Genomic DNA, 115,343 nt, shown 5'->3' on the forward strand with positions numbered 1-115,343 from the left:
TTCCGATCGCCTCCTACATCGCCTACGCGCTGGAACACACGGACAAGCGCGTGCACCTGATCAGCGGACTGGGCGGCATGCACCGCGAACAGATGCGCAGCGTGCGCGAACGCGATGTGGCGATCGCCATCAGTTTCTCGCCTTACGGCAAGGAAACCCAGCAGTGCATCAAGGCGGCGCAGGACAAGGGCGCCAAGGTCCTCGTGATTACCGACAGCAAACTGGCGCCGCTCGCGCGTGCCGCCGACGCGCTGCTCACCGTCACCGAGGGCAGTGCCTTCGCCTTCCGCTCGCTGACCAGCACCATCTGCCTGTGCCAGGCGCTGTTCATCGCGCTGGCATACAAATTAGAGCTCGACATCGAAGAAATCCACACCCCAGGAGAACATGATGATTGAAGTAGCGTTGTTCGGCGCCGGACGCATCGGCAAAATCCACGCGGCCAACCTGGCTGCCCAGCCCGGCGTACAGTTCAAGTACGTGGTCGACGTCAACCAGGAAGCGGCGGCCGCGCTGGCCGGCCTGCATGGCGGCAGCAGCGCCACCGTGGAAGCGGCGCTGGCCGACCCGGCCATCAAGGCCGTCGTCATCGCCTCGAGCACGGACACCCACGCGGACCTGATCCTGCGCTCGGCCGCCGCCGGCAAGGCCATCTTTTGCGAAAAACCCGTCGATCTGACCCTCGACCGGGCACGCGCCTGCGCCGCCGCCGTCAAGGAAGCCAAGGTGCTGTGCATGCTGGGCTTCCAGCGCCGCTACGATCCCACCTTCAATGCCGTCAAGACACGGATTGAAGCGGGCGAAATCGGTACGCCGGAATTGCTGGTCGTCACCAGCCGCGATCCCGGTCCGCCACCCGTGAGCTACATCAAGGTGTCGGGCGGCATCTTCAAGGATATGCTGATCCACGATTTCGACATCTTCCGCTGGATACTCGACGATGAAGCCGTCAGCGTGCACGCCACGGGCAGCTGCCTCGTCGATCCTGCCATCGGCGCGGCGGGCGACCTCGATACGGCCGTCGTCACCATCCGCACGGCCAAGGGACGCTTGTGCCAGATCAATGCCTCGCGCCGCGCCGCCTACGGCTACGACCAGCGCTTCGAAGTGCTGGGCAGCGCCGGCATGCTGCAGGCGGGCAACCACAAGCCGACGGAAGTGACGGCCTATGGCTCGGTGAACGTCAGCGTGGACAAGCCGGAAGATTTCTTCCTGGAACGTTATCGCCATGCTTACGCGCAGGAAATGGCGCATTTCTTTGACGCCCTCACCCACGGCACGCCGCTGCGCACCACCGTCCACGATGGCTTGAAGGCACTGGAACTGGCCGAGGCGGCGACACTGTCGTGGCGCGAACAGCGCGTGGTCACTGTATAAACCAATAATAAAGCTATCTGGAGACCACATGTCATCCCCAACATTAAAAGTCGGCATCGTCGGCCTGGGCAGGCTGGGCCAGCGCCATGCCATCAACCTGGCGCAGCGCGTGCCCAACGCCGAAGTCGTGGCCGCCTGCAGCCCCGTGCCGGCTGAACTGGACTGGGCCGCCAGCCAGCTCGGTATCACTACCGGCTATGCCGATTACGATACGCTGCTGGCCCATCCCGGCCTGGACGCCGTCTTCCTCGTCACGCCCACCTCGCTGCATGCGGACCAGATCATCGCCGCCTTGCGCGCCGGCAAGCATGTGTTTTGCGAAAAACCGCTATCGCTGGACCTGGCCGACTGCCTGAAGGTGGAAGCGGAAGCGGCGCGCCACCCGCAGCTGACCATCATGATCGGCTTCGTGCGGCGTTTCGACGCCAGCTATCATGACGCCCAGCAAAAGATCGCACTAGGGCGCATCGGCAAGCCGTATCTGGTGCGTTCGCAAACCTGCGACCAGAACGACCCCAGCGGCGCCTTCATGCGCTTCGCCCCCACCAGCGGCGGCATCTTCCTCGATTGCAGCGTGCACGATATCGACCTGGCGCGCTGGCTGCTGGGCAATCCCGTGCCCAAGCGCGTGTATGCGAGCGGCACCAACGCCATCCACACGGGCTTGCAGGCCTTCGGTGACGTCGACAACGGCCTGGCGACGGTCGAGTTCAGCGACGGCAGCATGGCCAGCTTCATGGCGTCGCGCACCATGGCGCATGGCCACGAAACCCTGACGGAAGTGTTCGGCACGGGCGGCCGCCTGGCTGTGGGCAGCAATCCGCGCCTGAACCGCGTGGAAATTTCGGATGCGCACGGCGTGCGCAACGAGTGCACGCCGGACTTCTATGCCCGCTTCGCCGACGCCTTCCTGATCGAGGCGCAGGAGTTCACGGATGCGGCGCTGGGCCGGCGCACCTTGTCATTGACCTTGCACGACGCGACGGAAGCGACGCGCATCGGCCTGGCCATGACACAAGCCATGCGCGAGGCCCGGCCCGTGGAGTTTTAAGCGCACGCGGTGGACTCAGGCGGCCGGCGCGGGAAATGGACGTTCGGGCTGCCTGGGTTCCACGGCCAGCCGCAAGCCCATGGCATCGAGGATGGCCGTCAAGGTGCTCAGCGAGGGATTACCATCGGGCGACAGGGTACGGTACAGCTGAGTGGGATTGAGCTTGGCCGCCTGCGCCACGGCCGGCACGCCGCCAAAGGCGCGCGTCAGCTGGCGCAGCACGGCCAGCAGTTCGCCGTGGTCGCCATCGACGAGGATATTGTTGATCAATTCGAGGGCGAGATCGGGATCGTCGCGGTACAGTTCAGCCATCGCCTCGTCATGTGAGCGGTCTCTCGGTGGTTTGCTTAGTTCCTCTTTCATGTCCTCTCTCCTTCCAGTCGTGCCAGCAGGCACAGGCGTATTCGATATCTTTCGGCTGCGTGCGCTTGTCGCCTCCGCACAGCAATAAAATGATCTGCTCCCCGGCAATGGCGTAATAGATACGGTAACCGGCTCCCACATCGATCCGTAACTCCCACACGCCGTCATGGCAGAACTTGTGGTCGCCAAAATTGCCGGGAATCATACGCAGCACGCGCCGGGCTATGGCCACCCTGGCCGTAGTATCGCGCTGGCGTTTCAGCCATTCCGTGTATAAATCCCTGCCCGATGACGTCAGATAGTGCCGGATCTCGACCACCATATTCGTCCATAAACGAAGGAAGATCAAGGAGAAAGTCACGTGGTTGCATAAAAAAGAAGACCACGCCATCTTGCGGCGAAACCGCATGACGCAGGGGCCGAATGCCGGGATCACTGATGTATATCAAGATGCGTTTCCCCAGTTACTGTAGAGAAATGATGTGACGCGTACACGCCTCACGCGCATGCCATTGCGCTATACAATAAGCGCTGCCCAACCGCGAAAAACCCTGCCGCCATGACGAACAACGACAGCAACTCCCCTCCCCTTGCCGACGTGGCCGAACGCTACGTCAAGCTGGTCCTGGCCATGGGCCAGCATGATGCGTCGTATGTCGACGCCTATTACGGCCCGCCCGCCTGGCAACAGGAAGCGGCAGAGCGGCAACAGGGTCTGAGCGATATCCAGGCTGCCGCGCAGGACGCACTGGCCCTCCTGACTGGTGACGCCTCCTTACGCGCAGTCAACCTGCGCAAGCAATTGCAGGCCGTGCTGGCCAAGGCGGACATGCTGCAGGGATCGCGCCTCGATTTCGATACGGAAAGCGCGCGCCTGTACGACGCCGTCTCGCCCCATCACAGCCGCGCGTACTACCAAGCACTGGTGGCGCAGATCGACGCCCTGCTGCCCGGCGGCGGCACGGTCAGCGCACGCGTGAATGCCTTGCGCGCGCAACTCGTCATTCCCGCCGACAAGCTGCGCGCCGTCATGGAGGCGGCCATCCGCGCGGGCCGCGAGCGCACCTTGCAGTACATCGCCCTGCCCGAAGGCGAAGATTTTATATTGGAATTCGTCACCGACAAGCCCTGGAGCGGCTACAACTGGTACAAGGGCAACTACCAGAGCGTGATCCAGATCAATACGGACTTGCCCGTGTATATCGATCGCGCCGTCGACCTCGGTTGCCACGAAGCGTATCCGGGCCACCACGTCTACAACGTGCTGCTCGAACGCGACCTGGTGCGCGGCAAGGGCTGGATGGAATACTGCATCTATCCCCTGTATTCGCCGCAATCCTTGATCGCCGAAGGCACGGCCAATTACGGCATCGAACTGAGTTTCACGGATGAAGAACGGCTGGACTTCGAACAGCAGGTGCTGTACCCGCTGGCCGGCCTCGAGCCAAAGCTGGCGCCCCGCTACGCGCAACTGAACCAGCTGCTGGCCAGACTCGGCTACGCCGACAACGACATCGCGCGCCAGTACCTCGAAGGCGGCATCACGCGCGAAGAAGCGCTGGAATGGCTGGTCAACGTGCGCCTGTATCCGGCCGAAAAATCCGCGCAGCGCCTGCAGTTCTACGATGCCATGGGCGCGTACGTCATCAATTACAACCTGGGCCAGGACATGGCGAAAGCCTATGTCGAGCGCCAGGGCGCGACGCGTGCCGCCCATTGGGCCGCCTTCCGCGACCTGATGTCCTCGCCCCGCGTGCCCAGCGCGCTGCTGGCCTGACGCTGCCGCCGGCGCCTCACTGGGCCGGCAGGCGGATGGTCGCTTCCAGGCCGCCGTCGCGGTGGTTGGCCAGGGTCAGCTCGCCGCCGTGGGCCTGGACGATGCTGCGCGCAATGCCGAGCCCCAGCCCCATGCCATGCGCATTCTGCTCGCGGCCATGCTCCAGGCGCACATACGGCTGGAACAGGCTGGCGAACGCCTCTTCGGCCACGCCGGGGCCGTCGTCGCGGATGCGGATGACGATATGCCCTCCTTCACGGCACGCGGACAGGTGGGCCGTCTTGCCATAAAACAGGGCATTGTCGAGCAGATTCCCGATGGCGCGCTTCAGGGCCAGGGGCTTGGCCTTCACGCTCAAGCCCGTCTCCGCGTAATGCACCTCGTGGCCAGCCAGCTGGGTCCCGCGCACCATGCGCTGCAGCAAAGGATCCAGGCGCACCTCGGTGGCGTTTTCATGGATGTCGCTATCCTTCACGCATTGCAGCGCCCCCTTGACCATCATGTCCAGCTCGTCGAGGTCGTCGTGGAATTCATTGCGCTGCACATCGTCGTCGAGCAGTTCCGTGCGCAGTTTCAAACGCGTGATGGGCGTGCGCAAGTCGTGCGAAATCGAGACGAACAGCCGTTCGCGGTCTTCCAGATAGCGCTGGATGCGTTCGCGCATGCCGCTGAAGGCGCGCGCCGTCTGCACGAACTCGCGGCTGCCCGTCTGCGGCAGGGGCGGCGGCGTCTCGCCGCGGCCAAACGCTTCGGCCGCATCCGACAGGGCCGCCAGCGGCCGCGTGGTCCAGCGCACGACGAGGATGGACAGCAGCAGCACGGCCGCCAGCGACAATGCCTGCAGCAGCACCCGGTCCAGGGTCCACGGATTACTGCTTTGCAAGAAATACGGGTTGGGCATCAGTGCCGCCAGGTACAGCCAGTTGCCCGGCTCCAGCTCGGCCTGGATCACGAGGACGGGCGCGGGATTCGGTTTCAGCAGCAAGATATGCTGGACCCAGTTTTCCGGCAAGTCGCCGATGTGCGCACCGCTGTCGGCCACCACCAGGTCGCTCGGCCAGGCGAAGCCCACGCGGTAGCCGGCCAGCTGCGGCAAGTCGCTCTTCAGCGCCGCGCCCACCGTGGCCACCACCGTATCGGCCAGCGCGTGCGGTGCGATTTCGCGAATGGCCAGCGGCCCCTGGTTGACGTTGACAAAGAAGCGCGTGCCGCCCATCTCGCGAAATTGCTGAATCAGGATGGGGCGGTAGTTGGCCGGCAGGCTGAGGAAGAAACGGATGGTGCTGGCGGCGCTGCGGGCCAGGTGCTGCGACGCCATGCGCGCCTCCACCGCCGAGTCGCGGCGCAGCTGCGCGGCCCAGATCAGGTTACCCACCAGTTGCGTGGCCAGCACACCGGCCACCATCACGACGGACAGGCGGCCCAGCAGCGATGGCGGCAGCAGGCGCTCGAGCAGACGGCGCGCGCCCCGCTCAGGCATGCGCACTGCTCACGTCGGCCGAAAACACATAACCGGCACCGCGCACCGTCTTGATCAGCACGGGTTGCTTGCCATCATCCTTCAGGCGCAGGCGCAGCCGGCTCACCTGCACGTCGAGCGAGCGGTCGAGCGGCCCCGCGTCGCGCCCCCGCGTCTGTTCGCACAGCACGCTGCGGTCGAGGATATCGCCCGGATGTTCGACAAAGTAGCGCAGCAGCTGGAAATCGAGGCCCGTCAGCTGCAGCGCCTCGCCATCGGCATCCGTCACCGTGCGTTCCAGCGTGTCGAGCGTGAACCCCACGAAGCGGTAAAAGCGGGGCGGCGCGGCCGCGTCGATGCCCGTGCGGCGGTGGATGGCCTTGATGCGCGCCAGCAATTCACGCGGACTGTAGGGCTTGGCGATGTAATCGTCGGCGCCCAGCTCCAGGCCCACCACCCTGTCCGTCTCGTCGGAGCTGGCCGTCAGCATGATGATGGGCACGTTCGAGCGGGCGCGCACCACCTTGCACAGGGCAAAGCCGTCCGTGTCGGGCAGCATCACGTCGAGGATCACCAGCGACAGGCTATCGACGTGGCGATGGAATTCGGCCAGGAAGGTGGCGCCATCGTGCGCCAGTCCCACCTCGTACTGGTTCTTTTCCAGGTAGGCCTTCAGCAGCATGCGGGTCTTTTGATCGTCGTCAACGACCAGGATTTTGCGTGACATGGTCTCGTCCTTTTTTATTCAGCGCCTGCAACATGCTGCCGATGCGGCGCTGGGCGTCGGCCGCGCTGATCGTCTCGTCCAGGAAATAGCGGTGCACCTCGGCGATGATGGCGTCCTTGCTGGTTTCATCGGTGGCCATGCGGTGCACGAGGCTGGGCGCCTGGAAGGCGGCGCCGCGCGCGAACGCCTGCGCCGAAGCGCGCCCACAGCTGTCCAGGCGCGACAGGTCGGCCTGGCGCAAGGCGGGAATCGAACCCTTCACCTGGCTGTACTCGAGCTGCACGGACGGCGAAGCGACCACCTGCGCCAGCTTTTCCTGCGCGCCCTGGTGCGTGTAGTCCGAAGCGAACATGGCCAGCGTATCGATGCTGTACAGGTGGTAGTCGCCCGTGTCGGGCGCTGCGGCGCAGCCGAAGACCTCGTCCGTGGCGCGGCCCCAGGCGTTCAGCTCGCCCTTCGCCCAGTCGCCCATGATGTACATGGCCGCCTCGCCATCACCCACCTGGCGTGCCATCTCGGGCCAGCTCTGTTCGCGCAGCGGCGCCGCCATCCATTGCTTGAGCGACCTCAAGCGCTGCAAGGCGTGCCGCAGGCGGGGGTCCGCATACGCCTCGGCTTTCTTGTCGACAAACAGGGCGCGGTAGTAGGCAGGTCCCGATTCGGCCAGCACCAGCGTCTCGAACAGGGTGGCCACTTGCCACGCCTCGCTGCTTTGCGCCAGCGGCGTGATGCCGGCCTGGCGCAGCGTGGCGGCCACGCGCTCGAAGTCGCTCCAGCTGCGCGGCACGGCCAGGCCCAGGCGCTGGAATATCCTGCGGTTGTAAAACAGGGTATTGATGCGGTGGATGCCGGCCGGCACGCCCATCGTATGGCCGCGGTTCTGCAGCAGGCCCCACACGGTGGGATACATGGTCGCGCGCCAGTTGTTGCTGGCGGCAACGCTGTCGAGCTGCAGCAGCAGGCCCAGGTCGCTCCACTCGCCCAGGGTGTAGCCGATCAGCTGCATGACTTCCGGCGAATTGCCGGCCAGCACGCGGCTCTTCAGCACCTTGCCCGCGCCGACGCCGGCGCCGCCCGCGATACCCGCGTCGCGCCACTCGACGCCTTCCTGCGCCAGGCGCGCCACCAGCACGTCGGCCGCGCGGCGCTCGCCGGTCGAGGTCCACCAGTGCAGCACTTGCAGCGGCTCGGCCCGCACGGGCACGCCGGTCCACATCAGTGATAGCAGTGCCAGTGCCGCCACGCCGCGACGGCGGGCGGCCCCGGCATGGAGGTCGGCGGTGCTGCGCGGTGGCGTCTTCAATGCTGTCCCCTTGTTCTTGTCGCGACAAACTATAGCCCAACTACAAAACAGCAGGTTGGTAATTTAGTACCTTGATTTGTAAAGAAATGTGAGCTTTTGTTGCCCGATCTTGCGCGGCGGCTAAACCACCGCTGCCGCCTGACGCCCCGCGCGGCGCGCCATGGCAGCGGATGACGGTAAGGAAAGGTAAGCAAGCGCACCTGCGCATTTCAATATTATCCTTTGAAATCAACAAGATAAGGGACGATCGCCAGCGCAATGCCGGGAGCTGGCGTCACATTTTCCCCGATGCTACTGTCCGCCAACTGCAGCGTAACAGGCAGTCAAACAAGACCAACACCAACAAGGAGACGACATGCAACTGCATGCAAAAGGCGGCGTGGCCGCGCGCAACACATTGCTGGCACTGCTGCTGGCCAGCGGCACGGCACAGGCGGGCACGCTGACCATCGAAAGCTGGCGCGTGGACGACAAGACCCTGTGGGAAACGGTGCTCATCCCCGCCTTCCAGAAAAAACATCCGGGCATCGAGATCAAGTTCTCGCCCACCGCCCCCACCGAATACGATTCCACCCTGAACGCGCGCCTGAGCGGCGGCACGGCCGGCGACTTGCTCGCTTGCCGCCCGTTCGACGTCTCGCTGGCCCTGTACAAGCGGGGCCAGCTGGAAAAGCTCGACGGCAAGGCCGGCATGGACAACTTCCCCGCCTCGGCCAAGGTGGCGTGGCAGACGGACGATGGCAAGGACACCTTCTGCATGCCGATCGCCTCCGTCATGCATGGTTTCCTGTACAACAAGAAAATCTTCCGCGAACTGAAACTGCAGCCGCCGGCCACGGAAGAGGAATTCTTCAAGGTACTCGAAACGGTCAAGAAGAGCGGCAAGTATGCGCCGCTGGCGCTGGGCACGGCCGACCAGTGGGAAGCGAACCAGGTGGTGTTTACCAGCATCGGCGCCAATTACTGGAAGGGCGAGGATGGCCGCAAGGCGCTGATCGCCGGCAAGGCCAAGTTTACCGATCCGCAATTCGTCGCCGCCTGGGAATATGAAGCCCGGCTGGGCAGCTATCTGTCCAAGGGCGCCAGCGCGCAAACCTATGGCGACAGCCAGAACCAGTTCGCGCTGGGCAAGGCCGCCATCTACCCGTCCGGCTCCTGGGACATCGCCTACTTCAAGCAGGACCCTGAGCTGGAGCTGGGCGCCTTCAACCCGCCCGTGCGCAAGGCCGGCGACAAGTGCTATATCTCGGACCACACGGACATCGGCATGAGCGTCAACAAGAAGTCGAAGAACAAGGAAGACGCCTACAAATTCCTCGCCTGGCTCGGTTCGCAGGAATTCGCCGACATCTACACCAACAAGGTGACGGGCTTCTTCTCGCTGTCGAACCATTTGATTTCCATCAAGGATCCGCTGGCCAAGCAGATGAACGGCTGGCGCGCCAGTTGCGCCTCGACCATCCGTCTGAACGCGCAAATCCTCAACCGTGGCGAACCGAGCATGGAAAACGAACTGTGGAACGTCAACGCCCAGGTCTTGAACGGCAAGCTGGCGCCGAAAGACGCGGCGCGCCAGATCCAGTCCGGCTTTGCCAAGTGGTACAAGCCGCAGCAGCAATAAATCCCCCATCCTCCCCGCGCAACCGGCCTGAGCAATGCGATGCAGCGGCCCGGTGGCGCGGTTTTGCCGGCGGCCCCGCCGCCGGTGTTTTTATTCGTCTGGAGTTTCGCCGTGAAGAAAGCTTTCCCGTGGCACGTGGCCGTGTTCCTGGCGCCGGCGCTGATCATCTACTCACTGTTCAGCGCCCTGCCCCTGGCCGATACCCTGCGCCTGGGCCTGTACACGACCGATGAGGGCGGCCGCCATCATTTTGCCGGTCTGGCCAACTACGCCACCATCCTGTTCGACCCGCAATGGTCGCAAAGTTTCTGGAATGCGATGTGGAACAACTGCAAGTTTTTTCTCATCCACATGCTGCTGCAAAATCCCATCGGCCTGCTGCTGGCCACCCTCTTCAGCCTCAAGGGGCTGAAGGGCGAGCGCAGCTACCGCACCCTGATCTTCCTGCCCACATTATTGTCCGTGGTGATCATCGGCTTCATCTGGCAGCTGATCCTGTCGCCGCTGTGGGGCGTGGGCCAGTCGCTGATGGATGGCGTGGGCATCGGCAGCTACTTCGCGCCATGGCTGGGCCAGGAATCGACGGCCCTGCTGACCATCGCGCTCATTTCTGTTTGGCAATACATCGGCATTCCCATGATGCTGATCTATGCGGCCCTGCTGGCCGTGCCCGAGGAAATCATCGAGGCGGCCCACGCGGAAGGGGCCGGCGCCATGCGCATCTTCTGGCAAATCAAGCTGCCGCTGATCTGGCCCACCCTGGGGCTGGTGACCATCCTGACGTTTGTCGCCAACTTCAATGCCTTCGACCTCGTGTATTCCGTGAAAGGCGCGCTGGCGGGGCCGAACTACGCCACCGACATCCTCGGCACCTTCTTCTACCGCACCTTCTTCGGCTACCAGGCCCAGCTGGGCAGTCCCACCATGGGCGCGGCCGTGGCCACCATGATGTTCCTCGTCATCCTCGCGGGCGTGGGCGTGTATTTCTTTTTCGTGCAGCGCAAGCTGACACGCTACGAACTGTAAGGGCCGCCATGCGCAACGTTTCCACCCGCCCCCTGGGCCGCGCCGCCGTGCATGCGATCCTGGCCGGCTACACCCTGATCGCCCTGTTCCCCATCGTCTTGATCCTGATCAACTCGGTCAAGACGCGGGCCGCCATCTTCGACAATCCGCTGGCCCTGCCCACGCCCGCCACCTTTTCCCTCGTGGGCTTTCACAAGGTGCTGGCCAATTCGGACTTCCTGCTGTACTTCGGCAACAGCCTGTTCGTCACCCTGCTGTCGCTGCTGCTGATCGTGCTGTTCGGCGCCATGGCGGCCTGGGCCCTGTCCGAATACACGTTTACGGGTAACCGCCTGCTGACCCTGTACCTGGCGCTGGGCATCATGATCCCCATCCGCCTGGGCACGGTCTCCATCCTGGAACTGGTGGTGCGGCTCGACCTGATCAACACCCTGACGGCGCTGGTGCTCGTGTACACGGCGCAGGGCCTGCCGCTGGCCGTGATGATCCTGTCCGAATTCGTGCGCCAGGTGCCGCGCGAACTGAAGGATGCGGCGCGCTGCGACGGCGTGGGCGAATTCGCCATCTTCTTCCAGGTGATCCTGCCCCTGATCCGCCCCGCCATCGCCACGGTGGCCGTGTTCACCATGATTCCCGCCTGGAACGATCTGTGGTTCCCACTGATCCTGGCGCCATCGGACCGCACCAAGACCGTCACCCTGGGCGTGCAGCAATTCATCGGGCAATACGTGACGGACTGGAACTCCGTGCTGGCGGCGCTGTCGCTGGCCGTCATTCCCGTGCTCGTCATGTACGTCATTTTCTCTCGTCAACTGATCCGCGGCCTGACATCCGGCGCGGTCAAATAATAGGTGCGCCATGGCCCATGTAAGCCTGCAACAACTGACCAAATCCTACGATGGCCGCCACAATGTGCTGGCCGGCATCGACCTCGACATCCGCGACGGCGAATTCGTCGTGCTGGTGGGCCCTTCCGGCTGCGGCAAGTCGACCTTGCTGCGCATGCTGTGCGGCCTGGAAAGCATTTCGCACGGCACCCTGTCCATCGGCGGCAAGGTCGTCAACGACCTGCCGCCCGCCGAGCGGGGCATCGCCATGGTCTTCCAGAGCTATGCGCTGTATCCGCACATGAGCGTGTTCCGCAACATGGCCTTCGGCCTGAAGATCGCCGGCGCCGGCAAGGACGACATCGCCCGGCGCGTGCGCCACGCGGCCGCCATCCTGAAGATCGACCACCTGCTCGAGCGCCTGCCGCGCGAACTGTCGGGCGGCCAGCGCCAGCGCGTGGCCATCGGCCGCGCCATCGTGCGCGAACCGCAGCTGTTCCTGTTCGACGAGCCGCTGTCCAACCTCGACGCAGCCCTGCGCGTGCAGACGCGGCTGGAAATCGCCAAGCTGCACCGCCAGCTGAACGCCACCATCGTGTATGTGACGCACGACCAGGTCGAGGCGATGACCCTGGGCGACAAGATCGTCGTCATGCATGGCGGCCATATCCAGCAGGCGGGCACGCCGCTCGAGCTGTACCAGCAGCCGGCCAACCGCTTCGTGGCCGGCTTCATCGGCGCGCCCATGATGAATTTCTTCGAAGGACAAGTCATCGCCGCGCAGGACGATGGCGTGCGTGTGGCCCTGGCCAGCGGCCAGGAAATCACGGCCCTCGTCGATCCGGCCGGCCTGCATGCGGGCGATGCCGTCACGGTGGGCCTGCGCGCCGAACACATCCTGGAAAACGGCGATGGCGGCGCCCGCTTCCAGGGCGTCGTCAGCCTGGTGGAACACCTGGGCGAAGCCAACTTCATCTACCTGGCGCTGGACAACGGCCAGGAACTGGTGATACGCGGCGACGGCAACAACCGCGTGCCGCTGGGCCAGCCGTTCACCGTCTCGGCCGCCAGCAGCGCCTTCCACCTGTTCGACGCGCAAGGCGTGGCGCGCACGCGGCGCCAGCCCGGCAACCTGATTTCCTCGAAACAGAATCTGGCCGCCTGAGCCTTCCCGCCCAGGCAGCCCCCCGATTGGATCGGCAGCGATCCGGTATACGACGTGCCCAAGCACGCATTTTAATAACGACAAGGAGATTTCATGCAACACCCGATCAAGACCTCGCTGGCCCTCGCCTGCACCATGCTGCTGGCCTGCGGCGCCGCCCACGCCAGCGATGCCGAAGGCGAATACCACGGCTACTTCCGCGCCGGCCTCGGATCGAGCACGGACAGCCGCGGCCCGCAAAGCTGCTACGGCCTGGGCGGCAACACCATGCGCTACCGGCTCGGCAACGAATGCGACACCTATGGCGAATTCGAATACCAGAAGGAAATGGCCAAGTCCGCCAACGGCGTCAGCTTCGTCGGCCACGTCATGGTGGCCGCCTACACGCCCAGCTCCGCCGTCAGCGACTCGGAACTGAGCATGTCGAAAATGTACGTGGAAGCGAAAAACATCGAAAGCCTCAATGGCGGCACGGCCTGGATCGGCAAGCGCTACTACATGCGTCCCGACATCCACATGCTCGATTTGCAATATATCAATATGAACGGCACGGGCGGCGGCATCGACCAGTACAAGCTGGGACCGGGCCGCATCAGCTATGGCTTCTTCAAGGATAACGACAAGCCCGGCAACTCGGCCATCCGGCAAAACCTCGTCTACCAGGGCATTCCCGTCAACCAGGATGGCACGCTGGAAGTGCTGACCACCCTCATCACGCCCGACAAGAAGGACAGCACCTCGCACAGCGGCTGGCAAGCCACCGTGCTGCACAAGCAGGATAAAGTGTGGGGCGGCGCCAATACCTTCGGCATCCAGTACGGCGTGGGGCCGGGCACGGGCGCCGGCGGCCAGTGCTGCGACCGCATGGGCACCACGGGTTCGATCCGCAACGGCAGCGACGTGACGCGCCTGCGCATCTTCAATTCGCTGTGGATACAGCCGACGCCCGAGTGGAGCGCGGAAATGGTGGCCATCGTGCAGCGCGACAAATCCAACGTCTCGGGCGGCAGCTCGACCTGGACCACCCTGGGCGTGCGCCCCGTGTATGCCGTCAACGACAACTTCAAGCTGCAGTTCGAGCTGGGCACGGACCGCGTGACCTCGCCCACGGGCGGCGCCGCGCAGCGCCTGACCAAGCTGACCTTCGCGCCCACCCTGACGGCGGGCAAGGGTTACTGGTCGCGTCCCGAGTTGCGCGCCTTCGTCACCTACGGCAAATGGAACGACGCCGCCACGGCCGCCGTCAACAAGGCCAATGAATCGGGGCCCGTGTACGGCAACGCCACCAGCGGCACCTCGTTCGGCCTGCAAGTGGAGACGTGGTTTTAGAAGCTGTCTTGATCTGGCGCAGTGCATGCGCCTATCGGACTGCGCGAAATCGCGTGCCGCGCTATGCTGCACGCCATACCGCTCACTTCGGAGGTCGCATGCACGCCGCATTCCCCCGGGCCGCCGCCGCGCTGGCCCTGTCTTTCGCCAGCATGGCCTGGGCCCGCGATGCCGCCGTCGCGCCCGCCCTCAGCGCGCGCCAGCAGGCGCTGATGTCCACCGTGGTGGGCAGCGCCGTCCATCCGCGCATCCTGCAGGTGCGCCTTGATGAATTGCATCCGACCCAGCCGGCCATCGGCTACGACCAGGTGTATTACAAGCTGGGACGCTATGCGGCCGAGGAAAAGCACATCGCCGACATCGCCCAGCCGAAGAAATTCGCCGACCTGTGCGAAGCCAATGGCCAGGGCGACGTCTTGCCCGGCACGGCCAACGTGGCCGGCGCCACCCTGGCCGCGCCACCGGCCGGCTACCGCTGCAAGGCGGCCGTGGGCAGCCGTCCGGACGACATGAAGACCGTCGTCATCGGTCCGCGCGGCATCGTGTACCTGACCGATGGCCACCACACGTTTTCCGCCTTCCGGGAAGCCGATGGCGGGCGCAATCATCAATTGAAGGTCTGGGTCAAGGTCAGCGACAATTTCAGCGCGCTGGGCGAAGCGGCCTTCTGGACCCGCATGCGCGCAGAAAACAAGGTCTGGCTGAAAAACGGCCGCAACCAGGCCATCACGCCGCAGCAGCTGCCGCCCGCCATCGGCTTGCGCACGCTCGGCGACGATCCCTACCGCTCGCTCGTCTACTTTACGCGCGGGATCGGCTACGAGCCGCCCGGCAAGGCCACGGAATTTCTCGAGTTTTACTGGGCCGACTGGCTGCGCGGCATGCCGGCGCTGGACCTGGCGCGTGTCGACCTGCGCGACCCTGTCGCGTATGCCAATGCCATCCTGCTGGCCGCGCAGGCGATGGTGGCGCTGCGGCCCGGCGACAGCGTCAGCGGCGGCAAGAGCGCGCGCGAACTGGGCGCCCTGCGGGAAGTGAACCGGGAAGCGTTCGATGAACTGATCGACGACAAGGGCAAGCTGCGCCACGCCATCGCGTATAAGAAATCGCTGGCGCAATAAGCGCGGCGGCATAAACGACAACGGCCCGCCTGTCATGCGACAAGCGGGCCGTTTTTATTGGCAGGTGCCGCTTACGCGATGCGTTCGCCGTTGGCCGGATCGAACAGGGCCGCCTTCGACAGGTTGAACGACAGCTGCATGGTCTGCCCCGGCAGCACCGCTTCGCGCGGGTGCGTGCGGCAGGTCACGGCGGCGCCGTTCAGGCGCGTCGTCAGCAAGGTGTCGGGGCCGGTCGGCTCGACCAGGTCGATCAGGCAACCGAGTTCCTGCCCCACGTCGCCGTGCGCGCTGCTCATGTCCGTGATCTGCTCCGGACGCACGCCCAGGATCACGTCGCGGCCCGCATAGCCGCGCAGCTTGTCGGCCGCGAACGGCAGGGCCAGTCGCAGGCTCTTGCCCGCGTTGTCGATGGCGACAAACACTTCGTTGCCCTCGATGACAGGCTTGACGGTGATGAAGTTCATCGATGGCGAACCGATGAAGCCGGCCACGAACAGATTCGCCGGATTGTCGTAGATTTCCTGCGGCGTGCCCAGTTGCTGCACCACCCCATCCTTCATGACGGCGATCAGGTCGCCCATGGTCATCGCCTCGATCTGGTCATGCGTGACGTAGACGATGGTGGCCTTCAGGCGCTGGTGCAGCAGCTTGATCTCGGCACGCATTTCCACGCGCAGCTTGGCGTCCAGGTTCGACAGCGGTTCGTCGAACAGGAACAGCGAGGGCTTGCGCGAGATGGCGCGGCCCATGGCGACCCTCTGGCGCTGGCCGCCCGACAGCTGCGCCGGACGGCGGTCCAGCAAGTGCGTGATCTGCAGCGTTTCGGCCACGCGGGCGACGATTTCTTCCTGCTCCGCCTTCGGCACCTTTTTCACGTTCAAGCCGAACGCGATGTTTTCGCGCACCGTCATCGACGGGTACAGCGCATACGACTGGAACACCATGGCGATGTCGCGGTCCTTCGGCGGCAGGTCGTTGACCACCTTGCCGTCGATGAGGATTTCGCCCGAGGTGACGCTTTCCAGGCCGGCCACCATATTGAGCAAGGTCGATTTGCCGGAGCCGGAGCCGCCGACGAGGATCAGGAACTGGCCATCCTTGATCTCGATGTCGATGCCTTTCAGGACCTCGACGCCATTCGTGTACACCTTGCGGATGCTGCGTATCGATAAACTGGACATATTCTTTCCTTAACCTTTGACTGCGCCTGCGGTCAGGCCGCGCACAAAATAACGGCCTGCGACCAGATAGACCAGCAGGGTCGGCAGCGCGGCAATCACCGCGGCGGCCATGTTGACGTTGTATTCCTTCACGCCCGTGGACGTGTTGACCAGGTTGTTCAAGCCCACCGTGATCGGCTGCGAATCGCCGCTGGCGAAGACGATGCCGAACAGGAAGTCGTTCCAGATCTGCGTGAATTGCCAGATGATGCAGACGACGAAAATCGGACCCGAAATCGGCAGCACGATCTTGCGGAAGATCAGGAAGAAGCCGGCGCCGTCGATGCGCGCCGCCTTGATCAGCTCTTCCGGCACGCCGATGTAGTAGTTGCGGAAGAACAGGGTCGTGAACGCCGTGCCGTACACCACGTGCACGAAGACCAGGCCGGTGGTGGTATTGGCCAGGCCGAATTCACCGAGCAAACGCGCCATCGGCAGGATCACCACCTGGAATGGAATGAAGCAGCCCACCAGCAAGGCGGCGAACAGGATTTCCGAACCGCGGAAGCGCCAGTGCGCGAACACATAGCCGTTGAAGGCGCCCAGGAAGGTCGAGATCAGCACGGCGGGAATCACCATCTTGATCGAGTTCCAGAAGAACGGCTGCATGCCGTCGCAGGTGACGCCCGTGCAGGCCGAAGACCAGGCCTTGGCCCAGGAATCGAACTGCCACACGTGCGGCAGCGCCAGCAGGTTGCCGCTGCGGATCTCGTCGAGCGACTTGAACGACGTCGACAAGGTCACGTACAGGGGCACGATGTAGTACACCGCGAACAGAATCAGCAGCAGGTATACCACCACCCGTCCGAGGGTGAGTCGATTATTGCGGGTAGGTGTCATCTCATCGCCTTTGCGCTGCGCGTTTCCAGGTACATCAGCGGCACGAGCACGGCCACGATGGTGGCCAGCATCATCATTGCCGATGCCGAGCCCAGGCCCAGCTGGCCGCGGGTGAAGGAAAACTGGTACATGAAGATGGCCGGCACGGACGACGAATTGCCAGGTCCGCCAGCCGTCAATGCGATGACCAGGTCGAAGCTCTTGATGGCGATATGCGCGAGGATCAGCAGCACGCTGAAGAACACGGGACGCATGGCGGGAATCACGATGCGCCAGTAGATCGTCGGCAGCGACGCGCCGTCGACTTGCGCCGCCTTGATGATTTCATCATCGATGCCGCGCAGGCCGGCCAGGAACAGGGCCATGACAAAGCCCGACGACTGCCATACGCCGGCGATCACCACCGTGTAGATGGCCATATCGGAGTTCACCAGCCAGTCGAAGGTAAACGAAGTCCAGCCCCAGTCGTGCATGACCTTTTCCAGGCCCAGGCTGGGATTGAGCATCCATTTCCAGGCCGTGCCGGTGACGATGAAGGACAGCGCCATCGGATACAGGTAGATGGCGCGCAGCGCGCCTTCGGCGCGGATTTTCTGGTCCAGCAGGATGGCCAGGAACAGGCCGATGGCGATGCTGCAACCGATGAACAGGACACCGAAGATGCCGAGGTTCTTGAGCGAGGTCCACCAGCGCTCGTTGTCGAACAGCTCGTAATATTGCACCAGGCCGGCGAACTCGTAGTTCGGCATCAGCCGCGATTCGGTCAGCGACAGCCAACCGGTCAAAAAGATAAAACCATAGACGAATACCAGGCTGGCGATGAGCGTGGGGCCCAGCACCATCTGCGGTATCCATCGGTCGAATTGCTTGCGTATGGACATAGGACAGCCGTAGAAGTAAAAACTGCGTGTGGCGCCGGCCTGGCCGAAGCCAGCGCGGACGCCTGCGATGCATGCGATGCAGCGGGCGCCGGCGGGAGTGCCGGCGCCGTCGTGATTACTTCACTTTTGCCGCTTTGGCCAGGGCGGCAACCGCGTCTTTGGAGCTCATGTTGGTATTCATGAACTTGGCGATGACGTCGGTCACGGCGCCTTGCGTGGCCGATGGCAGCGCCATGCCGTGGGCGAACGATGGCACCAGGCCGCCGGTCTTGTTGGTGGCGTCCATGTCTTCCATCGATTTCAGGGCGCAAGCGTCAAACTTGTCCTTCGATACGCCGGAACGCACGGGGATGGAACCCTTGTTCAGGTTGAAGATCGACTGGAACTTCGGATTCATGATGGCGTTGGCCAGGGCGATCTGCCCTTTCTTCGCATTCGCATCCTTTTGCGTGAACATGGCAAACGAATCGATGTTGAAGGTGTAGGCCTTGTCCGTGCCAGGAGCGGCCACGCACAGGTAGTCCTTGCCCGGCACCTTGCCGGCGGCCGTGAACTCGCCCTTGGCCCAGTCGCCCATGAACTGGAAGCCGGCCTTGTTGTTGATGACCATGGCGGTGGCCAGGTTCCAGTCGCGGCCGGCCGCATCCTTGTCGATGTAGGTCTTCACCTTGCCCAGGGTGTCGAACACCTTCAGCATGGTCGGGCCGGTCAATTCCTTCTGGTCCAGCTTGAGGATGGCCTTCTTGTAGAATTCCGTGCCGCCCACGCCCAGCGCGACGGATTCAAACACGGTGGCGTCCTGCCAAGGCTGGCCGCCGTGGGCGATCGCGATGCCGCCCGATTTCTTGATCTTCTCGGCCGCGTCGAAGAACGCATCCCAGGTGGTCGGGGTGGTGGCCACGCCGGCTTTTTCAGCACTTCCGGATTGACCCACATCCAGTTCACGCGGTGGACGTTGACGGGAGCGGCAACGTAGTGGCCCTTGTATTTCATGATGTCGGCGACGACTTTCGGCAGAACGGCATCCCATTTGCCTGGAATGGCGGCATCATCGATATTGGCCAGCACGCCTTCCGCGCCCCACTCCTGGATCGACGGGCCCTTGATCTGGGCGGCCGTTGGCGGATTGCCGGAAATGACGCGGGTCTTCAGCGCGGTCGCGGCGTTTTCGCCAGCGCCGCCAGCCACGGCGAAGTCTTTCCAGCCGAAGCCGCTTTCCTTCACGATTTGCTGCAACTGGCCCACGGACTTCGCTTCGCCGCCGGAGGTCCAGTAGTGCAACACTTCCACGTCGGTCGCAAACGCGCTGCCGGCAAACGCCAGGGTGGTCAATGCGGCCAGTTGGGTAATCTTGAATTTCAGTTTCATCTCCACATTCCTTTTTTGATCAAGCTTTTAGGGGGCTTCGGCATACGGGGGCCGAAAAAGGTGAAATCTGCGCCTGTACCGGCGCTCTTGTGCTCAGACCCGCTTGCAAACGGGCATCATCTTGGTGTAAAGACGGCGCCGCGATCCATGATATGACTACATTGCATTTATATCACGGGACGGCGCCAAAAACGCATCCGCGAAGGATGCGCCAGGTTGATCTGCACTTACAAACGTCAACACTGAACAAAACCGTTTGGTTCGGTGTTTAGAACCAGGTTTCGACTTGGAAGCCGTACGACGTGCCGCTGGTATTGTTGTTGTAGATCGGGCCGCCGTTGTTCGACGCATTGACCGAGGCGGTGGCCGCATCGTTCCATTTGCCGTAGGTCACGAAAGCGCGCAGCTCCGGACGCGACCACAGTCCCGGACCGGCCGAGATCGTCGGCGCGATGGTCAGCTTGGTCAGGCGCTTGGCCGGCAGGCCGCCCGCTTGCGTCACGCGGTCCGTGCCCAGTTCGCCCACCAGCTTGAAGTTGTTGGTGAACGCGTACACGGGACGCACGCCGACCGAGGTCCAGGTCGAGGAACCGTTGGCGTTCGATTCGTCTTTTTGCCACAAGGCGACGAATTCCATGCCGAAATTGGCCATCGGCTGGATCGCCATGTCATTGAAGATGCGCGTGCGTTTCACGTCCGAACCGAAATTGGTGTCGCCCGAAGCGCCGAACTGCGCGCCCTTGCCCGTGCCAGGGCCGACGCCGTACTGCACGCCGAAGGTATTGCCGCCGCCGAAGACTTTCGCCTGGCGGTGGAAGGCCGAAAGCTGCCAGCCATTGTGCTTCTGGCCGAAAGCGTCGTTGTCCTTGCCTTCGCCGATGATGTAGGTCGCGGCCAGGTCCAGCGTGCCGTTTTCATTGACGGGAATCTCGCCGTAGATGAAGTTCTGGCGCACGGCGGACTTGGTGCTGACGACGCCGGTCGGCGACACGGTGTTGATGTCGTTGTCCTTGAAGAAGGCGTACGAGAATTTGCCGGGGCCGGCAGGAATGCGGTCCAGGCCGGCGCCCGTGCCGTTCATATTGATGTACTGCAAGTCCAGCATGTGGATGTCGGGACGGTAGTAGAAGCGTTTGCCGATCCAGGCCGTGCCGCCGTTCAGGAAATCGAGTCCCTGCGCTTCGACATAGGCCTTGACGATGCCCAGCTTGTTGTCGCCGAAATCGGAGTTGGGCGCGTAGGCGTTGACCCAGATGGTGGCCAGGTAGTTCACGCCGCCGGACTGGGCGACGGACTTGGTGTAGCCGAATTCCGTGTAGGCGTCGCACTCATTGCCCAGACGATATTTCATGGTATTGCCGCCCAGGCCGAAGCAGCCTTGCGAACCGCCGTCGCCCGAGGTATTGCTGCCGGCGCCAGCGCGCAGGTAGCCGTGGAAGCCTTCGGAGTCGGATGGGTACATGGGGTCGGCGGCAGCGGAACCGCTGGCGATAGCCAAGACGATGGCAGCTGGCAGTGTTTTCAGCACAGCCTTCAACATGTTGCGATGCAGCATGGTAAGTCTCCTCAGTAATTTATTTTTTATCTAGTCATTCGTGGCCGAATGTACTGGCCAGAATTCTTTCCAGCAGGGACATAGTAACTATACTACGAACAAATATCAACATATTATGTTGTAATCCTACGACTACTCTGCGACACTTTATTTGCGCCCGCATTTGCCGTCGGAAGGCACTGCTTTTCATGGTGAGGTGTCCGTTTTTGACCCGACACATGAGCATCTGCATGGCTGGGCCGCATTTTTCGGCACGCGGCACGTATACGAATTAAAATCCTTGGTTTTTGCCATAACGACAGTGCGCCGCCAAGACAGCGCACGCAAACGAGACGAGGCACCGCCATGAAAATTGATGAAAAAATGGAAGTAGCAGGCAGCGATCCGGCGGAGCGTTTCAGTGAAGGGCCGCGCCTGCTGGCAGACATCGGCGGCACCAATGCCCGCTTCGTGCTGGAAACGCGCCAGGGCCACCTGGAAGCGGTCGCCGTGCTGCCCTGCGACGACTACGCATCGCTGCTCGACGCCATCACCGCGTATATGGATAGCAGCGAGGCGCGCGCGGCCGGTTCGGCGCGCGTGCGCCATGCGGCCATCGCCATCGCCAATCCCATCGACGACGACAATATCCGCATGATGAACCATCACTGGTTCTTCTCGATCGAGGCCATGCGCGCCGCGCTGGGCCTCGACACCTTGCTGGTGGTGAACGACTTCACGGCGCTGGCCATGGCCCTGCCCTACCTGCGGCCCGACCAGCGCCAGCAGATCGGCGGCGGCATGGCGCGCGCCGACAGCGTCATCGGCCTGCTCGGTTCGGGCACGGGCCTGGGCGTATCGGGCATGATCCCCGCCGAAGACCGCTGGATCGCGCTGGGCAGCGAAGGGGGCCACGTCAGCTTCGCCCCCTGCGACCAGCGCGAGATGGACGTGCTGTCCTTCGCCTGGCGCGAGCTGTCGCACGTCTCGGCCGAACGCCTCGCCTCCGGACGGGGGCTGGAACTGATCTACCGCGCCCTGTCCGACCGGGCTGGCCGGCATGACGTCCCGCCGCTGCTGGCGGCCGACATCACCAGCCGCGCCCTGAACAATGAATGCGACGTGTGCCTGGAAGCGGTGGACTGCTTCTGCGCCATCCTCGGTTCCATCGCCGGCAACGTGGCCATGACCCTGGGCGCGCTGGGCGGCATCTATATAGGCGGCGGCATCGTGCCGCGCCTGGGGCCTTTGTTCGAACGGTCGCAGTTCCGCGCCCGCTTCGAGCAAAAGGGCCGCCTGAACGAATACCTGGCGCAGATTCCCACGTTTCTGATCACGGCCGAACTGCCGACTTTCCTGGGCATCGCCGCCATCCTGGCGCAAAAGCTCAAGCGCGCCCATACCGGCGCGCCCGTGCTCGAATCCGTGCGCCAGGCGCGCGGCCGCATGAGCCCATCGGAATGCAAGGTGGCCGACTGGGTGCTGAAGGAGCCGAACGCCATGCTGACCCTGCCGATCGCCGAAATCGCCCAGCGGGTCGGCGTCAGCCAGCCGACCGTGATGCGCTTTTGCCGCTCGATCGGCGTGCAGGGCCTGGCCGATTTCAAGCTGAAGCTGGCCTCCGGCCTGACGGGCGGCGCCATCACGGTGGCCCACTGCCACGTGGAGATTTCGGACTCCGACGCGGAACTGGCGCGCAAGGTGCTGGGCAATAACGCCTCGGCCGCGCTGGCCCTGCGCGACATGCTCGACGTGAAGGCGCTGACGGCGGCCATCGAGCTGCTGCGCGGCGCGCAGCGCGTGGAATTGCTGGCTGTCGGCAGCGCCCGCGTGGTGGCCGACGACATGCAGCACAAGCTGCTCAACCTGGGCATCGTCAGCAGCTTCTTTGCCGACCCGCAGGCGCAGGAAATGAGCGCCGCCATGCTGAAACCGGGCGACGTGGCGCTGGTCATTTCCCGCTCCGGCGCCCTGCCCGACCTGCTGCGCACCGTCAAGGTGGCGCAGGGCTGCGGCGCGCGCGTGCTGGCGATCACGGCCAGCGGTTCGCCGCTGGCCAAGCTGGCCGACGTGCTGCTGACCCTGAACCATCCGGAAGGCAACCTCAATTTCGTGCCCATGATCGTGCGCCTGCTGCAGCTGATGATGCTCGATATCCTGTCGGTGGGACTGGCGCGGCGCGACACGGCGCAGCGCACCAGCGCCGCCGAACTGGAAGAAGGCCAACTGCACGGCATGCGCATCAGCGGCAAGCTGAAATTCGGTGGCCACCTCGAATAAGGCGGCGCCCGCCGCCCCCGCCCCCGACACGGCCAGCGGCGCCACCGTGCACGACGTGGCGCGCCTGGCCGGCGTCTCGGCCATGACGGTGTCGCGCGTGATCAACGGGCGCGCCAGCGTCAGCACGGCCACGCGCGACAAGGTCGAGGCGGCGATCGCCAGCCTGCGCTACCAGCCCAACCTGGCGGCTCGCGCGGCCCGCACGGGCACCCTGCGCATCGGCCTCTTGTACAGCAACCCCAGCGCGGCCTTCCTCAGCGAATTTTTAGTTGGCGCCATGGACCAATGCCGCCAGGGCGGCGGCCAGCTGCTGCTCGAACGCTGCGAAGACCTGGACAGCCAGCGGGCCGGCATCGATTGCCTGGTGGCGGCCGGGGTGGACGGCATCCTGGTGCCGCCGCCCCTGTGCGATTCGCCCGCGGTGCTGGCGCAGCTCAATACCATGGGCATCCCCGCCATCGCCGTGGCCACGGCGCGCCCGTCGCCCGATGTATCGGCCGTGCGCATCGACGACTACGAAGGCGCGCTGGCCATGACGCGCCATCTGCTCGCGCTGGGTCACCGCGACATCGGCTTCATCGAGGGCGACCCGGCGCACACGCCCGCGCTGCTGCGCCGCCAGGCCTTCGAGGACGCCATGCGGGAAGCGGGCTTGCAGGTGCCGCCGCACAGGGTGGCGCAAGGCTATTTTACGTATCGTTCGGGGCTGGACGCGGCGCGCCGGCTGCTGGCGCAAGCACCGCATCCCAGCGCCATCTTCGCCAGCAACGACGACATGGCCGCCGCCACCCTGGCCGTGGCGCACGGCATGGGCTTGCAGGTGCCGGCGCAACTGAGCGTGTGCGGCTTCGATGACACGCCCGTCGCCACCACCGTCTGGCCCGAGCTGAGCACCATCCACCAGCCCATCGCCGACATGGCGCGCGCCGCCGTCAGTCTCGTCATCGACGAGATACGCCAGCGCCGCGCGGGGGAGACGGCGCCCGCCACGCACCACCTGATGGCATTTACCTTGATGGAACGGGCGTCGACGGGACCAGCGCGCTAGTCACACGCCGCCAGGCAGGCTCAGGCCTGCATTGCGGGCAGATGCATTCCCGCCTTGCGCGCCGCGATCTGGCCGCCCATGGCCAGCAGGTCGAGTTGCGCCTCGCGCGCACGCGGAAAAATCTCGTCCTCCTCTTCCTGTACGTGCTGTTCGATTTGCCTGGACAAGACCTTGACCTTGGCGTCGTACAAGTCTTCGCCGGGCGCCATGGCGACGATTTGCGCGATCAATTCCTTGGCCGAGGCGTGTTCGACGGTGGCTTCATTGATCAAGTCTTCGTTCGAACGGCTGGCGTCGCGCACGGCAGGGTAGAAGATTTCCTCTTCCGCCATCGTATGCTTGCTCAATTCCTCGCAGATTTTCAGCGCCAGCTTGCGTTTGCTGGCAAGCGACCTGTCGCTGAGCCCCTCATACTGTTCGAACAAGTCCTTCACCGTCTGATGATCTTGCGTCAGCAGTTCGATCGCATCCATGTCTTGCATTCCGACATTTCGCCGGGAAACGGAAGCTGCCTGATGGGATTGCGTGGCCATGATGTGGTCTCCAGGTGTGCAATGAAGTCCCCATTCTAGACGGGGCCATGCGGCGTCCATGTAGGACGATTGCCAACGTCAAGGTAGGCCTGGCGGGAAGGTCAACGCGTTTCGATGCAGATCAAGCTGACCATGATAAATTTTTGCATTGCGCAAAAAGTATGCGTGGCGCGCCTGCCTGTCCGGCGCGCCACGCCGTGCGACTTAACGCAGCTGCGTGCGCCGCGCCAGCGATTCCACCAGTTCCACCGAGGGCGGCGAGCCGCCGGCCGCCAGGCAGGCGCCCGCCCCGGCCGCGACGGCGAAGCGCAAGTGCTGGCCGCCATCCGCATCGGGCCGGTACATCAGGCTGTACAGCAAGCCGCCGATGCTGGCGTCGCCCGCGCCCACCGAGTCGACCACCTCGATAGCGGGCGGCGCCGCCTGCCATGTCTGTTCGCCCCGGTACAGCGCCGCGCCCTGCGATCCGCGCGTATACAAATACGTGGCGTGCGGATTCCAGCCGCGCAGCACGGCAAACGCGCCATCGATGTCATCGTGGCGGAACAGGCCCGCCAGGTCTTCGTCCGACACCTTGATCACGTCGGCCAGCTCCGTCATGCGGCGCAGGGTGGCGTCGTAGCGTTCATCCATCATGATGCGGAAGTTCGGGTCATAGCTGATCTTCACGCCGGCCGCCTTGAGTTCCTGCGCCAGCGCCACCAGCTTGCCCGCCAGCGGTTCGCGCGCCAGGCTGATGCCGCCGAAATGCACCCATTGCGCGCCCTGCATCCAGCCGGCGGGCAACTGCGCCGCGTCGAAATGCAGGTCGGCGCTGTCGTCGCCGATGAAGTAATACGTGGGCGGATGCAGTTCATGCACGATGGCCAGCAGCGGCGACTTCGCGCGGCGCTGCAAAAAACGCATGTCCAGGCCCGCCGCGTCGGTCGCTTGCGCCAGCGCGTCGCCGAAGACGTCGAGGCTGACGGCGCCCGCAAAGGCGCTGGGCACGCCCAGGCGCGCCATCACGCGGGCCACGTTCCAGGTCGAGCCGCCCACCTGGCTGCTCCACGCGTCCGCGCCCGTGCGCAGCATGTCCGTCAGCGCTTCGCCGGCCGAAACGAATTGTGGAAACTCGCGCGTGACGGCGGCGCTCATGCGGCACCGCCGATCACGTTCAGCACTTCATAGCAGGCGCCCATGGTGTGGTAATCGGTCTTGCCGGCCGGGCTTTTCTCCTTGCTGATTTTCTGATTCTCGGGCGTCAGGATGCGGTACCAGGCGCCGTGTGCATGGTCGACGAAGTGCTTCCAGCTGTAATCCCATATCTTGTCGTAGCTTTGCCAGTAGGCGTCGTCGCCCGTGCGCGCGGCCAGCACGGCGGCGGCGGCGAAGCTTTCCGCCTGCACCCAGAAGTATTTGTCGCCATCGCAAATCTCATTCTGCGGGCCGAAACCGTAGTGGATGCCGCCATGCGCGCCATCCCAGGCCTTGGCCAGCGCCGTGTCGTACAGTTCGCGCGCACGGGGCAGCAGCCACTCCGATGGTCCGGCCATGAACCTGGCGTGGCGCTCCATGATCAACAGCAGCTTGGCCCATTCCGTGAAGTGGCCGGGCTGGTAGCCCCACGGACGGAAGATATTGCTCTTGTCGTGCAGGTTGTAATCCCAGTCGATAGCCCAGTCGGGCGTGTAGTGTTCCCAGATCATGCCGTTGGCCAGACCCGCCTGGCGCACCGTGATGTTGTGCGCCAGGGTTTCGGCGCGGTGCAGATATCTCGCTTCGCCCGTCGCCTCGAACGCGGCCAGCATGGCTTCGCACGCATGCATGTTCGCGTTCTGGCCACGGTAACCGTCCAGGGTGGACCAGTCGGCGCTGGCCACGTCCGCGTACAGGCCGTGTTCCGGCAGCCAGAAGCGCTGCTCCATCAATTCGAACGTCTCGTCCAGGTAGGCGTGCGCTTCCGTCACCCCCGCCTGCAGGGCGTGCGCATACGCGAGCAGCACGAAGGCCAGGCCGTAGCAGTGGTTGGCGCCGTCTTCCACCGTCTTGACGCCGTCTTTCCACGACAGTTGCCAGGCGTAGCCCCCGGTGGCCGGATCGCGGTGCACGTCGCGCAAAAATGCCACGCCATGGCGCAGCGCCGCCTGGTAATCGTCGCCGCCGAAATGGCGATACGCCATGGCGTAATTGAAGATGAAGCGCGTGCTGCTGACCAGGTGGCGTGTGGCAGCGTCGTAGACGGTGCCGTCGTCGAGGAAGAAATGATAGAAGCCGCCGCTCGGGTCAAACGCGCGCGGGTGGTAGAAGTGCATCGTGTGCTGGATGTGCTTTTCAAGCATTGCCCTGGAGCGGAAATCGGGATTCATGGGTCTCTCATGATATTGTTATCGATAACAATGATGATAGCATGCCGTTTCCGCCCCGTCTCGTCCACTTAAGGGGGCGTGGCTGACTTGCGCTTTTCACGCCACAGCGCCGCCTTGGCCGGGTCGGCCGCCTGCCCCAGCTCGCCCTGATCGTACACCTTGACCAGCCGCTCGATGGCTTCCGCGTCGCCCTGCTTCGCCGCCAGCAGGTACAACTCGAAGGGCTGGGGCGCCGGCCCTTGCCGGGTGGCTCCGCCACGGCCCTGCTCCAGCAGGCGCGCAAAACCCGTCTGGCCCGGCGGGCTTTTGGCGATGGCCGCCATTTCATACCAGCCCAGGGCCGCCTCGTCGCTCTGCGGCACGCCCCGCCCCACTTCATACGAATAGGCGACATTGTTCAAGCCCGGCGGATCGAGCGCCTTGGCCGCCCGCATGTACCAGCCGAACGCTTCCCTGCGCTGCGCGTCATCGTGCGCCGTCATCATCAGCCGGTAGCCGATTTCATTGTAGGCGGGGATGAAGCCGTTTTCGGCATAAAACTTCAGCCAGTGCAGCGCGTGCGCCTGTTCTTCCGCGCTGCTGTGGATGTTTTCAAAGTGCTGGGCCACCATGAAGTTGGCCAGTTCCACGCCTTGCGCGGCGCCCTTGCGCGACCAGTATTCGCCCAGCTTGCGGTCTACGGCCATGCCCTGGCCCAGCGTATAGGCCACGCCCAGGAATGCCTGCGCCGGGCCATAGCCGCCCTCGGCCGATTTCCGCATCCACGCCAGGCCGGCGTCGCGGTCGCGCGGCGTCCCCTCGCCCTCGTGCAGCATCTGCGCCAGCTCCAGCTGGGCGGCCGCATCGCCCCCTTCGGCGGCGCGGCGCGTCTTGTCGTAGGCGGCGACCTTGTCCGGCGACAGGTCGGCCGGGCGGTCGATCACCGCCTGCACCCTCGCGCGCATGTCGTCGAGGCCCTTGGTGTCGAATTCGGCCAGCGCCGGATGCTGGCGCGGTTCCTTGGAGGACGCGGGCTGCGCCAGCACGGGCTGCGCCAGCGCCAGGGTCAATAACAATACGATGGTCTTCATTTCTTCTCGCTTTCCGCCAGCCTGGCGCGCCATTCGGCGGCGTCTTCGGCATTCGCCGCCTGTCCCAGTTCGCCCTTGACATACACGTCGAGCATGCGCCGCATGGCGGGCAAGTCGCCGCTCCATCCCGCCCGCTCGTACCAGACCAGGGCCAGCTTGTCCGACTGTGCCACGCCCAGGCCCAGCTCGTGCGCGCGGGCCAGGTTGCGCATGCCGGCCGGCTCCTTTTCACGCGCCGATCTGTCATACCAGCGGAAGGCCTCGCCGCGCTCCTGCTCATCGGCGGCTGCGCGCATCAGGTGTTCACCGAGCGCGTTATAGGCAGGAATAAAGTGCTCTTCGAGCGCGGCCTTCTTCAGCCAGGCGATGGCCAGCGCCTGTTCTTCGGCAGGGCTGCCGCCATCGATGAATTCCAGCGCCAGGATGGTTTGCGCCAGTGCGTCGCCCTGCGCCACGCCCTTGCGCAGCCAGTATTCTCCCTGCACGCGGTCGATCGGCACCTTGCCGCCCACCGTGTAGGCCAGGCCCAGGGCCGATTGCGCCGGCGCATAGCCGCCTTCGGCCGACTTGCGCACCCAGGCCATCGAGTGCGCCGTGTCTTGCGGCGTGCCGACGCCCAGCTGCAGCATGCGCGCCAGTTCCAGCTGCGCCTCCACGTCGCCCGTTTCAGCCATACGCCGGGTCTCGGCAAACTCGGCGATGCTTTCCGGACTATGACTGGCCGCATCGGCCCGTGCCTTGATGGCGATCAGCTGCAGATCGAGCAATGTGGGCGAGGTTTGCGCCAGGACGGGCAGCGGCAATAGCAAAGGGATCAGCAACAGTAATTTCTTGGGCATGCGGCGGCGTCGGAAAGAAGAAAACACGCATGGTAGCCGATGCCATGCGGGACAGGCGCGCACGGTAGGCGAAGTTTGACAGGGCACGCCGGCGGGCTTACATTGCACGGGCCCACCACTGACACAGGAATGCCATGAACCTTCTATCGAAAACCGCCTTGACCCTGCTGCTCGCCGCAGCCGCCATGGGCGCCAGCGCCGCCGACACCCAGCTGGCAGGCTGCGCCGCCAAGCGCGAGAACATCCGCAGCGAATTGCGCCAGGCCAAAGAACAGGGCTTGTCCGACAAGGTCGCGGGCCTGACGCGCGCGCTCGACGAAGTCAACGCCCACTGCCGCGACAGCAGCCTGGTCGAACGCCACAACAAGAAGGTGCTGAAGGCGCAGGCGAAGGTGAACCAGACGGAGCGTTCGCTGCGCCTGGCCCAGGAAGCCAATAAAGAGCCGAAGAAGATCGCCAAGCTGGAAGGCAAGCTGGAAAAAGCCAGGGCCGATCTGGCGGCCCTGCAGGCGCAGCAGCCTTAGGCTTTCTCGCCCAGCAGCTGATAAATGCTGGAGAAATCCAGCGCGCCCGCCCCCGCCTTGCTGTGCAAACTGTATAGATTGCGCGACAGGGCGCCCAGCGGCACGCTAGCCCCGCTGGCCAGCGCGCTTTCCACGGCCAGGCCCAGGTCTTTCAGCATCAGGTCGACGCCAAAGCCGCCCGTGTAGCCGCGCGACGCGGGCACGTTCTCGGCCACGCCGGGACACGGGTTGTACACCTCCAGGGTCCAGTTGCGGCCCGAACTTTTCGCCATCACGTCCGACACCACTTTCGGGTCCAGGCCATTGGCCACGCCCAGGCGGATCGCCTCGCTGGTGCCGATCATCAAAATCCCCAGCAGCATGTTGTTGCAGATCTTGACCGTCTGCCCGCAACCCGAGCCGCCCGCGTGGAAGATGGCCTTGCCCATGACGTCCAGGTAGGGGCGCGCCGCCGCCAGCGCGGCTTCTTCGCCGCCCACCATGAACGTCAGGGTGCCGTTGGTGGCGCCCGCCGTGCCGCCCGAGACGGGCGCGTCCAGCATGGGCATGCCCTTTTCCTCGGCCGCGCGGCCCACCTGGCGCGCCGCCTCGGTGGAAATCGTCGAACAGTCGATCAGCAGGGTGCCGGGCCGCGCCTGCGCCAGGATGCCCGCGTCGCCAACAGAGTTACCCAAGTACGCGCCCAGCACGTGGCGGCTGGCCGGCAGCATGGTGATGACGATGTCGGCCGCGCCTATCGCCGCGCCCTGGTCGTCGGAGACGAGGCCGCCGCCATCGGCAAACTGCCGCACGCTGGCCGGCAGCAAATCGAAGCCCGTCACGGCATGGCCCGCCCGCACCAGGTTTTGCGCCATGGGCAAGCCCATGTTGCCCAGGCCGATAAAAACGATATTGGTGCTCATCGCCGCCTCCTTATTTCATCGCAATGGTGGTGTTGACGCCGCTGCCGCCATCGTCCGGGGCGAACCAGCGCGCCGTGACGGTCTTGGTCTGCGTCCAGAAATACAGCGCTTGCTTGCCGTTCGGCCCCAGGTCGCCCAATTTCGACGCGCGCGAGCCCGTGAAGCTGAAGTAGGCGACGGGCACGGGGATGGCCACGTTGATGCCCACCTGCCCCACGTCGATCTCGTTCTGGAACTTGCGTCCCGCCCAGCCGGACGAGGTGAAGATCGAGGTGCCGTTGCCGTTCGGGTTGGCGTTGATGAAGGCGATCGCTTCGTCGAGCGTCTCCGTTTCGACCACGCACATGGCGGGGCCGAAGATTTCCTGCGTGTAGACGGCGTTCGATGCCGCCACCTGCGAGAAAATCGTCGGCCCCATGAAGTTCCCGCCCTCGTAGCCTGCCACCTTGTGGCCGCGGCCGTCGAGCAGCAGCTGCGCGCCTTCGTCCACGCCCGCCTGGATCAGCTTTTCCGCCCGCTGCATGGCGGCCTTCGACACCATCGGGCCCAGGTCAGCCGTGCGGTCGCTGCCCGGTCCTACTTTCAATGCTTTGGAACGGGCGACGATTTCCGGTAGCCAGGAACGCGCCTCGCCCACCAGCACGACGACGGAATTGGCCATGCAGCGCTGGCCGGCCGCGCCGAATGCGGCGCCGATCAGGTTATTGATCGCCTGCTCCTTGTTGGCGTCGGCCAGCACCACGCAATGGTTTTTCGCGCCCATCATCGATTGCGCGCGCTTGCCCGATTCGCTGGCGCGGCGGTACACATGTGTGCCCACGTGGGTGGAGCCGATGAAGGAGACGGCCTTGATGTCGGGATGGTCGCACAGCATGTTGACGACGTCGGCGCCGCCATGCACGACGTTCAGCACGCCCGCCGGCAAGCCCGCCTGGTACATCAGCTCGACCAGGTACATGCTCGAGGACGGGTCCTGTTCCGATGGTTTCAGCACAAAAGTATTGCCGCAGGCAATGGCAATCGGGAACATGAAGCACGGCAGCATGACGGGGAAATTGAAGGCCGTGATGCCGGCGCCCACGCCCAGCGGCTGGTAGATATTGTAGACATCGACGCCCGTGGCCGCGTTTTCCGCGATCTCGCCCAGCTGCAGGGTGGCGATCGAGCACGCATGCTCCACCACCTCAAGGCCCCGCATCACTTCTCCTTCCGCGTCCGGCAGGGTCTTGCCATGTTCGCGGGTGATCAGTTCGGCCAGGGCGCCGATGTTTTCGCGGATCAGGTGCTGGTACTTGAGCATGATGCGCATGCGCGCCGCCAGCGGGGTATTCCGCCACGTCTTGAAGGCTTCCTTGGCCGTGGCGACGGCCAGGTTGACTTCATCGGGCGTGGAAAACGGCACCCTGGCGACGATTTCCTGCGTGGCCGGGTTGACGACGTCGCGCCATTCCGTGCTGGTCGAGGCGTGGTGCTTGCCTGCGATGTGCAGGGGGATGGAGGGGACTGAGGTGAGGGCTTGGTTCATGATTGAGGCTCCGGGTGTGCGATGTTTGTTCAGCTAAACCCAACGGCGTAAAGCTGGGGTCAGACCCGACGGGTCTGACCCCGGAATTATTTTTTAACCAGATTGCACGCCGCCGCATCCATAGGCTTGAACGCCTGGTCGGCGGGAATGGTGGACAGCACTTTCAGGTAGTCCCACGCGCCTTTGGATTCGGCCGGGGTTTTGACCTGCACCAGGTACATGTCGTGGATGACGCGGCCGTCGGGGCGGATCGAGGCGTTGTTCATGACGGCATCCTTGATGGGCAGCTCGCGCATTTTCTGGGCGACGACCTTCGAATCGTCGCTTTTCGCGGCCGCCACCGATTTCAGGTAGTGGTAGACGCTCGAATACACGCCCGCCTGCACCATGGTCGGCTTGGCGCCCTTGTTGAGCGCCTCGAAGCGCTTGGCGAAGGCGCGGCTGCGGTCATCGAAATCCCAGTAAAAGCCATCCGCGTAGACGAGACCCTGGGCCGTTTCCAGCCCCAGCGCGTGCACGTCGGAGAGGAACACCAGCAAGGCGGCCAGGCGCTGGTCCTTGCCGCTGCCGATGCGGAATTCGCGCGCCTGCTTGATGGCGGAGACGGTGTCCGCGCCGCCGTTGGCCAGGCCGATCACCTGCGCTTTCGACCCTTGCGCCTGCACCAGGAAGGACGAGAAATCGGACGCGTTCAGCGGATGGCGCACGGCGCCCAGCACCGTGCCGCCGTTGCGCTTGACGACTTCGCTGGCGTCCTTTTCCAGCGAGTGGCCGAAGGCATAATCGACGGTGACGAAATACCAGGATTTCTGTCCCAGCTTGGTCAGCGCCGCCGCCGTGCCGGCCGCCTGCGAATACGTGTCGAACATCCAGTGGAAGCCGTTCGGCGAGCAATCCTCGTTCGTCAGGCGTCCCGTGGCCGGGCCGCTGAACATGGCGATGCCGCCCTTCTCTTTCATCAGTTTTTGCACGGACAGGGCCACCGAGGAATTGGTCAGATCGGCGATGGCGTCGACCTTGTCGCGGTCTATCCACTCGCGCGCCTTGGAGGCGGCGATATCGGCCTTGTTCAGGTGGTCGGCCGACAGGATTTCAATCTTCATGCCCTTGCATTCGGCCTTCAGACAATCCTCGACGGCCATCTGGCTGGCGACGACGGAGCCGCGCCCGCCCATGGCCGAATACGGGCCGGACATGTCGGTCAGGATGCCGACCTTGACGACGCCATCGGAAATCTGCGCGTGCGCGCCGGTGAAAGACAGGGAAAGCGCCAGCGCGCCCATGGCCAGAACGGTTTTTTTCATGCGTGTCTCCAAGTGGATGGGTTTTTCTTATATGTATAGATGCATTCTGCATGTGTAAAAATATGCACTCAAGTGAAATTAATGCATAATTCCTTTGCAAAAATGCACAAGGAGAACAAAGTGCTCGATTGGGACAATGTACGGGTCTTCCTGGAACTGACGCGCAGCGCGGGACTCGTCGACGCGGCGAAAAAGCTGGGCATCGACCATTCCACCGTATCGCGGCGCATGCGCAAGTTCGAGGAACAGGTGGGCACGCAATTGTTCGACCGCAACTACGTGGGCTACCAGCTGACGCCGGAAGGCCACCGCCTGATGGAATACGCGGAAACCATGGAAAGCACGGTATTTGCCGCCACCGAGGAGCTGGGCGAACACAACCGATTGCTGTCGGGGCAGGTGCGCCTGGGTGCTACCGAGGGCTTCGGCGCCATCGTGCTGGCGCCCCACCTGGCGCAGTTTTGCGGCAGATACCCGCACATCAGCGTGGACCTGATCGCCGTGCCCCGTTTCGTCAGCCTGTCCAAGCGCGAGGCGGACGTGGCCATTTCCATCGAACGGCCCCTGTCCGGCCCGTATGTGGTGACCAAATTGTCCGACTACCGGCTGAAACTGTACGCCACGCCAGGCTACCTGGCGCGCCACGCCCCGATCACCAGCGTGGCGCAGCTGGCGCAGCACCCGATCATCGGCTATGTGGACGACCTGGTCTTCAGTTCGGAGCTGCGCTACATGGACAACGTGGCGCCCGATTCCCTGCGCGCCTTCCGCAGCACCAGCGTGATCGCCCAGTACCACGCGGCGCGCGCGGGCCAGGCGCTGGCGATCCTGCCCTGCTTCGTGGCGCAGCAGTCGAACGAACTGGTTCCCGTGCTCGACGGCGAGATCGACCTGCTGCGCGCCTTCTGGATGATTTCGCCCAGCGAGCGGCGCAACATCGCCCGGGTCAGCGCCCTGTGGAACTACCTGCGCGGCGCCATCGACCTCAATCACGCCTATCTGATGGGCGAGACGGCCGTGCCCAGCTGGCCAAGCTGACTGCGCGCTACACTGTCGCCACATATTTAACAACGCCTGATAAAACCGTAGCGAGCGGAAGGGAGTTGTGGTCGAGACGCGCAACTGTACGAAGGTACAGTGAGCATCGCAGGCCGCGACTACCGACGCGCAGTAGGTTTTGGCAGGTGTTTCAGGAGATCGCCATGCTGATAGATGCAAACCAGGCTGTTTTAGTCATTGTCGACCTGCAAGGCCGTTTGATGCCGGCCATCCACGACGCGGGCCTGGTGCTGGCGCAAAACCTGCGCCTGGCCAGGATCGCCCGCCTGCTCGGCGTGCCCGTGCTGGGCACGGAACAGAACCGCCAGGGACTGGGGCCGAACGTGGAGGAAATCGCCGCCCTGTGCGAGCGGACCTTGCACAAGACGCATTTCGGCGCCTGTGCCGACGGCTTGCAGGCGATCTTGCCGCCCGGACGCAAACAGATCGTCGTCACGGGCTGCGAAGCCCATGTGTGCATGCTGCAGACGGCCATCGGCCTGCTCGAACTCGGGTATGACGTCATCATCGCCATCGACGCCGTCGGTTCGCGCCAGGCCGCCAGCCGCGACGCCGCGCTGGCCCGCCTCGGCAAGCTGGGCGCGCAGCTGGTGACGGTGGAAATGCTGGCCTTTGAATGGTTGCGCGACTGCAAGCATCCGCGTTTCCGCGAGGTATTGGCACTGATTAAATAAGCACTCCTTTACGCAGGATCAAGCCCGATGGCCATCCATTTGCTAGCTTGGTAACAGCGCCGCCACTGCGAGCGGCGCAGTTGTCCAACCGAGCTGGAGAACCATCATGGCCTATATCCTGCGGGGCAAGCTGTGCGGCTTGATCTGTGCCGAGTGTCCTGAACCGTTGTCGCACGTCATCGTGCGCCTGTACCGGCCGCGCGAGTCGCAAAACGTCACGGCCCTGGCCGTGGCCAGCGCCAAGGAAACCTTCGCCATCCTCACCGACGAGGAAGTGCAGGCGAAAGCCCCCTTCCTGCTGGCCGAAGCGCGCACGGATGACGACGGCAACTACAGTTTCACCCTGGAAGGCGATTATCAGGGCGAGGCCGTGGAAGTCGATATCCTGTGCCCTACCGTGCCGCATCTGAAGCCGGGGCCGAAGGATCCCGTGCCGCTGCAGTTTTCCATCACCACCATCCAGCCCCGCTGGCGCCAGGTCGACAACGATTTCCTCGCCATCTGGGATTACTGCCTGCCGCAACGCTTCTGGTGCCTGGTGCGCTCCCGCTTCGGCGCCTGGACCATCTGCGGCCGGCTGCGCACCTGCGACGCGCCGCACGCGCCGATCGCGGGCGCCACCGTGCGGGCTTTTGATGCGGACTGGCTGCAGGACGATGCGCTGGGCATTGCCGTCACCGATGCCACAGGACGCTTCCGCATCGACTACCTGACGTCGGACTTCACGCTCACGCCCTTCTCGCCGTTCATCAACGTGGAATTTGCCAGCGGGCCCGACGTGTACTTCACGGCGCAGCTGGGCAGCGTGACCATCCTGTCGGAAACCCAGGCCAATGGGCGCCAGCCTGGGCGCGAAAACGTGGGCCACTGTTTCTGCGTCGAATTGTGCTCGAAAGACGTCTTGCCGCCCGACGTGGAAGGCGTGCCCCACTGGCAGCAGGTGGAAATCTTCGACATCCACCCCTTCCCCTCGCTGGCGGGCTTTTCCGCGCAAGGCTATGCGGGCGGCCCCGGCGCCTCGTACGTGTTCGCCGGCGGCGTCACCTTGAAAGGCAATTGCCCGCTGCGCAATAGCGCCATCCCCGCCAATCCGCTCGAGTACCGTTTCCTCATCGGCGAATGGTCCTGGCCCGGCGGCAGCGACGACCCGACGGCCATCCCGACGGTGCCGCCCGCCAGCCTGGCACCGCTCACACAAGTGCTCGGCACCCTCGTCGGCTATGTGTTTTATACGAACGGACTGGGCTTGAGCGACTCGGCACAAGTGATCGTCGATGCGGGCGATTTGAAACCGGGCGGGTGGATACGGGTGGACGGCAAGCCCGTCACGGTGGACATGCGCGATGGCACGACGGCCGTCGTCAACGTGGCGCCCAACATCTTCCTGCGCACGTTTGACTTACTTACCGTGAATACGCCCGCCATCACCAGCCTGCATCCGGCCAAGCTGCCGGGCGGCTTGCCCATCCTCGACGCGGGCCGCAGCCTGACGGCGGCCGAAAGCGAACCGATACGCCGCTACCGCATGGGCTTCGAGGTGCGCGATGGAAATACCCTGGCGCTGCTGGCCACGGACGGGCTCGACTCCATCGTCTTCGACAACTCGCCCGTCATCGTGGCGCTGGACCTGGAAGAGTTGCGCAGCAATGCCTGCAACCCCATCGCGGGCGGCCTCGTGCATATCCTGTACACGATCGACCATCCGCATTTGCGCTTCTTTAATATCACGATTTCCAACAACAACGGCATCGCGCACCCGCCGCCACCGCTGCCGGCCGCCAGTTTCACGCCACCACCGCCACCCAGCAACTATCTGTTCCGCGGCGGCGCGGGCGGTCCTCACCTGTCGGGCAACAATGGCGGCTTCCCCGTCAACGTGGCGCTGGACCCGCCGTGCGCCTACCGCGTGGCCATCGGTTGGCAGACGCGGCATTACCTGGCGTCCAGCCACAGCATTGACAGGCTGTACTGCAAATAGAATAGGCTTGATTCAGAAATAACGCACCCACGCCTGTGTTGAGGTACGCTTGTAGCTGGCAAACGCGCGGCAGGGAAAGTACAGCACGGGCATCAGCACCAGCGCGATCAGCCAGACTTGCCAGATGTGTTCGACGCCGTAGCGGGTGCCGTGATTGGCGCCCAGCACGGCCGTCAAGGCCAGGCCGATGGCCAGCAGCAGATACAGGTGCAGCAAGTAATAGAACATGGGCGCGCCGCCAAAGGTGGCGCAAGCCCGCGTGAACCCGTTTTCGACGCTTTCCAGCCAGGCCAGGCCCAGCAAGCCCAGGCCCAGGGTGAACAACAAAAAGTCCAGCGACGGCGGATATTTCGTGAAGTTCAGCACGCTCATGGCCGTGCGCAAGGCCGTATCGCCCGCCACCCAAGGCAGCGTTTCACCATACAGATTGAAGCCGCGCAGCAGGCCCAGGAGCAGCAGGCTGCCCGCGCCCAGCGCCAGCAGCCAGCGTCGCCGTGCCGTGACAGAAAATGCGCGCGCATACAGGGGGCCGGCAGCATAGCCGAGCACGATCACGCCTATCCACGGCAGCAGCGGATAGCTGACCTTGATCTGCATGGCGCCGTCCGCCACCAGATAGCCGCGTTGCAGCAGCACCGTCAGAGCGTAATAGCCAAGGCTGCCCTGTTCCGCGCGCAAGCCGGTCATCAAATGCTGGCCCGCAATCATCGCCGCGCCCAGCACGAGCAACACTTTCAAGGGCAGCTTGTGCAGCACGGCCAGCGCCATCATGGCCAGGCCGATGACCCAGATCACCTGCAGGTACAGCACGGCGGGCGGAAATGCCCCGCTCCACGCGAAATTGACGAACACCAGTTCCAGCACGACCAGCAGCAAGCCCCGCTTGAACAGGAAACCGGCCGCGCTGCGGGGACCGGCGGCAGGATGCGCGTACAGCCAGGCGGACAGGCCCGTCAGGAAAACGAACATGGGCGCGCACACGTGGGCCGCCAGGCGCGTGAAGAACAGGGCCGGATCGACGCTGGCCGCATCCATGGGGTCGCTGACCTGATGGTGTAAAAAGACGGTTTCGCGCACATGGTCGAACAGCATGATCAGCATGACGAGGCCGCGCAGCACGTCGATGACGGCGATGCGGGTGCGCAGGGTGGCAGATGTAGTCAAGGTCATCCCTTAAAAGCGGTAATGGGCATTCAAGTTCAGCGTGCGCTCCGCTCCCGGCGCCACCCACATCTGGCTGTAGGAACTCGCATAGTAGCTGCGGTTGAACAGGTTTTCCACGCTCAAAGCGAATCGCAGTCTGGCGTTGGGCGCATACGATGCCAGCAATCTGGCCGTCGTATAGGCCGGCAGGGTAAATTGGCTGCTGACGGCCACGTCGCCCAGGCGCTCGCCCACATACTGCACGCCGCCGCCCACGCTGGCCGTTCCCGTGCCCAGCGCGAACTGCTGTGTCGCGAGTACATTGGCGCTGTGGCGCGGCACGTTGGCGAAGCGGCTGCCCGTCACGATCGTATTGTCGCCGCGCGTGACGGTGGCGCTGGTGTAGGCATAGGCGCCCGAGATGCGCAAGCCGCGCGCCAGTTCGCCCGACACGTCCAGTTCCAGACCCCGGCTGCCCACCTCGCCCGCCGCGATGGCGAAATCCGTGTTGACGGGATTCGTCGTCAGCACATTGCGCTTGCGGATGTCGTACACGGCCAAGGTGCCCGTCAGCTTGCCCGTTTCCAGCTTGGCGCCCAGTTCATACGAGCGGCTGCGCTCGGCCGGGAAAGCCTGGTTATCGATGCTGATGCCGCTGTTGGGCCGGAAGCCCTTCGCCGCGCTCGCATACAGCGACCACATTGTCGACGGCTGGTAGACGAGGCCCGCGCGCGGGCTGGTGGCCGACAGCGACTGGCGGTTGCCCGTGTTCAGGCGATGGTTCGCCACATCCTGCGTGTAGCTATCGTGGCGCACGCCAACGAGCGCCTTCCATTGAACGCCCAGGTCGACCTGATCCTGCGCGTACAGGCCGCGCGCCCGTTGCCTTTCCTGCGTGTCGATGGACAGGGCCAGCGGAGCGGCCTTGCCGCCGTACACGGGCGCGTAGATGTCGATGGCATAGGCATTCGCGGCACTGGGGTTGCGGCGCAGCTGCAGCCGGTGGTCGTCGAAACGATAGGCGTCGACGCCGGCCAGCACCTCGTGCGCCAGCGCGCCCGTTTTAAACTTGCCCAGCAACTCGACGCGGGCGGAGGCGTCGGTGGCCGAGAAATCACGGTGGCGGCGCTGGCGGTTCAGGGTGCGGCCATCGGCCAGCAGCTTGTTCGCCTCCGTCGAATAGCCGCGCAATTCGCTGTCGCGCCAGGAAGCGCCCGCCTGCAGCGTCCAGTCGTCGGACAGCGCATGGTGGATGAACAGCTGCTGCCCCAGCGACTTGACCGTCATGGGGCCGTCGCCCGGTTCGCCCAGGAAACGCGAGACGGGGACAAGGCCCAGTTTGCCGTTCACGGCCAGCACGCCCCGGTCGAACGGCGCGCGCTGGCGCACCGCTTCGATTTCATACGACACGGTCGTGTGCTCGCCCGCCAGCCAGATAAACGAGGGAGAAAACAGGCTGCGTTCGACTTTCACCGTATCGCGGAAGCTGTGCCCCTCCTCGTGCGCGGCGTTCAGGCGGTAGGCGACGGTGTCGCTCAACGGCCCCGTCAAGTCGACGGCGGCGCGGCGCGTCTGAAAACTGCCCAGCGATACATCGGCGCCGTACTCGGGCGCGAATTTCGGCTTTTTCGTCGTGATGTTCACCGTGCCGCCCGGCTCGCCCCGGCCGTACAGGGCCGACGCGGGGCCTTTGAGCACTTCCACGTTCTGCGTACTGCCGCCATCGCGCATGCCGTTGTAGCCGCGGCTGGAACTGAAACCGTTGACCATGTAGTCGGAGCCGAAATTCGGATCGCCCGTGAAACCGCGCATGGCATAGCTGTCCCACAGGCCGCCCAGCGGACTTTGTCTTGAAATACCGCTGGCCAGGTCCAGCGCGCCGGCCAAAGTCGTCACGCCCGCGTCGCGCAGCAAGTCGCCCGTCAGCACGCGCACGCTTTGCGGCAAGTCCATCAATAAAGCGTCCGTCTTGGTGGCGCCCGTGGCGGACAGGCTGCGGTAGTGCTGGCGCTCGGCCTTGACGGTGACGACATCGCCGGCCTGCACATCATCGATTGCCAGTGACCAGGGGCTGGCGGCAGCAAGTAACAGCGCCACGGGGCGGCGTAAAAACACGGGCATGGAATTCCTGACGAGGGCGCAAATCAATGCAATAGGCTTGCATTATAATTGATAATCAATTCTCATTAAAGCTGTCATCAAAAATCTGCGCCAAAAAATCCACGAACACCTGCACCTTGGCCGCGCGCAGCTGGCGCGGGTGGAACAGCGCCCACAAGTCCGGCCCCCGCGTGCGGAATGGCTGCAGCACCGGCACCAGGGTTCCCTCGCGCAAAGGCTGCAAGACGGAAACAGACAGGGCCTGCACGATGCCGCAACCGGCCTGGGCGGCGGCGATCATCGATTCGATATGGTCGAAAGACAAGGCCGCGGCCGGCGTGTGGGCGTACGGCTCGCCTGCTTCCCCATCCTGGAACAGCCACGGCCGCACCTGGCGCGCTTTCGGATACAGGAAATGCAGGCAGGCAAACTGGTCCAGTTCCTGCGGCGTGCGCGGCACGCCATGCCGGGCGATGAAGGCGGGGGAAGCGCAGCACAGATAATCCATGCTCAGCAGGCTGCGCGCCACCAAGGACGAATCCTGCGGTTCGCCGATGCGCAGCATCACGTCGATGCCCTCTTCCACCATGTCGACCAGGCGGTCGCTGACCGTCAGGCGCAGGGAAATGTCGGGATAGGCGGCGGTAAAGCGGGGCAAGGCGGGCGCCACCAGATTGCGGCTGATGCTGCTGGGCATATCCACGCGCAGGCTGCCCGAGGGTTTCCCTGCCGCCTGTTCCAGACTGGATTCCAGCGCCGCCATGCCGGCCAGCACCTGGCGCGCCTGCGCATGGCACTGCTGGCCTTCGGCCGTGAGCGACATGCTGCGCGTGGTGCGCTGCAACAGGCGCACGCCGAAATGCTTTTCCAGCGCCGCCACCTGATTCGTCACGGACGAGGTGGAAATGCCCAGGCGCTGCGCCGCCTTGCTGAAACCGCCCGCCTCGACCACGGCGCAAAACACGCGCATCGCTTCCAGCCTGTCCATGTATTGCCCTCCTGTTAACCAATGATTATCCACGATACTGAAATAGTGCATCGGGCCGCGCCCCATTTTTCTTTGTGCCCCTCCCGCCTAGACTGGCCACATCAACCCAAAGGAGAACCCCATGCAAGCCCTCGTCCTCAACACCTTTTCCGCCCGCATGAGCATCGAACACCTGCCCGTGCCGCAGCCTGGCCCGGGGCAAGTCCTCGTGCGCATCGCCGCCAGCGGCGTCAATCCGCTGGACACGAAGATCGCCGCCGGCGCCGCGCCGCACGCCCGGCCCAGCCTGCCCGCCATCCTTGGCATCGACGTGGCCGGCACGGTGGCGGCCGTGGGCGAAGGCGTGACGACTTTGCACGTTGGCGCAACAGTGTATGGCATGGCGGGTGGCATCGGCGGCATCCAGGGCTCGCTGGCCGAGTACGCCGTCTTCGACTCTGCCCTGCTGGCGCCCGTGCCGCCCGCGCTGAGCATGCGCGAAGCGGCCGCCTTGCCCCTCGTCTTCATCACGGCCTGGGAAGGGCTGGTGGACCGCGCCCACGTGAAGGCGGGCGACAGCGTACTCGTGCATGGCGGCGCGGGCGGCGTGGGCCACATGGCCGTGCAGCTCGCCGTCGCCCTTGGTGCCAAGGTGTATGCCACGGGCAGCGCCGCCAGCCGCGCGGCCATCGAAGCGCTGGGCGCGCGCTTCATCGATTACCGCACCAGCACGGTGGACGACTACGTGGCCGAACACACGGGCGGCGCCGGCTTCGACATCGTCTACGACACGGTGGGCGGCGCCACCCTGGACGCCAGTTTCAAGGCGGCACGCATGTATGGCGGTCACGTCGTCAGCTGCCTGGGCTGGGGCACGTTCGCACTGAGCCCGCTGACGGCGCGCGCGGCCAGCTACTCGGGCGTGTTCACCCTGCTGCCCCTGTTGAGCGGCGAGCATCACGCGCGCCATGGCGCGATTCTGCGCGCAGCCAACAAATTAATAGAGGCGGGCAAGCTGCAGGTGCGGCTCGATCCGCGCCGCTTCACCTTGCGCACGGCACACGAGGCGCATGTGGCGCAGATGGACGGCAGCGCGCGCGGCAAGCTGGTGGTGGATGTGGCGGATTGAAGGCAGGCTTGTTTCTCAAGCGCGCAAGCGTTAATATGCAAGCATTAACTTGCATATTAATCTGAGGCGAAAATGCTGCGTGAACAACTGGAAAAACTGCTGGCGCAGGGCCGCGACAACGCCCTGCTGCGCTTTGGCCTGGGCGATGCTTGCCTGAAAGACCATGACGCCGAGCAAGCGGCCCTGCACCTGGCGCAAGCCACCGCGCAGCAGCCCGGCTATTCCGCCGCCTGGAAACTGCTGGGCAAGGCCTTGCTCCAGCTGGGCAGGCTGGATGAAGCGCAGGCCGCCTGGACCACGGGCGTCACAGTCGCCCAGCAGCAAGGCGACCTGCAAGCCGTCAAGGAAATGACGGTATTCCTGAAACGCCTGCAAAAACAGCGGCAGGCAGCAGAATAGAACGGTTAATGTGCGTGCGCGGCGGCCTTGGTTTCAAGAGGCACCGCCTCGCCCCGTTCCTTCGCCAGGCGCTTGGCCAGCAAGCCGCCCGCTTCGGCCGCATAGGCGCGGCAGGCGCTGGCGTCGATCAGGGGATTGCTTGTGGCGCTGCGCTTCGCGGCCTTGCCCAGCACGTCCGTCGTGCCCGGATGCACGGGGATGATGATGTCGCATGGCAAGGCGGCCACCTTGGCGATGCTCGCTTCGAACGCGGCCGAGACGTCCGGCGTCTTGCCTTTGCCCGCGCCTTTGCCCGTATAAGTGAAATCGCCGCTCGCATACGGGTTCAGGCTGTCCGCGTACACCACGTTCAGGCAGCGCGCATCTTCGCACGAGGTCCAGGTCCACGTCGTGCCGCCCGGCGTGTGGCCCGGCGTCATGTGGGCCGTGAGCACCAAAGGACCCACCTTGACGGTATCGCCCTCGCCCACCACCTCGACCTTGGCCACCTTGGCCACATGCACGACGGGATTGGCCTGGTATTGCGGGTCATCTTTGCCATTCGTGCCGCTTTGCAGGCCCAGGGCGCCCGAGGCGCTGGCCATCACGGTGGCGCCGCTGGCCCGCTGCAGCGCGGCAATGCCGCCCGCATGGTCCCAATGGGCGTGCGAATTGAGGATATATTTCACATCCTCGATGCGAAAGCCCAGCGCCTGGATGTTGGCCACGATCAGGGGCGCCGATTGCGGCAGCGCGCCGTCGAGCAGGATATGGCCCTGCGGGCTCGTCACCAGCACGGCGGACAGGCCGGCCGTGCCCACATACCAGATATTGCCATAGATATTGAACGGCTTGACGGGCGCGTTCCATTCCTTGCAATTGTCGCAATTAACCGGTTTATCCTGCACCGGCGCGGGGGTCTTCGCCTGCACCGTGCCTGCCGCCATGGTCGCAACCGTAGCCAGCATCAACTTCGCCAATAGTGTCATCTTCATCTCCAGAGTGTAAAAGATGGGCGCCCGCACTGGCGCGCCCGGGGGGTATCAATGCATGCGGCCTGGGCTCCCGGCCAGGGTGTCACGGATGTGTCCGGCGTCGAGCGAGCGCCGCTGCGCGCCGTCGGCATCGAGCAGCACCACGGTGACGTGCTTGCCGCCGCTGCGCATGCGCATGGTCAGGCAGCTGCCCGCCTCGTGGCTGCTGCCCGTCTTGGACAATAAAATGTCCCAGCCCTTGCCGCCCACCAGCGGGTTGGTGTTGCGCAAGGTGCGGAGCTTGCCATTGACGGCTACGCTCGCCTGCGGGTGGCTGGTGATGCGGGCGATGTCCGGATAGCGCGCGGCCGCCGCGACGATCTTCGCCACCTCGCTGGCCGTGGAGGTATTCGCCGGCGAACTGCCGACGGGGTCCGTCAGGGTGGTGCGGCGCAAGTCCAGGCTGCGGATCTTCGCCTGCAAGGCTTGCTGAAACGCCGCGCTGCCGCCGGGATAGGTGCGCGCCAGCGCGGCGGCGGCGCGGTTTTCGGACGGCAGCAGCGCCAGTTGCAACAGCGCGCCGCGCGACACGGCCACACCCTCGGCCAGCAGGCTGTGGCGCTGCAAGGACGCATCGCCATCGGCGCGCACGATGCGCAGCTGTTCGTCGGGGTCGAGGGCTGCATCGAGCACCACCATGGCAGTCATCAGCTTGGTGATCGAGGCGATGGGCACGACGGCGTCCGCATCTTTCGCCATCAGCACCTTGCCGCTGGCGTCGTCGAATACCAGCATGTGTTTCGCGCTGACGGGCAAGGCCAGCATATCGGCGGCGGCATCGGCCAGCATCGCCCCGTTGACGGCGGGCTTGCCCTGCACCTGCAGCAGCAAGGTGGCGCAGGCCAGCAGCAAGGCGGGCACGGCCAGTTTCCAGCCGGCCGTATCAAGCCCGGGCGCCATCAGCCGTTCGATGCGCGTGAGCAGCGCCCCGCCCCGGGCCGACATCAGCAAGCCGGCATGTTGCGGGATGGCCGTGTGCAGGGACAAGGCATGCAACGCCGTGGCCAGCTGCTGCGGGTCTTGCAGCGCCTGTGCGGCCAGGGCGTCGGCCACCTGCTCCCGTTCGGCCCGCATGCGCGCCGACAGCCACCAGACGACGGGGTGAAAGAACAGCAGCGCCTCGGCCACGCTTTGCAGCAGGTTGACCAGGTAATCCCAGCGCCGCACATGCGCCAGTTCATGCGCCAGCAGCGCTTCGAGCAAGGCGACGGGCATGCCGCTCAGCAAGGCGGCCGGCAGCAGGATGACGGGGCGCCAGAAACCCACCGTGACGGGGCTGGACAATCCTCCGTGCAGCTTCAGCGGCACTTTCCGACTGCCGTGCAAGCCCATGCGCAGCGCCAGCGCATCGAGGCGCGCCTGCCAGATGGCCGGGGCAGCGACGGCCTGGCGGCGCAGCTTGCCGACCCAGGCCAGGCCCATGCACAGCCGCAAGCTCATCAGGGCGACACCGGCGCTCCAGGCCAGCACCAGGGCCGGCATCCACGCTTGCAGCGCGGCGCGCCAGGCGGGCGGAGCGGCCACCGGCAGCTGGGCCAGCGACGTGCCAGACAGCAGAGAAAGCAGATGGATGGCGGGAATACACAGGCACAGCAGCAGCGCCAGCGCGCAGACGGCATAGCGCCAGCGCGCGCTGGCATGACGCAGCAGCCAAAGCAGGACGGCGGACACGGCGCCCACGATCAAGCCCTGCCAGACGAAATACAGCAAGACCCAGCCCAGCGCAGGGACCAGCTTGCCCAACTCGATGCCGAGGCGCATGTCCACATTCATGGCTGTTTGCCATCCTTGCTGCGCAGGATTTTTTCAATTTCCAGGCGTTCCGCGTCGCTCACGTGCTCGCGCAGCGCCGTCAGCACGAGCGCCTTGCCGGAACCGGAAAACACCTTGCCGATCAAATCCTTGAGCAAGCTGGTCTGCAGTTTTTCCTGCGCGTCGACGGCCGCATACAGCTGCGGCCGCTGGCTTTCGTCGCGGCTCAGCAAGCCCTTGCCATGCATCAGCTGCAACTGGCGCAGCACGGTGGCGTAGCTGGCATCGGCACGCTCGGCGGCCAGGGCGTCGTACACGGCGCGCGCGTCGGACGGACCGCGCCGCCACAGGATGCGCAGCAGATCCAGTTCGGCGGCCGTGGGATGGGGAGTGGAGGTATTTTTTAACATGACGCTAGAATACCGATTCTAGAACTCGATGTCTAGAACTTTTTTCTAGCACATGCCTGACTAAAAATCGCGCAAGCGGTCAAACAAGGCATACAGCGCCGCCACATCCGGCAGCGGCACTTGCGCCAGCACCTGCTCCAGCGCCACATAGATTTCATCGCGCTCCACCGTCTCGATGACGCTGGAACGCCGCTCTATCTGGTTGAACACGCCGACATAGACAGTGACCATCTCCTGCGCCATGGCTTGCGCCGTCCCGCCATCGTTCGCGCCGTCGAGCGTGCGCGCCGTCGCCAGCAGCTTCTTGTACGCCTGCGCGGCTTTTTTGGCATACGCCGCCGCAATGTGTTCGCGGCCATCCCAGTCGCGGAACGGGTTATCCAGGTTTTCCGCCAGCCATTCCGGCTTGCGCGGCCGCGTCACGGACAGGTCCAGACCCAGCGCCGCCGCCTTTTTATAGCTGGCCTTGATGGCCTTGGCGGCGTCGGCCGGCAGGCTGGCCAGACACAGGCTGGACAAGGCCGGCAACTGCGCCGGCGCGGGGAAGTCGTCGGCACCGTAGCCAAACAGTTCATACGCGGTGAAGGAGCGCAAACGGTCCAGTCTGGCGATGCTGGCCACGTTCGACGCCAGCCCCGGCTTGCCCCATACCGTCAAGTCGGTCAGCACGGGGAAGCGTTGCGCCACGGCGTCAAAATCCACGGCCGGCATGGCGCTCAGCGACAGGCGCGCCAGCTGGTCGAGGCCATGGAATGGCGCCAGCGCACCGGACAACTGCAGGCGCAGGAAGCGCCCCGCATGCGGGTCGTCGATACGCAGCGCGGACGACGGCACGCCATTCAGTATCAGGGTGCTCAAACCCTCGTTCAGGCGCAGCGAGCGCAAGCCTGCACCATGCACGGCGAGGCGGCTGACATTGCTGTTGCGCAAGTCGAGTTCGCCCTCCGTCGAGGATTGCCAGTGCACTTCGTTGATGATGGGGTTGCCGTTGATGTAGGCGGCCAGCGCCGCGCTGCCGTGGCGCGTCTCGATGGTCGTCAGGCAAGGCAGCTGGTCCAGTTCGGACAAGTCGCTGATCGCCTGCAGGATATCGTCGCCGATGCGGCTCGTCTTCTGGCGCACGGCCTGGCCGCCGACCATCACTTCCTCGCTCGACGCCGCCTTGAAGCGCTGGCGCCTGGCCGGGTCGACCAGCTCCCAGCGGCGCTGGCGCCAGACGCTGTCGCCCATGTGCCAGCCGCCGCTGTAGCTTTTCACTGCCGTCTCGACCAGCGGCGCGACATTGGCCACCAGGGTGTAATGGCGCGGCACCGTCGCGCTGGCAAAGCTGTGGTCGTGGCGCTTGTTCCAGAAATAGTAATCGCACACCAGGGGCGCATCGCCTGCACGGCATGCGCATCGGGCAAGGCGTCGCCCGTCCAGTCCAGCTGCAAAATGGCGGCCACCGGGGGCTGCCGGACGCAGCATCGTCGATGGCCGTGACCTGGCAAGCCACATACTGCTGCAGCCTGTGCGAAAACACACTATAGATATCTCCAACCTTGGCAAGCACGCTGATTTCCTTGTAGCAAACAATGAGGCCAGCACGATAGCAAAGATTGGCGGCGCGCGGCGTACGCACCGCCGGAGTCGCAAAGCTGCTTACACGGCTCAGTCCGCGTGCAGCTTGTGGTGCATGCGCCGCAAGCCCAGCCAGACGGCGGCCGCCACGAACGGCACCAGGGCGCCGACGAGGATTTCCGGATTCACGGGCAGCCCCATCACCTTGGCCGCCTTGCCCGTGTAGCTGAACAGGCCGATCACGTAGTAGGAAATGGCCGCCACGGACAAGCCTTCCACCGCTTGCTGCAGGCGCAGCTGCTGCGCCGCGCGGGCGTTCATCGATTGCAGGATTTGCCGGTTCTGCAATTCCTGCACGATACCCACGCGCGTGCGCAGCAAATCGTTCGTGTTGGCAATGCGCTGCGCCATCGCTTCCTGGCGGCTGGCCATCGCTTCGCACGTGTTCATCGCGGGCGTCAAACGGCGGTCCATGAATTCCTCGACCGTCGGAATGCCTTCGATGCGCACTTCGCGCAACTCGTCGATGCGCGCCTTGACGAGGCCCATGTAGGCTTTCGAGGCGGAAAAACGGTAGCTATTGTCGAGTGACAGCTTTTCTATGCGGGCCGCCAGGCGCGTGATGCGGTCCAGCAAGGTTTGCTCGGCCACGCCCTCGTCGGCCTTGACCAGGCCCGGCGCGTCGTCCGTGTCGACCATGGCGGCGGCCAGGGTGGCCAATTCATTCTCGATGGCATTCAGGGACGGCGCCGCCTGCATGGCGTAGGGCAAGCCCAACAAGGCCATCATGCGGTAGGTTTCGATTTCCAGCACGCGCTGCACCAATCGGCCCGACTGCTGCGAGCGCATGCCCGCGTCGCGGATGACGAAACGGCTGAAGCCGTCGGACTGGATCGTAAAATCCGTCCACAATTCGCCGCCCTGCAGCACCTTGCTGCCGGCCAGGGTATTGCCTTCGAACACGCGCGACAAGCCCTGCATGAAGATTTCGGCCGGCTCCGTCGCCTGCTCCAGCACCACGTGCGCCGCTACCATCAGCTTGCCCTTCAAGCCCACCAGCCATTGCTGCGGCAACTGTTCCAGGGCATGCGTTCGAACGCCTGCTCCAGGGCAAGGCCGCGCCCGGATGCTCGGCGAAGGTAAACGTGGCAAATTCCGTGTGGCATTCCCATTTCAGGCGGAAGCGGCCGAAGTCGTAATAGAAATACTTGGCTTCGGCGTTTGGCGGCGTGACGCCGAAATGCGTGCACAGGGCCGCCAGGGTGGCGTGCTGGGCCGCCATATTCGACGCGCCGGGCGCCGCGCTGTCATCTTTATAGACGGCAAGATGGGTGATCAGCTCGGGAGCATCGAGCTGCAAGAACGGCCGCGAGTGGATTTCCGCGGCCAGCGGCACGCGCAAGGCGTGGTTCAAACTGGAGTTAATCAAGTGCATGATAGCCAAAGGTAAAGTTGCAAAACTGCTTAGACCCTGCCGCGTGCTGTGCCGCCCACGGCAGGGTCTGATTGTCACAGTGTAACAAAGCAGGAAGCATGCCATCCTTTTCCGGGGCCTGTCATGCTGTTTTAACAACTCCAGCCACGCCCTGTCCCGTCACCTGAGGGCTGCCCAGCCACCAGAACGCGGCGGCCAGCGCGACGGCCGAAGCCTGTCCCAGCGCCAATTTAAACGCGCTGTTGAACAGCAACGGTGCGACAAAACCGGACACCAGCGCGAACACCAGCATTTGCACGAAATTCTGCAGGGACGCGGCCAGGCCCCGCATCTGCGGGAAAATGTCGAGCGTGGACATGGTCATGCCCGGCAAGGCCAGCGACATGCCGAACGCGTACAGCATCACGGGCACGACGGCGAACGGGATGCCGGCCGCGAACCAGTGGTTGTAAGCGATATTGATCGCCCCCGTGGCCGCCATGGCCAGCAAGCCCCAGCGCACCAGTACGGCGCTTTTCACCGTATGGGCCAGCTTGCCAGACAGCGCCGAGCCCAGCACCAAACCGGCCACCATGGGGATGAACATCCAGCCGAAGGCCGTTTCCGGCAAGCGCAGCAATTCCAGGATGAAATGCGGGGCCGAGGCGATGTACAGGGCGAAGCCGCCAAAGGCGAAGGCCACGGCCAGCGAACGCAGCAGGAAAGCCCGGTGGCGCAAGGCCAGCCAGTAATTGCGCGCGATGTTTGCCGGGTGGAAGGGTTGGCGTTGCTCGACGGCTAAACTTTCCGGCAAGCCTTTCAGGCAGGCGAGCGCCAGCAGCACGGTGACGGAAAAGGTGAAGACGAACGTGGATTGCCAGCCGTAGGCCACGTGCAGCCAGCCGCCGATGATGGGGGCGATGGCGGGCGCGATGCCGAACACCATCATGATGTTGGCCAGCATCTTTTGCGCGGCCGCGCCAGCTAAACTGTCGCGCACGACGGCTTGCCCGATCACCCTGCCCGCCCCGGCCGACGCGCCCTGCATGCCGCGGAAAAACAGCAGCCAGCCAAAGCTGGGCGCGAACGCGGCGCCGATGGAGCCGGCGGCAAAGATCAGCAGGGATGCCAGGATCACGGGACGGCGGCCGAACGAGTCGGACAAGGTACCGTAGAACAAGGTCATGAAGGCATAGGCGGCCAGATAGACGCTCAGGGTCTGCTGCACCAGCACGCTGCTGACGTCGAAATGCGTGCCGATCGCGGGAAATGACGGCAGGAAGGTATCGGTGGCGAACGGGCCCAGCATGGCCAGCCCGGCCAGCACCAGGGTCAGCTTGCGCGCCGTCATGCGCCCGCCTGCACGGCATATTGACGGCGCATGCCGTCGAGGGCCGCCAGCGAAAATTGCGCGACGTGGCGCGCGATGCTGGCGGTGCCCGCCTCGTCATAGGTAATCTCCGGCACTACCAGTTCATGCACGATGCGCGAACGGGCATAGAACACGGCCTGGCCGATCACGCTGAACACGCATTTCTGCACCACGTCATCCGGCATGGCCGCGCCCACCACGCCGCGGATCAAGCCCGTGAACAAGGCGTGCTGCGGGCGCACATGGCGTTCGGCCAGCTTGTGGATGGCAGCCGTCGGTTCGATCAGCTCGCGCGCCACCAGGCGGCTGAACAGCGATGCCGAGCCCGAGCGCAGCATGTCGGAGACGAGCGCCTCGATAGCCAGGCGCAACTGTTCCACGGGCTGCAACTGCGCCCGCGCGCTGGCGGCCGCCACGTCGGCGGCCGAAGCTTGCGCCAGCGCGCGCGTAGTCGAAGGCGGCCAGGTGCAGCGCTTCCTTGCTATGAAAATAATAATTGACCATCGCCACGTTCACCTTGGCCGCCTCGCAGATCTTGCGCACGGACGCGACCTTGTAGCCTTCGTCGGCAAACAGCTGGGCCGCCGCCTGCAGGATGCGCGCGCGCGCCGGTTCGTTTTCTTTTTCGCTTTCCTTTTCTTGCTTCATGCCATTCCCATCATTTAAACAACTGTTTAATATTCTGCGGCATTATATCAAACAGCCGTTTAACTTTCAGGCGGGCGCAAAAAGCCCGGCGAACCGGGCTTTTCAAGGGACAGCGGCAGGCTTAGTGCTTCATCGCCGGCATGCCGGTGGCGCCCAGCGGACGCGCCACGGCATGGACTTCGATGGTTTCGCGGTGCTTGTCCTCGCCTTCGACGACCAGGGTGAGCGGGATCTTGTCGCCCGCCTTCACCTGGCTTTTCAGGTCCAGCAGCATGACGTGGTAGCCGCCCGGCTTCAGTTCGACGGCTTTGCCGGCTGGCAAGGCGATTTCCTTGATCTGGCGCATGCGCATCATATTGTCCGCCATGCTCATTTCATGGATTTCCGCCACGCCCGCCACGGGCGAGCGCACTTCCAGCAAACGCATGGTTTTCGGCGCCGTGATCTGCATGAAGGCGCCCGTGGCTTTTTGCTGCGGCACGGTGGCGCGCACCCACGGGTCGGTGATCTGCACGGAAGTCTGGGCAGCGGCGGAGAAGGACAGCACGGTCAGGGCCGTGGCCAGCAGGGTTTTCAGATGGGTCATGATCATTTCCTCGGTAGTTATAAGGTGTATTTCGATTTCATCAGGGTCTTGATGTCCTGCACGCACTCGTCGCCCGTCAACTGGTGTTTCAAACCCAGGCGCATGCGCCCCTCGTTATCGAGCACATAGCTGATGGCCGTGTGATCCATCGTGTACGAGCTGCCGCTCGGCACGCGGCGGTAGAAGACCTTGTAATTGAAGGCCGTCTGCGCCGTGTTCTTCGGGTCCGTGCGCAAGCCGAGGAAGCTGGGGTCGAAGGCGCGCATGTACTCGCCCAGCAACTCGGGCGTATCGCGTTCGGGGTCGATGCTGATGAAGAGCACTTGCAGCTTGTCGGCATCGGCGCCCAGTTTCTGGCGGATCTCCAGCGCGCGCGACAGGGCCGTCGGGCACACGTCCGGACATTGCGTGAAGCCAAAGAAGACCATCACATACTTGCCCTTGAAGTCGGCCAGGGTGTAGACCTTGCCGTCGGGGCCGCTCAACGTGAAGTCGGGCTTGTAATCGCCCCCGTCAAGTCGAGGCCGTTGTAATGGGGTTTCGGCGCTGGCTCGCAAGCGGCAAGCGTGAGCAATCCCGCCGTGCCGGCGAGAAGGAAAAGACGACGTTTCATGGCATTCTGGCCCGATGGGCGTTGTAGATACGGTTAAGACGTGGAAGGTATGATTGCTGCGCTCAGGCGGCCGATGGGGGACCGCGCGGGCTGGCGGCCAGCCACGCGAACGGCGCTTTGGGCGCCTGGTAAAACAATGGCGGATAGGCGTCGTGGCCCGCGATGACGGCCAGCGGCGAGGATGAGGACGGCGGCAGGCCGATGCTGCCCGCATGGCTCATGCAGAACGGGCAGTGCTCGATGTGGTGCAGCACGGAATCGGTGGTGGACTTGGCGGCCGGCGCCAGGTCCGCTTGCGTGTAGACGGCGCCGCTGGCCGAGCAGATCTCGACGGCGGCATTGTTCGCGTTCGCGTGCAGCGAGGCAAACGCATACGACAGGGACGGCGACAGCGCATTGAGCAGTATCGCCAGGCAGGCGAACCACATGTGCCACTGTTTGCGTTTCAATAAAGATCCCATGGCTCCGATTATAACGGAGTCTGGCTATCGCGTTGCACAGCCGTACCTGCCTGGCCGCGCAGGAACAGGCTGGGGCGCACGCCGGCCACGTCCACGCAGGCGTCGCAAAACGCGGGGATCGAGGCAAAGCCGGAGCCGGCCGCCACTTGCGCCAGGTCGCGCTCGCCGTGCTCGCCCTCGGAGTCCGCTTGCGCCGCCGTGTGCAGCGCGTGCGCCAAACGCTGTTCGCGCACCAGGCTGAGCAATGCCTCGCCTTCGGCAAACAGGCGCGCGCGCGCCTTGTGCGGCGTCACTTGCCACAGGGCCGCCAGGCGCGCCGCCGTCCATTTGCCTTGCGGCGTATCAAAGATGTGCTGCGCCAGCGCCTGGCTCCAGCGCTTGCCGCCGCCGTGGCCGCCATCGGGCTCATCGCCTTCCAGCGCCAGTGTAAACACGGCCGGCTTGCCCCGCCCCGGCATCACGTCGCAGGCGAAGCGCAAGAAGGCGGGCACGACGAAGCTGTCACCGCTGGCCAGTTTCTTGGTGGCGATTTCATTATGCAAGGTGACAAAACCCTGGCGCACGGTGACGCGCAGCCGGAGCGGAAAGCGCAAGCCCAGCAAGTGCAGAGGATGATCGGAAACGAGTGCCATGCGTCAATTCAATGTCTTAAGCCAGCCGCCAGCATGCCACACATCGCGCGCCCAGTCTGTCATCACAGCGACGCCACGCCATAGCGGCGCAAGCCATCGAGGTCGACGACGCGGATCGATTGGTAGGCGATGCTGATCAGCTTGAGCTCGGCCAGATGGCCCAGCGCCTGGTTCACCCGCTGGCGCGAAATGCCGGTCAGCAAGCCGATTTCTTCCTGCGACAGCTCAAGCACGCTGGAAGTGCGCGGGTATAACATGGGGTGGAACAGCTGCGCGATCGCTTGCGCCACCTGGGCGTCGACGGCCAGCAGGCGCTGGTTCTGGATGGTGGCGATGAATTGGCCCATGCGCTCGTTCAGCTGGCGGATGACGAAGGCATTGAAGGAGAGGCTCTCGGCCAGCAGCAAATGAAACAGCTCCACCGGTACGAGGAGGATGCTCGATGCGCGCACGGCCACCACGTCATAGCGGCGCAGTTCGCGCTTGAGCACGCTGCCCTCGCCGCACCAGCCGCCGGCCGGCACGCCGGAAAACGTGGCGCCGCGCCCATCGGCGTTGTAGACGGCCAGCTTGATCAAGCCCGTGTGCACGCCGATCCAGTGCGCCGACGGTTCGCCGCGCCGCGTGATGAAGGTGCCCGCCTCGAAATGCCGGAGCACGCTGCCGGCGCGCAACAGAGTCTGATGCCGCGCGTCGAGCGCCGGGAACCAGTCGTGGCTGTCGAGTTCCGGCATTGCAAGGTCTACACTATCGTTGCTGTCCATTCCATCCTTCAGACTTGTCACTAAGATGACAGTGATTTTCCAGCGCCGGTGCTATGCTCACCCCTATCAATCCCGAAACAGGGAGCTGCAGAATTTTATTTAACAGGAGACAAGCATGACTGCTGATTTCAACACGGGCCTCGGCAAAAACAGCGCCAACTACGCCGCCCTCACCCCGCTCGACTATATCGCCAGGGCAGCCGCAGTATATGGCAATCGCCTGGCAATTGCACATGGCAGCCTGCGCCAGACGTGGCGCGAAACGTATGCGCGCACGCGCCGCCTGGCGTCAAGCCTGATCAAGCTGGGCGTGGGCACGGGCGACACGGTGGCCGTGATGCTGCCGAACACGCCCGCCATGGTAGAAGCGAGCTTTGGCGTCCCCATGGCCGGCGCCGTCCTCAATGCGCTCAATATCCGCCTCGACCTGGCCTCGCTGACCTTCATGCTGCGCCACGGCCAGGCGAAAGTCTTGCTGGCCGACACGGAATTTGCCGAGCTGGCACGCCAGATGGCGGCGCAGATTCCCGGCTTGCGCGTGATCCAGGTCAACGACGTGCTGGGACCGGAAGTGGACGCGTTTTCAGACCTCGACTACGAAACCTTGCTGGCCGGGGGCGACCCCGATTACGACTGGCAGCCGCCTGCCGACGAGTGGGACGCCATCGCCCTCAACTACACGTCCGGCACCACGGGCGACCCGAAAGGCGTGGTCTACCACCACCGCGGCGCGGCATTGAATGCCCTGTCGAACATCTTGGAATGGGACATGCCCAAGCATGCCGTGTATCTGTGGACCTTGCCGATGTTCCACTGCAACGGCTGGTGCTTCCCGTGGACCGTGGCCGCCCGCGCGGGCGTGAACGTGTGCCTGCGCAAGTTCGAGCCCAAGCTCGTGTTCGACCTGATGCGCGAATTGCGCATCACCCACTATTGCGCGGCGCCCATCGTGCATGCGGCGCTGGCCAACGCGCCCGCCAACTGGCGCGACGGCATAGCCTGGACCGTGCGCGGCATGGTGGCCGGCGCGCCGCCGCCGGCGGCCATGGTGGCGAAGATCGAAGCCATGGGCTTTGACTTGATCCATTCGTATGGCTTGACGGAAGTGTATGGCCCCGCCGCCATCTGCGCCGAACAGGACGAGTGGACGGCCCTGAGCCAGGAAGAGCGCGCCGTACTCAAATCGCGCCAGGGCGTGCGCTACCACTTGCAAAGCGCCGTCGCCGTGCTCGACCCGGAAACCATGCAGCCCGTGGCGGCCGATGGCGAACAGATCGGCGAGATCATGTTCCGTGGCAACATCTGCATGAAGGGTTACTTAAAAATGAAAAGGCGACGCAGGAAGCGTTCGCGGGCGGCTGGTTCCACACGGGCGACCTCGGTGTCATGTATCCGGACGGCTACATCAAGCTGAAGGACCGCAGCAAGGACATCATCATTTCCGGCGGCGAGAACATTTCCAGCGTGGAAGTGGAAGATGCGCTGTACCATCACCCGCAAGTGCTGGCCGCCGCCGTCATCGCCCAGCCCGACGAGAAATGGGGCGAGACGCCGTGCGCGTTCGTCGAACTGCGCGAAGGCGCGACGGTGACGGAAGCGGAATTGATCGCCTTCTGCAAGAACAACCTGGCCGGCTTCAAGGTGCCGAAAGCCATATATTTCGGCCCCCTGCCCCGCACGTCGACGGGCAAGATCCAGAAGTTCGAATTGCGCAAGCGCATGCACTCAGACAAGGCCATCGACGTCTGATTCTTGTGATAAATTAACCGCCCTTGCCCGACAGCCACGCCGGCTGCGCCACCGCCAGGCGCGCAAAGCTGGCGATGCTGGCCACGGCGGCGAACCCTGCCGCCAGGCACAGCGCATACGTCGTGCCCCGGCTGGCCGACACAGTGAAGCAATACGCGACCAGCGCCGCGCCCGTCGCCTGCCCGATCAGGCGCGAGGTGGCTACCACGCCGCTGGCGCCGCCTGCCCGTTCGGGCGGCGCGCTGCCCATGATGGCTTTCAGGTTCGGCGCCTGGAAGAAGCCGAAACCGATGCCGCACAAGGCCATGCGCCAGCCGATGTCGAACGCACTCGGATGCGCCGGTATCCACACGAGGGTCAGCAAGCCGCCCGCCAGCGCCGCGAGACCAATGCCGCCCAGCACGCCCGGCGAGTATCGGTCGCTCAGGCGCCCGGCCACGGGCGCCATCACGGCCACCAGCGCGGCCCACGGCGTCATCAAGAATCCCGTCTCGACGGGAGAACGGCCCAGGGTCACTTCAAAATAGAATGGCAGCGAGACGAAGGCCAGGCCCTGCGCGGCAAACGTGCAGATGGCCGTCAGCGACGACAGCAAGAACAGGGGACGGCGGAACAGGTCGATCGGCAGCATCGGCGCCGCATGTCCCGCCTGGCGGCGTAGCAGCAACATAAAAAAGACCACCACGGCCACCAGTTCCGCCAGCAGGACGGCGCTGGACGCGTGATGGGCCGCGTCGCCGAACAGCAAGATGAGCAAGCCGAAGGCGCCCACGTTGTACAGCGCCGTGCGCGCATCGAGCGTGTGGCCGGACAGTTTTGTCGCCGGCAGCATGCGGCTGGCGAGGAAAAAGCCGGCCACGCCCAGCGGCACATTGATGGCGAACAGCCATGGCCACGAGGCCGTCGCCAAAATCAGCGAGGCGGCCGTGGGCCCGATGGCGAACGCGACGGCCACCACCAGCGCATTGTTGCCGAACGCGCGGCCGAGCAAATGTTTCGGGTACAGGGCGCGCAGCAGCGCCGTGTTGACGCTCATCATGGCGCTGGCGCCCACGCCTTGGAACAGGCGCGCCGCCACCAGCGAAGGCAAGGACCAGGCCAGTGCGCAGGCGAGCGAGGCCAAAGTAAATAAAAACATGCCGGAGATAAACACCCGCCGGTAGCCGGCGATTTCGCCGAGGGCGGAAAACGGCAGCAAGGTCGCCACCATGGCCAGCTGGTAGACATTCACGATCCAGACGGAGGCGGCCGGCGTCGTGCGCAGCTCGCTGGCGATGGCCGGCAAGGCCGTGTTGGCGATCGCCGTATCGAGCGAGGCCATGCCCACGCCGATGGCCAGCGCCAGCATGGCCCATAAACGGGCGCCGGGCGGCAAGCCGTCCTCGCCAACCATGACGGGTTGCGTGTGCCGCTGCTGCATAAATACACTACCTGTTCATCTTGCTGATCCGGACAATACACTAACATGTATGTAAGAAACCTGCAGGACTGGCAAGCTTACTTCTGGCAGTCGATCACTTTAAAATCTTTCGAATAACAGATGCGCAACTCGCCCGAGTGCTTTTCATAGCCGAGCCAGCGGCCCTTCAGCTGCGGGTTGTGCTGCTTCATCCACTGGAACAGTTCGTTTTTCGGCATGGTGCCGTCCGGCAACTTCAAGGCCTGGAACAGTTCGCGTTCCTTTTCGAAATACTGCTTGGCCGTATCGAAATCGCAGGCGCCATGCTTTTCCCATTCGCCCTGCAGCAAGGCTTCGCCGGGCTGCATGCACATGTACGGCAAAATGTCCGACGGCGCCAGCTTCGGCAAATTGCCCTTGCAATAGCGCGGATGCAGTTCCGTCCTGCGCGGCGGCGTCACTGAAATGTCTTCGCAGGTGGCCGGATTGGCCGACTGCGCCCACAAACCATGCACGATCCAGCCGAAGTGGTTGCTCTCGGCGCACTGGAAGGCGGCCTTCTTCGACACTGCGCCACGGCGGCGCTGGCTGTCGCAAAAGCCGGGCGACCACGACAGTGCCAGCATGAAGTAATCGGTGGGCACGTTCGTGCTTTGCTTGTAGCAGGTGTTTTTCTCGTCCGACGGCTTGACGTCGTAATCGTAGTAGCTGACGTTGCGGGGAATGGCGCAGGCGGCATCGGCCGCGTGGACGGCACCTGCCGACAGGCTGAGGAAAACGGCGGCCAAGGCAGGCAGGATAGAGCGAATTTTCATCGTATTTCCTTCAAGATATAAAAACGCCGGCAACTGGGTGCCGGCGCGGTAGTGAAATTACACCATCAACTTAGCAGACGGTATGCATCCAGCCATGCGTATCCGGTGCCGTGCCATGCTGCAGACCCAGCAGGGCTTCGCGCAGGGCCAGGGTGACGGCGCCGTTTTCATTGTTGTTGATGGTCATTTCAAAGCCGTTGGCCTTGGCCACGCCCACGGGCGTGATGACGGCGGCCGTGCCGCAGGCGAACACTTCGGTCATGCGACCCGAGGCGATGTCGTCGCGCCATTGCTGGACGGACAATTTACGCTCTTCCGTCGCATAGCCGAGGTCTTTCGCCATTTCCAGCAGGCTGCGGCGGGTAATGCCTGGCAGCAAGGTGCCCGTCAATTCCGGCGTCACGACGGTGATCTTCTCGCCATCCTTGTAGACGAAGAACAGATTCATGCCGCCCATCTCTTCGATGAATTCGCGGTGCACGGCGTCGAGCCACACGACCTGGTCGCAGCCCTTCTCTTGCGCTTGCGACTGGGCCATCAGGCTGGCCGCGTAGTTGCCCGCGCACTTGGCTTCACCCGTGCCGCCCGGCGCGGCGCGCACGAAGTCTTCGCTGATCCACACGGTGACGGGTTTCACGCCTTTCGGGAAGTAGGCGCCGGCCGGCGAGGCGAACAGCACGAACAGGTATTCTTCCGATGGGCGCACACCCAGGTAGGGGTCGGTGGCGATCATCAGCGGACGCATGTACAGGCTCTCGCCCGTGTTCTTCGGCACCCAGTTGCGGTCTTGCGCGATCAGCGCGTCGCCCGCTTCCAGGAACAGCTCGACGGGAATGGCCGGCATGGCCAGGCGCGCGGCGCTGCGGTTGAAGCGCTCGGCATTCTGTTCCGGACGGAAAGTCTTGATGCTGCCATCGGGCTGGGCAAACGCTTTATAACCTTCGAAGATGGCCTGGCCGTAGTGCAGGGACGACGCGGACGGGTCCAGCATCAGCGGGCCGTAAGCCTTCAGTTCGCCCTGCTGCCACTTGCCGTCGCGGTAAGGAATCACCACCATGTGGTCCGTGAAGATGCGGCCGAAGGCGGGATTGACCATGCGCGCGGCGCGCTCGGCGTCGGACAAGGGGTGGGCGGACGGGGTGACGACGAGATTCGGTGTGGAAGTGGTCATGGCAGCAATGGGAACTAGTGAACAGTATCCCTATTGTAGCGCCTATAGGGCCTGATCAGGCAAACGTGGATGGGGCCCGTCCCGCGAAAATAGGGCGCCACCATTTGCGAATGATTCTCGTTTGCGTTACCATGTCAGCCTTCCTTCTTCCCCGCCATGCCTGACGCCCCGCATGGCGGCGCTATCGAAAGCCGCCATGACGACCTCCTCCCTGCCACACTCCCTGCCGCGCGCCGGCGCCGATGAGGCGCCGGAAACCGGCCAGCGGCGCCAGCTTGCCGCCGTCGCGCAACAACGGCGCTGGCACTGGAACTGGAAGCAGCTGTGGTTTCAATTGCACTGGTTCATCGGCATCACGGCCGGCACGGTGCTGGTAATCATCGGCCTGAGCGGCGCCACCCTGGCCTTCAAGGATGAACTGCTCGATGTCATGAACCCCGGCGTGCGCCATGTTCCCGTGGAAACGCGCGCCCCGCTGACGCCGGCCCAGCTCGCAAGCATCGCCGCGGCCGAACGCGGCCAGCGCGTCGCCTCGGTCACCGTGTATGCAGAAGCGGGCGCGGCGCCGCGGCTGTTCTTCGCGCCAAAAAACGGCCAGCGGCGCGGCGAGTCCATTTATCTGCACCCGTACACGGGCGCGACCCAGCCGGCGCTGGCGGGCGCGGCATTTTTCGAGTGGACGGAATCGCTGCACCGCTGGCTGCTGCTGCCGCGCGATCCGGGCCGGCAAGTGGCGGGCGCGCTGGCCCTGTGCCTGCTGGGCCTGGCACTCTCCGGCCTGTACCTGCGCTGGCCCCGCCGCCCGCTGGACTGGCGCACGTGGCTGACCTTCGACCCGGCATTAAAAGGCCGCTCCTTTTTGTGGAATCTGCACGCCGTGGCCGGCACCTGGTGCCTGGTGGTCTATGTGGCGCTGACCCTGACGGGCATTTACTGGAGCTATGACGTAGTGCGCGACAATATCGACGCCTGGGCCGGCAAGCCCCGCGCACGGCGCAGGCGCCCACGAAAAAGGGTTCAGCTAAGAAAGATGCACCGCCCGTCGACATCGGCCTGGCCTGGACCAGCTTCCAGCGGCACGCCCCCGGCTGGACCCTGGCCACCGTGCGCCTGCCCGTGCGCCCCGGCGAAGCCGTGCAATTCACGTGGCTGGCCAGCGATGCGCCGCACGAACGGGCGCGCAGCCGCATGAGCATTGCGCCGGCCGACGGCACGCGCACGGAAAACGAACCGTACAGCCAGCAGGCGCTGGGGGCACGCCTCGTCAACATCATTTATCCGCTGCACATGGGCACGTATTTTGGCTTGCCCGGCCGCATCATCGTCACCCTGGCCAGCCTGGGCCTGCCCCTGTTCGCCGTTACGGGCTGGATGCTGTACCTGGGCCGCCGCAAAGCCAAGCGGGCCGTGCAGGCGCAGCGCGCGCTGCTGGGCGCCGGCGCGCCGGGCAAGACGGACACGGACTTGCCCACCCTGGTAGCCTACGCCAGCCAGTCGGGACAGGCCGAGCGCCTGGCTTTGGCAAGCGCGCGCGCCCTCCAGCAGGCGGGCGTGGCCGTCGACGTGCAGTCGCTGGAGCAGCTTGATCCCGCGCAATTGCGCCAGTATGAACGGGCACTGATCGTCGCCAGCACCTTTGGCGAAGGCGAGGCGCCGGACGGCACGCGCCGCTTCGCGCGCCTGCTGCAGCAAACGGCGGGCACGCCGCTGGCCGGCCTGGATTTCGGCATGCTGGCCCTGGGCGACCGCCACTACAGCGCCTTCTGCGGCTTTGGCCATGCGCTGGAACAGCAATTGCGCGCGCTGGGCGCCAAGCCTATGTTCCCGCTGATTGAAGTGGACAAGCACGATCCCGCCGCCCTGGCCGCCTGGTCGCAAGCGCTGGCCCGCTGCAGCGGCAGCGCCATCGATGCCATCGGCGTGCAGGAAGAGGCATCGTATGCAGAGTGGCGCCTGGCGCGCCGCGTGCTGCTGAACCCGGGCAGCCTGGGCGGCGAACTGCATGAAATCACCTTGACGGGTCCGATCGATGCCAGCTGGGAAGCGGGCGCGCTGGCGGAAATCATCGGGTGCAACGCGGATGGCAGCGAAGGCGACGCGCAAGGTGAGCACAAAGCCCCGCATGCGCCGCGCAGCTATTCGCTCGCGTCGCTGCCGTCCGATGGCGAACTGCAATTGCTGGTGCGCCAGGAACGCCACGCGGGCGGCGAAAACGGGGGCTACGGCGTCTGTTCCGGCTGGCTCACGCGCTTCGCGCCGCTGGGTAGTCCCATCCGCCTGCGCCTGCAAGCCAATCCTGCCTTCGCCCCCGCCCTGGTCGACATGCCCTGCATTTATATCGGCAACGGTTCCGGCCTGGCCGGCCTGCGGGCGCACCTGCGCGCGCGCCAGCGGGCGGGGCTGGCCCGCAACTGGCTGCTGTTCGGCGAGCGCCAGCAAGCTGTTGACAGCGTCTGCGGCGAAGAGTTGCAAGGCTGGCTGGACGCTGGCCACCTGGCGCGCCTGGACCTGGTCTTTTCGCGCGACGGCAACGATGGCGGCAAACGCGAATACGTGCAGGACCGCCTGCGCGCCAACGCCGGCGAGCTGCGCGGCTGGCTGGCGCAAGGCGCCATCGTCTACGTGTGCGGCAGCCTGCAAGGCATGGCGACGGGAATCGATGCTGTACTGCAAGAAGTGCTGGGCCAGGACGGCCTCGACGCCCTGCTGGCGGCCGGACGCTACCGCCGCGACGTGTATTGATCTGCATCAGCCCGCCGCCGGCACCGCCCGGCTATGTGGGCAGGCGCACGGTCATGGCCAGCCATCGGACTACAGTGGGGGCATCGCGGCATGGCAACATGCGCGCCGCCCCACCCACTGTCTGCGAGGCTAGCCATGAAAAACCCCTGGATGAGCATGTACCTGAGCGCCGCCAACCGCATCGCCAACACGGCGCGCGGCCATGCGACGGCCGCCGTCAAGCGCGAGGCGGCGAAAAATACGCGGCAATTGACGCAAGTGTGGTTCGACTCCTTCCTGCCTCCCGCGGGCAAGCCACGGCGCAGCCGCAAGGCAAAATAAGAGCCGTCACGATCGGCAACTGGTGCAGTGCATCACAGCAACTAGTTGAAGTTTCAATCAGATGAACTAAACTGCAAGCATGGTAGTACATAGGACGTGACCGGCAGGCGCCGCATCCCCGCGCCGCCGCCGGGACACCGGGAGACGACCATGTTGACGCTCAAAGTGCTGCTCTGCCTTGCCTTGTCGGCCCTGATGCTCGTGCCCCTCGTGCTGCGCGACGCGATGCAGACGTCGGCCGGGCAGCAGATGCAGGTGCCGAATGTGGATGCGCAGGGCATGTGGGCCCACTGGCCCAAGCAGTAATACGCGCGGCTGAGGGCAGTTGAACAAGCGCGCCGCTGGCTGCGTTGCTTTGACTTGCCGTACTAGCGTACTGTCTGCGTCAAAGACGCCTTGCCGGCGGCGTTTTTCAGCGGCGCTCGCTAGTGGTGTTCAGCTTTAAAAACCGCTTTGTTGCGGGTGGGAATTTGTTCTCTTCGCCGGCGGCTTTCCTGATCCCCTCTTCACCATACTTTGATCCAGATCATGGATTTCGCCCTTCGCTGCGCCCACACTGGAACAGTCCGTTTCGCACCGCGGCGGACTTAACGGGGAGCATCCGCATGGGTAAATCGTATTGGAAAGAGGAGATGGCGCTGGGCGTTCCCGCCATCGACGAGGCGCATGAGGCGCTGTTTCAGGAGCTGGCGCGGCTGGGGCAATTGAGCGACCAGCATTTCAGCGTGGCGTTTCGCGACCTGATCGCGGCAGTCGAACGCGATTTCCGCGAGGAAGAGGATTTGATGGAACAAATCGGCTTTCCCTCGCTGGCGAATCACCGCGAACAGCATGCGCGCGTCCTCAGCGGCTTGCACCATGCCTGGGCCGCCGTCGATGAAGGCGACCTGGAACAGGGCCGCCATGCGCTGTCGCTGTTGCCGCAATGGCTGATCTTCCACCAGGCCACCATGGACCTGGCCCTGGCGGCGGCGCTGGAACTGGTGCAGCGCCAGCCTAACTAGCAGTTAATTACAGCAACAGCACCGTCGCCTGCTCGGGCAAGACCACGCGGTAGTGTCCCGGATATTTGTCTTCGCCGTCGAAAATCTTGCAAAACACGGGCTGGTTGATGTCGTTGACGGCCGCCTCGTTCATGGGCAGGGTGGCGATCAGCTGTTCGCCATCCATCAACTGCAAGGCGCTGCCCCGCTCGGCCGCGCAAAAGGCCAGCGCTTGCACGTCGCTGGCGAACGGCCGCTTGTACCACGGCGTAATGGCCCGCACGGCGCGGCGGGCGTCGTGCAGGACTTGCCCCACGCGCGTGACGTTCCAGGCATCGCGCGCCACGGACGGCTGCAGCACGATATTGGCCGTCAGTTCGCCCCTGCCCTTGTTCACCAAAAACGTGCCATCCTGCGCGGCGATATCATCGTTGAGCGGCACGACAAACACGCCGCCGGCCGACACCTTGACCGGCACGGGGGCGCCATTGCCTTGCAAGGCCACGCGCACGTCGTCGATGGTGGCGCTCAGCTTGGCAGGAATCAGGCGCAGGGCCATGACCACGCTGCCGCTCGACACTTGCCACACTTTCCGGGCCGTCAGATAACTGTCGCGGTAAGCCGTGAAACGCACACGCGGCGCCTTGGCGTCGCTGCTGGCCGTGATCGTCACCGTCTGCGATGGCAGGGCTTCCTCTGCGCTCACCGCCGGCGCTGGCGCAGCGGGCGTGGCCGGCGCAAGGGGGCGGAACGACTGCGGCGGCGGGCGGCGCGCTGGCGCTCTGCAGCGGCGCGGGCACGGCCGGCGGCGCGTGCTCCTGGGCCTGGCCCAGCGACACGACACACAACCATCCGGCACAGGCGATCCATGTACGCATGCATTTCTTTCATTAAGGAAAATATTTTGTCAGCGCCTGCATTATCGCAGAAGGCCGGACGATGCGCCGCCCTTGGGCTGCCTGCGCTCCGCCACCTGCACTATTTTGGTGCGCGCGCTTGATTATTTGGCAAATACCCATTATATTGATAATGATTCTTATTCACAAATCATGACAGGAATCATGCACGACCTTTCCGCCGCCATGCGCGGGCGGAACTGCTATCCGAGCCAGATCCCGGGCCAGCGTCACGCCATCCCCCCAGCCACTGCGCCACTCGCCAGACGAGATAGGAACCCTCACGACTAAAAATACACCAGGAAAATAATGCAATCGACCACCGTCCTCTCTTCTTCGCGCCTGCCCGCCTTGCGCCCCCTGCCCCATCTACTACACATCAGTCTGCTCACCCTTGCCGCTGGCGTGGCCCTGCCCGCACTGGCCGCCGACGCCGCCCCGGCTGACGTGACCATGCCCGCCGTCACCGTGCTGGGCCAGTCAATGGCCACCACGGAAGGCACGCAGTCGTACACGGCTGGCGAAGCCCGCAGCGCCACGCGCATGGACCTGTCGCTGCGCGAGACGCCGCAGTCGGTCAGCGTCATCACGCGCCAGCTGCTCGACGACCTGGGCGCCGTGCGGCTGGACCAGGCGCTGGCGCAGACGACGGGCATCCAGGTGGGCCAGAACGACACGGAGCGCACGACGTTTTATGCGCGCGGCTTCGGCATCAACAATATCCAGATCGACGGCATGGCGCGCGGCGGCAATGCGCCGCTGCAAGACACGATTTTGTACGACCGCATCGAGGTCGTGCGCGGCGCCACCGGCCTGATGGGTGGCACGGGCGACCCGTCGGCCACCATCAACATGATACGCAAGCGGCCGGGGAAGGAATTCCAGGCCAGCGCCGGTCTCATCATGGGACGCTGGGATGACCAGAGGATCGAGGCCGACCTCTCCACGCCGCTGAACGCCGATGGCAGCGTGCGCGCGCGCACGGCCCTGGCCTGGCAAAAACGCGATTCCTACCTGGACATGTATCACGAACGCAAGACGGTCGGCATGCTCATCGTCGAGGCGGACGTGCGCCCCGGCACCCTGCTGACGGCGGGCGTCGACTTCCAGGACAACAAGCCCACGGGCGCCACCTGGGGCGCCGTGCCCTACTGGAATGCGGATGGCAGCCTGGCGAACTTGCCGCGCAACACCAGCCTCACGACGCCATGGAGCACCTGGGCCAACAAGCAGCACACCATCTTCACCTCGCTGGACCAGCACCTGCCCGGCAACTGGAATCTGCATCTCGGTTATGCGCGCACGGAAAGCACGAACCGCACCACCGTCGCCTATGCGGGCGCGGGTCATCCCGACCCGGCCACGGGCGAAGGCATGCGTCTGTGGACGGGGGCGTATGGCGCCGGCAAGAATACGGGCGACAATTTCGACGTCTACGCCAGCGGCCCCTTCACCTTGCTGGGGCGCAAGCATACGGCCATCGCCGGCTGGAACGGCGGCAACCAGCGCGCCCGCTCGCTGGGCGGCGAGGCGGAAATCAATTACCCGAACTTCGTCCCCGATTACCGCAGCTGGACGGGCAACATTCCCCGCCCCGTGTTTCATCCGGACGGCTCGCACACGGAAACCGTGACGCGCCTGGCGGGCGGCTACGTGGCCACGCGCTTGAGCCTGGCCGACCCGCTGCACCTGATCATCGGCGCGCGCAGCAGCACTTACCGCACGGATACGCGCAACTACGATACGCGGGGCGTGCACACGGACAATAGCGACTTTGCCGAAACGCGCAATGAAGTCACGCCCTACGTGGGCGCCGTGTTCGATATCAACAAGCAATATTCCGCGTATGCCAGCTTCACGCAGCTGTTCAACCCGCAAACGAGCAAGGACCGCAACAACAAGTTCCTGCCGCCGGAAACGGGCGACAATGCGGAACTGGGTATCAAGGGCGAATTTTATGAGGGCAAGCTGAATGCGTCGGCCGCCCTGTTCCACACGAAGAAAAAGAACCTGGCGGAACTCGACCGCAGCGTGCCGCCCGGCTTCCTGCTGCCCGACGGCGGCCAGGCCATGGTGGCCAATGGCAAGGGCGTGACGGCCAAGGGCGTGGAATTCGATGTCTCCGGCCAGTTGTCTCCCGCCTGGGAAGCGAGCGGCGGCTATACCTATCTGCACGCGGCCGAGGCCGATGGCCGCCGCGCCGCCACCACGCAGCCGCGCCATTTGCTGCGCCTGGCCACCAGCTACCGCTTCGACGGCCGCCTGGCTGGCCTGAGGGCGGGCGCCAGCATGACGGCGCAAAGCGCCACCTACAGCGAATCGTGGTACGGCCGTCCGCCATCGGGAACCATCACCAACATCCCGCAAGCGGGCTATACACTGGTCAACGCCATGGCCAGCTATGCCATCAACCGCCACGCCAGCGTACAGCTGAACGTGAATAACTTGCTCGATAAAAAGTACTACCGCAACGTGGGCTTCTTCGACGGCGTCTTCTGGGGCGAACCGCGCAACATCAGCCTGGCCGTGCGCACGGCGTTTTAAAGAATCGTAGCAGCATCGCCGGCACGGCGGATGCGGCCCTGTCCGCCGTGCCCGCCGTGTCTTGAATGGCAATGGCTTGCGCGATAGCGCATGCATTGATATGGAATAGAAATAGCCGGCAATCATCCTGCAGACGTGCCCACGTTGATAATTTTTTGATATTATCAAAAATTTAAAACAGGGATATCTGATGAAGATGAAAGAGACGATTATCTGGACGGCGCTGGCGACGTTATGCGCCAGCGTACTGCCCCTGGTTTCCGCAAACGGGGCGACGCCACCTTGCACGAACTGCTTTGAAAAACGCTGGATTTATTACGGCGGCAATATTACGGCGGCAGCTTCCACAGCTGATGCCAGTTTCAACAAAGTCATCGAACTGATACATCTGGCCAAGGCAGAAGGCTATAACGGCATCGCGCTCAATGCGGGTGGCAGCGGGTCCTATGTAGCCATGCTCAATCCCGCCACGGCGGCCAGATATCCGAATTACTTCCCCAATTTCGCCCTGGTGCTACAAGCGGCCAAGGATAACGGCATCGAATTGATACCGGTCGGCGGCGGTCCGGAAGTCCCCGTTAGCGCCGCGCCCGACTTGATCGAGGCCTTGCCGACCATCGATACGCCGTTCATCGTGCAAGGCAGGCGCGCGGTGCCTGTCGGCATGTCGGTCATCGACGATCCCGGTTTTGAAAACAACAGCCCGGCATGGGAATTGTTTGAAAAAACGGTAGGCAACAGCGTTGTCGACAATACGGTCGCGCACACGGGCCAGCGCTCGATTAAATTCAGCAAGGCTGGGGACAGCAATATGGCCCGTCTGCACCGCAAGTTAAACAATTTGCGCCCGAATACCGCCTACCGCGCATCGTTCTGGGTCAAGACTGAAGACTATCATCCCGATGCCGCCTTCAGGATACAAATTACCGACCCCACGGCAAAGGCCCCCATGTACTCGAATGCCAGCGCCGGGCTGGGATGGGGTACGCAGAATGGCGCCTGGAATGGCAGCGGCAACACGCTGGCCAGCACGCAGGATTGGAAACAATATAATCTGGACTTCAATACGGGGAACAATCCCCTGACATATTTGTACATAGGCAGCTGGAAGGCGAATCTGCTGCAGGCCGGGACCGTCTGGCTCGATGATCTGGAAATCAAACAGATCGGCCTGGCCCATACGATACGGCGCAATCCCGCGACCTTGCCCGTCACGGTCAAGTCGGAAGACGGCAGCATCACATATGTGGAATCGCTCGATTATGTCGTCGACACGGAAGCGCTAAGCCTTCCCGCGCAAAGCAGCATCGGCGAAGGTGCCCTCCTGCGCGTATCGGCCTATCAGTCGGCGCAGAACATGACGGCCATGTGGGGTACGCCGGCCAGCGCCTGCTATCAGAAATTCTTCGATATCCAGAAACAATATTACGACAATATCCACGGTCTGCTCGACGCCCCGACAAAATTCTTCCTCTACTATGATGAAAATCGGGTGCTCAACTGGGATCCTGCCTGCGGCAACATCACAGCCGGCAAATACCTGGCGAACATGATCGAGAAACACCAGGAAACCCTGCTGCAAGCGTATCCGAATCTGGAACTGTATGTGTGGAATGACATGTTCGATCCGAAGATGAACGCCATTCCGAAATACTGGGCCGTCAACGGCGACCTCAGCAACTCATGGCTAGGCTTGAAAGCGACGACGATCATCGTCAACTGGAGCGATGAAGGAACCGCCAAGCGCAAGGCATCGCTGGAATTCTTCCATGGCCTCGGGCATCGGCAAATGATCGCCGGCTATTATGACGACCGCGCCCTCGAAACCGGCAATGTGCATTCCTGGATGGAGGCGCTGGCGCAGGCGGAAAGCAATGGCGTGACGGGCGTCAACGGCTTCATGTACACGGCCTGGCGCGGCAATGCCGGCTATGCCGACGTGAAAGCCGTCGCCGACTACATCAAGCAGCATTATCCGCAGCGCTGGCCACAGCAGTAAGACTCATCCCCGTTCGCAGCGCCAGTGCGCGGGCGCCGGCAGGGTAAAGCCGTCGAGCAAGGGACCGCCCACGGGCGCCAGCACGGCGGCGGCGACTTGCCCGAACGCGCGCTGGCCGGCCGGCAAGTCGCCGGCGGCCAGGCGCAGCGCGCCGTCGAGCTGTCCGGCGATCGCGGGATCGACCGCCTGCAGGCGGCGGAACAGGTGCTTGCCGCCGCCGCTCCATTGCCCCGCCGCGCGCAAGTGCAGGTCGGCCAGCGCTTGGTACAGCTGGCAAGCGACGGCCAGCGCCTCGCCCGGGTGCGTGCTGTCGACCAGGTCTTCCAGCGCGGTGGTGATGGCGTAGCGCCGGCGCTGCAGGTTTTCCGCGTCGAGCACGGGCGGCCCGGCCGTGACGAAGGCGTGCGCCAGCGCGTGCAGCTGCGCGTAGGCGTCGCCGGCGGCGACGATGTTTTCCCCTTCGACGACCATCATCGCCAGCGGCACCGTGCCGCCGGGCGCATCCATTTCCTTGCAAAAATACGTGAACGTGGCCACGTCGTGCGCGAACAGTTCCACCGTGCGCCCCTCGGCCACGATGGTATCGCGCCAGGCGCAATCGACGTGCTCGAACAGCAGCAGCAAATCGATATCGGAAGTAGGCGTTTGCCGGCCCGTGGCGAACGAGCCGCCGATGATGGCCGCCACGGCCGTGGGATAGCGTTCGCGTACCAGCCGCTGGGCAATGGCGCGGATGGTCTCGTAGGTGGGGATCGTCGTCAAAGCCGGTGCTCCATGTCGATAAAACACTATCCTACACGCAATACGCAGGCTGCCGCCATCCTGCTACACTGGCGCCATCTGACCGAGGAACGAACATGGAATACGACTGCATCGTGGTGCCCTCGCCCGTGGGCGAACTGACCCTGGTGGCGCGCGGGGAAGCCCTGGCCGCCATCCTGTGGGAAAACGACAAGCCGAACCGCGTGCGCCTGGGCGCGCTGCGCGTCGATGACGGTTGCGCCGTGCTGCAGGAAACGGCGCGCCAGCTGGATGAATATTTTGCCGGCACGCGCCAGCATTTTGAGGTGCCGCTCGATTTTGCCGGCACGCCATTCCAGCAGGAAGTGTGGCGCGCACTGCTGACGATACCGTACGGCCAGACGCGCAGCTATGGCGAGATCGCGCGCCAGATCGGCCGTCCCGCCGCCGTGCGCGCCGTGGGCGCCGCCAACGGCAAGAATCCCATTTCCATCATCGCCCCCTGCCACCGCGTCGTCGGCGCCACGGGCGAGCTGACGGGCTTTGCGGGCGGCCTGCATGCCAAGGAAACCCTGTTGGCGCTGGAAGGCATTTCCCTGTCCAGCGACCGCGAAGCGCTGAAGACGGGCCACGCCCGCAGGCGCGCCGTGCACATCGATACGGCGCAAGGCTGTTTATTTTAGGCGGCGGCATCGCTCCCCGTGTGGGATACTCACGCCCTCGTTCAAGCCACCACATCCTATGCCCTACCTTGTCATCGTGTTTTTTGTCGTCCTGTATCTGCTGGCCACGTTCTTTTTCCACATTCCCGTCCTGGTCGCCCTCGCATATGGCGTGCTGAGCCTCAGCTGTTTCGTTGCCTATGCGATCGACAAGTCGGCCGCAAAAGGGGGCCGCTGGCGCACCCCGGAGCGCACCTTGCTGCTGCTGGGGCTGCTGTGCGGCTGGCCGGGCGCCGTGCTGGCCCAGCAATGGCTGCGCCACAAGTCGAGCAAGCGCTCGTTCCGCATCGTGTTCTGGATCACGGTCGCCCTCAATATCGGCGCTTTCGTGTATTTCAGCATGCATTACGCGGCGCCCGATATCGGCACGGACGTCGCGCCCATCGAGTTATAAGGTCACTCGCCCAGCAGGCGCAGCGATTCCAGCCAGTCCGCCTTCCACTCGCGCAGCAACGGTTGCGTGGCGAAGGCCTTTTTCAGGTGCGCCATCGGCACGCGGTGCACGTCGTGCAAGCCGAACGCCAGGGTCACCGGATGCCACAAATGGCTGTTCTTGCCGCCGCGCGAATTCTTGCGCACGCGCGCGCCATCGTCGCCGAAGATGCCCACGCCGCTGGCGAGTCCCTGGTCCAGGTCGACCTTGCCCACGCCGGCAAAGGCGGTCAAAATCTGCTCGCGCCCCAGGCCTTTCAAGGCGCTGGGCAAGACCACGAGCGCCTTGTCCGACTCCGCTTCGGCCGGCGGCGGATGCTGGAGTTCCTTGAGCAAACGCAAGAGATCGCGCTCCTGGAAGTGCAGGCCGCCCAGCGGCACGCGCAGTCCCGGCGCCTTGAGTTCGATGGCAATGTTACTGGAGTCGCGCGTAAAACGCAGCCACACGTCGCCGGCGCCCGAGGCCAGGTGCTGCTTGTCCTCGATGAACACGACGGGCGCCGCATAGCGCGTCACGCCGTCATGGAACAGCTCGCTCCACTGCTCGCTGTAATCGAGCCAGACGTACGGCAAGCCGCCCTGCTCGAGCAGGCGCGCCAGGGTCCACGGGGTGCCCGTCTGTTGCGCCAGCCAGGCGCAGGCGTCAAAGGCGGTGGCGCGGTATGGCAGGGAGATGGAAGTCATGGCGGTTCCGTAGCTAAAAGTGGAGCGCAGTGTAGCAGACGCCGCCATCCGCTCCTGCGGCAGGCGCATCCGGCGCGCCATTCCTGCGCGATGTGCTAGGCTGGATGCATCAGTCCGCGCCAAGGCCACCCCGGCCCCATGGCGCACCACCGCGAGGGGAATATCATGCATTCCAGCACCAACGCCGCCACCACGCCCGCCCCGCCACCGGAGCGCGATTCGCCCACGCCGGCCAGCGAAAGCCATGCCGAGGAAGCGCTCGATGAAGCGCTGAAGGAAAGCTTTCCGGCCAGCGACCCGATCGCCATTGCCGTGCCGAAACCTGCGCCCAAGACGCCCGCCAGTAGGTCGGCTTAGTCCGCAGGGCGTAAGCCGACACAGGCGCCGCCGGCTGCGCCTGTCGGATGACGCGTTCCGCTCATCCGACCTACCTCTCATGTTGCTTGCATAAAGCAAAATGCCCCGCCGGGCGGCAATGGCAAAACCATTGCACCGGGCGGGGCAGATCAAATTCAGGCGCGACTAGTTCGGCGTGTCGCGGTACTGCTCGGGCGTCGTGTCGCCATCGGCGATTTCATACCACATCGCGTTGAGCACGGCGAAAGTCGCCGCCAGCGGAAGTCCCAGTATCCAGGCAAAATACCACATAGTTATATCCTTTCGTTGATTCTTAGTAGGCGTGACCGCTGTCGTCTTTGATTGCTTTTTCATCAACCTTGCCCCACAGCACTTTATACACCCACGTCGTGTACGCCACGATGAGGGGAATGAAGACGGCGGTGACGACCAGCATGATGAACAGGGTCATGTGGCTGGACGAGGAATCCCACACGGTCAGGCTGGCGCGCGGGTCGATCGACGATGGCAGGATGAACGGGAACATGGCCGCGCCCACGCTGAGGATGATGCCGGCGATGCTGGCCGCGCTGGCCAGCAAGGCGGGCACTTCGCGGCGCGCGCGCAGCAAGCCGAACGCCAGCAAGGGGCCCAGCAAACCCAGCGCTGGGGCGATCCAGGTCCACGGATGGGCGGCAAAGTTGAGGAACCAGGCGCCCACGTGCACCTGCGCCGTTTTCAGCAGCGGGTTCGACGGGCCATCGACGACGACGGCGCTGGTGACGCGGTAGCCATCGACCCACAGCCACAGGGCCACGCCGGCCAGCGCATACAGCACGACCGTGGCGATTGCCGCCACGCTGCCGTAGCGGCGCGAACGTTCCGCCACGGCACCGTCCGTTTTCACTTGCAGCCAGGTGGCGCCATGCATCACCAGCATGGCCACCGAGACGAGGCCGCACAGCAGCGCGAACGGATTGAGCAAAGCAAAGAACGTGCCGTCATAGAAGATATGCATGTCCGGCGAGAAACGGAACGGTACGCCCTGCAGCACGTTGCCGATGGCTACGCCGCAGATCAGGGCCGGCACGAAGCCGCCCACGAACAGGGCCGCGTCCCAGCGGGCGCGCCAGCGGGGGTCTTCGCGCTTGCTGCGGAATTTGAAGGCCACGGGACGCACGATCAGCGCCACGAGGATGACGAACATGGCCAGGTAAAAGCCCGAGAACGAGACGGCGTACAGCTGCGGCCAGGCGGCAAAGATGGCGCCGCCGCCGAGGATCAGCCACACCTGGTTGCCTTCCCATACGGGACCGATGCTGTTGATGATGACGCGGCGCTCGAGGTCCGTCTTCCCGGCGAACGGCAGCAGGATGCCCGTGCCCAGGTCGAAGCCGTCCGTGATGGCAAAGCCCACCAGCAGGATGCCGATCAGCAGCCACCAGATCAGGCGCAGGGTTTCATACGAAATCATTTCATGCAAAATCATGGTCTGGCCCTCCTCAGGCGCGTTGAGTATGAATGGCTGCGGCCGCTGGCACGGGAGCCCGCGGCGTCTCTTCCGGCCCCTTGCGGATGGCCTTGAGCATGAGCTTCATCTCGATAATCAACAGCACGGTGTAGATGGCGGCAAAGCCGGCGATGGTAATCAGGAGCGTCGACGCCCCCAGGTTGGAGACTGCCACGGCCGTTGGCAGCACGCCTTCGATGACCCACGGCTGGCGGCCCACTTCGGCCACGATCCAGCCCGCCTCGATGGCCACCCACGGCAACGGGATGGCGAACACGGCCAGCTTCAGCAGCCAGCGGTGCTTGTCCAGGGTGCGGCGCGTCGACAGGATGAAGAAGGTGCCGGTCAACAAGATAAAGAACATGCCCAGGCCCACCATCACGCGGAAGGACCAGAACAGGGGCCCCACGGGCGGCACGGTGTCGAGCGCTGCCTGGCGGATCTGCTCGGGCGTGGCCTGGCGCGGATCGTCGACATAGCGTTTCAGCAGCAAGGCATAGCCCATGGACTGGCCTTTCGACTCGAACATGTCTTTCGCCTCTTGCGGCACAGGCGCACCTGGCGCCACGCTGCGGATGGTTTGCAGCGCGTCATACGCCTTGATGCCATCCTGGATCAGCAGTTCGCCGCGGTCGACCAATTGCTCGATGCCGGGAATTTCCGTCGTCAGCGAACGCGTGCCGATCAAGCCCATCACCATCGGGATGTGCACGGCGTAATGCGTCTCGCGCGCTTTCGCGTCGGGAAAGCCGATGGCCGTGAAGGCGGCGGGCGCCGGCTCCGTGGTCCACATGGCTTCGATCGCGGCCAGCTTCATCTTTTGATGTTCGGACGACAGGTAGCCGCTTTCATCGCCCAGCACCACCACCGACAAGGTGGCGGCCAGGCCGAACGAGGCGGCCACCGTCATCGAGCGCTTGGCCAGCTGCACATGGCGGCCCTTCAGCAGATACCAGGCGGAAATACCCAGCACGAAGATGGCCGCCGCCGTATAGCCGGCCGACACCGTATGCACGAATTTCGCCTGTGCCACGGGGTTCGTCAGCACGGCGCCGAAATCCGTCACTTCCATGCGCATGGTCTGCGGATTGAAGGCCGCGCCGACGGGATTTTGCATCCAGCCGTTGGCGATCAAAATCCACAGGGCCGAGAAGTTCGAGCCGATGGCCACCAGCCAGGTGGTGACCAGGTGGCCCCGCTTCGACAGCTTGTCCCAGCCGAAGAAGAACAGGCCGACGAAGGTCGCTTCCAGGAAGAAAGCCATCAAGCCCTCGATGGCCAGCGGCGCGCCGAAAATGTCGCCCACGTAATGGCTGTAATAGCTCCAGTTCATGCCGAACTGGAATTCCATGACGACGCCCGTCGCCACGCCCATGGCGAAGTTAATGCCGAACAAGACACCCCAGAACTTGGTCATGTCGCGCCAGATGGGGCGGTTCGTCATCACATAGACCGTCTCCATGATGGCGAGGATCACTGACAGGCCTATCGTCAGCGGAACGAAAATAAAGTGGTACAGAGCTGTCAGCGCGAACTGCAGTCTGGATAAAGCGACAATATCGAAGTCCATATGATTTCCTTGGTATTTCCCTACTGTGTGTAAACTTGGTATCTCTTGGTATCTATCTGATGCAATCCGATTGCTTCCGCCGCCTTCAGGCTGGCGTGCGGCACCGCCTGTGTCTCCAGTCCTTCCTTGATCCCTTAATCTGCGCGCAGGCCCGCCAGCGCCACCTCGAAGGCTGGCGTGCCACGGCGCGCCTCGCCGACGATACGGCCGTCGCGCAGGCTGACGAGCCGGTCCGCCAGTGCCGCTTCGCGCCGCAAGTGGGTGGCGATCAGCAAGCTGCGCCCTTCGCTGCGCGCGCGCAGGCGCTGCAGGACATCGATCGCCGTCTGCGCATTGAGCGCTTCCGTCGCCTCGTCCAGCAGCCACAAGGTCGATGCGTGCAGGAACAGCCGCGCCAGCGCCAATCTGCGGGCCTGGCCGCCGGACAAGCCCAGCCCCCTCGCCCAGCAGGGTGTCCAGGCCGCCCGCGAAGGCACGCACCTCGTCATCCAGGCCGGCCGCCTGCAGGGCCGCCCACAGCTGCGCGTCGCTGGCGGACGGGTCGGCCAGGCGCAGGTTGTCGCGCAAGCTGTCCTGGAACAGTTCCGTCTTCTGCGTGAACAGGCAGGCGCGCGGCGCGCTGACGCTCCCCGACAGGGGCGCCAGCTCGCGCGCGGCGATGGCCAGCAAGGTGGACTTGCCCGCGCCGCTGGGGCCGATCAAGGCCACGCGCTCACCCTCGCCGATGTGCAGCGATACGTCATGCAAGATGGCGACACGGCTGCCCGCATGCGCGGCGCTGACCTGCTCCAGGCGCAAGCCCGGTGCGCTGTCAGCCGGCGGCGCGGCGGCCTCCGGAGCATCCAGGCGCGGAGCCAGGCGGCGCATGGCCAGCAGCATGCGCCCCGCTTCCAGCGCGCCGCGGCGCAGTCCCGCAAACGGTTCCACGGCCGTCAGGGCGATCAGCAAGGCCAGGGCCGCCAGCGGAACACTCATCGTTTGCTGTTCGACCAGCGCGGCCACGGCCAGCAGCACCCCTGCCAGGGTCGCGCTGCCCGCCACGCCGTACGCGGCGCCGGCCGCCGTCTCCAGGCGCAGCAGGGCGACATCGGCCTGCGCCAGCGAGGCGTCGATGCGCGCCAGCGCGGCGCAGTGGGCGCCGATGCGGCCGGCCATCACCAGGTCCGTCTGGCCGGCCACCAGGTCGATGGTGCCGGAGCGCAGCTTTTCGATGGCGCGTGTACGCACGATGGCGGGACGGCGGGCGCGCTGCGCCACGACCCAGCTGATGCCGCCGCCGGCGGCCAGCAGCCACGCGGCCAGGCCCAGGCCCAGCTGCCACCGCATCGCGCCCAGCGCCACGCCGGCCAGCAGGGCCGCGCACAGTGCCGTGAAGGCGGGCACCAGCAGGCGCAGGTACAGCGATTCGAGCGCGTCGATATCGGCCGTCAGGCGGAACAGCAGCTTGGCGGGCTGGCGCAGCAGGCGGCTGGCCGCTTCCGGGCGCGACCAGCCGCGAAACAGTTGCACGCGGATACTGGCCAGCGCGGCGAACGTGGCGTCGTGCGTGACGAGGCGCTCCGCATAGCGCGAGCCCGTGCGGCCGATGGCCAGCAGGCGGATGCCGGCGGACGGGCCGAAGACGTCGAACAGGATGGCCGTCGAGGCATGCAGGCCGGCGATCGAGGTGGCCGTGATGAACCAGCCGGACAAGCCCAGCAAGGCCATGCCGGCCACGGCCGTCAGGGCCGCCAGCATGGCACCGCCGACCAGCTTGCGGGGCTGGGCCAGCAGCAATTGCCACAGGACGGGATGCGATATCAGGGATGTTTTCATGCGCGCGCCTCCTCCTTCTGCGTCGCCGCATCGACCCGCACCGTGCGCTGCAGCCGGCCAGCCAGCACGGGGTCGTGCGTGGCGACAAGCATGGTCTTGCCTTTTGCCAGGGCCAGCAAGGCGTCCGTGACGCGCGCCGCCGTTTCGCTGTCCAGGTGGGCCGTCGGTTCATCGACCAGCAGCAAGTCCGCATGCGGATGCAGGGCCACGCGGGCCAGCGCCAGGCGCACGGCCTCGCCGCCGGACAGGCCCTGGCCGCCATCGCTGAGCATGACGGCCGGCTGCGCCTGCGCCACGCTGGCCAGGTCGGCCAGGTGCAGCGCCTGCGTCACGTGCGCGGCCTGCGCCCCTGCGCGGCCCAGGGTCACGTTCTGGCTGACGGACGCGGCAAACACGTGCGGACGCTGGCCCATCCACGCCATGCGCTGGCGCAAGGTATTCACGGTGTTGTCGCTCAGGCGCACACCGCCGATGCGGAGCTCGCCGCCGCTGGCGGGCAGCAAGCCGGCCAGCAAGGACAGCAAGGTGGTCTTGCCCGCGCCGCTGGCGCCCAGCAGGGCCACGTGTTCGCCCGCGCGCACGCTCAAGTCGAAGCCGTCGAACACGGGCGCTTCGCCGGGATGGGCAAAGCGCAGTTGATGGATGTCAATGGCGGGCGGCGGCGCCACCGCCATGGCGGCGGCGGAGACGGCAGCCACTTCCGCACCGAAGCCAGGCAGGGGCACGCCCTCGCCCGCCAGGTCGTGCAGTCCGGCCAGGCCTGCCTCGCCGGCCGCCTTGTCGTGCCAGACGGCGGCCAGTTCGCGCAGCGGCTCGAAGAACGCGGGCGCCAGCAGCAGGATGAACAAGCCCTGCCCCAGGCTCAGTTCGCGGCCCCAGGTGCCGAAATCGAGACTGCCCAGCAGGGAGAAGCCGATGAACGCTGCCACCATGGCCACGCCCAGCGCGGAAAACAGTTCCAGCACGGCGGACGACAAAAAGGCGATGCGCAGCACCACCATCGTGCGCCGGCGCACGGATTGCGACGAGGCGTCCAGCCGCGCGGCCGTGGCATCGACGGCATCGAGCGCGCGCAAGGTGGCCAGGCCGCGCAGGCGGTCCAGCAGGAAGGCGTTCATGCCGCCCATTTCCACCATCTGCGCGCGGCTGGCCGCTTGCGCGCCCATGCCCACGAGGGCCATGAAGACGGGAATCAGGGGCGCGGCGATGAGCAGGATCAGGGCGGCCGTCCACGACAGCGGCGTCACGGCGGCGAGGATGACGAGCGGCACGAGCATGACTTTCCAGCGCGCCGGCTTGTAGCGCACCAGATACGGCACGATGGCTTCGGCCTGCTCGGCGATGACGCTGGCCGCCTGGCCCGACTGCGCGCGCCGGCGGTCCAGCGGCGAACGGCGCGCCAGCGCCTGCGCCACTTGCCCGCGCAAGGTGGACAGGTGCGCGCGCGCCGCCGCATACATGCGCCGCGCGCCCCACGCTTCGCAGCCGGCGCGCAGCACGCCCAGCAGCAGCACGCCGGCGGCCGGCCACAGGGCCGCGCGCCACGGTGCGCCATCGAGCATGGCTTGCACGGCCCAGGCCAGCAAGGCCGCTTGCGGCAGCCACAGCAAGGCGGCGCCGCCTTGCGCCAGGCTGGCGGCACGGGGAAGAATAAAGCGGGGCAAGGACAGTGGCGAGGTCGTCATCTTATACTTTTTGAGTTTTCAGAATTTTCTGTAAATTCGATTTTTTGTATAATACTGCGAAACATGACATATATCAATTGACCCTGGCGGTTTGGCGTGAAAAAATTCAGATAATTATGAAAACTCAAAATATCCAAATGACGCCGCTGATCCTGACCTTCGTCAGCCATTTCGGCGAGATGGGCAGCCGCTGGGGCTTTAACCGCACGGTGGGGCAAGTGTACGCCTTGTTGTTTGTCGCGGAGCATCCTTTACACGCGGATGAAATCGCGGAACACCTGAGTTTCTCGCGCTCGAACGTGAGCATCGGCCTGAAGGAATTGCAGGGCTGGGGCTTGATCCGCCAGTCGCGCATTCCCGGCGACCGGCGCGAATATTTTTCTTCGCTGGGCGATGTGTGGCAAATCTTCCGCGTGGTGGCCGCCGAGCGCCGCCGCCGCGAGGTGGCCCCCACCCTGACGGTGCTGCGCGAAGCGCTGCTGGCGCCGGCCACGGAACCGGTGGATCAATATGCGCAGGAGCGCATGCGCGAAATGTATGAACTGGTCGACCTGGCCAACACCTGGTTCGACGACTTGCAGCGCCTGTCGCCCGAATCGATGGCGCAACTGATGAAAATGGGCGCCAAGGTACAAAAGCTGCTCAACGCCAAGGATCGCCTGTTTGGCGTCAGCAACAACAGCGACTGAAACCCGCCTCCCCTCTCCCAAGCAAGGACGTCGTTAGCACAAGCTGGCGCGCCTTGTCACGCCATTTCCTCCTGCCATGTTGGCTATCGCTGGCACAGCCGTACATAGCCGTATGCGATGTTGTCAACTGAACCAATAGTATTATTTAAATTGTATTAATTTACATCAAGAGTAAGCTTGCATTTGCGTACTCAGTACGCGCAGGAAGTAGCTAAAAAGATAGCTAAAAACGGGCAATGGGATGACTTCCACGGCAGGCAGGGACGCATCCCTACACGATGAAGCAACTGTCTCAAGCACAAGGGGATTTTCATGAAAAGCATAAAGAGCATTGCCGTCAAGGCATCCATGCTGGCCGCAATGACTGTACTGGCAAGTGCGGCGCAAGCGGCCACCTGGGTCGATGTGGGGCCGGCCAGCGGTTTCGTCATCGCCGGCAGCACCGTCACCTATTCGCCATCGCCGGCATTGGAGGTGAAATATTATGACGATAATCTGGTGCCGCAGAGCCCCTCGGACATCCAGGGCTATATCAATGGCGTGTTCGGCAGCAGCCTGGGCGCCGCCGTTTCATATTGCGACAGCGCCACGTCGGGCTGCACTGCCGGCACCACGGCGGGCTTGAGCGGCGGGGTCAATTCCTATACGAGCGCGGCCGCCTATGACTATCTGGCCATCCATTTCGGCCAGGGCGAACTGGTATTCCACTGGGCCGCACCCGTGGCTGCCGGCACCACCTTCACGATCGAGGGCCTGCCCAAGGATCTGAGCAACTACAGGGCCTTCATTTCCGCCGTGCCGGAGCCTGGAACCTATGCCATGCTGCTCGCCGGCCTGGGCCTGCTGGGCTTCATGGCACGCCGCCGCCAGGGAAAGTAAGCATCATCAAAGCCTCATGACGGCAGCGGTGCACCGTGCCCGCTGCCGCTTTCAATGCCAGCCGCATCTTTACGCCGCGTTTGCGGCGCCAGGTCCACTGTTTACACCATTTTTAGATCCCCTCGCTATGCTCGACGGCATCAACTGCTGATCGACGAGGGAGAGCTCATGCACGAACAACCGTTTCGACCACGCGCGCGCAGCGTGATCCGCCAGCACCTGCCCGTGCGGGAACGGCTGCGCCTGGCCCGGCTGGCCAACAAGAAAATGGGAGCGGTAATCTCTGCGCTGCTGTGCGCGGCGCCGCTGCTGTACTTGCTGAGCGTGGTGCTGTTTGCGCAGCCGTGACACGGCCTGCAGGCAAACGATGAACAGAGATGAAGAAGGATGGCAATGCGACAGCTTGTCGACTGCATGACCAGCAAGGACTGGTCCGCCCAGAGGAATCGAACCCCCATTCACGGTTTAGAAGACCGTTGTCCTATCCGTTGAACGATGGGCGGAAAGGTGCAGCATTTTAGTCTATGCGCGCCAGCAATGCCAAGGCGTCGCAGAATAGAAAACGGGCTGTCATTTCTGACAGCCCGCTTATGACTTTGGTCGGAGTACAAGGATTCGAACCTTGGACCCCCTGGTCCCAAACCAGGTGCGCTACCGGGCTGCGCCACACTCCGAAGACAAGATAATAACGCCTCCCCACAATTTCGTCAATTGCCATAGACGAATTAGGTGGAAATAACTATCGCTCCCGCTTGGGTGCTTGCTGAAAACGTTCAGGGCAAGGCAGTACAACGCCGCCCTGGGCGTTTTCAGCTGGCGACCTTGTCGGCGATGCGGCGCGCCATGCTCTCGGCCTTCTCCTTGTCTTTCGCCTCGACCATCACGCGGATCAGCGGCTCGGTGCCCGAAGCGCGGATCAGCACGCGGCCCGTGTCGCCCAGTTCGGCCTCGACCAGCTCTTTCTCGGCCACCATGGCGGCATTTTTCTGCCAGTCGAAACCGGGCGCCACGCGCAGGTTGATCAGGGTTTGCGGGAACAGCACCAGTTCGGCCAGGCATTGCTGCAGGCTCTGGCCGCTGCGCTTGAGCGCGGACAACACTTGCAGCGCGGAGACGATGCCGTCGCCCGTCGTGTGGCGGTCCAGGCACAGCAGATGGCCGGAACCCTCGCCGCCCAGTATCCAGCCCTTTTCCTTCATGACTTCCAGCACGTAGCGGTCGCCCACCTTGGCGCGCGCAAAACCGATGCCCTGCTGCTTGAACAGCACTTCCAGCGCCATATTCGTCATCAGGGTACCCACGGCGCCGGCCACGGGGCCCGTCGCCAGGCGGTCCTTGACCATAACGTACAACAACTCGTCGCCGTTATACAAGCGGCCCGTGGCGTCGCACATGATCAGGCGGTCGGCGTCGCCATCGAGGGCGATGCCCAGGTCCGCGCCGTGCTCGACGACGGCTTCGGCCATGGCCTTGGTCGCCGTGGCGCCAAAGCCCGCGTTGATGTTGAAGCCATCGGGCTTGTTGCCGATGGCGATGACTTCCGCCCCCAGCTCATGGAAGACGTGCGGCGCGATATGGTAGGCGGCGCCATGCGCGCAATCGACGACGATCTTCAGGCCGCGCAAGTCCAGCTCGTTCGGGAAGGTGCCCTTGCAAAATTCGATGTAGCGGCCTTGGGCATCGTCGAGGCGCTTGGCGCGGCCCAGCTTTTCCGACGCCACGCAAGCCATGGGCTCGTCGAGCGCCGCTTCGATTTCCAGTTCCACGCTGTCGGGCAGTTTGGTGCCCTGGCCGGAAAAGAACTTGATGCCATTGTCATGGTAGGGATTGTGCGAGGCGGAAATAACCACCCCGGCCGACAGGCGCAACGCCCGCGTCAGGTAGGCGATCGCCGGCGTCGGCATGGGGCCGGCCAGCATCACGTCCACGCCGGCGGCCGACAGGCCCGCTTCCAGCGCCGCTTCCAGCATGTAGCCGGAAATGCGCGTGTCCTTGCCGATCAGCACAGTCGGGCGCGCCTTGCCGCCCTGCGACTTGGCCAGCACCTTGCCGGCCGCATAGCCGAGGCGCATGACGAAGTCGGGGGTGATCGGAGCCGTGCCCACCAGGCCGCGGATGCCATCGGTGCCAAAATATTTACGCGTCATAAATTTCTCTTTTGTTGTTTATAATGAATCTTACAGCTTCAGTGCGCCATGCGCCAGACCTTCAGGGCATCGACGGTTTCGGCTACATCATGCACACGAATAATTTCTGCGCCTTGCGCTACCGCAGCAAGCGCACCGGCAACACTGCCGGCCAGGCGCTGCTCGACGGGACGACCCGTCACGGCGCCGATCATCGACTTGCGCGACAGGCCCGCCAGCACGGGCAGGTCCAGTTCGCTGCGCAGCTGGCGCGTGGCGCGCAATAAAGCATAGTTCTGTTCCACCGTCTTGCCGAAACCAAAGCCGGGATCGACGCACAGGCGTTCGCGGGCGATGCCGGCCGCCGTCATGGTGTCGATGCGTTCGCGCAGGAAATCGATGACTTCGCGCACCACGTCCTCGTATTGCGGCCGGTCCTGCATGGTTTGCGGCACGCTTTGCATGTGCATGATGCACAGCGCGCAGTCGCTGTCCTGTACGGCAGCGATGGCGCCTGGCGCGCGGAAACCGTTGATGTCGTTGATCATGTCGGCGCCCGCCAGGATGGCTTCGCGCATCACTTCCGGCTTGTACGTGTCGACGGACAGGGGCTTGCCGCAGTCGCGCAAGGCGTACAGCACCGGCATGACGCGCTGCAACTCATCGTGCAACGGCAGCGGCGGCGCGCCGGGGCGGCTCGATTCGCCGCCGATATCGATGATGTCTGCACCGTCGAGTATCATCTGCTCGGCGCGCGAGAGGGCAAATTCCAGGTGCTGGTACTGGCCCGCATCGGAAAAGGAGTCGGGCGTGATGTTCAGGATGCCCATCACCAGCGCCTGCGCGCCGGACAGGTTGAAGCCGAAACGGCCGAATTGCAAATAGTGTCGCATGTGAATCTTTGTAGTCGTCAGGAAAAACTGCGGCGGCAACGAAAAAGGGCAAGGATTGCTCCTTACCCTCGTTCTTGCCATACCCTTGCGTGCAGCCCGTCAGGGCGGCCCTAATCAGGCTGGTGCCGTCACGTTCGGCGAGATGCCGCCCGTGCCGCTGTCGCCCGCATTGCGGCGTGGCGGGATGACTTTCGGCGGACGCGGCTCCAGGCCGGCCATGATGTCATTGATTTGCTCTGCATCAATGGTTTCCCATTCCAGCAAGGCTTTCGTCATCATTTCGACCTTGTCGCGGTTACTTTCCAGCAATGTGCGCGCCAAAGCATATTGCTTGTCGAGAATGTTGCGGATTTCAGCATCGACCTTTTGCTGGGTCGCTTCCGAGATCGTCTTGGTGGCGCCACCGAAGAAACCTTCGTTTTCGCTGTCTTCGTAGACCATCACGCCCATGCTGTCGGACATGCCGAAGCGGGTCACCATGGAACGGGCCAGCTTGGTGGCGCGCGAGAAGTCGTTCGACGCACCGGTGGACATCTGCCCCACGAAAATCTCTTCGGCGATACGGCCGCCGAACAGGATGGAAATTTCTTCCAGCATCTTGTCCTTGTAGGCGGACAAGTTGTCGTGTTCCGGCAACTGCCAGGTCAGGCCCAGGGCCCAGCCGCGCGGCATGATCGTCACTTTATGCACGGGGTCAGCCTTTGGCAGCAGCTTGGCGACGACGGCGTGACCGGACTCATGGTAAGCCGTATTGCGGCGCTCTTCCTCGCGGATGATCATCGATTTACGCTCGGGACCCATGTAGATCTTGTCTTTCGCGTCTTCGAAGTCAGCCATTTCCACCAGGCGCTTGCTGCGGCGTGCGGCGAACAGGGCTGCCTCGTTGACCAGGTTGGCCAGGTCGGCGCCGGAGAAACCCGGGGTGCCGCGGGCCAGGATATCGGCTTTCACGTCGGTACCGATAGGCACTTTGCGCATGTGCACGTTCAAGATCTGTTCGCGGCCGCGGATATCGGGCAAGCCGACGGAGACCTGGCGGTCGAAACGGCCCGGACGCAGCAAGGCTTTGTCGAGTACGTCGGCACGGTTGGTGGCGGCCACGACGATCACGCCGGAGTTCGCTTCAAAACCGTCCATCTCGACCAGCAACTGGTTCAGGGTCTGTTCGCGCTCGTCATTGCCGCCGCCCATGCCGGCGCCGCGGTGACGGCCGACAGCGTCGATCTCATCGATGAAGATGATGCACGGCGAATGCTTTTTCGCGTTCTCGAACATGTCGCGCACGCGGCTGGCGCCGACGCCGACGAACATTTCCACGAAGTCGGAACCGGAAATCGAGAAGAACGGCACCTTGGCTTCGCCGGCGATGGCGCGCGCCAGCAGGGTTTTACCCGTGCCCGGAGGACCGACCATCAGCACGCCGCGGGGAATGCGGCCGCCCAGTTTCTGGAATTTGCTCGGATCCTTGAGGAAGTCGACCACTTCGTTGACTTCTTCTTTCGCTTCGTCGCAACCGGCGACATCGGCGAAGGTGACGGTGTTGCTGGCTTCATCCATCATGCGCGCCTTCGACTTGCCGAACGAGAATGCCCCGCCCTTGCCGCCGCCTTGCATCTGACGCATGAAGAAGACCCAGACGCCGATCAACAGCAGCATGGGGAACCAGGAAACAAAAATAGTTTGCAGGAACGACGCTTCCTCGGGCGGACGCACATCGAAATGCACGCCATTATCGCGCAGGTCGCCGATCAGGCCCTTGTCGAGGCTGGTGGCGGTGGTACGCACCTTGGTGTCGTCCATCAGCTTGGCGGTGATCGACGAACCTTCGATCACGACATCCTTGACGCGCTTGGCTTTGACTTCATCCAGCAAATCGGAATAAGCGATGGCCTTGCTGCCGCCTGTGGCGCCATGACTGTCGAATTGCTTGAACAGCATGAACAACAGCAGCAATACGACTACCCAGATGGCAGATTTGGAAAACATGTTATTCACGAAGACTCCTTGGATGCAGTGCGCATCTCTTTACCTATAGCTAGAAACACGATTTTACTCGCAATAAGCGGGCCGTGCCAAAGCCCGCCGATCCGTGCGCGCGAAAAAACCGCGTTCACGCAAAAAAATGCAGTATAAACAATTTAGGCTTTTATGCCATCAGACGCTACTGCACTTCTCGTTCCCATGTGCGGATTCCCTCTTAAATATCAAGGGCGGGATCATCTTCTTCTACGGCATTTTTCAGCGGATTCTTGATTCCACGGCCCATCAGGAAGATTTCCGACGATTTATCGCGGCTGGCCTTGGGCTTTTTCTGCACCACGACCTTGAATTCGGCGCGGAATTTTTCCACGATCTGGCTGAAACCCATGTCTTTAAAGCATTTCACCAGCAATACGCCAGATGGCTTCAGGTGCAATTGCGAAAATTCGATGGCCAGGTCGATCAAATGCTCCATGCGCGCGGCGTCCGCCGTGGCAATGCCCGACAGGTTGGGCGCCATGTCCGACAGGACCAGGTCGACCTTGCGGCCTTGCAACACCACTTCCAGCTGGCGCAGCACGCGCGCTTCGCGGAAGTCGCCCTGGATGAAGTGGAAATCGGCGATCGGCTCCATTTCCAGCATGTCCAGGCCAATCAGGGTACCATTGACCCCGCCGCCATCCTTGCCGGCCAGCTTGCGCCGCGTGTACTGGGCCCAGCTGCCGGGAGTACAACCAAGGTCGACAATCACCTGGCCAGGTTTGATCAGTTTCTCGTCTTCATCGATTTCTTTGAGCTTGTATGCTGCCCGGGCGCGGTAGCCCTCTTTTTGCGCCAACTTCACATAAGGATCATTTATGTGGTCGTGCAACCAGTTTTTGTTTAATTTCTTCTTTGCCATTCGCGTAGAATACTGCTTTTAAGGGAATTACTAAATATTATTATGCTAAAACTTACACCCGTAGAGCGCAGCGCACTGCGCGCCGAAGCACACGCGCTGAAGCCTATCGTCATCATTGGCGAAGCGGGCTTGACACCTGCTGTCCTCAAAGAGATCGACCTGGGCCTGGATTCGCACGGCCTGATTAAAGTCCGCGTGTTCGGCGACGACCGCGAAGCCCGCGTCGGAATGTACGATACGATTTGCGGCAATCTCGGCGCCGCCCCGGTACAACATATTGGCAAACTGCTGGTAATCTACCGTCCGAAAAAAGAAGTGGTTAAGGAGAAGGTCAGCGCCGGCAAAGGCATGCGCGAAGTGACCATCGTCAAGGCCAGCGCCAGCGGCACCAAGCGCCCGAGCGTGACGAAAGTCATGATCAAGGGCAATGAGCGCGTTACCGAAGGCGGTTCCATCAAGCGTGCCAAGCCACGTCAGAAAAGCGCCAAGAAAAGCGCACTGGGCAGCAAGTAAGCCTGTTCACCCGGCCACCGCAAGGCGGCCGGGCTTGAAACAAGAAGCGGAGCACGGGATATTCCCTGCTCCGCTTTTTTATTGCAATTGCGCTTGTCGGATTAGCGGGGCCGCAGGCCACGCGTAATCCGACAACACCACAGCCGATTACTGCTGTTTCCAGATCAATACGCCCGCCAGCAGGCTCTGCACGGCAAAGATCACGGTCGACGCGCCATGCAGCAGGCCGAAGCGGCTGCGCATGGCCTCGTCCATGATGCCGGATGAACCCTGGGCTTGCGCCTTGAGGTCGGCCATCAGCGGCGAAATGCCGAAATGGCTGAGCAGCGCGCACACCAGCATGGACAGCACCAATGCTGCCAGCAAACGCCGGCGCTTCAGTTCCAGCGCGCCGGGCGCCCATTGCAGCAAGGCCAGCAGTACTAAAGCGCAAGCAAATGACAGCCAGGCCTCGGCGCGGAACATGCTGCCGGCGATATTGCCCGCCAGCACGCGGTCGCTCAGGGTGCCGAACAGGGTGGGCGCCACGATGAAGCCGATGGTCCACAGGCTGCCCGCCCACAGGGCGGCAACGAGGAGGCGCACGCGGCTGAGCATCAGATGTACAGCACTTCCAGGATTTCGTATTCGCGCGGGCCGGACGGCGCCTGCACTTCCACCACGTCGCCGGCGTACTTGCCGATCAGCGCGCGGGCGATCGGGGACGTCACGGAAACCTTGTTCATTTTCAAGTCGGCTTCATCGAGGCCGACGATCTGGTACGTGACTTTCTGGCCCGATTCCAGGTCTTCCAGGTTCACGGTCGAGGCAAACACCACGCGGCCTTCCGCGTCGAGCGCGGTCGGGTCGATGATTTGCGCAGCACCCAGCTTGCCTTCGAGTTCGGCAATGCGGCCTTCGACGAAAGCCTGGCGCTCCTTGGCGGCATCGTACTCGGCGTTTTCCGACAGATCTCCGTGCGAACGCGCTTCGGCGATCGCATCGATGACGATGCGGCGTTCCTTGGTCTTCAAATGATGCAGCTCTTCCTTCAAGAGTTCTGCGCCGTATTTGGTCAATGGGACTGAGGTCATGTTATCTCTACTATCTGCTAGTTATCGGCGCCGTTGTCCATGTTTTGCCACGGTTAACGGACTTACCAAGTGAAAACCACAGAGGCCGCGCGCTGCTCTGCACGGAACTCTGTGGTTGATAAGCATGCAGTGTACCGCCTAACGGCGGCCACTGCAAATCACACGCGGACTATCAAGCCTGCTGCAGGGTCTTGTGCAGGCCTTGCAGATCGTAGACGCGCAACTCATCCAGATGGCGGATGCCTTCGACGGCCGCTTCCGCGCCGGCGATGGTCGTATAGGTCGTCACGCGCGACGCCAGGGCCGACGTGCGGATGGCCCGCGAATCGACGATGGCGCTGCGCTTTTCTTCCACGGTGTTGATCACCAGCACGATTTCATGGTTCTTGATCATGTCGACGATATGCGGACGGCCTTCGATCACCTTGTTCACTGGCGTGACGGCGATGCCGGCAGCAGCGATCACGGCGGCGGTGCCCTTGGTGGCGACCACGGTGAAACCGGACTCGACCAAGTCGCGCGCCACTTGCACGGCGCGCGGCTTGTCCGACGCTTTCACGCTGATGAAGACCTTGCCCGATTTTGGCAGGTTCACGCCAGCGCCCAGTTGCGATTTCACAAACGCTTCGCCGAACGTCAGGCCCACGCCCATGACTTCGCCCGTCGATTTCATTTCAGGGCCGAGGATGGTGTCCACGCCCGGGAACTTCACGAACGGGAACACGGCTTCCTTGACGCTGAAATACGGCGGCACGACTTCCTGGGTGATGCCCTGCGACGCCAGCGATTGGCCGACCATGCAACGGGCGGCGATCTTCGCCAGTTGCAGACCGGTGGCTTTCGAGACGAAAGGCACGGTGCGCGAGGCGCGCGGATTGACTTCCAGCACGAAGACGACGTCTTTCATTTCGCCGTCGATCTCCTGTTTCTGGATCGCGAACTGCACGTTCATCAGGCCGACCACGTTCAAGCCCTTGGCCATCAGCGCCGTCTGGCGTTTCAGTTCTTCAATGGTTTCCGGTGCCAGCGAATATGGCGGCAAGGAGCAAGCCGAGTCGCCCGAGTGGACGCCAGCCTGTTCGATGTGTTCCATCACGCCGCCGATGAACGTCGTTTCGCCGTCGGAGATGCAATCGACGTCGCACTCAATGGCGTCGTTCAGGAAGCGGTCCAGCAGCACCGGCGAATCGTGCGACACCTTGACGGCTTCGCGCATGTAGCGCTCGAGGTCGCGCTGCTCGTGGACGATTTCCATGGCGCGGCCGCCCAGCACGTACGATGGACGCACGACCAGCGGGTAGCCGATTTCCTGCGCCAGCGCCAAAGCGTCGGCTTCCGTGCGCGCGGTGCGGTTAGGCGGCTGGCGCAGTTCCAGCTTGTGCAGCATCTGCTGGAAACGCTCGCGGTCTTCGGCCGCATCGATCATGTCGGGCGAGGTGCCGATGATCGGTACGCCATTCGCTTCCAGGTCCAGCGCCAGCTTCAATGGCGTCTGGCCGCCGTACTGCACGATCACGCCCACCGGTTTTTCGATGGCGACGATTTCCAGCACGTCTTCCAGGGTCAGCGACTCGAAGTACAGGCGGTCCGAGGTATCGTAGTCGGTCGAAACCGTTTCTGGGTTGCAATTGACCATGATGGTCTCGTAGCCGTCTTCGCGCATGGCGAGGGCCGCGTGGACGCAGCAATAGTCAAACTCGATACCCTGGCCGATACGGTTCGGGCCACCGCCCAGCACCATGATCTTTTTCTTGTCGGTCGGATTCGACTCGCACTCTTCGTCGTACGTCGAATACATGTACGCCGTGTCGGTCGAAAACTCGGCCGCGCAGGTGTCGACGCGCTTGTAGACGGGACGGATGTTGAGCGCATGGCGCTGCTGGCGCACGGCCGTGTCGGTCGTCTGCAACAGGAAGCCCAGGCGGCGGTCCGAGAAGCCCTTCTGTTTCAACTTGTACAGGGTGTTCTTGTCCAGGTTTTCCAGCTTCTGCGTGTCCAGCCACAGTTCCAGGTCGACGATTTCCTTGATCTGGATCAGGAACCATGGGTCGATCTTGGTCAGCTGGTGCACTTCTTCCAGGGTGAAACCCTGGGCAAACGCGTCGCCCACGTACCAGATGCGCTCAGGACCAGGCTCGCCCAGTTCTTCTTCGATCTTTTCGCGGTCCTTGGTCTTTTCGTTCATGCCGTCCACGCCCACTTCCAGGCCGCGCAAGGCTTTCTGGAACGATTCCTGGAAGGTACGGCCGATGGCCATCACTTCGCCGACGGATTTCATCTGCGTCGTCAGGTGGTGGTCGGCGGTCGGGAACTTCTCGAACGTGAAACGGGGGATCTTCGTGACGACGTAATCGATCGACGGCTCGAACGATGCTGGCGTGGCGCCGCCCGTGATTTCATTGCGCAGCTCGTCCAGGGTGAAACCGACGGCCAGCTTGGCGGCGATCTTTGCAATCGGGAAACCCGTCGCTTTCGATGCCAGGGCCGACGAACGCGATACGCGCGGGTTCATCTCGATGACGATCATGCGGCCATCGACGGGGTTGATCGAGAATTGCACGTTCGAACCGCCCGTGTCGACGCCGATCTCGCGCAGCACTGCCAGCGAGGCATTGCGCATGATCTGGTATTCCTTGTCCGTCAGCGTTTGCGCTGGCGCCACCGTGATGGAGTCGCCCGTGTGCACGCCCATCGGATCGAGGTTTTCGATCGAGCAGATGATGATGCAGTTGTCCGCCTTGTCGCGCACCACTTCCATCTCGTATTCTTTCCAGCCCAGCAACGATTCTTCGATCAGCAGCTCTTTCGTCGGCGAGGCTTCCAGGCCGCGCTTGCAGATGGTTTCGAATTCCTCTTCGTTGTAGGCGATGCCGCCGCCGGAGCCGCCCATGGTGAACGATGGACGGATGATGGTCGGGAAGCCCAGCGTGCGCTGCACGGCCCACGATTCTTCCATCGAGTGCGCCACGCCGGAGCGTGCCGAACCGAGGCCGATCTTGGTCATCGCGTCCTTGAACTTGGAACGGTCTTCCGCCTTGTCGATGGCTTCCGGCGACGCGCCGATCAGCTCGACGTTGTATTTCGCCAGCACGCCATTGTTGAACAGGTCCAGCGCGCAGTTCAGCGCCGTCTGGCCGCCCATCGTCGGCAGGATGGCGTCAGGACGCTCCTTGGCGATGATGCGTTCGACGACCGACCAGGTGATCGGTTCGATATACGTCACGTCGGCCATTTCCGGATCCGTCATGATGGTCGCAGGATTGCTGTTGACCAGGATGACTTTGTAGCCCTCTTCGCGCAGGGCCTTGCACGCTTGCGCGCCGGAATAATCGAATTCGCAGGCCTGGCCGATCACGATCGGGCCAGCGCCAATAATCAGAATACTTTTGATATCTAAACGTTTAGGCATTTTTCTTTTTCTCCTCCGCAGCCATCAGGTTGATGAAGCGGTCAAACAGGTAAGCAACATCCATCGGGCCCGGCGACGCTTCAGGGTGGCCCTGGAAGCAGAAGGCCGGCTTGTCCGTGCGGGCAAAGCCCTGCAGGGAGCCGTCGAACAGCGATTCATGGGTCACGCGGCAGTTCGCGGGCAAGGTTGCCGCGTCGACTGCGAAACCGTGGTTTTGCGAGGTAATCAAGACCTGTTTCGTTTCCAGGTCCTGCACCGGGTGGTTGGCGCCGTGGTGGCCGAACTTCATCTTCAGCGTCTTCGCGCCGGAAGCGAGCGCCATGATCTGGTGGCCGAGGCAGATGCCGAAGGTCGGGATGCCCTTCTCGATCAGCTCCTTGGTCGCCGCGATGGCGTAGTCGCACGGCTCCGGATCGCCGGGGCCGTTCGACAGGAAGATGCCGTCCGGATTCAGTGCCAGGGCGTCGGCCGCCGTCGCTTGCGCCGGCAGCACGGTGACTTTGCAACCGCGCGCCGTCAGCATGCGCAGGATGTTGCGCTTGACGCCGTAGTCGAAGGCGACCACGTGGTATTTCGCGTCCGCGTCGGCCAGCTGGCCATAGCCTTCGCCCAGGGTCCATTCCGTTTCGCGGTATTCGTAGGCGGCCTTGCTCGATACCACCTTGGCCAGGTCCATGCCGGCCAGGCCGGGGAAGGAGCGGGCCAGTTCCAGCGCTTGGGCGGCGGATGGCTCGTTGCCTTGCGTGCCGACGAGGATGGCACCGCCCTGCGCGCCTTTTTCACGCAGGATGCGCGTGAGCTTGCGTGTATCGATGCCGGCGATGGCGACGATATTTTCAGCTTTCAGGTAGTCGGACAGGGAGAGGGTGGAACGGAAACTGGATGCCAGCAAGGGCAGATCGCGGATGATGAGGCCAGCGGCGTGAACCTTGGAAGATTCGACGTCTTCCGGATTGACGCCAGTATTGCCGATATGCGGATAGGTCAGGGTGACCATCTGGCGGCAATAGCTTGGGTCGGTAAGGATTTCCTGATACCCGGTCATCGAGGTGTTGAAAACAACCTCGCCCGTGGTATGACCGGCGGCACCGATCGAAAAACCTTTAAAGATCGTTCCATCAGCAAGCGCTAATATGGCTGGAACGGCAGGGCCAGAAAAAATGGCGGCAAGGGCAACTCCTGATAAAGTTACCGTAGCTGCGCCACGTCAGACCGACCGCCTAGTTACCCGAGCCAGATGCACTCAGGGTGTTTCAACGGTCATTTTGAATGAGGGGATGGGTAGTCGCTACGGTATATGTGTGATTGGCTAAACCTTTGAATTATAACCAAAAGGAAGCTTTTCCACAAGGAAGAAAATACGGAAGCCCCGGCATTTTTTGCGCAGCAACATAATGCCGGCGCCCCATGAAAAAGCCGCCCGGCTTGCGCGGAGCGGCTGGTTCTGCAACTGTGGCTACTACTTAGGCCGTCAGGGCCGCAATGCCCGCTTTGGCGATTTGCGCATCTTCCGCCGACTTGACGCCCGAGACGCCGACGGCACCCACGTAGTGGCCGTCGTACACGATGGGCACGCCGCCTTCGAGCAAGCCGTCGATTTCCGGCGCGCTCAGGAACGACACGCGGCCGCCGTTGATCATCTCTTCATAGATGCGCGATTCGCGGCGGCCCAGTGCGGCCGTCTTGGCTTTCGATGGAGCGATGTGCGACGAGATCGGCGCCACACCGTCCATGCGCTGCAGCCATACCAGATGGCCGCCGTCGTCGACGATGGCGATCGTGACCGCCCAGTTATTCTTGACCGCTTCCGCTTCGGCGGCGGCTGCGATTTTCTTTACGTCGTCCAGGGTCAAAATCGGTTTCGATTGCATGGTGCATCCTTGTTATGTTGAAGCAAAATTGTATACGAAATGCGCAGCGGTGCGATCGCGTACTGATCGCTTACTGCTCGCGCCTGGCTTTCAGCTTTTGCTTGAGCTGCGCCATGACGGCAAACGTCGCCTGCTCGCCCGCCAGGATGGCCTGGTTGCGGCTGTTGAAATCGTTGCCCTTCATGGTGCCCAGGCTGGGCTGGATCACCACGTCCGCATCCTTCAGTTCGAACTGGTTGATGCGCTGGCCCATGATGGCGAACGTCTGCATCAGCACTTCCATCGAACTGATGGCCTTTTGCGTATCCGTTTGCGACGAGATATTCACGGCGATGATGAAATCGGCGCCCATGTCGCGCGCAAAGCGCACGGGCACGGGAGCGACGAGGCCGCCATCGACATAGGTGTGGCCCGCGATCGTCACGGGCTGGAACACGCCCGGCACGGCCGACGAGGCGCGCACGGCCATGCCGGTGTTACCGCGCTGGAACAGGATCGGCTGGCCATTTTTCAAATCGGTCGCCACCACGCCGAATGGAATCTTGAGTTTTTCCAGCGACACGCCGCCGACAGCCTTGTTGACATAGCTTTGCAGCGCCTCGCCTTTCAGCACGCCGGACGATTTGCCGAACAGGGGCAAGGCCCAGTCCGAAATGGCGGCCTCGTCCATGTCGAACGCCATCTTTTGCAGGGCGAAGCCCGAGTTGCCCGCCGCATACAAGGCCCCCACGACGCTGCCGGCGCTGGTGCCGGTGACGATGTCGGCCTCGATGCCCTGCGATTCGAGCGCCTTGATCACGCCGATGTGCGCGAAACCGCGCGCCGCGCCACCGCCCAGCGCCAGACCGATCTTGATCTTGCGCGGCGTGACGGCGATGGGTTCCGGGGGCGTCAATACTTGTACGGGTTTCGGGGCGGTGGTATCGCAGCCGGCCAGCACGAAGGCGGCCAGGGCAAGCAGGGTCAGGCGTTTAGGGAACATGGTTGAGAGTGAGAACCGCGCGCGGCAGTGGCAATAAAGGAGAGCCGATTGTAGCGCAAGCGGGGCCGGCCGCACTGAAGGCGGCCTTAAATTATAGTGACAAGGTTCGTGCGCGCCACGCCGGCTGCTAGACTGGCGCCTGGTCTCTTACTCGTTATCCCCCATGCCAGAACAATTGCAATTTGCCGACAGCCGCGCCCTGGACGCTCCATTTGCGCAACAGTTATCGCAGCAGCCGCCCGACGGCGCCCTCGCCTGGCTGAGCGCCATCCTCGCCACGCAGGCACCCGCGCTGCGCTCGTCGAACGCCATCCTGCTGGCCTACACGGGCAATCCAGCCGCCATCGCCTGGCTAGAGAACAATGTCGGCTCGCCCGTGGCCGGGCAATGGGGCGTGGCAGCGGCCCTGCTGGACACGCCCTGGCCGCAAATCGTTGATTGGCTGCAACGGGGCGGCCCGCACCGGCTGATGGCGCTCGATACCCTGCTCGCGTACCGCATGCCAGCCGTCAACATGTCGCCGCTGGAACAGATCGCCGCCCCCGTGCTGCCGCAGGCGCCCGCGCGCGCCGAACTCGACGCCGTGCTGGCCGCCTGCCTGGCGGCATCTTCCACGCCGCGCATCCAGGCTGCCATCGACTCGATCAACAAGCATGTGGACGAGATCCTGCGCGGCGGCCCGCGCGGCGTGGCCGTGGCCGACCTGCCGCGCCTGTACCTCGACCCGGCACCGTTCAAGGATGCATCCGTCATCCTGGAGCAGCACGAGGCAGTGGTCGGCGGCATGCGGCAAAACCTGCAGAACCTGCTCAAAGGCATATTGTGAATCGACCGGCCCTGGTGACGATCGACTTGAGCGAGATCACCTCGCCGCGCCAGTTGCACGCAGCACTGGCCGCCGCGCTGGGTTTCCCTTCCTTCTATGGCATGAACTGGGATGCCTTCTGGGATGCCATCACGGGCCTGGTGGACATGCCGCAACAGCTGGCGCTGCGCGGCTGGCCAGCATTCGCGGCGCGCCTGCCCCACGATGCGGCCCTGTTGCGGCGCTGCCTGGAACGCGCGCGGCAGGAAATGCCGAACGAGGCAGCGCACGTGCACTACATGTAAAACGGAAACGCTTGACAGCCCCGCCCGACATCCCTTACATTGAGTGCATGTCCTCCTTCAAACATTCCTCCCCTTCCCTGCTGTCGCTATCGCGACTACTGCTAGCACGCGCATAAGTTTGCCGCATTGCTTCGCCTGGCCACACGCCGGCGTGTTTCAAAAACCCTGGAAGGTTTGATGATGTTTGCACCATCCCCATACGTACACGTAATCCCCGCTGCGACCGCCCCTGCCGGCATCGCGGCCGCTCTGCTACCGCTACCGATCGCTTGCCTGGCCTAGTGTTGCGTGGCCGCCCGGCAAGCTTGCGCCACAACCCTTGATTTCCCACTATCTTCAGGAGTACCCGATCATGATGTTGCAAAACCCAGCTTCCAAATACCGCGCCTTTCCTCCCGTTAAATTGACCGACCGTCAATGGCCGAACCAGATCATCAGCAAACCGCCCATCTGGATGAGCACCGACTTGCGCGACGGCAATCAGTCCCTGATCGAGCCGATGAGTGCGGAAAAGAAGCTGCGGTTCTTCGACATGCTGATCGCCATCGGCCTGAAGGAAATCGAAGTGGGTTTCCCATCGGCATCGCAGACGGATTTCGATTTCGTGCGCAAGCTCGTCGATGAAGGCCGCATCCCGGACGACGTCACCATCATCGTGCTGACCCAGTCGCGCGAAGAGCTGATCCGCCGCACGGTGGAATCGGTCGTCGGCGCCAAGCGCGCCATCGTGCACCTGTACAACTCCGTGGCGCCCGTGTTCCGCAAGGTCGTGTTCGGCATGTCGCGCGAAGAAATCACGCAGATCGCCACCACCGGCACCACCCTGGTAAAACAGTTGGTGGCCCAGCATCCGGAAACGGAATGGGGCTTCGAATACACGCCGGAATCGTTCTCCACCACGGAACTCGATTTCTCCAAGCATATCTGCGACGCCGTCAGCGCCATCTGGAAGCCCACGCCGGCCAACAAGATGATCATCAACCTGCCCTCGACCGTCGAATGCAGCACGCCCAACGTGTATGCGGACCAGATCGAATGGATGTCGCGCAAGCTGGCGCGCCGCGATTCCATCATCATCAGCGTGCACCCGCATAACGACCGCGGCACGGCCGTCGCGTCGGCCGAGCTGGCCGTGATGGCGGGCGCCGACCGCGTCGAAGGCTGTTTGTTCGGCAATGGCGAGCGCACCGGCAACGTCGATCTCGTCACTTTGGCGATGAACTTGTACACGCAGGGCGTGCACCCGGGCCTCGATTTCTCCGACATCGACACCGTGCGCAAGTGCGTGGAAGAGTGCAACCAGTTGCCCGTCCACCCGCGCCACCCGTATGCGGGCGACCTGGTGTTCACGGCATTCTCCGGCTCGCATCAGGATGCGATCAAGAAAGGTTTTGCCAAGCAACAACCGGACAGCATCTGGGAAGTGCCGTACCTGCCGATCGACCCGGCCGACCTGGGCCGCAGCTACGACGCCGTGATCCGCGTCAACAGCCAGTCCGGCAAGGGCGGCATGGCGTACTTGCTGGAACAGGAATACGGCCTGGTCTTGCCGCGCCGCCTGCAGATCGAATTCTCGCGCGCCGTGCAAGCCGTGGCCGACGCCACGGGCCGCGAAATCGCCGCGCAGGATATCCATGCAATCTTCCAGAAGGAATACCTGGAGCAGACGGCACCGTACGCCTACGCCTCGCACCGCATGGTGGAAGACACGAGCAGCGATGAATCCGTGCAGATCGACATCAGCCTGTCGCACCGCCAGACGCCGCTGGCCCTGCAAGGCGGCGGCAACGGCCCCATCGACGCCTTCGTCAACGCGCTCGGTCTCGACATCAAGCTGATGGATTACCATGAGCACTCGATCGGCTCGGGCGCCAACGCGCAGGCGGCCTGCTACGTCGAATTGCGCCTCGATAACGGTCCGACCCTGTTCGGCGCCGCCATCGACAGCAACATCGTCACCGCCTCGTTCAAGGCCGTGCTGTCGGCCGTGAACCGCCGCATCGGACAGACGGAAGCCGAAAAAACAACAGCGGCCGACATGGCGGCCAGCGCCGTCTAAGGACTGCGTTCCCTCTCGCGCAGGGAAAAAAGCGGTACGGCTTGATCGCCGTGCCGCTTTTTCATTTCCGTAGGGCAATTGTTGCTGCAAAAGAAGTATCTCGCGCCGTATAATCGACTCATAATAAGACCACCGGGGACAGATCATTAGCTACCGAGGGAATCAGTATGAAATTGACGGACATGAAGATAGGCGTGCGCCTGGGCGCCGGCTTTGGCGTGGTGCTGCTGCTGATGGCAGTGCTGGTGGGCACGGGCCTGTTCCGGCTGGACAAGATCGGCGCGCTCAGCGAAGCCATCATCGAAAAAGACTGGGCCAAGGCCGACGCCATCGCCACCATCCGCAGCACCACCCGTTCGAACGCGGCACTGGTGCTGGAGCTGTTCATCCATGAAGATCCGGCCCGCGCCAGCGCGATCCACGGCGAAATCGATGCCAACAAGGCCACCATCACCGATGCGCTGGCCATCCTCGACCGCCTGATCGTGCTGCCTGAAGGCAAGGAACTGCTGGCCACCCTGAAGCAGCAGCGCAAGGCCTATGTCGTCTCGTTCAGCCAGGCAGACAAGCTGCTGGTGGCGGGACAGCGCGCGGAAGCGGCCAAGCACGTGCGCGACGATACCCTGCCCGCCCTGAACCAGCTGCAAAAGACCGTCAATCGCCTGAACGAACTGCAGCGCGGCGTGGTCGTGCATGGCGGCCAGCAAATCCAGAGCAATATTTCCGCAGCGAATGTGCTGATGGCCAGCCTGGGCACGGCCGCCCTGCTGCTGGGCGTGCTCTTCGCCTGGTGGGTCACGCGTTCGATCACCACGCCGATCGCATATGCGCTGCGCGTGGCGCAAGCCGTGGCAGGAGGCGACTTGAGCAGCAAGATCGTGGCCGACGGCAAGGATGAAGCGGGCCAGCTGCTGCAGGCCTTGCGCGACATGAACACCAACCTGGCCACCCTGGTGGGCCAGGTGCGCGGCGGCACGGGCACGATTGCCGTGGCGTCGAGCCAGATCGCCAGCGGCAATGCCGACCTGTCGGCCCGCACCGAGGCGCAAGCGAGCGCGCTGGAAGAGACGGCCTCGTCGATGATCGAACTGACGGGCACCGTGCGCAGCAACAGCGACAATGCGCGCCAGGCCGACAGCCTGGCCCGCTCGGCCTCGGCCATCGCGCAGCGCGGCGGCTCGGCCATGGCGGAAGTGATCGGCACCATGGACGCCATCAATGCGTCGTCGCGCAAGATCGTCGACATCATCGCCGTCATCGACGGCATCGCTTTCCAGACGAACATCCTGGCCCTGAACGCGGCCGTGGAAGCGGCGCGTGCCGGCGAGCAGGGCCGCGGCTTTGCCGTCGTGGCGTCCGAAGTGCGTAACCTGGCGCAACGTTCGGCGGCGGCGGCAAAAGAGATCAAGGAACTCATTGCCGACTCCGTCACCCGCGTCGGCCAGGGCGCGCAGCTGGTCAGCCAGGCGGGCGCCACGATGGATGAAGTGGTGGCCAGCGTGGGACGGGTCAGCGCCATCGTCGGTGAAATCAGCGTCGCCAACCACGAGCAGAGCGAAGGCATCGAGCAGATCAATGCCGCCATCATGCAGATGGACCAGACGACGCAGCAGAATGCGGCCCTGGTCGAGGAAGCGGCCGCCGCGGCGGCAGCCATGCATGAACAGGCGGGCGAACTGGAAACCCTCGTCAGCCAGTTCAAGCTCGAGCAGAACGCCAGCGCCAAGGCACCGCCCCGCCCTGATGCGCCCGCCGTCCCGCGCCTGCACTAAGTTATTCCACCTTTGCTTATTCCACCTGGCGCGCCAGGCGGATGCCCGTAAATTGCCAGCGCGCGCCGGCCGGAAAGAAATTGCGGTAGCTGGCGCGCGCATGGCCGGCCGGCGTGGCGCACGACGAACCGCGCAGCACATACTGGTTCAGCATGAACTTGCCGTTGTATTCGCCCAGCGCCCCGGGCGCCGTTCGGTAGCCCGGATACGGCGCATAGCTGCTGCTGGTCCACTGCCAGCAATGGCCGAACATTTGCCGCAGTCCCGCTCCCGGCGCGCCGGCAGCCGGATGCAGCTGTCCCACTTGCATGTCGACGCCCTGCGCCGCCACTTCCCACTCCGCTTCCGTCGGCAGGCGCGCGCCGGCCCAGTGCGCATACGCGTCGGCCTCGAACAGCGACAAGTGCGTGGCCGGTGCCTGCGGGTCGAGCGGACGCAAGCCGGATAAAGTGAATTCCTGCCAGTGGCCCGCCTCGTCGCGCTGCCAGTACAGCGGGCAGGACAGCTGCTGCGTGCGGACCCAGTCCCAGCCTTCAGCCAGCCACCAATGCGCCATGCGGTAGCCGCCCGCTTCGATAAAGGCGAGAAATTCGCCATTCGTCACCAGCGCGCTGGCCAGTTCGAACGGCGCCACGTATTGCGGGTGGCGCGGCAATTCATTGTCGAAGCAAAAACCGTCGCCCGCGTGGCCGATCTGCGCCAGGCCGCCGTCGAAGGCGAGCCAGGCCGTGGGCTGCGCGTGTTCTTGCGCTGGCGCCACCGCGCCGTCGAGCGCATTGTCCAGGTAAGCGGGAAACAGCGCGCTCTGCGCCAGCAGGTGCTTGACGTCCGTCAACAGCAATTCCTGGTGCTGCTGCTCGTGTTCCAGGCCCAGTGCCAGCAGCATGGTCAGCCGTTCGCGCTCGGGCCGCGCCAGTTCCCCCGCCAGCAGGCGCGCGATGCGCGCATCGACGTTGGCCCGGTAGGCGCGCACCTGCGCCATGCCGGGGCGGGTCAGCAAGCCCCGCTGGGCGCGCGGGTGCTTCTCGCCCACGCCGTTGTAATACGAGTTGAACAGTACGCGGAAGGCCGGGTGGAATGGCGCGAACGCCGCCTCCATGCTTTCCAGGATAAACGTTTCGAAAAACCAGGTGGTATGCGCCAGGTGCCATTTGACGGGGCTGGCGTCCGGCATCGACTGGGCGCCGCAATCCTCGTCGGACAGGGGTTCGGCCAGCCGCAACGAGTGCTGGCGCACCTTGTTGTAATGATCGATCAGCATCGTGGCCTTTTAGTCCCGGATGACGCGCGCGTAGATGACGGCAAACCACTGCTGCGGGTCCGTCCAGACTTGCACGGTGGAAAACCCCGCCTGCTCCAGCAAGCCGACGAAGGCCGGGCGCGTGTATTTATAGCTGTCTTCTGTATGGATGCGCTCGCCTTTCGCGAAACGCCGCTGGCCACCTTTCCAGCGGACAAACTGCTCGCTGCGCGCCTCCAGGTGCATTTCCACGCGGTTCTCGTCGGCATTGAAAAAACCGTGGTGCCGCCATGCGCGCACGTCGAAGTCGGCGCCGATCAAGCCGTTCACGTGGCGCAGCATGTTCAGGTTGAAGGCGGCCGTGACGCCCAGCGCGTCGTCATAGGCGGCGTCGAGGATGGCGTCCTCCTTGATCAGGTCGATGCCGATCAGCAGGCCGCCATCGCCGTCCGCATTCGCGCGCAGGCGGCGCAGGAAGGCGGTCGCTTGTTCAGGCGAAAAATTGCCGATCGACGAGCCGGGATAGAAAAACAGGCGCCGCGCGTCACGCACGCTGTCGGGCAAGTCCAGGCGGCTGGAGAAATCCAGGCCCAGGCCCGTCATCTCGATGTGCGGAAAGCGCTGCTGCAGCCGGCTCAGCGATTCGCTGAGGAAATCGTAGGAAATATCCACGGCCACGTACTGGGCCGGATGCAGCAGGGGGAACAGGCTGGCGGCCTTGGCGCAATTGCCCGCGCCCAGGTCGATCAGGGTGCTGCCCGGCCCCACGGCGTGGGCGATCTCGGCGCCGTGGCGGGCGAAGATGGCCGCCTCGGTGCGCGTCGGATAGTACTCGGGCAAGGCGCAGATGGCTTCGAACAGTTTCGAGCCCAGCGCGTCGTACAGGTACTTGGGCGAGGTCCAGGCATCGCGCGCCAGCAAGCCGCTGCTGATCTCGGCTATCGTGGCAGGAGTGGCGCTGGCCGCGCCGGCGTTGCTGGCGGGATACAAATCAGACTGCTGTTGCGCGAGTGGCATGGTCATGGGCTGGCGTCGTCAATGTTAGGTTCACGAAGGGCTTGCACGGTCAGCCACCGGGCGCCCCCCTGCCGTAGCGGTCTGCGGGCGCCTTGCCGATGACTTTTTCTCATCATAGCGGAATCCGCGCAAGCCAGCCGTGCGGCAGGTAACTTAAGGTCGAACAGCCGGCGTGCACACAAAATTGGTATTGCCAAGCAAAAAGGATAAGCCTGTCGTATACTACACATTGCCGGCCAAACAATCCGCGCCCCTTTGCAGTTCCCAGGCCCCCTCTCCCCCGCGTGCCGCCCTTTACGATAGCCGTTATTAATCAAGATCACCATGCTCGAATTGCGCCATCTGTCGAAGTCCTATGCCAATGCCCGTCCCGTGCTGGCGAATATTTCCTGCCGCTTCAAGGCGGGGAATTCATCGCCATCATGGGCGATTCGGGCGTGGGCAAATCGACCTTGCTGAACCTGATCGCCGGCCTCGACACGCCCGATGCGGGTGCCGAAGCGCACCCTATCCTGGTGGACGGCATTGCCATGTCCAGCCTCGATGACGCCGCCGCCACCCGGCTGCGTCGCGCCCGCATGGGATTTATCTTCCAGGCGTTCCACGTCTTGCCGCACCTGACCCTGCTGCAAAACGTGGCCCTGCCGCTGCTGCTCAACGGACTGCCCCAGGAGCGTGCCGCCAGCATGCTCGAGGCCGTCGGCCTTGGCGGACGCGGCGGCGACTTTCCGCAGCAATTGTCGGGCGGCGAAATGCAGCGCGTGGCCATCGCCCGCGCGCTCGTGCACAAGCCGGCGCTGGTGCTGGCCGACGAGCCCACCGGCAACCTCGACCCGGACACGGCGCACGGCATCCTGCAATTGCTGCGCGCCGAAATCAAGGCCAACGGCAGCTGCGCGATCATGGTCACGCATTCGCTGGCCGCCGCCGAAATGGCGGACCGGACCATGATCCTGACGAAAAGCGGCTTACAAAATACAACAATCGTCAACCAAATTGATCAAACAATCAGTTAATTTAACTGACCATCTGTCACAAGTTTTGTTATCGTAGTATTATTGAAAACACTTGCCTGGTTATCAATGTTGTAACGCAAATGTTGTCACGTCACCCAGACAGCCGTACTGCGATGACGAACTATAGCCGGGACCATAGAAAGTGGTCTCGTCCCTTGCATAACCTGAAGGAGGAGTAAATGAACGTTCGGCAAAAGAAGCTGGAAATGATTGAAGCGATGAACCGGGCGCGCGCGCTCGAACCATCGAGTTTTGTGCCCAACAAGCTGCTCGATACGCTGATCGAGAAGTTGAACTTGAAAAATGATGCGGAACTGTGCCGTGTCCTGGAAGTTCAGCCTCCCATCATCAGCAAGATTCGACACGGCAAACTGTCGGTCGGTGCAACGATTTTATTGCGCATGCATGAAAAATCGGACATCACCATCCGCGAACTGAAGGAACTGTCCGCCACGCCAGTCCATTGAAGCACCCGCTGTTGTAATGCCATGCCAGGCACCCAGGTCCCCGGCGCCATGAACTTTTGCCATACAATTCGCGTAGTTCGCTCACCGCACACCATCCGCGCACGATAGCGAAGAGACCCAGCCCAAACCATGCTGACCGTTTCTCTGCCCTGCCGCGCCAGCCCTCCCAGCGTCTCCCCCTGCATTTCCACTCAAACTTGATCTGACACAACACGCGTCGTCCCCGCAGGCATCAAGGTCAGCTTTTAACCAGTGATCTCAACCGCATGTCCAGCGATTCCCTTGCGCCGCCCGTGCTGCGCCTGACGCTCACGCGCGATCCCCTCGCCAGCGCCGGCGACTGCCCCGCCGCGCCCGGCTGGGATGGCCAGACCCACGTGCTGTCGAGCGCGCGCGGCATCGGCAGCTGCCGCATCGCCCTCGATATCGGCCCGGCCGACGTGGTGCAACTGCTGCTGTGCGACGGCAGCTCGCTGCTGGCCAGCAGCGCCGACCTGCCACGCTACCTGGGGCCGGCCACGCTGGCGCGCGACGGCGCGCCCGCCAGCATCGAAGTGGGGCTGGCCCTGCGCCCGCAGGCGGCGCGCCCGCCGCCCGGCGCCAGCCGCGACGGCCTGGGCGCCTGGATGCTGCGGGCCGTGCGCGTGTACCGCTGCGGCGCCGCCGCCATGACGGCGCTGGCGGCGGCGGGCGCCTTCCAGGACCGCCAGCTGGAACAACGGCTGGGACTGTACCGCTGCGGCATCGAGGCGGGCAACATGACGGCCGTCGCCAGCCTGCCCGCCGGGCCGGAACCGGTGCTGCTGCTGTTGCACGGCACGGCCTCGTCGACTCAGCGCAGCTTTGCCGGCCTGTGGCGCAACGGCCTGGCGCCGCAGCTGGCGGCGCAGTACGGCAACCGCATCTACGGCTACGAACACCGCAGCCTCAGCGACAGCCCCATCGAGAACGCGCTGGCCCTCGTGCGCCAGTTGCCGCACGGCGCCGTGCTGCACCTGCTGACGCATTCGCGCGGCGGCCTGGTGGGTGAATTGCTGGCCCGGGCGCAGCGCATCGACAGCCGCGGCGCCGTCGACCTGGCCGGCGACGGCCTGGAACGGCTGAGCGAAAACACGGTGGGCGGCGAAGCGTTCAACAGCCACGATATCGAGCACTTCACGGCGCAGGGGCGGCTGCGCGGACGCGGCGGCCACGAAGCGGATGCGGCGCGTTTGCGCGAATTGAGCGTGGAACTGAAAACGCGCGCCATCCGCATCGCCCGCTTCGTGCGCGTGGCTTGCCCCGCGCGCGGCACCACCCTGATGTCGGGCCGGCTCGACCGCTGGGCCAGCGTGATGTTCAACCTGCTGCTGCACGGCGGCGTTCCCGATGGCGCCATGGCCTTCCTGCTGGCCGTGGTGCAGCAGCGCTGCGACGCGCGCATCCTGCCGGGACTGGAAGCGATGATGCCCGACTCGCCCCTGGTGGCGCTGCTCAACGCGCCCGACGTGCGCGTGGCCAGCCCGCTGCACGTGCTGGCCGGCGCATGCAGCGGCGATGGCCTGCTGGGCTGGCTGGGCGACTGCCTCGACGACCAGCTGTACGGCGGGCAGAACGACCTGGTGGTCAACTGCGCCTCGATGGCCGGCGGCGCCACGCGCACCACGCCCGTGCGGCAACTGCTGCTGCGCGGGCCGCACACGCACCACCTGAACTACTTCGAGCGCGCGCCTTCCAGTCAGGCCGCCATGCAGGCGCTCGCCGGCGACGAGAGCGCCTACCTGCCGCTGCCCGGCATCGAGCACGGCCCGCTGGCGCGCGGCGGCGAAGTGCCGAAACGGCGCGCGCACGCGCCCATCGTGCTGCTGCTGCCCGACATCATGGGCAGCCACCTGCAAGTGGGCAGCAACCGCATCTGGTTCGACCCCGTCAACCTGGTCGAAGGGCGCATCGAACGCCTGGCCGTGGGCCAGCCGCACATCGTCAGCGCCGGATGGCTCGAGTCCTGCTATGAGCCGTTCGCCCGCTTTCTCGCGCAAAGCCAGGAAGTGCGGCCCTTTACCTATGACTGGCGCTTGTCGCTGCAGGAGTCGTGCCGCGCCTTCCTGCCCGTGCTCGACGACGCCATGCGCGACGCCGAAGAGCGCGGCCAGCCCTTGCGCATCGTCGCCCACGGCATGGGCGGGCTGGTGGCGCGCCTGGCCCTGAAGGACCGCTGGCAACGCTTCGGCGCCCTGCCCGGCAGCCGCCTGCTGCAGGTGGGCACGGCCAACCGGGGCACGCTGGCGATGGTGCAAGTGCTGCTGGGACGCGACCGGCTGGTGCAGATGCTGGCCTGCTGGATAGGCTGGAAGCACACGCGGCGCCAGTTTCTCGGCTTCGTGCGCGCCTTTCCCGGCGTGCTCGACATGCTGCCGTGGCCGCAGGCGGGCGGCATCGATTATTTCGACGCGGGCGCCTGGGCGCAGCTGGCCGCCGGCGACGCGCAAGCGGGCCTGCCCGGCGGCTGGCAGGCGCCCGAGGCGCCGGCGCTGGCCGCGGCGCGCGCCACGGTGGCCTTGCTGGAAGCGGCCCCGCTCGATGCCCGCCTTTGCAGCTACCTGGCCGGCTGCGCCGACACGCCGGTGGCGCTGCGCCTGCGCGACGGCGGCATCGAGACGGCCTGGTCGCCGGACGGCGATGGCCGCACGGCCTGGCAAGGCGCGGTGCCGGACGGCGTGGCGGCCTGCTACCTGCCGGTGGCGCATGGCGACCTGCTGCTGCAAAAGGAATACTACCCGGCCATCGCGCAGCTGCTCGACGGTGGCCAGGGCGCCGCCCTGCCCCGGCACCCGCCGCACGTGCCTGGCGGCGCTCCGCCCCGCTTCCATCCATATGCGCCCGACGCCACGCCGCTGTACCCGCAGCCGCAGGAACTGCTCGACGCGGCTATCGGCGCCGCCGGCCCCGCCAGCGCGCCGGAAAGCCGCGCGCCGCAGCTGAGCCTATCCGTCATCCACGGCAGCATGGCCTCGGCCGATGCGCCCGTCATGAGCGGCTGCTACGCGTCCGAATCGCTGCGCGGCAGCATGAGTTTTCTCGACCGTCTGCTGGCGGGCAAGCTGCAGGAAATCCACGCGCTGGGACGCTTCCCGCAGCGTCCCGACTCCGCCCTGGTGGTGCTGCAGCCCGATGCGGCGCGCCGGCCCGGCGGCGCCATCGTCATCGGCCTGGGCGCGCTGGGCGAGCTGACGCCGGGCGAACTGGCGCGCGCCTTTGCCGGCGGCCTGCTCGAATACGCGTGCGTCTGCCTGCAGGTGCGCGCCGCCGGCCACGTGGCCGCGCCGCCGATGGGAGACCACGGCTTGCGCGTGGCCAGCCTGTTGTCCGGTTCCGGCTACGGCGGCTTGAGCATCGCCCTGTGCGCGCGGGCCCTGATCGACGGCGCGCGCAGCGCCAACCGGCGCCTGGAAGACGCGGGCATGGCGTGCCGCATCGGCCACATCGCCATCTACGAACAGTCCGAGGCGCGCGCCATCGCCGCCGCCGTGGCCATCGAGCAGATCATGGCCGAAGCGCGCTACCAGGGCAGCTTCACGTTCGAGCGGCGCATCCGCCACAGCCCCGGCGGCTACCGGCGCATCCTGCCCAGCCTGAGCGGCGACAACGGCTGGCGCCGCGTGCAGATCGTCGCCGCCGACCTGTCCGGCGCCCTGCGCTTCACCGTGCTGACGGACCGCGCCCACAACAGCGTCGACGAAGAGCCGAACCAGCGGCAGGCCGTCGATGGCCTGATCATGGATGCCACCGACAACACCACCGACCAGCCGGGCCTGTCGCGCGCACTGTACGAACTGATGCTGCCCAATGGCCTGAAGGCGGCCATCCCCGAGATGCGCGGCCTGATCCTGGCCGTCGACCAGAGCGCCGCCATCTACCCGTGGGAGCTGATGCGCGACGAGGCGGGCAGCGAGGAAAGCCCCTGTCGACGCGCATCGGCATGGTGCGCCAGCTGGCCAGCCTGCGCGAGAAGCCGCCCGCCGTCAGCCCGCCCAGCAACAGCGTGCTGGTGATCGGCGACACCGATTCCGGCCTGCCCGAGCTGCCCGCCGCGCAGGCCGAGGCGCAGGACGTGGCGCGCATGTTCGGCGCGTACGGCTACCAGTGCGCGAGCTGCTGCGCCCGCAGGCGCAGCGCGTGCTGGTGCACCTGTTCGACGAGCGCTATTTCGCCATCCACCTGGCCGGCCACGGCGAAGTGGCCGGCCCCGGCATCGCGCATACGGGCCTGGTGCTGGGACCGAAGACGCGGCTGACGGCGGCGCAGGTGGGGAAATTGAAACGCGTGCCGCAATTCGTCTTCATCAATTGCTGCCACCTGGGCGACATGCGCCCGGACGCCATCGCGCCATGGTCGAAACTGGCCGCCAGCCTGGCCACGGCCTTCATTGAAATGGGCTCGCAAGCCGTGATCGCGGCCGGCTGGCGCATCGACGACCAGGCGGCCAGCATCTTCGCGCACAGCTTTTACCACGCCATGCTGAGCGGCGAATACTTCGGCGACGCCGTGCGCCTGGCGCGCGAGGCGGCGTATCTGCAATTCCCCGCCTCGAACACCTGGGGCGCCTACCAGGCGTACGGCGACGACCGCTACCGCTTTCCCAACACCCAGAGCCGGCCCTGGCAAGCGCCCGACTATCACTACCACGGCCACCTGCTGGCCGACCTGGAAACCCTGCACGCGCGCCTGGCGGGCGCCGATGCGGGGCGCCGCGCATCCATCGAGGAAAAGCTGGGCAGCATCGAGGAAGCCGTGCGCGCGCGCTTCGGCTGCGCCGACATCCGCGAAAACATGGCCGCCACGCGCGCCGGCCTGGGGGGACTGGAGAACACCCTGCGCGCCATCGAACATTACCGGGCGGCGCACAGCGCGGCCGACGGCAAGGTGGGCTTGCGCGCGCTGGCGCACTGGGCGGAACTGGAGATACGCCAGGGCGCGGCCCTGTGCGGCATCGATGCGGGCGAAGGCATCGAGGTGCCTGCCGTGCCCGACCCGGCCCAGGGACGCCAGCTGCTGCAGGATGGAAAACAGCATATCGACCTGCTGGTGGCGCTGGCGCCCACGGCGCAGCGCCTGGCGCTGCTGGGACGCTACTGGGCCTTGCAGGCGCGCCTGGCCTGCCGCGCGGGAAACTCCGGCGCGCCGCCCCTGCGCGCCATGACGGACGCCTGCCTGGCCGCGCTGGAGGAAGCGCGGCGGCGCAGCGGCGTGGCCGACTGCGACCTGATTTTCCAGGTGCTGGCAGGCGCGCTGCTGCTGAAAACCCATGGCGACGGCGGCGCCTGGCGCGCGCTCGATCCGCAGCTGGGCGACTTGCTGCACGACGCCATCGCCTATGCGCGCCAGCGCCATGCGGACGAACACCGCGCCATCGATGCCGGCGCCCCCGTGCGCGCCGCCCTGCTGGCAGCCCTGTGGCAGGTGCCGGACGGCCCGCCCTTCGACGCGCCCGCGCGCGCCGCCTTCCTGGCGCTGTACCACGACGCCGTGCGGCGCCACGGCAGCATCGGCGAACCCGAAACGATCACGGCGCCGCTGCGCTTCCTGCTCGAACTGCTGCCGCCCGACGGCGCGGACACCGGCTTGCGCAGCGCCGTGCAGGCGCTGGCCAGCCAGCTGCAAGCCTCGCTGCCCTGCGTGAACCCTGGCAGCCTTAGCCTGGCGCCACCCCGTAATGGCGCGCATAGCGCTCGTCCAGATTCGCCAGCGGCATCATCATGAACATGTCGGCGCTTTCGAAATCGGGGTCCCAGGCCGGTCGCCGCAAATCCAGGCGCCCGAACGCAGGTAGCCCTTGATCAGCGGCGGCACCTGCGGCTTGTGCGCCGCTTCCACCTGGTGGATGGGGAAAGGCAGGTGCGGCGTGACGCGGTACTCGCTTGGGGCCATGTGCTTTTCGGCCAGCGCCTGGTACACGGCGACGGCGTTATGGCCGCCATCTGCCAGGCTGATGCTGGCGCAGCCGACCAGGTAGTCGCAGCGCTCGCGGCGCATGTACTCGGCCAGGCCCGACCACAACAGCATGATCACGCTGCCGCCCCGGTATTTCGGGTGGATGCAGGCGCGGCCCGCTTCGACCATGCGGCCGCGCAGGTTCTTCAGGCGGCTCAGGTCGAATTCGTTTTCCGAATACAGCCGGCCGATCTTGGCCGCCTTGGCCGCGCTCAGCACGCGGTAGGTGCCCACCACCTTCAGGGTATCGGCATCGCGCACGATCAGGTGATCGCAGTGCGCGTCGAATTCATCGCTGTCGAGGCCATCGGCGTTCGCCAGCGAGCTCAATCCCATGGTCTCGATAAACACCTTGTAACGCAAACGCTGGACTTCGCGCAATTCCGCCGCTGTAGTGGCCTGGCTCAGCACCAGTTGGACCGGCCGGGCCTTGGCTTCGTTTGATGCGATTATGTTTTGCATGGTTTCACCCCCTGTGATCAAGACGACTCCAGCGTACTTGTCTAATATGTCAAGAAAATGACAGCCGAATGTCATTTCCATGACGCAAGTCAATGCCATGCGGGGATCGTGCATAATTACCACACTCCCCTACAGGAAAGCCACGATGGACGATCACGAAGCGCCCCGCATCACCCCCTATGCCAAGCCTGCCGCCGGCTGGGACGCCCTGAAACACGTGGCCATCAGCCTGCGCCAGGAGCGGGTCGCGCCCGGCAATCTGAAGGCGCTGCTGGCGCAAAACCAGCCGGACGGCTTCGATTGCCCCGGCTGCGCCTGGCCCGACCGCAACCACGCTTCCACCTTCGCCTTTTGCGAAAACGGCGCCAAGGCCGTCGCCGCCGAAGCGACCAGCCACCGCGCCGGCCCGGAGCTGTTCGCCAGCCACACCGTCACGCAGCTGCTGGAACAATCGGACTACGCGCTCGAGCAGCACGGCCGCCTGACCGAACCGATGGTGTACGACGCCGCCAGCGACCGCTACGTGCCCATTGCCTGGGAAGACGCCTACGCCCTCGTGGGGCGCCACCTGCGCGCCCTGCCCGATGCGAACCAGGCCGCGTTCTACACCTCGGGCCGCGCCAGCAACGAGGCGGCATTTTTGTACCAGCTGATGGCGCGCCTGTACGGCACCAATAACTTCCCCGACTGCTCCAACATGTGCCACGAGGCGACCAGCCGCGGCTTGCCGGCCACCGTCGGCATCGGCAAGGGTACGGTGACCCTGGCAGACTTCGAACTGGCCGACACCATCCTCATCTTCGGCCAGAATCCCGCCACCAACCATCCGCGCATGCTGGGCGAACTGCGCGAGTGCGCGCGCCGCGGCGGCAGCATCGTTTCCATCAATCCCCTGCGCGAGCGGGCTTGCAGCGCTTCATGGACCCGCAAAGCGCGCTGGAAATGGCGACCCTGGGCAGCACGCGCCTGGCCGGCCTGTTCGTCCAACCCACCCTGGGCGGAGATTTCGCCCTGATCAAGGCCGTCGCCAAGCGCGTCGTCGAGCATGACGACGCGGCGCAGGCGGCCGGCAGGCCCGCCGTCATCGACCACGCCTTCATCGCTGAACACTGCAGCGGTTTCGACGCCTTCCGCGACGACCTGCGCGCAGAGAATTGGCAACTGCTCGTGGCGGAATCGGGCGTGGCGCGCGCGCAGATCGAGGCATTGACGGACATTGTCGTCAAGGGCCGGCGCATCATCGCCACCTGGGGCATGGGCCTGACGCAGCACAAGCACAGCGTGGCGGCCATCCGCATGCTGTCGAACCTGATGATGCTGCGCGGGCAGATCGGCAAGCCGGGCGCCGGATTATGTCCCGTGCGCGGCCACTCCAACGTGCAGGGCGACCGCACGGTGGGCATCGAGGAAAAGCCGACAACCGCCTTCCTCGACCGCCTGGGCCAGGTGTACGGCTTTGCTCCGCCGCGCGCGCACGGCCACGACGTGGTGGCCACCATCGAAGCCATGCGGCGCGGCGACGTCAAGGTCTTCATCGCGCTGGGCGGCAATTTCGCCGCCGCCACGCCGGACACGCCCGTCACCTGCGCCGCGCTGCGCCAGTGCGCGCTGACGGTGCAGGTGGCCACCAAGCTCAATCGCAGCCACCTGGTCATCGGCAGGGAAGCGCTGCTGCTGCCCACCCTGGGCCGCACGGAGATCGACCTGCAGCACGGCGTGGCGCAGGGCGTGACGGTGGAAGACTCGATGAGCATGGTGCATATCTCGTACGGCCGCAATGCGCCCGCCTCGCCGCAGCTGCGCTCGGAAGTGGCCATCGTGGCCGGCATGGCCGAAGCGGCGGTGGGCAGCGGCCTGGTGGACTGGCGCGCGTACGCGGCCGACTATGCGCGCATCCGCGACGATATCGAAAAGGTATTCGACGATTTTTACGACTACAACGCCAGGTGGCGCGGCCGGGCGGTTTTCATCTGACGGTGGCTTCGCGCGAACGCGTGTGGAAGATGGCCAGCGGCAAGGCCAGCTTCCTCGTCGCCCCGCTGGACCTCGACACGCCGCTGCACCGCGCCCGCGCGCGCCATGGCGAACGCCTGATGGTCTTGATGAGCACGCGTTCGCACGACCAGTACAACACCACCATCTACGGCATGGATGACCGCTACCGGGGCGTGTACGGCACGCGCAAGGTGGTCTTCGCCAATGCGGCCGATATTGCCATGCTGGGTTTTAAGGATGGCGACATGATCGATTTGATTGGCGCCTGGGACGACGGCGTGGCGCGCCGCGCCGACGGTTTCCGGCTGGTCGCCTACGACATCCCGCGCGGCTGCCTGGGCGCGTATTTTCCGGAAACGAATGCGCTGGTGCCGCTGGCCAGCACGGCCGACGGCGCGGGCACGCCCACATCGAAATCCGTGCCGGTGCTGCTGCAGCGTTCTGCTGCTTAGATGCTGATGCCGGGCGTGTAATCGACGAAGGCATCCTGACGGCAGAATCCCACCAGCTTCATGCCCGCCTGCGTGGCGATGGAAATGGCCAGCGAACTGGGGGCGGAAATGGTCGCCAGCAAGGGAATCTGCATGCGCGCCGCCTTGCGCGCCAGTTCGTAGCTGCCACGGCTGGACAGGAAGACGAAGCCGCGCTGCATGTCGGTGCCATTCAGCGCGAGGTGGCCGATCAGTTTATCCAGGCCGTTATGCCGGCCGACATCCTCGAACACGTGCACGATGTCGCCCTCGGGCGTGCACCACGCGGCCGCGTGCACGCCGCCCGTTTCCCGCATCAGCGCCTGGTGTTCGCGCAAGCCGGCGGATGCGCGCGCCAGTGCGGCGGGCAAGTCGACGCGGATCAGGGGTGGCGGCAGCGCCGCGGGCCGCAAATCGAGCATGTCGATGCTGTCGATGCCGCACACGCCGCAGCCCGTGCGGCCCGTCAGCTGGCGGCGCCGGTCCTTCAGGCGCACGAAATCCTCCTGCGCGATGCTCAAGGCCACTTCGGCGGAATCAGGGCGCAGGAACACGTCGCAATCGAAGATGGCAGCGGCGGAAGCCACCACGCCCTCCGTCAGCGCGAAGCCATACGCAAATGCTTCCAGGTCGCGCGGCGTGGCCATCATGACGACGTGGGAAATGCCGTTAAAGACCAGCGCGACGGGGATTTCCTCGGCGACGTGGTCGATGGCGGCAGTGGATTCGCCCGCGCGGTGGCGGACGATGGAACGCTCGACGAAGCCGGCGCGTTCGGTATTGGTATCTTCTGACATGGCAACCATGGGGGAACTATCACAGGCCCCATGGTAAACCAGAACGGCCAGGCAGGGGCGGCCCCCGCCCGCGCCATCAATCCTTCTTCGGACGGCCCGTTTTCAGCTGCGGCAAGCCAGCCAGCACGTTTTGCAGCGTGGCCAGGTCGATCTGGCTGATCAGCGCCACGCCGATGCGCAGCAATTCACTTTTCTTGATCTCGAAGCCGGCCTTCAGGCAGGCTTTTTTACCTGGCCCAGGACTTCGTATTCCGCTTCCGGCATGGTGAAGCTGTCGCGCACCAGTTTCGGCTTGCGGGCTTTTTCCTTGACGGCGGCGACCTTGGCTGCCGGCGCTTTTTCGCTGGCGCAGGCTTGGCGGCCGCCTTGGCCACGGGCTTGACGGCGATTTTCGCTGCCGGCTTGGCGGCGGGCTTCGCAGCCGGCTTGGCAACGGCTTTTACCGCCGCCTTGGCGACCGGCTTGGCAGCGGCTTTGGCCACAGGTTTGGCAACGACGGCCTTGGCCGCCGGCTTGGCGGCAGGCGCCTTGGCGGCGGCGGGCTTGGCGGCGACAGGTTTCACCGCCGCCGGTTTCGCAGCGACGGGCTTGACGGCCACTGGCTTGACGGCGGCCTTGGCCACCGGCTTGGCTGCCGGCTTCGCAGCAGGCTTGGCGGCCGGTGCGGCCTTGGCCGCTGCCGCATTGATCGATGCGCTGGTCGGGAACATCGATACGGGCGCGCTGTCGGCCTTTTTCGCCGGGACGGTTTTGGTCATGGATTCTCCAATCTGGTAAATAATATAAACAATATATACTGTTTTTTTAAATCTTGCTTGCGGTACATCAAGTCATGCGCATGTCATGCCCCACTACGCACTGGCGCGGATGGTGAAATCGACCCCGACCTCATCCCAGAATTCCTGCTCCTTCTCGATCCAGAACGACACGGTGGGATGGTGCGCCACCCAGCCGCGCTTGATATCGAGTTCGATGCGGCTCTTCATGCGCAGGCGCAGTTCGCTGAAGTCGGCCTCGATGCGCGCATGCATGAGCAGAATCGACAGGCGCAGCGCCAGCACGGCCTTGGCGAAATCGGGGTCGGACAGCACTTCGCCGATCTTGCGCAAGTTGCCCTTCTGCGCCAGGATCAAGCGGCTCATGGTCTTCTGTTCGCGCGTGGTAAAGCCGGGCAAGTCCGCGTTTTCCACGATATAGGAAGCATGCTTGTGATAACCCGTCTGCGACACGGCCAGCCCCACCTCGTGCAGCAGGCTGCTCCAGCGCAGGCATTTCACCAGGGCGTCGGACGTGGGCTTGAGCTGCGCGTACATGGCCAGCGCCTGCTCGGCCACCCGGCCGGCGCGCTGCTGGTCGATATGGAATTTCTCCATGCAGCCCTGCACCGACTGTTCGCGGCGGTCGCGCTTGGTCGAACGCAGGTACAGGTCCCACATCACGCCCATGCGCAGGCCCGCCTCGATCGGCGTCATGGCGGGAATCGCCAGTTCGCGGAACAGGCCGATCAAGATGGCCAGGCCGCCGACGATGGTGCTGGCGCGGTCGGGGCGCAAGCCCGGCATGTCGATGCGGCTGGTGTGACCGAGTTCGATGAAGCGGCGCGCCAGCGCATCGAGGCTGACGCTGGTGAGCAAGCCGTCGCCCAGCTTGTTGCGGGCGATGATGTCGGCGATCGTGCGGATGGTGCCGGAAGAGCCGTAGGCCGTCTTCCAGTGCTGCGGGCGGTACGGCGGGGCGGCATCCTCGAAATGGCTGCGCGCCGACAGGATGGCCGCCTCGAACGACGGCGCGTCGATGCGCCCGCCGATGAAGAACGACAGGCTTTGCTTGACCGTGCCCAGGCTGAAGGATTCCACGCGTTCGATATCGTTGCCGCGCCCCAGTATCAGTTCGGTCGAACCGCCGCCGATATCCATCACCAGCCGGCGTTCGCCGGGAATCGCCAGCGCATTGGCCACGCCCATGTAGATCAGGCGGCCCTCTTCCTCGCCCGAGATGATCTCGATCGGGTAGCCGATGGCTTGCTCGGCCAGCGGCAGGAAGACGGCGCCGTTGCGCGCCACGCGCATGGCCGACGTGGCCACCACGCGCACGGCATCGAGTTCGAAGCCGGCGAGGATGGCGCGAAAGCGCTGCAGGCAGGCCAGCGCGCCCTGCATGGCCGCCTCGGTCAGGTCGCCAGTGGCGTCCAGGCCGGCGGCCAGGCGTATCGGGTCGCGCACACTCTTGACCACGCGGATGGTGTCGCCATCATGCTTGCCGACGTGTAAACGAAAACTGTTGGACCCCAGGTCCACCGCTGCATACATACTGGCCTCTTGTCTTGTCATTACTGTGCCAACTGAAAAAGTTGGCAAATTCAGTTGCTAAACTATATAAATCATTTAAACGATTTAAAAATCCTACCACACTACCCTCATCGTATGACAGCGGCGTGACAGGATTGTGACAAAACGGCAGTTGTGCGGCGGCTTACGGCACGATGGTAGTAAAGAGATACACGGCGAAAATTACCAGGTGCACCGTCCCCTGCATGACCGTGGTGCGGCCCGTGCCCAGCGACAGGGTAGCCACCATCAGCGACAGCAGCAACAGCACCGTCGACTTGATATCGAGTCCCAGCGTAATCGTCAGGCCCGTGGCCAGCGACACCACCACCACGGCGGGGATCGTCAGGCCGATGCTGGCCAGCGCGGAGCCGAGCGCCAGGTTCAAGCTCGTTTGCAGGCGATTCGCGCGCGCGGCGCGCACGGCAGCCAGGCCTTCGGGCAGCAGCACGATGGCGGCGATGACGATACCGACCAGGGTTTTCGGCGCCCCCATGGCGGCAATCGCCGTCTCCAGCGCGGGCGCCAGCGACTTGGCCAGCAACACCACGGCGCCCAGGCACACCAGCAGTGCGCCGGCGCTGACCCAGGCGACGGCGGGCGTGGGCGGCGCCGCATGCACCTCTTCGTCGCCGACGGCTTCCTTGGGCAGGAAGTAGTCGCGGTGGCGCACCGTCTGCACCAGCACGAAAGTGCCGTACAGGACCAGCGAGATGACGGCGATGAAAATGAGCTGACTGGAATTGTAGTACGGGCCGGCGGCGCTCGAGGTGTAGTTCGGCAGCACCAGGGTCAGGATGGCGATCGCCGCCAGGGTGGCCAGCGAGGCGCTCACGCCCAGCAGGCCGAAGGTCTGCTCGCGGTGGCGCCCGGCGCCCAGCAGCAGGCAGATGCCGACGATGCCGTTCAAAATGATCATGATGGCGGCAAACACGGTGTCGCGCGCCAGCCCCGTCGTTTCCGGCCCGCCGGCCAGCATCAGCGAGACGATCAGTGCCACCTCGATCAGGGTCACGGCCAGCGCCAGCACCAGGGTGCCGTACGGTTCGCCGATGCGGTGCGCCACCACTTCCGCGTGGTACACGGCGGCCAGCACGCTGCCGATCAGGCCAGCCACCAGCAGGATCTGATAGGCGCCGCCGACGTTGAAGGTGGAACCGAACAGGAACAGCCAG

General features: G+C 64.4%; 97 protein-coding genes, 2 tRNA genes and 8 pseudogenes (2 of these 107 only partly in view). 42 read left to right on the forward strand and 65 right to left on the reverse strand.

Going from position 1 to position 115,343, the window contains the following annotated elements; all coding sequences use genetic code 11:
- The 3 genes in view from ACRHIG_RS22185 to ACRHIG_RS22195 are tightly spaced (at most 28 nt apart) and all read left to right on the forward strand, a layout consistent with a single transcriptional unit that may run on beyond the window.
- Positions 1–398: the 3' portion of a MurR/RpiR family transcriptional regulator gene (locus tag ACRHIG_RS22185; RefSeq protein WP_326457795.1), read on the forward strand. The gene continues 469 nt to the left of window position 1, outside the view; 398 of the gene's 867 nt are visible here — the last part of the coding sequence; the start codon falls outside the window, past its left edge; the stop codon is at positions 396–398.
- Positions 391–1,377: an inositol 2-dehydrogenase gene (gene iolG / locus ACRHIG_RS22190; protein ID WP_475416935.1), complete on the forward strand. Its 987-nt coding sequence runs from the start codon at positions 391–393 to the stop codon at positions 1,375–1,377. The genes ACRHIG_RS22185 and iolG overlap by 8 nt, the downstream gene beginning before the upstream one ends.
- Positions 1,378–1,405: 28 nt before the next feature.
- The gene (locus ACRHIG_RS22195) at positions 1,406–2,428 is read left to right on the forward strand and encodes a Gfo/Idh/MocA family oxidoreductase (protein WP_489627923.1); all 1,023 of its coding nucleotides are present in this window, start codon (positions 1,406–1,408) and stop codon (positions 2,426–2,428) included.
- Positions 2,429–2,443: 15 nt separating this feature from the next.
- On the opposite strand, the gene ACRHIG_RS22200 is transcribed toward ACRHIG_RS22195, so the two are convergent.
- A complete protein-coding gene (locus tag ACRHIG_RS22200) occupies positions 2,444–2,791 on the reverse strand; it encodes a helix-turn-helix domain-containing transcriptional regulator (protein WP_489627924.1) in 348 nt (115 codons plus the stop codon).
- On the reverse strand, positions 2,748–3,113 hold the full coding sequence (locus ACRHIG_RS22205; protein WP_489627925.1) for a type II toxin-antitoxin system RelE/ParE family toxin: 366 nt from the start codon (positions 3,111–3,113) through the stop codon (positions 2,748–2,750). The genes ACRHIG_RS22200 and ACRHIG_RS22205 overlap by 44 nt, the downstream gene beginning before the upstream one ends.
- Positions 3,114–3,350: 237 nt before the next feature.
- Here ACRHIG_RS22205 and ACRHIG_RS22210 point away from each other — a divergent pair, with 237 nt between their 5' ends.
- On the forward strand, positions 3,351–4,568 hold the full coding sequence (locus ACRHIG_RS22210) for a hypothetical protein (RefSeq protein ID WP_489627926.1): 1,218 nt from the start codon (positions 3,351–3,353) through the stop codon (positions 4,566–4,568).
- 16 nt (positions 4,569–4,584) lie between these two features.
- Here ACRHIG_RS22210 and ACRHIG_RS22215 read toward each other — a convergent pair whose 3' ends face one another.
- Genes ACRHIG_RS22215 through ACRHIG_RS22225 form a run of 3 tightly spaced genes read right to left on the reverse strand, consistent with a single transcriptional unit; the run spans position 4,585 to position 8,057 of the window.
- Positions 4,585–6,048 (reverse strand): ATP-binding protein, encoded by a 1,464-nt coding sequence (locus ACRHIG_RS22215; RefSeq protein WP_475416887.1) that lies wholly within the window; start codon positions 6,046–6,048, stop codon positions 4,585–4,587.
- Positions 6,041–6,754 carry a response regulator gene (locus ACRHIG_RS22220; protein ID WP_475416888.1) on the reverse strand — a complete coding sequence of 238 codons (714 nt, stop codon included), beginning with the start codon at positions 6,752–6,754 and terminating at the stop codon, positions 6,041–6,043. The genes ACRHIG_RS22215 and ACRHIG_RS22220 overlap by 8 nt, the downstream gene beginning before the upstream one ends.
- On the reverse strand, positions 6,729–8,057 hold the full coding sequence (locus ACRHIG_RS22225) for an ABC transporter substrate-binding protein (RefSeq protein WP_489627927.1): 1,329 nt from the start codon (positions 8,055–8,057) through the stop codon (positions 6,729–6,731). Before ACRHIG_RS22225 ends, ACRHIG_RS22220 begins: the two co-directional genes overlap by 26 nt.
- Positions 8,058–8,412: 355 nt before the next feature.
- Here ACRHIG_RS22225 and ACRHIG_RS22230 point away from each other — a divergent pair, with 355 nt between their 5' ends.
- From ACRHIG_RS22230 to ACRHIG_RS22255, 6 genes are all read left to right on the forward strand, one after another.
- On the forward strand, positions 8,413–9,678 hold the full coding sequence (locus ACRHIG_RS22230; protein ID WP_489627928.1) for an ABC transporter substrate-binding protein: 1,266 nt from the start codon (positions 8,413–8,415) through the stop codon (positions 9,676–9,678).
- Positions 9,679–9,789: 111 nt separating this feature from the next.
- Positions 9,790–10,704, forward strand: coding sequence for a carbohydrate ABC transporter permease (locus ACRHIG_RS22235; protein WP_489627929.1), 915 nt, complete (start codon positions 9,790–9,792; stop codon positions 10,702–10,704).
- 8 nt (positions 10,705–10,712) lie between these two features.
- A complete protein-coding gene (locus tag ACRHIG_RS22240; protein ID WP_489627930.1) occupies positions 10,713–11,552 on the forward strand; it encodes a carbohydrate ABC transporter permease in 840 nt (279 codons plus the stop codon).
- Between the two features lie 10 nt (positions 11,553–11,562).
- Positions 11,563–12,696, forward strand: coding sequence for an ABC transporter ATP-binding protein (locus ACRHIG_RS22245; protein WP_489627931.1), 1,134 nt, complete (start codon positions 11,563–11,565; stop codon positions 12,694–12,696).
- 93 nt (positions 12,697–12,789) lie between these two features.
- Positions 12,790–14,025, forward strand: coding sequence for a maltoporin (locus ACRHIG_RS22250; RefSeq protein ID WP_489627932.1), 1,236 nt, complete (start codon positions 12,790–12,792; stop codon positions 14,023–14,025).
- A gap of 98 nt (positions 14,026–14,123) precedes the next feature.
- Positions 14,124–15,146: a ParB/Srx family N-terminal domain-containing protein gene (locus tag ACRHIG_RS22255; protein WP_489627933.1), complete on the forward strand. Its 1,023-nt coding sequence runs from the start codon at positions 14,124–14,126 to the stop codon at positions 15,144–15,146.
- 71 nt (positions 15,147–15,217) lie between these two features.
- Here the strand turns inward: ACRHIG_RS22255 and ACRHIG_RS22260 are convergent, their stop codons facing one another.
- From ACRHIG_RS22260 to ACRHIG_RS22280, 5 genes and pseudogenes are all read right to left on the reverse strand, one after another.
- Positions 15,218–16,327, reverse strand: a complete 1,110-nt coding sequence (locus tag ACRHIG_RS22260; RefSeq protein WP_489627934.1) for an ABC transporter ATP-binding protein — start codon at positions 16,325–16,327, stop codon at positions 15,218–15,220.
- Positions 16,328–16,336: 9 nt separating this feature from the next.
- Positions 16,337–17,206, reverse strand: a complete 870-nt coding sequence (locus ACRHIG_RS22265) for a carbohydrate ABC transporter permease (protein WP_070290751.1) — start codon at positions 17,204–17,206, stop codon at positions 16,337–16,339.
- Positions 17,203–18,087 carry a carbohydrate ABC transporter permease gene (locus tag ACRHIG_RS22270; RefSeq protein ID WP_034777935.1) on the reverse strand — a complete coding sequence of 295 codons (885 nt, stop codon included), beginning with the start codon at positions 18,085–18,087 and terminating at the stop codon, positions 17,203–17,205. The genes ACRHIG_RS22265 and ACRHIG_RS22270 overlap by 4 nt, the downstream gene beginning before the upstream one ends.
- Before the next feature lie 115 nt (positions 18,088–18,202).
- Positions 18,203–19,455: pseudogene (locus tag ACRHIG_RS22275) on the reverse strand (ABC transporter substrate-binding protein).
- A 268-nt stretch (positions 19,456–19,723) separates the two neighbouring features.
- A complete protein-coding gene (locus ACRHIG_RS22280; RefSeq protein ID WP_489627935.1) occupies positions 19,724–21,010 on the reverse strand; it encodes a maltoporin in 1,287 nt (428 codons plus the stop codon).
- A 345-nt stretch (positions 21,011–21,355) separates the two neighbouring features.
- On the opposite strand from ACRHIG_RS22280, the gene ACRHIG_RS22285 reads away from it, so the two are divergent.
- Together ACRHIG_RS22285 and ACRHIG_RS22290 are read left to right on the forward strand one after the other, a co-directional pair.
- Positions 21,356–23,269, forward strand: a complete 1,914-nt coding sequence (locus ACRHIG_RS22285; protein ID WP_489627936.1) for a glucokinase — start codon at positions 21,356–21,358, stop codon at positions 23,267–23,269.
- The gene (locus ACRHIG_RS22290) at positions 23,253–24,317 is read left to right on the forward strand and encodes a LacI family DNA-binding transcriptional regulator (protein WP_489627937.1); all 1,065 of its coding nucleotides are present in this window, start codon (positions 23,253–23,255) and stop codon (positions 24,315–24,317) included. The genes ACRHIG_RS22285 and ACRHIG_RS22290 overlap by 17 nt, the downstream gene beginning before the upstream one ends.
- A 20-nt stretch (positions 24,318–24,337) precedes the next feature.
- Here the strand turns inward: ACRHIG_RS22290 and ACRHIG_RS22295 are convergent, their stop codons facing one another.
- The 5 genes from ACRHIG_RS22295 to ACRHIG_RS22315 all read right to left on the reverse strand — a co-directional run bounded on the left by ACRHIG_RS22295 (position 24,338) and on the right by ACRHIG_RS22315 (position 29,107).
- A complete protein-coding gene (locus ACRHIG_RS22295) occupies positions 24,338–24,790 on the reverse strand; it encodes a hemerythrin domain-containing protein (protein WP_475416900.1) in 453 nt (150 codons plus the stop codon).
- Between the two features lie 264 nt (positions 24,791–25,054).
- A complete protein-coding gene (locus ACRHIG_RS22300) occupies positions 25,055–25,987 on the reverse strand; it encodes a carbohydrate kinase family protein (RefSeq protein ID WP_475416901.1) in 933 nt (310 codons plus the stop codon).
- Complete coding sequence (locus tag ACRHIG_RS22305; RefSeq protein ID WP_489627938.1) at positions 25,984–27,198, reverse strand: AGE family epimerase/isomerase; 1,215 nt, start codon at positions 27,196–27,198, stop codon at positions 25,984–25,986. The genes ACRHIG_RS22300 and ACRHIG_RS22305 overlap by 4 nt, the downstream gene beginning before the upstream one ends.
- A 68-nt stretch (positions 27,199–27,266) precedes the next feature.
- Positions 27,267–28,268: a tetratricopeptide repeat protein gene (locus ACRHIG_RS22310; protein WP_489627939.1), complete on the reverse strand. Its 1,002-nt coding sequence runs from the start codon at positions 28,266–28,268 to the stop codon at positions 27,267–27,269.
- On the reverse strand, positions 28,265–29,107 hold the full coding sequence (locus tag ACRHIG_RS22315; protein ID WP_475416904.1) for a tetratricopeptide repeat protein: 843 nt from the start codon (positions 29,105–29,107) through the stop codon (positions 28,265–28,267). The genes ACRHIG_RS22310 and ACRHIG_RS22315 overlap by 4 nt, the downstream gene beginning before the upstream one ends.
- 134 nt (positions 29,108–29,241) lie before the next feature.
- Between ACRHIG_RS22315 and ACRHIG_RS22320 the strand changes: the two genes are divergently transcribed.
- Positions 29,242–29,631 (forward strand): DUF1090 family protein, encoded by a 390-nt coding sequence (locus tag ACRHIG_RS22320; protein WP_475416905.1) that lies wholly within the window; start codon positions 29,242–29,244, stop codon positions 29,629–29,631.
- Here the strand turns inward: ACRHIG_RS22320 and mmsB are convergent.
- The 3 genes from mmsB to ACRHIG_RS22335 form a co-directional block, all read right to left on the reverse strand.
- Entirely contained in the window at positions 29,628–30,533 is a 906-nt protein-coding gene (gene mmsB, locus ACRHIG_RS22325; RefSeq protein WP_489627940.1) for a 3-hydroxyisobutyrate dehydrogenase, read from the reverse strand. The genes ACRHIG_RS22320 and mmsB overlap by 4 nt on opposite strands.
- A gap of 10 nt (positions 30,534–30,543) precedes the next feature.
- Positions 30,544–32,058, reverse strand: coding sequence for a CoA-acylating methylmalonate-semialdehyde dehydrogenase (locus tag ACRHIG_RS22330; protein ID WP_489627941.1), 1,515 nt, complete (start codon positions 32,056–32,058; stop codon positions 30,544–30,546).
- 86 nt (positions 32,059–32,144) lie between these two features.
- Positions 32,145–33,341 (reverse strand): ABC transporter substrate-binding protein, encoded by a 1,197-nt coding sequence (locus ACRHIG_RS22335; RefSeq protein ID WP_489630857.1) that lies wholly within the window; start codon positions 33,339–33,341, stop codon positions 32,145–32,147.
- 141 nt (positions 33,342–33,482) lie between these two features.
- Between ACRHIG_RS22335 and ACRHIG_RS22340 the strand changes: the two genes are divergently transcribed.
- From ACRHIG_RS22340 to ACRHIG_RS22350, 3 genes are all read left to right on the forward strand, one after another.
- Positions 33,483–34,400 (forward strand): LysR family transcriptional regulator, encoded by a 918-nt coding sequence (locus ACRHIG_RS22340; protein ID WP_489627942.1) that lies wholly within the window; start codon positions 33,483–33,485, stop codon positions 34,398–34,400.
- Positions 34,401–34,564: 164 nt separating this feature from the next.
- On the forward strand, positions 34,565–35,095 hold the full coding sequence (locus tag ACRHIG_RS22345) for an isochorismatase family protein (RefSeq protein WP_489627943.1): 531 nt from the start codon (positions 34,565–34,567) through the stop codon (positions 35,093–35,095).
- A 106-nt stretch (positions 35,096–35,201) separates the two neighbouring features.
- Entirely contained in the window at positions 35,202–37,073 is a 1,872-nt protein-coding gene (locus tag ACRHIG_RS22350) for a transthyretin-like family protein (protein ID WP_489627944.1), read from the forward strand.
- 12 nt (positions 37,074–37,085) lie between these two features.
- Here the strand turns inward: ACRHIG_RS22350 and ACRHIG_RS22355 are convergent, their stop codons facing one another.
- The 3 genes from ACRHIG_RS22355 to ACRHIG_RS22365 are packed head-to-tail and all read right to left on the reverse strand — an operon-like array spanning position 37,086 to position 41,304.
- Positions 37,086–38,243: an acetyltransferase domain-containing protein gene (locus tag ACRHIG_RS22355; protein WP_489627945.1), complete on the reverse strand. Its 1,158-nt coding sequence runs from the start codon at positions 38,241–38,243 to the stop codon at positions 37,086–37,088.
- A gap of 3 nt (positions 38,244–38,246) precedes the next feature.
- Positions 38,247–40,337: a TonB-dependent siderophore receptor gene (locus ACRHIG_RS22360; protein WP_489627946.1), complete on the reverse strand. Its 2,091-nt coding sequence runs from the start codon at positions 40,335–40,337 to the stop codon at positions 38,247–38,249.
- 55 nt (positions 40,338–40,392) lie between these two features.
- Positions 40,393–41,304: a LysR family transcriptional regulator gene (locus ACRHIG_RS22365; protein ID WP_489627947.1), complete on the reverse strand. Its 912-nt coding sequence runs from the start codon at positions 41,302–41,304 to the stop codon at positions 40,393–40,395.
- A gap of 121 nt (positions 41,305–41,425) precedes the next feature.
- Here ACRHIG_RS22365 and ACRHIG_RS22370 point away from each other — a divergent pair, with 121 nt between their 5' ends.
- Both ACRHIG_RS22370 and ACRHIG_RS22375 read left to right on the forward strand, forming a co-directional pair.
- Positions 41,426–42,412 carry a zinc-dependent alcohol dehydrogenase family protein gene (locus ACRHIG_RS22370; RefSeq protein ID WP_489627948.1) on the forward strand — a complete coding sequence of 329 codons (987 nt, stop codon included), beginning with the start codon at positions 41,426–41,428 and terminating at the stop codon, positions 42,410–42,412.
- A 72-nt stretch (positions 42,413–42,484) separates the two neighbouring features.
- Positions 42,485–42,811 carry a tetratricopeptide repeat protein gene (locus ACRHIG_RS22375; RefSeq protein WP_489627949.1) on the forward strand — a complete coding sequence of 109 codons (327 nt, stop codon included), beginning with the start codon at positions 42,485–42,487 and terminating at the stop codon, positions 42,809–42,811.
- A gap of 5 nt (positions 42,812–42,816) precedes the next feature.
- Here the strand turns inward: ACRHIG_RS22375 and bla are convergent, their stop codons facing one another.
- The 14 genes and pseudogenes from bla to ACRHIG_RS22445 all read right to left on the reverse strand — a co-directional run bounded on the left by bla (position 42,817) and on the right by ACRHIG_RS22445 (position 54,036).
- Positions 42,817–43,779 (reverse strand): subclass B3 metallo-beta-lactamase, encoded by a 963-nt coding sequence (gene bla / locus ACRHIG_RS22380; protein ID WP_489627950.1) that lies wholly within the window; start codon positions 43,777–43,779, stop codon positions 42,817–42,819.
- Positions 43,780–43,833: 54 nt separating this feature from the next.
- A complete protein-coding gene (locus ACRHIG_RS22385) occupies positions 43,834–45,597 on the reverse strand; it encodes a M56 family metallopeptidase (RefSeq protein WP_489627951.1) in 1,764 nt (587 codons plus the stop codon).
- A complete protein-coding gene (locus ACRHIG_RS22390) occupies positions 45,594–45,986 on the reverse strand; it encodes a BlaI/MecI/CopY family transcriptional regulator (protein ID WP_489627952.1) in 393 nt (130 codons plus the stop codon). The genes ACRHIG_RS22385 and ACRHIG_RS22390 overlap by 4 nt, the downstream gene beginning before the upstream one ends.
- Positions 45,987–46,046: 60 nt before the next feature.
- Entirely contained in the window at positions 46,047–47,354 is a 1,308-nt protein-coding gene (locus tag ACRHIG_RS22395; protein ID WP_489627953.1) for a hypothetical protein, read from the reverse strand.
- Between the two features lie 282 nt (positions 47,355–47,636).
- Positions 47,637–48,620: a DUF3422 family protein gene (locus ACRHIG_RS22400; RefSeq protein WP_489627954.1), complete on the reverse strand. Its 984-nt coding sequence runs from the start codon at positions 48,618–48,620 to the stop codon at positions 47,637–47,639.
- A 43-nt stretch (positions 48,621–48,663) separates the two neighbouring features.
- A pseudogene (locus tag ACRHIG_RS22405) lies at positions 48,664–49,086 on the reverse strand (DUF3422 family protein); the annotation flags it as partial.
- A 16-nt stretch (positions 49,087–49,102) separates the two neighbouring features.
- Positions 49,103–50,311, reverse strand: coding sequence for a multidrug effflux MFS transporter (locus ACRHIG_RS22410; RefSeq protein ID WP_489627955.1), 1,209 nt, complete (start codon positions 50,309–50,311; stop codon positions 49,103–49,105).
- The gene (locus ACRHIG_RS22415; protein WP_489627956.1) at positions 50,308–50,748 is read right to left on the reverse strand and encodes a CerR family C-terminal domain-containing protein; all 441 of its coding nucleotides are present in this window, start codon (positions 50,746–50,748) and stop codon (positions 50,308–50,310) included. Before ACRHIG_RS22415 ends, ACRHIG_RS22410 begins: the two co-directional genes overlap by 4 nt.
- Before the next feature lie 103 nt (positions 50,749–50,851).
- Positions 50,852–50,980: pseudogene (locus tag ACRHIG_RS22420) on the reverse strand (TetR family transcriptional regulator); the annotation flags it as partial.
- 121 nt (positions 50,981–51,101) lie between these two features.
- The gene (locus ACRHIG_RS22425; RefSeq protein ID WP_489627957.1) at positions 51,102–51,566 is read right to left on the reverse strand and encodes a copper chaperone PCu(A)C; all 465 of its coding nucleotides are present in this window, start codon (positions 51,564–51,566) and stop codon (positions 51,102–51,104) included.
- Positions 51,567–51,583: 17 nt separating this feature from the next.
- The gene (locus ACRHIG_RS22430; RefSeq protein WP_489627958.1) at positions 51,584–52,051 is read right to left on the reverse strand and encodes an SCO family protein; all 468 of its coding nucleotides are present in this window, start codon (positions 52,049–52,051) and stop codon (positions 51,584–51,586) included.
- A gap of 190 nt (positions 52,052–52,241) precedes the next feature.
- Positions 52,242–52,628: a DUF2946 domain-containing protein gene (locus ACRHIG_RS22435; RefSeq protein WP_489627959.1), complete on the reverse strand. Its 387-nt coding sequence runs from the start codon at positions 52,626–52,628 to the stop codon at positions 52,242–52,244.
- 20 nt (positions 52,629–52,648) lie between these two features.
- On the reverse strand, positions 52,649–53,272 hold the full coding sequence (locus tag ACRHIG_RS22440) for a helix-turn-helix transcriptional regulator (protein ID WP_489627960.1): 624 nt from the start codon (positions 53,270–53,272) through the stop codon (positions 52,649–52,651).
- A 62-nt stretch (positions 53,273–53,334) separates the two neighbouring features.
- Positions 53,335–54,036, reverse strand: coding sequence for a Crp/Fnr family transcriptional regulator (locus ACRHIG_RS22445; protein ID WP_489627961.1), 702 nt, complete (start codon positions 54,034–54,036; stop codon positions 53,335–53,337).
- Between the two features lie 115 nt (positions 54,037–54,151).
- Here ACRHIG_RS22445 and ACRHIG_RS22450 point away from each other — a divergent pair.
- Positions 54,152–55,785, forward strand: a pseudogene (locus ACRHIG_RS22450) (acyl-CoA synthetase).
- A 13-nt stretch (positions 55,786–55,798) separates the two neighbouring features.
- Here the strand turns inward: ACRHIG_RS22450 and ACRHIG_RS22455 are convergent.
- From ACRHIG_RS22455 to ACRHIG_RS22465, 3 genes are all read right to left on the reverse strand, one after another.
- The gene (locus tag ACRHIG_RS22455) at positions 55,799–57,205 is read right to left on the reverse strand and encodes an MFS transporter (RefSeq protein WP_489627962.1); all 1,407 of its coding nucleotides are present in this window, start codon (positions 57,203–57,205) and stop codon (positions 55,799–55,801) included.
- Between the two features lie 77 nt (positions 57,206–57,282).
- Entirely contained in the window at positions 57,283–57,999 is a 717-nt protein-coding gene (locus ACRHIG_RS22460; protein WP_489627963.1) for a ribonuclease T2 family protein, read from the reverse strand.
- A 70-nt stretch (positions 58,000–58,069) separates the two neighbouring features.
- Entirely contained in the window at positions 58,070–59,170 is a 1,101-nt protein-coding gene (locus ACRHIG_RS22465) for a branched-chain amino acid aminotransferase (RefSeq protein WP_489627964.1), read from the reverse strand.
- Positions 59,171–59,366: 196 nt separating this feature from the next.
- Here ACRHIG_RS22465 and ACRHIG_RS22470 point away from each other — a divergent pair, with 196 nt between their 5' ends.
- The 5 genes from ACRHIG_RS22470 (at position 59,367) to ACRHIG_RS22490 (ending at position 63,237) form a co-directional block, all read left to right on the forward strand.
- Positions 59,367–60,362 carry a PepSY-associated TM helix domain-containing protein gene (locus tag ACRHIG_RS22470; protein WP_489627965.1) on the forward strand — a complete coding sequence of 332 codons (996 nt, stop codon included), beginning with the start codon at positions 59,367–59,369 and terminating at the stop codon, positions 60,360–60,362.
- Entirely contained in the window at positions 60,275–61,912 is a 1,638-nt protein-coding gene (locus ACRHIG_RS22475) for a sulfite reductase subunit alpha (RefSeq protein WP_489627966.1), read from the forward strand. The genes ACRHIG_RS22470 and ACRHIG_RS22475 overlap by 88 nt, the downstream gene beginning before the upstream one ends.
- A 135-nt stretch (positions 61,913–62,047) precedes the next feature.
- Positions 62,048–62,233 (forward strand): hypothetical protein, encoded by a 186-nt coding sequence (locus tag ACRHIG_RS22480; RefSeq protein WP_219136259.1) that lies wholly within the window; start codon positions 62,048–62,050, stop codon positions 62,231–62,233.
- A 150-nt stretch (positions 62,234–62,383) separates the two neighbouring features.
- Complete coding sequence (locus ACRHIG_RS22485) at positions 62,384–62,539, forward strand: hypothetical protein (protein ID WP_175445243.1); 156 nt, start codon at positions 62,384–62,386, stop codon at positions 62,537–62,539.
- 299 nt (positions 62,540–62,838) lie between these two features.
- Entirely contained in the window at positions 62,839–63,237 is a 399-nt protein-coding gene (locus ACRHIG_RS22490; protein ID WP_489627967.1) for a bacteriohemerythrin, read from the forward strand.
- Positions 63,238–63,244: 7 nt separating this feature from the next.
- Here ACRHIG_RS22490 and ACRHIG_RS22495 read toward each other — a convergent pair whose 3' ends face one another.
- Positions 63,245–63,922: a hypothetical protein gene (locus ACRHIG_RS22495; protein WP_489627968.1), complete on the reverse strand. Its 678-nt coding sequence runs from the start codon at positions 63,920–63,922 to the stop codon at positions 63,245–63,247.
- Between the two features lie 499 nt (positions 63,923–64,421).
- Between ACRHIG_RS22495 and ACRHIG_RS22500 the strand changes: the two genes are divergently transcribed.
- Together ACRHIG_RS22500 and ACRHIG_RS22505 are read left to right on the forward strand one after the other, a co-directional pair.
- Positions 64,422–66,656 (forward strand): TonB-dependent siderophore receptor, encoded by a 2,235-nt coding sequence (locus ACRHIG_RS22500; protein WP_489627969.1) that lies wholly within the window; start codon positions 64,422–64,424, stop codon positions 66,654–66,656.
- 190 nt (positions 66,657–66,846) lie between these two features.
- Positions 66,847–68,655, forward strand: a complete 1,809-nt coding sequence (locus ACRHIG_RS22505; RefSeq protein ID WP_489627970.1) for a carbohydrate binding domain-containing protein — start codon at positions 66,847–66,849, stop codon at positions 68,653–68,655.
- Positions 68,656–68,658: 3 nt separating this feature from the next.
- Here the strand turns inward: ACRHIG_RS22505 and ACRHIG_RS22510 are convergent, their stop codons facing one another.
- Positions 68,659–69,417 carry a nucleotidyltransferase domain-containing protein gene (locus ACRHIG_RS22510; protein ID WP_489627971.1) on the reverse strand — a complete coding sequence of 253 codons (759 nt, stop codon included), beginning with the start codon at positions 69,415–69,417 and terminating at the stop codon, positions 68,659–68,661.
- A 95-nt stretch (positions 69,418–69,512) separates the two neighbouring features.
- Here ACRHIG_RS22510 and ACRHIG_RS22515 point away from each other — a divergent pair, with 95 nt between their 5' ends.
- Both ACRHIG_RS22515 and ACRHIG_RS22520 read left to right on the forward strand, forming a co-directional pair.
- Positions 69,513–70,079: a methylated-DNA--[protein]-cysteine S-methyltransferase gene (locus ACRHIG_RS22515; protein WP_475416190.1), complete on the forward strand. Its 567-nt coding sequence runs from the start codon at positions 69,513–69,515 to the stop codon at positions 70,077–70,079.
- A 58-nt stretch (positions 70,080–70,137) separates the two neighbouring features.
- Complete coding sequence (locus ACRHIG_RS22520) at positions 70,138–70,512, forward strand: DUF1294 domain-containing protein (protein WP_475416191.1); 375 nt, start codon at positions 70,138–70,140, stop codon at positions 70,510–70,512.
- A 2-nt stretch (positions 70,513–70,514) separates the two neighbouring features.
- Here ACRHIG_RS22520 and ACRHIG_RS22525 read toward each other — a convergent pair whose 3' ends face one another.
- Entirely contained in the window at positions 70,515–71,234 is a 720-nt protein-coding gene (locus tag ACRHIG_RS22525; RefSeq protein ID WP_489627972.1) for a hypothetical protein, read from the reverse strand.
- A gap of 165 nt (positions 71,235–71,399) precedes the next feature.
- Here ACRHIG_RS22525 and ACRHIG_RS22530 point away from each other — a divergent pair, with 165 nt between their 5' ends.
- Positions 71,400–71,591: a hypothetical protein gene (locus ACRHIG_RS22530; RefSeq protein ID WP_475416193.1), complete on the forward strand. Its 192-nt coding sequence runs from the start codon at positions 71,400–71,402 to the stop codon at positions 71,589–71,591.
- Between the two features lie 165 nt (positions 71,592–71,756).
- Here the strand turns inward: ACRHIG_RS22530 and cydX are convergent, their stop codons facing one another.
- From cydX to cydD, 5 genes and pseudogenes are all read right to left on the reverse strand, one after another.
- On the reverse strand, positions 71,757–71,882 hold the full coding sequence (gene cydX / locus ACRHIG_RS22535; protein ID WP_092712907.1) for a cytochrome bd-I oxidase subunit CydX: 126 nt from the start codon (positions 71,880–71,882) through the stop codon (positions 71,757–71,759).
- 22 nt (positions 71,883–71,904) lie between these two features.
- On the reverse strand, positions 71,905–73,059 hold the full coding sequence (gene cydB / locus ACRHIG_RS22540; RefSeq protein ID WP_489627973.1) for a cytochrome d ubiquinol oxidase subunit II: 1,155 nt from the start codon (positions 73,057–73,059) through the stop codon (positions 71,905–71,907).
- Between the two features lie 13 nt (positions 73,060–73,072).
- A complete protein-coding gene (locus ACRHIG_RS22545) occupies positions 73,073–74,650 on the reverse strand; it encodes a cytochrome ubiquinol oxidase subunit I (protein WP_489627974.1) in 1,578 nt (525 codons plus the stop codon).
- A 134-nt stretch (positions 74,651–74,784) separates the two neighbouring features.
- Positions 74,785–76,465: pseudogene (locus ACRHIG_RS22550) on the reverse strand (amino acid ABC transporter ATP-binding/permease protein).
- Complete coding sequence (gene cydD / locus ACRHIG_RS22555; protein WP_489627975.1) at positions 76,462–78,150, reverse strand: thiol reductant ABC exporter subunit CydD; 1,689 nt, start codon at positions 78,148–78,150, stop codon at positions 76,462–76,464. The pseudogene ACRHIG_RS22550 and the gene cydD overlap by 4 nt, the downstream one beginning before the upstream one ends.
- A gap of 137 nt (positions 78,151–78,287) precedes the next feature.
- Between cydD and ACRHIG_RS22560 the strand changes: the two genes are divergently transcribed.
- From ACRHIG_RS22560 to ACRHIG_RS22570, 3 genes are all read left to right on the forward strand, one after another.
- Positions 78,288–78,839, forward strand: coding sequence for a GbsR/MarR family transcriptional regulator (locus tag ACRHIG_RS22560; protein ID WP_175444744.1), 552 nt, complete (start codon positions 78,288–78,290; stop codon positions 78,837–78,839).
- Positions 78,840–79,151: 312 nt separating this feature from the next.
- A complete protein-coding gene (locus tag ACRHIG_RS22565) occupies positions 79,152–79,718 on the forward strand; it encodes a PEP-CTERM sorting domain-containing protein (protein ID WP_475416198.1) in 567 nt (188 codons plus the stop codon).
- A 168-nt stretch (positions 79,719–79,886) separates the two neighbouring features.
- Positions 79,887–80,066, forward strand: a complete 180-nt coding sequence (locus ACRHIG_RS22570; RefSeq protein WP_489627976.1) for a hypothetical protein — start codon at positions 79,887–79,889, stop codon at positions 80,064–80,066.
- An 81-nt stretch (positions 80,067–80,147) separates the two neighbouring features.
- Here the strand turns inward: ACRHIG_RS22570 and ACRHIG_RS22575 are convergent.
- The 6 genes from ACRHIG_RS22575 to ACRHIG_RS22600 all read right to left on the reverse strand — a co-directional run bounded on the left by ACRHIG_RS22575 (position 80,148) and on the right by ACRHIG_RS22600 (position 85,618).
- Positions 80,148–80,221: transfer RNA gene (locus tag ACRHIG_RS22575), tRNA-Arg, on the reverse strand.
- A gap of 94 nt (positions 80,222–80,315) precedes the next feature.
- Positions 80,316–80,392, reverse strand: a tRNA-Pro gene (locus ACRHIG_RS22580).
- A gap of 135 nt (positions 80,393–80,527) precedes the next feature.
- The gene (gene glmM, locus ACRHIG_RS22585; RefSeq protein ID WP_489627977.1) at positions 80,528–81,865 is read right to left on the reverse strand and encodes a phosphoglucosamine mutase; all 1,338 of its coding nucleotides are present in this window, start codon (positions 81,863–81,865) and stop codon (positions 80,528–80,530) included.
- Between the two features lie 38 nt (positions 81,866–81,903).
- A complete protein-coding gene (folP, locus tag ACRHIG_RS22590) occupies positions 81,904–82,737 on the reverse strand; it encodes a dihydropteroate synthase (protein ID WP_475416201.1) in 834 nt (277 codons plus the stop codon).
- A gap of 114 nt (positions 82,738–82,851) precedes the next feature.
- Positions 82,852–84,732 carry an ATP-dependent zinc metalloprotease FtsH gene (ftsH, locus tag ACRHIG_RS22595; protein ID WP_077402824.1) on the reverse strand — a complete coding sequence of 627 codons (1,881 nt, stop codon included), beginning with the start codon at positions 84,730–84,732 and terminating at the stop codon, positions 82,852–82,854.
- 202 nt (positions 84,733–84,934) lie between these two features.
- Positions 84,935–85,618 carry an RlmE family RNA methyltransferase gene (locus ACRHIG_RS22600; protein ID WP_070219517.1) on the reverse strand — a complete coding sequence of 228 codons (684 nt, stop codon included), beginning with the start codon at positions 85,616–85,618 and terminating at the stop codon, positions 84,935–84,937.
- 42 nt (positions 85,619–85,660) lie between these two features.
- Between ACRHIG_RS22600 and ACRHIG_RS22605 the strand changes: the two genes are divergently transcribed.
- Complete coding sequence (locus ACRHIG_RS22605) at positions 85,661–86,131, forward strand: YhbY family RNA-binding protein (RefSeq protein WP_010397237.1); 471 nt, start codon at positions 85,661–85,663, stop codon at positions 86,129–86,131.
- 147 nt (positions 86,132–86,278) lie between these two features.
- Here ACRHIG_RS22605 and ACRHIG_RS22610 read toward each other — a convergent pair whose 3' ends face one another.
- The 6 genes from ACRHIG_RS22610 to ACRHIG_RS22635 all read right to left on the reverse strand — a co-directional run bounded on the left by ACRHIG_RS22610 (position 86,279) and on the right by ACRHIG_RS22635 (position 93,466).
- The gene (locus ACRHIG_RS22610) at positions 86,279–86,716 is read right to left on the reverse strand and encodes a DUF4149 domain-containing protein (protein ID WP_489627978.1); all 438 of its coding nucleotides are present in this window, start codon (positions 86,714–86,716) and stop codon (positions 86,279–86,281) included.
- Between the two features lie 11 nt (positions 86,717–86,727).
- Positions 86,728–87,204, reverse strand: coding sequence for a transcription elongation factor GreA (greA, locus tag ACRHIG_RS22615; RefSeq protein WP_034757428.1), 477 nt, complete (start codon positions 87,202–87,204; stop codon positions 86,728–86,730).
- Between the two features lie 172 nt (positions 87,205–87,376).
- Positions 87,377–90,613: a carbamoyl-phosphate synthase large subunit gene (carB, locus tag ACRHIG_RS22620; RefSeq protein WP_475416203.1), complete on the reverse strand. Its 3,237-nt coding sequence runs from the start codon at positions 90,611–90,613 to the stop codon at positions 87,377–87,379.
- A complete protein-coding gene (gene carA / locus ACRHIG_RS22625; protein WP_489630858.1) occupies positions 90,606–91,775 on the reverse strand; it encodes a glutamine-hydrolyzing carbamoyl-phosphate synthase small subunit in 1,170 nt (389 codons plus the stop codon). Before carA ends, carB begins: the two co-directional genes overlap by 8 nt.
- A gap of 301 nt (positions 91,776–92,076) precedes the next feature.
- Complete coding sequence (locus tag ACRHIG_RS22630; RefSeq protein ID WP_070219521.1) at positions 92,077–92,484, reverse strand: GlcG/HbpS family heme-binding protein; 408 nt, start codon at positions 92,482–92,484, stop codon at positions 92,077–92,079.
- A 70-nt stretch (positions 92,485–92,554) separates the two neighbouring features.
- Positions 92,555–93,466: a patatin-like phospholipase family protein gene (locus ACRHIG_RS22635; RefSeq protein ID WP_489627979.1), complete on the reverse strand. Its 912-nt coding sequence runs from the start codon at positions 93,464–93,466 to the stop codon at positions 92,555–92,557.
- A gap of 163 nt (positions 93,467–93,629) precedes the next feature.
- On the opposite strand from ACRHIG_RS22635, the gene ACRHIG_RS22640 reads away from it, so the two are divergent.
- The 4 genes from ACRHIG_RS22640 to ACRHIG_RS22655 all read left to right on the forward strand — a co-directional run bounded on the left by ACRHIG_RS22640 (position 93,630) and on the right by ACRHIG_RS22655 (position 98,407).
- Positions 93,630–94,292, forward strand: coding sequence for a hypothetical protein (locus ACRHIG_RS22640; protein ID WP_489627980.1), 663 nt, complete (start codon positions 93,630–93,632; stop codon positions 94,290–94,292).
- On the forward strand, positions 94,289–94,576 hold the full coding sequence (locus ACRHIG_RS22645) for a barstar family protein (protein ID WP_475416207.1): 288 nt from the start codon (positions 94,289–94,291) through the stop codon (positions 94,574–94,576). The genes ACRHIG_RS22640 and ACRHIG_RS22645 overlap by 4 nt, the downstream gene beginning before the upstream one ends.
- 352 nt (positions 94,577–94,928) lie before the next feature.
- Complete coding sequence (gene leuA / locus ACRHIG_RS22650; protein ID WP_489627981.1) at positions 94,929–96,635, forward strand: 2-isopropylmalate synthase; 1,707 nt, start codon at positions 94,929–94,931, stop codon at positions 96,633–96,635.
- Positions 96,636–96,802: 167 nt separating this feature from the next.
- Complete coding sequence (locus tag ACRHIG_RS22655) at positions 96,803–98,407, forward strand: methyl-accepting chemotaxis protein (protein WP_475416209.1); 1,605 nt, start codon at positions 96,803–96,805, stop codon at positions 98,405–98,407.
- Positions 98,408–98,423: 16 nt separating this feature from the next.
- Here ACRHIG_RS22655 and egtB read toward each other — a convergent pair whose 3' ends face one another.
- Positions 98,424–99,668: an ergothioneine biosynthesis protein EgtB gene (gene egtB / locus ACRHIG_RS22660; protein WP_489627982.1), complete on the reverse strand. Its 1,245-nt coding sequence runs from the start codon at positions 99,666–99,668 to the stop codon at positions 98,424–98,426.
- A gap of 9 nt (positions 99,669–99,677) precedes the next feature.
- Positions 99,678–100,670, reverse strand: coding sequence for an L-histidine N(alpha)-methyltransferase (gene egtD, locus ACRHIG_RS22665; protein WP_489627983.1), 993 nt, complete (start codon positions 100,668–100,670; stop codon positions 99,678–99,680).
- 318 nt (positions 100,671–100,988) lie between these two features.
- Between egtD and ACRHIG_RS22670 the strand changes: the two are divergent.
- The 4 genes and pseudogenes from ACRHIG_RS22670 to ACRHIG_RS22685 all read left to right on the forward strand — a co-directional run bounded on the left by ACRHIG_RS22670 (position 100,989) and on the right by ACRHIG_RS22685 (position 107,886).
- A pseudogene (locus ACRHIG_RS22670) lies at positions 100,989–101,680 on the forward strand (ABC transporter ATP-binding protein).
- 179 nt (positions 101,681–101,859) lie between these two features.
- Positions 101,860–102,147, forward strand: coding sequence for a hypothetical protein (locus ACRHIG_RS22675; RefSeq protein WP_034757399.1), 288 nt, complete (start codon positions 101,860–101,862; stop codon positions 102,145–102,147).
- 266 nt (positions 102,148–102,413) lie between these two features.
- Positions 102,414–106,178 (forward strand): DUF7379 domain-containing protein, encoded by a 3,765-nt coding sequence (locus tag ACRHIG_RS22680; RefSeq protein ID WP_489627984.1) that lies wholly within the window; start codon positions 102,414–102,416, stop codon positions 106,176–106,178.
- 91 nt (positions 106,179–106,269) lie between these two features.
- Positions 106,270–107,886 carry a CHAT domain-containing protein gene (locus tag ACRHIG_RS22685; RefSeq protein WP_489627985.1) on the forward strand — a complete coding sequence of 539 codons (1,617 nt, stop codon included), beginning with the start codon at positions 106,270–106,272 and terminating at the stop codon, positions 107,884–107,886.
- On the opposite strand, the pseudogene ACRHIG_RS22690 reads toward ACRHIG_RS22685, so the two are convergent.
- Positions 107,819–108,579: pseudogene (locus ACRHIG_RS22690) on the reverse strand (GNAT family N-acetyltransferase). The gene ACRHIG_RS22685 and the pseudogene ACRHIG_RS22690 sit on opposite strands and share 68 nt — an antisense overlap.
- A 145-nt stretch (positions 108,580–108,724) precedes the next feature.
- Between ACRHIG_RS22690 and ACRHIG_RS22695 the strand changes: the two are divergent.
- A pseudogene (locus ACRHIG_RS22695) lies at positions 108,725–111,026 on the forward strand (FdhF/YdeP family oxidoreductase).
- On the opposite strand, the gene fdhD reads toward ACRHIG_RS22695, so the two are convergent.
- The 4 genes from fdhD to ACRHIG_RS22715 form a co-directional block, all read right to left on the reverse strand.
- Positions 111,023–111,850, reverse strand: a complete 828-nt coding sequence (fdhD, locus tag ACRHIG_RS22700) for a formate dehydrogenase accessory sulfurtransferase FdhD (protein ID WP_489627986.1) — start codon at positions 111,848–111,850, stop codon at positions 111,023–111,025. The pseudogene ACRHIG_RS22695 and the gene fdhD sit on opposite strands and share 4 nt — an antisense overlap.
- A 218-nt stretch (positions 111,851–112,068) precedes the next feature.
- The gene (locus tag ACRHIG_RS22705) at positions 112,069–112,599 is read right to left on the reverse strand and encodes a hypothetical protein (protein ID WP_489627987.1); all 531 of its coding nucleotides are present in this window, start codon (positions 112,597–112,599) and stop codon (positions 112,069–112,071) included.
- Between the two features lie 93 nt (positions 112,600–112,692).
- Entirely contained in the window at positions 112,693–114,150 is a 1,458-nt protein-coding gene (locus tag ACRHIG_RS22710) for a Ppx/GppA phosphatase family protein (RefSeq protein WP_489627988.1), read from the reverse strand.
- Positions 114,151–114,313: 163 nt separating this feature from the next.
- Positions 114,314–115,343, reverse strand: partial view of a calcium:cation antiporter gene (locus tag ACRHIG_RS22715; RefSeq protein ID WP_475416219.1) — the 3' portion only. It continues 53 nt past the right edge of the window; only the last 1,030 of its 1,083 coding nucleotides appear in the window; the start codon falls outside the window, past its right edge; its stop codon occupies positions 114,314–114,316.

This window comes from Janthinobacterium sp. C22 (genome assembly GCF_057919405.1).

Coding starts and splice junctions, on each gene's coding strand:
- iolG (WP_475416935.1), top strand. CDS start 391: ATGATTGAAGTAGCGTTGTTCGGCGCCGGACGCATCGGCAAAATCCAC.
- ACRHIG_RS22195 (WP_489627923.1), top strand. CDS start 1,406: ATGTCATCCCCAACATTAAAAGTCGGCATCGTCGGCCTGGGCAGGCTG.
- ACRHIG_RS22200 (WP_489627924.1), bottom strand. CDS start 2,791: ATGAAAGAGGAACTAAGCAAACCACCGAGAGACCGCTCACATGACGAG.
- ACRHIG_RS22205 (WP_489627925.1), bottom strand. CDS start 3,113: ATGGTGGTCGAGATCCGGCACTATCTGACGTCATCGGGCAGGGATTTA.
- ACRHIG_RS22210 (WP_489627926.1), top strand. CDS start 3,351: ATGACGAACAACGACAGCAACTCCCCTCCCCTTGCCGACGTGGCCGAA.
- ACRHIG_RS22215 (WP_475416887.1), bottom strand. CDS start 6,048: ATGCCTGAGCGGGGCGCGCGCCGTCTGCTCGAGCGCCTGCTGCCGCCA.
- ACRHIG_RS22220 (WP_475416888.1), bottom strand. CDS start 6,754: ATGTCACGCAAAATCCTGGTCGTTGACGACGATCAAAAGACCCGCATG.
- ACRHIG_RS22230 (WP_489627928.1), top strand. CDS start 8,413: ATGCAACTGCATGCAAAAGGCGGCGTGGCCGCGCGCAACACATTGCTG.
- ACRHIG_RS22240 (WP_489627930.1), top strand. CDS start 10,713: ATGCGCAACGTTTCCACCCGCCCCCTGGGCCGCGCCGCCGTGCATGCG.
- ACRHIG_RS22245 (WP_489627931.1), top strand. CDS start 11,563: ATGGCCCATGTAAGCCTGCAACAACTGACCAAATCCTACGATGGCCGC.
- ACRHIG_RS22250 (WP_489627932.1), top strand. CDS start 12,790: ATGCAACACCCGATCAAGACCTCGCTGGCCCTCGCCTGCACCATGCTG.
- ACRHIG_RS22255 (WP_489627933.1), top strand. CDS start 14,124: ATGCACGCCGCATTCCCCCGGGCCGCCGCCGCGCTGGCCCTGTCTTTC.
- ACRHIG_RS22260 (WP_489627934.1), bottom strand. CDS start 16,327: ATGTCCAGTTTATCGATACGCAGCATCCGCAAGGTGTACACGAATGGC.
- ACRHIG_RS22265 (WP_070290751.1), bottom strand. CDS start 17,206: ATGACACCTACCCGCAATAATCGACTCACCCTCGGACGGGTGGTGGTA.
- ACRHIG_RS22270 (WP_034777935.1), bottom strand. CDS start 18,087: ATGTCCATACGCAAGCAATTCGACCGATGGATACCGCAGATGGTGCTG.
- ACRHIG_RS22280 (WP_489627935.1), bottom strand. CDS start 21,010: ATGCTGCATCGCAACATGTTGAAGGCTGTGCTGAAAACACTGCCAGCT.
- ACRHIG_RS22285 (WP_489627936.1), top strand. CDS start 21,356: ATGAAAATTGATGAAAAAATGGAAGTAGCAGGCAGCGATCCGGCGGAG.
- ACRHIG_RS22295 (WP_475416900.1), bottom strand. CDS start 24,790: ATGGATGCGATCGAACTGCTGACGCAAGATCATCAGACGGTGAAGGAC.
- ACRHIG_RS22300 (WP_475416901.1), bottom strand. CDS start 25,987: ATGAGCGCCGCCGTCACGCGCGAGTTTCCACAATTCGTTTCGGCCGGC.
- ACRHIG_RS22305 (WP_489627938.1), bottom strand. CDS start 27,198: ATGAATCCCGATTTCCGCTCCAGGGCAATGCTTGAAAAGCACATCCAG.
- ACRHIG_RS22310 (WP_489627939.1), bottom strand. CDS start 28,268: ATGAAGACCATCGTATTGTTATTGACCCTGGCGCTGGCGCAGCCCGTG.
- ACRHIG_RS22315 (WP_475416904.1), bottom strand. CDS start 29,107: ATGCCCAAGAAATTACTGTTGCTGATCCCTTTGCTATTGCCGCTGCCC.
- ACRHIG_RS22320 (WP_475416905.1), top strand. CDS start 29,242: ATGAACCTTCTATCGAAAACCGCCTTGACCCTGCTGCTCGCCGCAGCC.
- mmsB (WP_489627940.1), bottom strand. CDS start 30,533: ATGAGCACCAATATCGTTTTTATCGGCCTGGGCAACATGGGCTTGCCC.
- ACRHIG_RS22330 (WP_489627941.1), bottom strand. CDS start 32,058: ATGAACCAAGCCCTCACCTCAGTCCCCTCCATCCCCCTGCACATCGCA.
- ACRHIG_RS22335 (WP_489630857.1), bottom strand. CDS start 33,341: ATGGGCGCGCTGGCGCTTTCCCTGTCTTTCACCGGCGCGCACGCGCAG.
- ACRHIG_RS22345 (WP_489627943.1), top strand. CDS start 34,565: ATGCTGATAGATGCAAACCAGGCTGTTTTAGTCATTGTCGACCTGCAA.
- ACRHIG_RS22350 (WP_489627944.1), top strand. CDS start 35,202: ATGGCCTATATCCTGCGGGGCAAGCTGTGCGGCTTGATCTGTGCCGAG.
- ACRHIG_RS22355 (WP_489627945.1), bottom strand. CDS start 38,243: ATGACCTTGACTACATCTGCCACCCTGCGCACCCGCATCGCCGTCATC.
- ACRHIG_RS22360 (WP_489627946.1), bottom strand. CDS start 40,337: ATGCCCGTGTTTTTACGCCGCCCCGTGGCGCTGTTACTTGCTGCCGCC.
- ACRHIG_RS22365 (WP_489627947.1), bottom strand. CDS start 41,304: ATGGACAGGCTGGAAGCGATGCGCGTGTTTTGCGCCGTGGTCGAGGCG.
- ACRHIG_RS22370 (WP_489627948.1), top strand. CDS start 41,426: ATGCAAGCCCTCGTCCTCAACACCTTTTCCGCCCGCATGAGCATCGAA.
- ACRHIG_RS22375 (WP_489627949.1), top strand. CDS start 42,485: ATGCTGCGTGAACAACTGGAAAAACTGCTGGCGCAGGGCCGCGACAAC.
- bla (WP_489627950.1), bottom strand. CDS start 43,779: ATGACACTATTGGCGAAGTTGATGCTGGCTACGGTTGCGACCATGGCG.
- ACRHIG_RS22385 (WP_489627951.1), bottom strand. CDS start 45,597: ATGAATGTGGACATGCGCCTCGGCATCGAGTTGGGCAAGCTGGTCCCT.
- ACRHIG_RS22390 (WP_489627952.1), bottom strand. CDS start 45,986: ATGTTAAAAAATACCTCCACTCCCCATCCCACGGCCGCCGAACTGGAT.
- ACRHIG_RS22410 (WP_489627955.1), bottom strand. CDS start 50,311: ATGACGGCGCGCAAGCTGACCCTGGTGCTGGCCGGGCTGGCCATGCTG.
- ACRHIG_RS22425 (WP_489627957.1), bottom strand. CDS start 51,566: ATGACCCATCTGAAAACCCTGCTGGCCACGGCCCTGACCGTGCTGTCC.
- ACRHIG_RS22440 (WP_489627960.1), bottom strand. CDS start 53,272: ATGGCACTCGTTTCCGATCATCCTCTGCACTTGCTGGGCTTGCGCTTT.
- ACRHIG_RS22445 (WP_489627961.1), bottom strand. CDS start 54,036: ATGGACAGCAACGATAGTGTAGACCTTGCAATGCCGGAACTCGACAGC.
- ACRHIG_RS22455 (WP_489627962.1), bottom strand. CDS start 57,205: ATGCAGCAGCGGCACACGCAACCCGTCATGGTTGGCGAGGACGGCTTG.
- ACRHIG_RS22460 (WP_489627963.1), bottom strand. CDS start 57,999: ATGAAAATTCGCTCTATCCTGCCTGCCTTGGCCGCCGTTTTCCTCAGC.
- ACRHIG_RS22465 (WP_489627964.1), bottom strand. CDS start 59,170: ATGACCACTTCCACACCGAATCTCGTCGTCACCCCGTCCGCCCACCCC.
- ACRHIG_RS22470 (WP_489627965.1), top strand. CDS start 59,367: ATGACGACCTCCTCCCTGCCACACTCCCTGCCGCGCGCCGGCGCCGAT.
- ACRHIG_RS22480 (WP_219136259.1), top strand. CDS start 62,048: ATGAAAAACCCCTGGATGAGCATGTACCTGAGCGCCGCCAACCGCATC.
- ACRHIG_RS22485 (WP_175445243.1), top strand. CDS start 62,384: ATGTTGACGCTCAAAGTGCTGCTCTGCCTTGCCTTGTCGGCCCTGATG.
- ACRHIG_RS22490 (WP_489627967.1), top strand. CDS start 62,839: ATGGGTAAATCGTATTGGAAAGAGGAGATGGCGCTGGGCGTTCCCGCC.
- ACRHIG_RS22500 (WP_489627969.1), top strand. CDS start 64,422: ATGCAATCGACCACCGTCCTCTCTTCTTCGCGCCTGCCCGCCTTGCGC.
- ACRHIG_RS22505 (WP_489627970.1), top strand. CDS start 66,847: ATGAAGATGAAAGAGACGATTATCTGGACGGCGCTGGCGACGTTATGC.
- ACRHIG_RS22515 (WP_475416190.1), top strand. CDS start 69,513: ATGGAATACGACTGCATCGTGGTGCCCTCGCCCGTGGGCGAACTGACC.
- ACRHIG_RS22520 (WP_475416191.1), top strand. CDS start 70,138: ATGCCCTACCTTGTCATCGTGTTTTTTGTCGTCCTGTATCTGCTGGCC.
- ACRHIG_RS22525 (WP_489627972.1), bottom strand. CDS start 71,234: ATGACTTCCATCTCCCTGCCATACCGCGCCACCGCCTTTGACGCCTGC.
- ACRHIG_RS22530 (WP_475416193.1), top strand. CDS start 71,400: ATGCATTCCAGCACCAACGCCGCCACCACGCCCGCCCCGCCACCGGAG.
- cydX (WP_092712907.1), bottom strand. CDS start 71,882: ATGTGGTATTTTGCCTGGATACTGGGACTTCCGCTGGCGGCGACTTTC.
- cydB (WP_489627973.1), bottom strand. CDS start 73,059: ATGATTTTGCATGAAATGATTTCGTATGAAACCCTGCGCCTGATCTGG.
- ACRHIG_RS22545 (WP_489627974.1), bottom strand. CDS start 74,650: ATGGACTTCGATATTGTCGCTTTATCCAGACTGCAGTTCGCGCTGACA.
- cydD (WP_489627975.1), bottom strand. CDS start 78,150: ATGACGACCTCGCCACTGTCCTTGCCCCGCTTTATTCTTCCCCGTGCC.
- ACRHIG_RS22560 (WP_175444744.1), top strand. CDS start 78,288: ATGACGCCGCTGATCCTGACCTTCGTCAGCCATTTCGGCGAGATGGGC.
- ACRHIG_RS22565 (WP_475416198.1), top strand. CDS start 79,152: ATGAAAAGCATAAAGAGCATTGCCGTCAAGGCATCCATGCTGGCCGCA.
- ACRHIG_RS22570 (WP_489627976.1), top strand. CDS start 79,887: ATGCACGAACAACCGTTTCGACCACGCGCGCGCAGCGTGATCCGCCAG.
- glmM (WP_489627977.1), bottom strand. CDS start 81,865: ATGACGCGTAAATATTTTGGCACCGATGGCATCCGCGGCCTGGTGGGC.
- folP (WP_475416201.1), bottom strand. CDS start 82,737: ATGCGACACTATTTGCAATTCGGCCGTTTCGGCTTCAACCTGTCCGGC.
- ACRHIG_RS22600 (WP_070219517.1), bottom strand. CDS start 85,618: ATGGCAAAGAAGAAATTAAACAAAAACTGGTTGCACGACCACATAAAT.
- ACRHIG_RS22605 (WP_010397237.1), top strand. CDS start 85,661: ATGCTAAAACTTACACCCGTAGAGCGCAGCGCACTGCGCGCCGAAGCA.
- greA (WP_034757428.1), bottom strand. CDS start 87,204: ATGACCTCAGTCCCATTGACCAAATACGGCGCAGAACTCTTGAAGGAA.
- carB (WP_475416203.1), bottom strand. CDS start 90,613: ATGCCTAAACGTTTAGATATCAAAAGTATTCTGATTATTGGCGCTGGC.
- ACRHIG_RS22630 (WP_070219521.1), bottom strand. CDS start 92,484: ATGCAATCGAAACCGATTTTGACCCTGGACGACGTAAAGAAAATCGCA.
- ACRHIG_RS22635 (WP_489627979.1), bottom strand. CDS start 93,466: ATGTTCCCTAAACGCCTGACCCTGCTTGCCCTGGCCGCCTTCGTGCTG.
- ACRHIG_RS22640 (WP_489627980.1), top strand. CDS start 93,630: ATGCCAGAACAATTGCAATTTGCCGACAGCCGCGCCCTGGACGCTCCA.
- leuA (WP_489627981.1), top strand. CDS start 94,929: ATGATGTTGCAAAACCCAGCTTCCAAATACCGCGCCTTTCCTCCCGTT.
- ACRHIG_RS22655 (WP_475416209.1), top strand. CDS start 96,803: ATGAAATTGACGGACATGAAGATAGGCGTGCGCCTGGGCGCCGGCTTT.
- egtB (WP_489627982.1), bottom strand. CDS start 99,668: ATGCTGATCGATCATTACAACAAGGTGCGCCAGCACTCGTTGCGGCTG.
- egtD (WP_489627983.1), bottom strand. CDS start 100,670: ATGACCATGCCACTCGCGCAACAGCAGTCTGATTTGTATCCCGCCAGC.
- ACRHIG_RS22675 (WP_034757399.1), top strand. CDS start 101,860: ATGAACGTTCGGCAAAAGAAGCTGGAAATGATTGAAGCGATGAACCGG.
- ACRHIG_RS22680 (WP_489627984.1), top strand. CDS start 102,414: ATGTCCAGCGATTCCCTTGCGCCGCCCGTGCTGCGCCTGACGCTCACG.
- fdhD (WP_489627986.1), bottom strand. CDS start 111,850: ATGGTTGCCATGTCAGAAGATACCAATACCGAACGCGCCGGCTTCGTC.
- ACRHIG_RS22705 (WP_489627987.1), bottom strand. CDS start 112,599: ATGACCAAAACCGTCCCGGCGAAAAAGGCCGACAGCGCGCCCGTATCG.
- ACRHIG_RS22710 (WP_489627988.1), bottom strand. CDS start 114,150: ATGTATGCAGCGGTGGACCTGGGGTCCAACAGTTTTCGTTTACACGTC.